Source organism: Streptomyces sp. BK79, from assembly GCF_044142145.1.
Lineage (GTDB): Bacteria > Actinomycetota > Actinomycetes > Streptomycetales > Streptomycetaceae > Streptomyces.
On the sequence record NZ_JBHVOC010000001.1, the window covers coordinates 337492 to 448396 of the forward strand.

At 73.4% G+C, this 110905-nt stretch carries 109 protein-coding genes and 1 pseudogene (2 of these 110 running past the window's edge); 63 read left to right on the top strand and 47 right to left on the bottom strand.

Translation table 11 applies throughout. From position 1 onward, the window contains the following. The 5 genes from ACFIF2_RS01520 to ACFIF2_RS01540 all read right to left on the bottom strand — a co-directional run. On the bottom strand, positions 1–404 hold the 5' portion of the coding sequence (locus ACFIF2_RS01520; protein ID WP_395570589.1) for a polyprenyl synthetase family protein. The gene continues 655 nt to the left of window position 1, outside the view; 404 of the gene's 1059 nt are visible here — the first part of the coding sequence; the start codon lies at positions 402–404; the stop codon falls past the left edge of the window. Then, positions 397–681: a polyprenyl synthetase gene (locus tag ACFIF2_RS01525; RefSeq protein ID WP_395570590.1), complete on the bottom strand. Its 285-nt coding sequence runs from the start codon at positions 679–681 to the stop codon at positions 397–399. Before ACFIF2_RS01525 ends, ACFIF2_RS01520 begins: the two co-directional genes overlap by 8 nt. 139 nt (positions 682–820) lie before the next feature. After that, a complete protein-coding gene (locus tag ACFIF2_RS01530) occupies positions 821–1012 on the bottom strand; it encodes a hypothetical protein (RefSeq protein ID WP_395570591.1) in 192 nt (63 codons plus the stop codon). Positions 1013–1075: 63 nt separating this feature from the next. Beyond that, positions 1076–2152, bottom strand: coding sequence for a polyprenyl synthetase family protein (locus tag ACFIF2_RS01535; RefSeq protein ID WP_395570701.1), 1077 nt, complete (start codon positions 2150–2152; stop codon positions 1076–1078). Between the two features lie 190 nt (positions 2153–2342). Then, on the bottom strand, positions 2343–3230 hold the full coding sequence (locus ACFIF2_RS01540; protein ID WP_395570592.1) for a LysR family transcriptional regulator: 888 nt from the start codon (positions 3228–3230) through the stop codon (positions 2343–2345). An 83-nt stretch (positions 3231–3313) separates the two neighbouring features. Here ACFIF2_RS01540 and ACFIF2_RS01545 point away from each other — a divergent pair, with 83 nt between their 5' ends. Both ACFIF2_RS01545 and ACFIF2_RS01550 read left to right on the top strand, forming a co-directional pair. Then, a complete protein-coding gene (locus tag ACFIF2_RS01545) occupies positions 3314–4222 on the top strand; it encodes a PhzF family phenazine biosynthesis isomerase (RefSeq protein ID WP_395570593.1) in 909 nt (302 codons plus the stop codon). A 107-nt stretch (positions 4223–4329) separates the two neighbouring features. After that, on the top strand, positions 4330–5169 hold the full coding sequence (locus ACFIF2_RS01550; RefSeq protein ID WP_395570594.1) for a lysozyme: 840 nt from the start codon (positions 4330–4332) through the stop codon (positions 5167–5169). A gap of 23 nt (positions 5170–5192) precedes the next feature. Here ACFIF2_RS01550 and ACFIF2_RS01555 read toward each other — a convergent pair whose 3' ends face one another. The 3 genes from ACFIF2_RS01555 to ACFIF2_RS01565 all read right to left on the bottom strand — a co-directional run bounded on the left by ACFIF2_RS01555 (position 5193) and on the right by ACFIF2_RS01565 (position 7671). Then, positions 5193–5915 carry an FAD binding domain-containing protein gene (locus ACFIF2_RS01555; protein ID WP_395570595.1) on the bottom strand — a complete coding sequence of 241 codons (723 nt, stop codon included), beginning with the start codon at positions 5913–5915 and terminating at the stop codon, positions 5193–5195. 180 nt (positions 5916–6095) lie between these two features. Then, positions 6096–6896 carry an alpha/beta fold hydrolase gene (locus tag ACFIF2_RS01560; RefSeq protein ID WP_395570596.1) on the bottom strand — a complete coding sequence of 267 codons (801 nt, stop codon included), beginning with the start codon at positions 6894–6896 and terminating at the stop codon, positions 6096–6098. Positions 6897–6906: 10 nt separating this feature from the next. After that, positions 6907–7671, bottom strand: a complete 765-nt coding sequence (locus ACFIF2_RS01565; RefSeq protein ID WP_395570597.1) for a class I SAM-dependent methyltransferase — start codon at positions 7669–7671, stop codon at positions 6907–6909. A 292-nt stretch (positions 7672–7963) separates the two neighbouring features. On the opposite strand from ACFIF2_RS01565, the gene ACFIF2_RS01570 reads away from it, so the two are divergent. The 3 genes from ACFIF2_RS01570 (at position 7964) to ACFIF2_RS01580 (ending at position 9590) form a co-directional block, all read left to right on the top strand. Next, complete coding sequence (locus ACFIF2_RS01570) at positions 7964–8179, top strand: hypothetical protein (protein ID WP_395570598.1); 216 nt, start codon at positions 7964–7966, stop codon at positions 8177–8179. Between the two features lie 113 nt (positions 8180–8292). Beyond that, the gene (locus ACFIF2_RS01575; protein WP_395570599.1) at positions 8293–8898 is read left to right on the top strand and encodes a flavodoxin family protein; all 606 of its coding nucleotides are present in this window, start codon (positions 8293–8295) and stop codon (positions 8896–8898) included. Positions 8899–9026: 128 nt separating this feature from the next. Beyond that, complete coding sequence (locus ACFIF2_RS01580) at positions 9027–9590, top strand: Dps family protein (protein WP_395570600.1); 564 nt, start codon at positions 9027–9029, stop codon at positions 9588–9590. A 91-nt stretch (positions 9591–9681) separates the two neighbouring features. Here ACFIF2_RS01580 and ACFIF2_RS01585 read toward each other — a convergent pair whose 3' ends face one another. Then, on the bottom strand, positions 9682–9846 hold the full coding sequence (locus ACFIF2_RS01585; RefSeq protein ID WP_193776073.1) for a hypothetical protein: 165 nt from the start codon (positions 9844–9846) through the stop codon (positions 9682–9684). A 32-nt stretch (positions 9847–9878) separates the two neighbouring features. Next, complete coding sequence (locus tag ACFIF2_RS01590; protein ID WP_395570601.1) at positions 9879–10235, bottom strand: PRC-barrel domain-containing protein; 357 nt, start codon at positions 10233–10235, stop codon at positions 9879–9881. A 174-nt stretch (positions 10236–10409) separates the two neighbouring features. On the opposite strand from ACFIF2_RS01590, the gene ACFIF2_RS01595 reads away from it, so the two are divergent. The 4 genes from ACFIF2_RS01595 to ACFIF2_RS01610 all read left to right on the top strand — a co-directional run bounded on the left by ACFIF2_RS01595 (position 10410) and on the right by ACFIF2_RS01610 (position 14129). Further along, entirely contained in the window at positions 10410–10763 is a 354-nt protein-coding gene (locus ACFIF2_RS01595; protein ID WP_395570602.1) for an STAS domain-containing protein, read from the top strand. Next, complete coding sequence (locus ACFIF2_RS01600; RefSeq protein ID WP_395570603.1) at positions 10760–11689, top strand: anti-sigma factor RsbA family regulatory protein; 930 nt, start codon at positions 10760–10762, stop codon at positions 11687–11689. Before ACFIF2_RS01595 ends, ACFIF2_RS01600 begins: the two co-directional genes overlap by 4 nt. Before the next feature lie 132 nt (positions 11690–11821). Further along, on the top strand, positions 11822–12670 hold the full coding sequence (locus tag ACFIF2_RS01605) for an RNA polymerase sigma factor SigF (RefSeq protein ID WP_395570604.1): 849 nt from the start codon (positions 11822–11824) through the stop codon (positions 12668–12670). Between the two features lie 337 nt (positions 12671–13007). After that, positions 13008–14129, top strand: a complete 1122-nt coding sequence (locus ACFIF2_RS01610) for a lipid II:glycine glycyltransferase FemX (RefSeq protein WP_395570605.1) — start codon at positions 13008–13010, stop codon at positions 14127–14129. A gap of 28 nt (positions 14130–14157) precedes the next feature. Here the strand turns inward: ACFIF2_RS01610 and ACFIF2_RS01615 are convergent, their stop codons facing one another. Continuing rightward, entirely contained in the window at positions 14158–15615 is a 1458-nt protein-coding gene (locus tag ACFIF2_RS01615) for a purine-cytosine permease family protein (RefSeq protein WP_395570606.1), read from the bottom strand. 69 nt (positions 15616–15684) lie between these two features. Between ACFIF2_RS01615 and ACFIF2_RS01620 the strand changes: the two genes are divergently transcribed. From ACFIF2_RS01620 to ACFIF2_RS01630, 3 genes are all read left to right on the top strand, one after another. Beyond that, a complete protein-coding gene (locus ACFIF2_RS01620; protein WP_395570607.1) occupies positions 15685–16329 on the top strand; it encodes a TetR/AcrR family transcriptional regulator in 645 nt (214 codons plus the stop codon). A gap of 21 nt (positions 16330–16350) precedes the next feature. Next, the gene (locus ACFIF2_RS01625) at positions 16351–17976 is read left to right on the top strand and encodes an amidohydrolase (RefSeq protein ID WP_395570608.1); all 1626 of its coding nucleotides are present in this window, start codon (positions 16351–16353) and stop codon (positions 17974–17976) included. A 77-nt stretch (positions 17977–18053) separates the two neighbouring features. After that, positions 18054–18752: a type 1 glutamine amidotransferase gene (locus tag ACFIF2_RS01630; protein WP_395570609.1), complete on the top strand. Its 699-nt coding sequence runs from the start codon at positions 18054–18056 to the stop codon at positions 18750–18752. 3 nt (positions 18753–18755) lie between these two features. Here ACFIF2_RS01630 and ACFIF2_RS01635 read toward each other — a convergent pair whose 3' ends face one another. Continuing rightward, positions 18756–19958 carry a GDSL-type esterase/lipase family protein gene (locus ACFIF2_RS01635; protein WP_395570610.1) on the bottom strand — a complete coding sequence of 401 codons (1203 nt, stop codon included), beginning with the start codon at positions 19956–19958 and terminating at the stop codon, positions 18756–18758. Positions 19959–20004: 46 nt separating this feature from the next. Further along, a complete protein-coding gene (locus ACFIF2_RS01640) occupies positions 20005–20574 on the bottom strand; it encodes a TetR/AcrR family transcriptional regulator (RefSeq protein WP_395570702.1) in 570 nt (189 codons plus the stop codon). A gap of 163 nt (positions 20575–20737) precedes the next feature. Here ACFIF2_RS01640 and ACFIF2_RS01645 point away from each other — a divergent pair, with 163 nt between their 5' ends. The 8 genes from ACFIF2_RS01645 to ACFIF2_RS01680 all read left to right on the top strand — a co-directional run bounded on the left by ACFIF2_RS01645 (position 20738) and on the right by ACFIF2_RS01680 (position 28430). After that, on the top strand, positions 20738–21295 hold the full coding sequence (locus ACFIF2_RS01645) for a DUF488 family protein (protein ID WP_395570611.1): 558 nt from the start codon (positions 20738–20740) through the stop codon (positions 21293–21295). 124 nt (positions 21296–21419) lie between these two features. Then, positions 21420–21722: an SCO0607 family lipoprotein gene (locus ACFIF2_RS01650; RefSeq protein WP_395570612.1), complete on the top strand. Its 303-nt coding sequence runs from the start codon at positions 21420–21422 to the stop codon at positions 21720–21722. Between the two features lie 276 nt (positions 21723–21998). Continuing rightward, on the top strand, positions 21999–22865 hold the full coding sequence (locus ACFIF2_RS01655; RefSeq protein ID WP_395570613.1) for a hypothetical protein: 867 nt from the start codon (positions 21999–22001) through the stop codon (positions 22863–22865). A 93-nt stretch (positions 22866–22958) separates the two neighbouring features. Further along, positions 22959–23822, top strand: coding sequence for a DMT family transporter (locus tag ACFIF2_RS01660; protein WP_395570614.1), 864 nt, complete (start codon positions 22959–22961; stop codon positions 23820–23822). A gap of 125 nt (positions 23823–23947) precedes the next feature. Continuing rightward, entirely contained in the window at positions 23948–24724 is a 777-nt protein-coding gene (locus ACFIF2_RS01665; protein ID WP_395570615.1) for a GntR family transcriptional regulator, read from the top strand. A gap of 13 nt (positions 24725–24737) precedes the next feature. Further along, on the top strand, positions 24738–25520 hold the full coding sequence (locus ACFIF2_RS01670; protein ID WP_395570616.1) for a sulfite exporter TauE/SafE family protein: 783 nt from the start codon (positions 24738–24740) through the stop codon (positions 25518–25520). 137 nt (positions 25521–25657) lie between these two features. Next, positions 25658–27112, top strand: a complete 1455-nt coding sequence (locus ACFIF2_RS01675; RefSeq protein ID WP_395570617.1) for a basic amino acid/polyamine antiporter — start codon at positions 25658–25660, stop codon at positions 27110–27112. Between the two features lie 52 nt (positions 27113–27164). Further along, positions 27165–28430 (top strand): arginine deiminase, encoded by a 1266-nt coding sequence (locus ACFIF2_RS01680; RefSeq protein ID WP_395570618.1) that lies wholly within the window; start codon positions 27165–27167, stop codon positions 28428–28430. Positions 28431–28478: 48 nt separating this feature from the next. Here the strand turns inward: ACFIF2_RS01680 and ACFIF2_RS01685 are convergent, their stop codons facing one another. Further along, the gene (locus tag ACFIF2_RS01685; protein WP_395570619.1) at positions 28479–28757 is read right to left on the bottom strand and encodes a hypothetical protein; all 279 of its coding nucleotides are present in this window, start codon (positions 28755–28757) and stop codon (positions 28479–28481) included. 245 nt (positions 28758–29002) lie between these two features. On the opposite strand from ACFIF2_RS01685, the gene ACFIF2_RS01690 reads away from it, so the two are divergent. After that, a complete protein-coding gene (locus tag ACFIF2_RS01690; protein ID WP_395570620.1) occupies positions 29003–29461 on the top strand; it encodes a hypothetical protein in 459 nt (152 codons plus the stop codon). A 12-nt stretch (positions 29462–29473) separates the two neighbouring features. On the opposite strand, the gene ACFIF2_RS01695 is transcribed toward ACFIF2_RS01690, so the two are convergent. The 3 genes from ACFIF2_RS01695 to ACFIF2_RS01705 all read right to left on the bottom strand — a co-directional run bounded on the left by ACFIF2_RS01695 (position 29474) and on the right by ACFIF2_RS01705 (position 36373). Beyond that, positions 29474–31849 carry a glycoside hydrolase family 65 protein gene (locus ACFIF2_RS01695; protein WP_395570621.1) on the bottom strand — a complete coding sequence of 792 codons (2376 nt, stop codon included), beginning with the start codon at positions 31847–31849 and terminating at the stop codon, positions 29474–29476. Further along, a complete protein-coding gene (locus tag ACFIF2_RS01700; protein WP_395570622.1) occupies positions 31846–34236 on the bottom strand; it encodes a phosphoketolase in 2391 nt (796 codons plus the stop codon). The genes ACFIF2_RS01695 and ACFIF2_RS01700 overlap by 4 nt, the downstream gene beginning before the upstream one ends. Before the next feature lie 1210 nt (positions 34237–35446). Then, positions 35447–36373 (bottom strand): oxidoreductase, encoded by a 927-nt coding sequence (locus ACFIF2_RS01705; RefSeq protein WP_395570623.1) that lies wholly within the window; start codon positions 36371–36373, stop codon positions 35447–35449. Between the two features lie 94 nt (positions 36374–36467). Between ACFIF2_RS01705 and ACFIF2_RS01710 the strand changes: the two genes are divergently transcribed. Next, complete coding sequence (locus ACFIF2_RS01710; RefSeq protein ID WP_395570624.1) at positions 36468–37043, top strand: TetR family transcriptional regulator; 576 nt, start codon at positions 36468–36470, stop codon at positions 37041–37043. Between the two features lie 72 nt (positions 37044–37115). On the opposite strand, the gene ACFIF2_RS01715 is transcribed toward ACFIF2_RS01710, so the two are convergent. Together ACFIF2_RS01715 and ACFIF2_RS01720 are read right to left on the bottom strand one after the other, a co-directional pair. After that, entirely contained in the window at positions 37116–42491 is a 5376-nt protein-coding gene (locus ACFIF2_RS01715; protein WP_395570625.1) for a hypothetical protein, read from the bottom strand. Beyond that, positions 42488–43924, bottom strand: coding sequence for an esterase/lipase family protein (locus tag ACFIF2_RS01720; RefSeq protein ID WP_395570626.1), 1437 nt, complete (start codon positions 43922–43924; stop codon positions 42488–42490). The genes ACFIF2_RS01715 and ACFIF2_RS01720 overlap by 4 nt, the downstream gene beginning before the upstream one ends. A 225-nt stretch (positions 43925–44149) precedes the next feature. On the opposite strand from ACFIF2_RS01720, the gene ACFIF2_RS01725 reads away from it, so the two are divergent. The 3 genes from ACFIF2_RS01725 (at position 44150) to ACFIF2_RS01735 (ending at position 48353) form a co-directional block, all read left to right on the top strand. After that, positions 44150–44791 carry a TetR/AcrR family transcriptional regulator gene (locus ACFIF2_RS01725; protein ID WP_395570627.1) on the top strand — a complete coding sequence of 214 codons (642 nt, stop codon included), beginning with the start codon at positions 44150–44152 and terminating at the stop codon, positions 44789–44791. 100 nt (positions 44792–44891) lie between these two features. Beyond that, positions 44892–46514 carry an MDR family MFS transporter gene (locus ACFIF2_RS01730; protein ID WP_395570703.1) on the top strand — a complete coding sequence of 541 codons (1623 nt, stop codon included), beginning with the start codon at positions 44892–44894 and terminating at the stop codon, positions 46512–46514. Between the two features lie 246 nt (positions 46515–46760). Continuing rightward, positions 46761–48353 carry a hypothetical protein gene (locus ACFIF2_RS01735; RefSeq protein WP_395570628.1) on the top strand — a complete coding sequence of 531 codons (1593 nt, stop codon included), beginning with the start codon at positions 46761–46763 and terminating at the stop codon, positions 48351–48353. Positions 48354–48377: 24 nt separating this feature from the next. On the opposite strand, the gene ACFIF2_RS01740 is transcribed toward ACFIF2_RS01735, so the two are convergent. Further along, entirely contained in the window at positions 48378–49601 is a 1224-nt protein-coding gene (locus tag ACFIF2_RS01740; protein WP_395570629.1) for a phosphatidylserine/phosphatidylglycerophosphate/cardiolipin synthase family protein, read from the bottom strand. A 329-nt stretch (positions 49602–49930) separates the two neighbouring features. On the opposite strand from ACFIF2_RS01740, the gene ACFIF2_RS01745 reads away from it, so the two are divergent. Then, on the top strand, positions 49931–50383 hold the full coding sequence (locus ACFIF2_RS01745; protein WP_395570630.1) for a flavodoxin family protein: 453 nt from the start codon (positions 49931–49933) through the stop codon (positions 50381–50383). A 28-nt stretch (positions 50384–50411) separates the two neighbouring features. Here the strand turns inward: ACFIF2_RS01745 and ACFIF2_RS01750 are convergent, their stop codons facing one another. From ACFIF2_RS01750 to ACFIF2_RS01765, 4 genes are all read right to left on the bottom strand, one after another. Next, positions 50412–50813 (bottom strand): BlaI/MecI/CopY family transcriptional regulator, encoded by a 402-nt coding sequence (locus ACFIF2_RS01750; RefSeq protein ID WP_395570631.1) that lies wholly within the window; start codon positions 50811–50813, stop codon positions 50412–50414. Positions 50814–50884: 71 nt separating this feature from the next. After that, positions 50885–52672: a hypothetical protein gene (locus ACFIF2_RS01755; RefSeq protein ID WP_395570632.1), complete on the bottom strand. Its 1788-nt coding sequence runs from the start codon at positions 52670–52672 to the stop codon at positions 50885–50887. 120 nt (positions 52673–52792) lie between these two features. After that, positions 52793–53464 (bottom strand): lytic polysaccharide monooxygenase, encoded by a 672-nt coding sequence (locus ACFIF2_RS01760; RefSeq protein WP_395570633.1) that lies wholly within the window; start codon positions 53462–53464, stop codon positions 52793–52795. 250 nt (positions 53465–53714) lie between these two features. Then, positions 53715–55874 carry a DUF1996 domain-containing protein gene (locus ACFIF2_RS01765; protein WP_395570634.1) on the bottom strand — a complete coding sequence of 720 codons (2160 nt, stop codon included), beginning with the start codon at positions 55872–55874 and terminating at the stop codon, positions 53715–53717. Positions 55875–56131: 257 nt separating this feature from the next. Here ACFIF2_RS01765 and ACFIF2_RS01770 point away from each other — a divergent pair. From ACFIF2_RS01770 to ACFIF2_RS01865, 20 genes and pseudogenes are all read left to right on the top strand, one after another. Continuing rightward, a pseudogene (locus ACFIF2_RS01770) lies at positions 56132–56931 on the top strand (SDR family NAD(P)-dependent oxidoreductase). 124 nt (positions 56932–57055) lie between these two features. Then, positions 57056–57751 (top strand): class I SAM-dependent methyltransferase, encoded by a 696-nt coding sequence (locus tag ACFIF2_RS01775; protein WP_395570635.1) that lies wholly within the window; start codon positions 57056–57058, stop codon positions 57749–57751. A 127-nt stretch (positions 57752–57878) separates the two neighbouring features. Then, positions 57879–58211 (top strand): gas vesicle protein, encoded by a 333-nt coding sequence (locus tag ACFIF2_RS01780; protein ID WP_395570636.1) that lies wholly within the window; start codon positions 57879–57881, stop codon positions 58209–58211. Between the two features lie 36 nt (positions 58212–58247). Next, on the top strand, positions 58248–58751 hold the full coding sequence (locus tag ACFIF2_RS01785) for a gas vesicle structural protein GvpA (RefSeq protein ID WP_395570637.1): 504 nt from the start codon (positions 58248–58250) through the stop codon (positions 58749–58751). Next, positions 58748–59566, top strand: a complete 819-nt coding sequence (locus tag ACFIF2_RS01790) for a GvpL/GvpF family gas vesicle protein (protein ID WP_395570638.1) — start codon at positions 58748–58750, stop codon at positions 59564–59566. The genes ACFIF2_RS01785 and ACFIF2_RS01790 overlap by 4 nt, the downstream gene beginning before the upstream one ends. Positions 59567–59570: 4 nt before the next feature. Beyond that, positions 59571–59873, top strand: coding sequence for a gas vesicle protein GvpG (locus tag ACFIF2_RS01795; protein ID WP_395570639.1), 303 nt, complete (start codon positions 59571–59573; stop codon positions 59871–59873). Continuing rightward, on the top strand, positions 59870–60523 hold the full coding sequence (locus ACFIF2_RS01800) for a hypothetical protein (RefSeq protein WP_395570640.1): 654 nt from the start codon (positions 59870–59872) through the stop codon (positions 60521–60523). The genes ACFIF2_RS01795 and ACFIF2_RS01800 overlap by 4 nt, the downstream gene beginning before the upstream one ends. Then, the gene (locus ACFIF2_RS01805; RefSeq protein WP_395570641.1) at positions 60520–61518 is read left to right on the top strand and encodes an SRPBCC family protein; all 999 of its coding nucleotides are present in this window, start codon (positions 60520–60522) and stop codon (positions 61516–61518) included. The genes ACFIF2_RS01800 and ACFIF2_RS01805 overlap by 4 nt, the downstream gene beginning before the upstream one ends. A gap of 39 nt (positions 61519–61557) precedes the next feature. Beyond that, positions 61558–61902, top strand: coding sequence for a gas vesicle protein (locus ACFIF2_RS01810; protein ID WP_395570642.1), 345 nt, complete (start codon positions 61558–61560; stop codon positions 61900–61902). Beyond that, complete coding sequence (locus tag ACFIF2_RS01815) at positions 61899–62780, top strand: GvpL/GvpF family gas vesicle protein (protein ID WP_395570643.1); 882 nt, start codon at positions 61899–61901, stop codon at positions 62778–62780. Before ACFIF2_RS01810 ends, ACFIF2_RS01815 begins: the two co-directional genes overlap by 4 nt. A 44-nt stretch (positions 62781–62824) precedes the next feature. Next, positions 62825–63034, top strand: a complete 210-nt coding sequence (locus ACFIF2_RS01820) for a gas vesicle protein (RefSeq protein WP_055421623.1) — start codon at positions 62825–62827, stop codon at positions 63032–63034. Continuing rightward, on the top strand, positions 63031–63327 hold the full coding sequence (locus ACFIF2_RS01825; RefSeq protein WP_395570644.1) for a gas vesicle protein K: 297 nt from the start codon (positions 63031–63033) through the stop codon (positions 63325–63327). Before ACFIF2_RS01820 ends, ACFIF2_RS01825 begins: the two co-directional genes overlap by 4 nt. A gap of 143 nt (positions 63328–63470) precedes the next feature. Continuing rightward, the gene (locus tag ACFIF2_RS01830) at positions 63471–64556 is read left to right on the top strand and encodes a substrate-binding domain-containing protein (protein WP_395570645.1); all 1086 of its coding nucleotides are present in this window, start codon (positions 63471–63473) and stop codon (positions 64554–64556) included. Between the two features lie 127 nt (positions 64557–64683). After that, positions 64684–66015: an extracellular solute-binding protein gene (locus tag ACFIF2_RS01835; protein ID WP_395570646.1), complete on the top strand. Its 1332-nt coding sequence runs from the start codon at positions 64684–64686 to the stop codon at positions 66013–66015. Positions 66016–66039: 24 nt separating this feature from the next. Further along, positions 66040–67029 (top strand): carbohydrate ABC transporter permease, encoded by a 990-nt coding sequence (locus tag ACFIF2_RS01840; RefSeq protein ID WP_395570647.1) that lies wholly within the window; start codon positions 66040–66042, stop codon positions 67027–67029. Beyond that, positions 67026–67889: a carbohydrate ABC transporter permease gene (locus ACFIF2_RS01845; RefSeq protein WP_395570648.1), complete on the top strand. Its 864-nt coding sequence runs from the start codon at positions 67026–67028 to the stop codon at positions 67887–67889. Before ACFIF2_RS01840 ends, ACFIF2_RS01845 begins: the two co-directional genes overlap by 4 nt. Further along, complete coding sequence (locus tag ACFIF2_RS01850; protein WP_395570649.1) at positions 67886–68917, top strand: hydroxyacid dehydrogenase; 1032 nt, start codon at positions 67886–67888, stop codon at positions 68915–68917. The genes ACFIF2_RS01845 and ACFIF2_RS01850 overlap by 4 nt, the downstream gene beginning before the upstream one ends. Further along, positions 68914–70809, top strand: coding sequence for a DUF2264 domain-containing protein (locus tag ACFIF2_RS01855; protein WP_395570650.1), 1896 nt, complete (start codon positions 68914–68916; stop codon positions 70807–70809). Before ACFIF2_RS01850 ends, ACFIF2_RS01855 begins: the two co-directional genes overlap by 4 nt. Positions 70810–70938: 129 nt before the next feature. Beyond that, on the top strand, positions 70939–71163 hold the full coding sequence (locus tag ACFIF2_RS01860) for a hypothetical protein (protein WP_395570651.1): 225 nt from the start codon (positions 70939–70941) through the stop codon (positions 71161–71163). Between the two features lie 139 nt (positions 71164–71302). Continuing rightward, positions 71303–73582, top strand: a complete 2280-nt coding sequence (locus ACFIF2_RS01865; RefSeq protein ID WP_395570652.1) for a catalase — start codon at positions 71303–71305, stop codon at positions 73580–73582. Between the two features lie 67 nt (positions 73583–73649). Here the strand turns inward: ACFIF2_RS01865 and ACFIF2_RS01870 are convergent, their stop codons facing one another. After that, positions 73650–74531 (bottom strand): YegS/Rv2252/BmrU family lipid kinase, encoded by an 882-nt coding sequence (locus tag ACFIF2_RS01870; protein WP_395570653.1) that lies wholly within the window; start codon positions 74529–74531, stop codon positions 73650–73652. Positions 74532–74604: 73 nt separating this feature from the next. Then, on the bottom strand, positions 74605–76203 hold the full coding sequence (locus tag ACFIF2_RS01875) for an FAD-binding oxidoreductase (RefSeq protein WP_395570654.1): 1599 nt from the start codon (positions 76201–76203) through the stop codon (positions 74605–74607). Positions 76204–76308: 105 nt separating this feature from the next. Here ACFIF2_RS01875 and ACFIF2_RS01880 point away from each other — a divergent pair, with 105 nt between their 5' ends. Continuing rightward, positions 76309–76926: a TetR/AcrR family transcriptional regulator gene (locus ACFIF2_RS01880; RefSeq protein ID WP_395570655.1), complete on the top strand. Its 618-nt coding sequence runs from the start codon at positions 76309–76311 to the stop codon at positions 76924–76926. Further along, entirely contained in the window at positions 76923–78509 is a 1587-nt protein-coding gene (locus ACFIF2_RS01885; RefSeq protein WP_395570656.1) for a glycerol-3-phosphate dehydrogenase/oxidase, read from the top strand. Before ACFIF2_RS01880 ends, ACFIF2_RS01885 begins: the two co-directional genes overlap by 4 nt. Before the next feature lie 48 nt (positions 78510–78557). Here the strand turns inward: ACFIF2_RS01885 and ACFIF2_RS01890 are convergent, their stop codons facing one another. Further along, positions 78558–78836 (bottom strand): hypothetical protein, encoded by a 279-nt coding sequence (locus ACFIF2_RS01890; RefSeq protein WP_395570704.1) that lies wholly within the window; start codon positions 78834–78836, stop codon positions 78558–78560. 183 nt (positions 78837–79019) lie between these two features. Here ACFIF2_RS01890 and ACFIF2_RS01895 point away from each other — a divergent pair, with 183 nt between their 5' ends. Next, the gene (locus tag ACFIF2_RS01895) at positions 79020–79385 is read left to right on the top strand and encodes an STAS domain-containing protein (protein WP_395570657.1); all 366 of its coding nucleotides are present in this window, start codon (positions 79020–79022) and stop codon (positions 79383–79385) included. Positions 79386–79391: 6 nt separating this feature from the next. Here ACFIF2_RS01895 and ACFIF2_RS01900 read toward each other — a convergent pair whose 3' ends face one another. Continuing rightward, on the bottom strand, positions 79392–79823 hold the full coding sequence (locus ACFIF2_RS01900) for an ATP-binding protein (RefSeq protein ID WP_395570658.1): 432 nt from the start codon (positions 79821–79823) through the stop codon (positions 79392–79394). A 495-nt stretch (positions 79824–80318) separates the two neighbouring features. Between ACFIF2_RS01900 and ACFIF2_RS01905 the strand changes: the two genes are divergently transcribed. Continuing rightward, positions 80319–83075, top strand: coding sequence for a SpoIIE family protein phosphatase (locus ACFIF2_RS01905; RefSeq protein ID WP_395570659.1), 2757 nt, complete (start codon positions 80319–80321; stop codon positions 83073–83075). Between the two features lie 196 nt (positions 83076–83271). On the opposite strand, the gene ACFIF2_RS01910 is transcribed toward ACFIF2_RS01905, so the two are convergent. Beyond that, entirely contained in the window at positions 83272–83445 is a 174-nt protein-coding gene (locus tag ACFIF2_RS01910; protein ID WP_064731228.1) for a CsbD family protein, read from the bottom strand. Between the two features lie 153 nt (positions 83446–83598). Here ACFIF2_RS01910 and ACFIF2_RS01915 point away from each other — a divergent pair, with 153 nt between their 5' ends. Both ACFIF2_RS01915 and ACFIF2_RS01920 read left to right on the top strand, forming a co-directional pair. Continuing rightward, positions 83599–83745, top strand: coding sequence for a hypothetical protein (locus ACFIF2_RS01915; protein WP_395570660.1), 147 nt, complete (start codon positions 83599–83601; stop codon positions 83743–83745). A gap of 273 nt (positions 83746–84018) precedes the next feature. Next, on the top strand, positions 84019–85383 hold the full coding sequence (locus ACFIF2_RS01920) for an FAD-dependent oxidoreductase (RefSeq protein WP_395570661.1): 1365 nt from the start codon (positions 84019–84021) through the stop codon (positions 85381–85383). A gap of 90 nt (positions 85384–85473) precedes the next feature. Here ACFIF2_RS01920 and ACFIF2_RS01925 read toward each other — a convergent pair whose 3' ends face one another. The 4 genes from ACFIF2_RS01925 to ACFIF2_RS01940 all read right to left on the bottom strand — a co-directional run bounded on the left by ACFIF2_RS01925 (position 85474) and on the right by ACFIF2_RS01940 (position 87660). Continuing rightward, positions 85474–85848 carry a hypothetical protein gene (locus ACFIF2_RS01925; RefSeq protein WP_395570662.1) on the bottom strand — a complete coding sequence of 125 codons (375 nt, stop codon included), beginning with the start codon at positions 85846–85848 and terminating at the stop codon, positions 85474–85476. Positions 85849–85922: 74 nt separating this feature from the next. Next, on the bottom strand, positions 85923–86441 hold the full coding sequence (locus tag ACFIF2_RS01930; protein WP_395570663.1) for a roadblock/LC7 domain-containing protein: 519 nt from the start codon (positions 86439–86441) through the stop codon (positions 85923–85925). Positions 86442–86479: 38 nt separating this feature from the next. Continuing rightward, complete coding sequence (locus ACFIF2_RS01935; RefSeq protein ID WP_395570664.1) at positions 86480–87265, bottom strand: hypothetical protein; 786 nt, start codon at positions 87263–87265, stop codon at positions 86480–86482. Then, positions 87262–87660, bottom strand: coding sequence for a hypothetical protein (locus ACFIF2_RS01940; RefSeq protein WP_395570665.1), 399 nt, complete (start codon positions 87658–87660; stop codon positions 87262–87264). The genes ACFIF2_RS01935 and ACFIF2_RS01940 overlap by 4 nt, the downstream gene beginning before the upstream one ends. Before the next feature lie 347 nt (positions 87661–88007). Between ACFIF2_RS01940 and ACFIF2_RS01945 the strand changes: the two genes are divergently transcribed. Then, entirely contained in the window at positions 88008–89093 is a 1086-nt protein-coding gene (locus ACFIF2_RS01945; protein WP_395570666.1) for a YihY/virulence factor BrkB family protein, read from the top strand. Between the two features lie 31 nt (positions 89094–89124). Here the strand turns inward: ACFIF2_RS01945 and ACFIF2_RS01950 are convergent, their stop codons facing one another. Continuing rightward, on the bottom strand, positions 89125–89919 hold the full coding sequence (locus ACFIF2_RS01950; protein WP_395570667.1) for an SDR family NAD(P)-dependent oxidoreductase: 795 nt from the start codon (positions 89917–89919) through the stop codon (positions 89125–89127). 195 nt (positions 89920–90114) lie between these two features. On the opposite strand from ACFIF2_RS01950, the gene ACFIF2_RS01955 reads away from it, so the two are divergent. Further along, entirely contained in the window at positions 90115–91269 is a 1155-nt protein-coding gene (locus tag ACFIF2_RS01955) for a hypothetical protein (protein ID WP_395570668.1), read from the top strand. Positions 91270–91375: 106 nt separating this feature from the next. On the opposite strand, the gene ACFIF2_RS01960 is transcribed toward ACFIF2_RS01955, so the two are convergent. Next, on the bottom strand, positions 91376–92062 hold the full coding sequence (locus ACFIF2_RS01960) for a maleylpyruvate isomerase N-terminal domain-containing protein (RefSeq protein ID WP_395570669.1): 687 nt from the start codon (positions 92060–92062) through the stop codon (positions 91376–91378). 128 nt (positions 92063–92190) lie between these two features. Between ACFIF2_RS01960 and ACFIF2_RS01965 the strand changes: the two genes are divergently transcribed. From ACFIF2_RS01965 to ACFIF2_RS01975, 3 genes are read left to right on the top strand one after another with little or no spacing between them, the layout of a single operon-like run. Beyond that, positions 92191–92751 (top strand): (2Fe-2S)-binding protein, encoded by a 561-nt coding sequence (locus tag ACFIF2_RS01965; RefSeq protein WP_395570670.1) that lies wholly within the window; start codon positions 92191–92193, stop codon positions 92749–92751. Next, on the top strand, positions 92752–93744 hold the full coding sequence (locus tag ACFIF2_RS01970; RefSeq protein ID WP_395570671.1) for an FAD binding domain-containing protein: 993 nt from the start codon (positions 92752–92754) through the stop codon (positions 93742–93744). Positions 93745–93769: 25 nt separating this feature from the next. Next, complete coding sequence (locus ACFIF2_RS01975; RefSeq protein ID WP_395570672.1) at positions 93770–95899, top strand: xanthine dehydrogenase family protein molybdopterin-binding subunit; 2130 nt, start codon at positions 93770–93772, stop codon at positions 95897–95899. Between the two features lie 52 nt (positions 95900–95951). Here ACFIF2_RS01975 and ACFIF2_RS01980 read toward each other — a convergent pair whose 3' ends face one another. Further along, positions 95952–97337: a hypothetical protein gene (locus tag ACFIF2_RS01980; RefSeq protein ID WP_395570673.1), complete on the bottom strand. Its 1386-nt coding sequence runs from the start codon at positions 97335–97337 to the stop codon at positions 95952–95954. A gap of 203 nt (positions 97338–97540) precedes the next feature. On the opposite strand from ACFIF2_RS01980, the gene ACFIF2_RS01985 reads away from it, so the two are divergent. From ACFIF2_RS01985 to tgmB, 3 genes are all read left to right on the top strand, one after another. Continuing rightward, positions 97541–97864, top strand: a complete 324-nt coding sequence (locus tag ACFIF2_RS01985; protein WP_395570674.1) for a YkvA family protein — start codon at positions 97541–97543, stop codon at positions 97862–97864. Between the two features lie 118 nt (positions 97865–97982). Beyond that, on the top strand, positions 97983–98174 hold the full coding sequence (gene tgmA / locus ACFIF2_RS01990) for a putative ATP-grasp-modified RiPP (protein ID WP_395570675.1): 192 nt from the start codon (positions 97983–97985) through the stop codon (positions 98172–98174). Between the two features lie 16 nt (positions 98175–98190). Next, complete coding sequence (gene tgmB, locus ACFIF2_RS01995) at positions 98191–99177, top strand: ATP-grasp ribosomal peptide maturase (protein WP_395570676.1); 987 nt, start codon at positions 98191–98193, stop codon at positions 99175–99177. Positions 99178–99204: 27 nt separating this feature from the next. Here tgmB and ACFIF2_RS02000 read toward each other — a convergent pair whose 3' ends face one another. Beyond that, on the bottom strand, positions 99205–99420 hold the full coding sequence (locus ACFIF2_RS02000; RefSeq protein WP_395570677.1) for a hypothetical protein: 216 nt from the start codon (positions 99418–99420) through the stop codon (positions 99205–99207). 111 nt (positions 99421–99531) lie between these two features. After that, positions 99532–100032, bottom strand: a complete 501-nt coding sequence (locus ACFIF2_RS02005; RefSeq protein WP_395570678.1) for a hypothetical protein — start codon at positions 100030–100032, stop codon at positions 99532–99534. A 230-nt stretch (positions 100033–100262) separates the two neighbouring features. Here ACFIF2_RS02005 and ACFIF2_RS02010 point away from each other — a divergent pair, with 230 nt between their 5' ends. After that, entirely contained in the window at positions 100263–101228 is a 966-nt protein-coding gene (locus ACFIF2_RS02010) for a GlxA family transcriptional regulator (RefSeq protein WP_395570679.1), read from the top strand. A 65-nt stretch (positions 101229–101293) separates the two neighbouring features. Here ACFIF2_RS02010 and ACFIF2_RS02015 read toward each other — a convergent pair whose 3' ends face one another. The 5 genes from ACFIF2_RS02015 to ACFIF2_RS02035 form a co-directional block, all read right to left on the bottom strand. After that, positions 101294–101557, bottom strand: coding sequence for a DUF5133 domain-containing protein (locus ACFIF2_RS02015; RefSeq protein WP_395570680.1), 264 nt, complete (start codon positions 101555–101557; stop codon positions 101294–101296). A gap of 192 nt (positions 101558–101749) precedes the next feature. Next, positions 101750–103519 (bottom strand): ABC transporter ATP-binding protein, encoded by a 1770-nt coding sequence (locus ACFIF2_RS02020; protein ID WP_395570681.1) that lies wholly within the window; start codon positions 103517–103519, stop codon positions 101750–101752. Positions 103520–103622: 103 nt separating this feature from the next. Next, positions 103623–104165, bottom strand: coding sequence for an MOSC domain-containing protein (locus tag ACFIF2_RS02025; RefSeq protein ID WP_395570682.1), 543 nt, complete (start codon positions 104163–104165; stop codon positions 103623–103625). Between the two features lie 205 nt (positions 104166–104370). Then, positions 104371–104919, bottom strand: coding sequence for a hypothetical protein (locus ACFIF2_RS02030; RefSeq protein WP_395570683.1), 549 nt, complete (start codon positions 104917–104919; stop codon positions 104371–104373). 27 nt (positions 104920–104946) lie between these two features. Further along, a complete protein-coding gene (locus tag ACFIF2_RS02035) occupies positions 104947–105525 on the bottom strand; it encodes an ATP-binding protein (RefSeq protein ID WP_395570684.1) in 579 nt (192 codons plus the stop codon). 181 nt (positions 105526–105706) lie between these two features. Here ACFIF2_RS02035 and ACFIF2_RS02040 point away from each other — a divergent pair, with 181 nt between their 5' ends. Then, entirely contained in the window at positions 105707–105934 is a 228-nt protein-coding gene (locus tag ACFIF2_RS02040) for a DUF397 domain-containing protein (protein WP_395570685.1), read from the top strand. A 149-nt stretch (positions 105935–106083) separates the two neighbouring features. Continuing rightward, positions 106084–107004, top strand: a complete 921-nt coding sequence (locus tag ACFIF2_RS02045) for a helix-turn-helix domain-containing protein (RefSeq protein ID WP_395570686.1) — start codon at positions 106084–106086, stop codon at positions 107002–107004. An 80-nt stretch (positions 107005–107084) separates the two neighbouring features. On the opposite strand, the gene ACFIF2_RS02050 is transcribed toward ACFIF2_RS02045, so the two are convergent. The 4 genes from ACFIF2_RS02050 to ACFIF2_RS02065 form a co-directional block, all read right to left on the bottom strand. Then, complete coding sequence (locus tag ACFIF2_RS02050; protein ID WP_395570687.1) at positions 107085–107903, bottom strand: SAM-dependent methyltransferase; 819 nt, start codon at positions 107901–107903, stop codon at positions 107085–107087. Positions 107904–108052: 149 nt separating this feature from the next. Beyond that, positions 108053–109333: an ABC transporter substrate-binding protein gene (locus ACFIF2_RS02055; protein WP_395570688.1), complete on the bottom strand. Its 1281-nt coding sequence runs from the start codon at positions 109331–109333 to the stop codon at positions 108053–108055. Further along, positions 109330–110448, bottom strand: a complete 1119-nt coding sequence (locus tag ACFIF2_RS02060; protein ID WP_395570705.1) for a branched-chain amino acid ABC transporter permease — start codon at positions 110446–110448, stop codon at positions 109330–109332. The genes ACFIF2_RS02055 and ACFIF2_RS02060 overlap by 4 nt, the downstream gene beginning before the upstream one ends. A 130-nt stretch (positions 110449–110578) precedes the next feature. Beyond that, positions 110579–110905: the final stretch of a branched-chain amino acid ABC transporter permease gene (locus tag ACFIF2_RS02065; RefSeq protein WP_395570689.1), read on the bottom strand. It continues 573 nt past the right edge of the window; 327 of the gene's 900 nt are visible here — the last part of the coding sequence; the start codon falls outside the window, past its right edge; the stop codon is at positions 110579–110581.

Here is a 110905-nt window from a genome sequence, read left to right on the forward strand (position 1 = left end):
TCGCCCACCAGCATGGCCAGGGACCGGGCCGCCGAGCGGACCTGCCGGTGGCCGCCCCGCGCCAGTACGGCCTCCAGGGCGACGTGGGTGGTGGGCAGGCCGTGGCGCAGGGCGCTGTCGTCGATGAGGTCGTCGTGGACGACCGCCGCGGCGTGCACCAGCTCCATCGACGCCGCCGCCCGCAGCAGGGCGTCGCTGTCGGGCTGTCCGGCCGCCCGCCAGCCCCAGTAGCAGAAGGCCGCGCGCAGCCGCTTGCCGTGCCCGGCCGCGTTCCGCAGTTGCTCGGCCACGGGCGCGAGGGTGTCGTCGACGGCGGTGAGCCGGCCGGCCTCCTCGTCCAGGAAGCCGTGCAGGACGCCGTCGACGCGCGCCCTGAACGCGGCCGGGTCCCAGGGGTCAGTCATCGCCGGCGTCGGCGGCCCGGCGCGCCTTCACGTGCCGCGCGAGCACCTCCAGGTGGGCGGGGGGCACGTGCGTGTACCGGTCCAGGGCCAGCCTGCCCCGGGCCTGGAGGTCCTGTTCGGCCTCCCGGACCAGGTCGGCGGTGTCCGAGCGGCGCAGGAGTCCGCGCACCGCGCCCACCGCCGAGCCGAGCGTGCTCACCGCCAGGTCGGCCAGGCCCGCGACGAGCAGCACCGCCTGGCCGTCCGGGTCCGGGTCCCGTTGCGTCGAGTGGGTCATGCTTCTCCCCCGAGGTCGCGTCGTCGGCCACGCGCCTGGTCAGCGGCGCGTCCGCATCCGAGCATGACCGGGCGGACGGGGCGGAAGATCGCGAATTCCCCTATGGGGGACAGGGGGAACAGGTGTCAGACGGACCGTCTCAGTCGTCCGAGTCGCCGCGCTGGCCGCCGCCGCGGCCGGAGCCCTTGGAAGCGCGCACCATCCCGCCCGCCGCCAGCGTCACGGCGGACACCGCCCGCACCCAGCGCGGGCCGCCCCGTGCCGCCCACACGACGCAGACGCACCCGCCGACGACGAGTGCGAGGACGCCGACGAGAATCACCGTGGCCACGTTCGTTCCCCCCTGTCTTCCTGTTGATCCGCGCCCACTCTCCCCTACGCCGGGCCGGGACGCTCACCCGGCCCGCTCGACGCTCCACCGGGGGAGCCGCTCGAAGAAGGCGACCGCGTCCTCGCGCCACCGCGGACGCCAGCCCGCCGCCACCCGCCCGGCCTGTTCGGCGTGGCGTCGCATGTCGGCCCGCATGAGGGCGTCCACGCCCCGGCGCTCGCCGATCTCACGGATCGCGGCGACGGTCTCCGGTGTGCAGGCGGGGTCCCCGAGGGCCTGCTCCACGAGTACGCGCTCGGCGCCGCTCACCGCCGCGAGCAGGCGGGCGACGGTGTAACTGCGCCGGCCCTCCCGGATGTCGGTGCCCGTCGGCTTGCCCATCGCGGCGGCGTCACCGAACAAGTCGAGGTAGTCGTCGCGCATCTGACCGCAGACGCCCACCAGACGCGCGTAGCGGCGCAGCTCCGCCTCGTGGTCGGCCGGTCGGCCACCCGCGGCGAGGAGGCCGAGGTACAGGGGGGCGAGGACCGAGTAGCGGGCCGACTTGTAGTCGGCGACGTCGTGCAGGACGTCGTCGTCGGGGACGGCGGGAGCGAAGTCCCGCTCCAGGTCGGCGATCTGGCCGACGAAGGTGTCGGCCGCGGCCCGGGTCTGGACCTCGACCATGGCCTGCCGCAGTGCGACCGGGAGCGGGGCGTCCTGGAGCACCCGCAGGCAGAGGGCGAGCGCGAGGTCGCCGGCGAGGACGGTGAGGCCGAGCGCGGCCCGGGGGCGGCCCGGGAATCTCTCGCGGTAGGCCTGGTGGGTGCTGGGGCCGCCCCGGCGGGTGGCGCTGTCGTCGATGAGGTCGTCGTGCACGAGGCCGTGGGTCTGGAGGAGTTCGATGCTCAGCGCGGCCGCGTCCAGCGCCTCGGCGGGCGCGTCGTCACGGACCAGGCGCGCGGCCTCGTGCAGCAGGACGACCCGCATCCGCTTGCCGCCGCGCAGGGACAGGTCGCGCAGCAGTTCCAGGCAGTCGGGCGTGAAGCGGCTGAACGACGGGGCGTCGACGGTCGTGCGCAGCGTGTCGAAGTACTCCGCGAAGAGCCGGTTGAAGCGGCTCTCGTACCGGGCGACGCGGTCCGGCGGCTGCTCGGTCATGACGGGGTCCTCCTGGGGTGCGGTGATCGACACGCCCGCAGTGTGCCAGGAGGCCGTGCCGGTCGGCGCTCGGCACCATGGCAGGGCGGCGCACACGGCGTCGCATGTCCGGCAGGGCGGCGCACAGGGCGTCGGCGAGGGGGCCGTCGGTGGTGGTCTCCCCCGTGATGTCACCGAAGGGGGCGGGCGGTCAGCCGTCCAGGGCCCGGGCGAGGGCCCGCGCGACCTCGCGCGCGGCGGGTGCCGTCCACCGGCGGCGGTGGCGGGCCAGCCGTACCGGCGCGTCCGGGAAGGCCGGACCGTCGACCTCCACCAGCCGCCCCTGCCGCAGGTGCTCCGCCACGGTGGTCAGCGGCAGCAGGGTCAGCCCCAGTCCGGCCGCCACGCAGTTGCGTGCCGCGTCCACGCTGCCGAACCGGGTGAGCCGCGGCCGCCCGTCCGGCACGTCCAGCAACCGGCGGGCCAGCGCGTCGCTGTAGGAGCAGCCCTCCTCCAGCAGGAAGAAGCTCTCCGCCGCGAGTTCGGGCCAGTCGGCCGCCCGCTCGCGCGCGGCCAGGTGGTGCCCGGGGGCGCAGACGAGGGCGAGCGGCTCACGGCCGACCGGTTCGGCCGTCACGTCGGGGAAGTCCGTCTCCTCCTCCAGCAGCAGCGCCAGGTCGAGGCGTCCCGACCGCAGTCCCGCGACGCACTCCTCGGTCCCCGCCGCGTACAGGTGGACGTCCACCTCGGGGTGGCTCGCGCGCAGGGCCGCGACGACACCGGGCAGCCGGCTCGCGCACAGGGACTCCGGGCTGCCGACCACCACCCGCCCGCGGACCGCGCCCCTCTCCTCGCTCCCGGCTCGCAGCCGCTCCACGGCGTCGAGCACCTCCTCGGCCCGCTCCAGGAGCCGACGGCCGCTGTCGGTGAGCAGCGCACCTCCGGGCAGGCGGTCGAAGAGCCGGACACCGAGGTCCCGTTCCAGCGTGCGGATGTGCACGGTGACCGTGGACTGGGCCAGGTGCAGTTCGGCGGCTGCGGCGGTGAAGCCGCCGGTACGGGCGAGCACGGTGAAGGTTCGCAGCAGTCGGGTGTCCACCCGGCCAGGCTATGCGCGTAGTCGATGGATGTCATCGCAATCCATCGTTGGACACGATCGCCGCCGGATGGGAGCGTGACGCCATGACCACCGACGTGACGGGAACGAACGACGTGGAACACCGGTCCGAGCCGGCCTTCGGGGCCGAAGTCCTGCGCTACTCCGCCTTCACGGCCGATCCGTCCGGCGGGAACCCCGCCGGCGTGGTGCTCGACGCCTCCGGGCTCGACGCGGCGGCGATGCGGGCGGTCGCCGCCGAGGTGGGCTACTCCGAGACCGCTTTCGTCACCGCCGGCGACGAACGGACGCGGCGGTTCCGGGTGCGCTACTTCAGTCCGCTCGCCGAGGTCGCCTTCTGCGGTCACGCGACGGTCGCGCTGGCCGTGGCCCTCGCCGAGCGGCTGGGGCCCGGCGAGATCGTCCTCGACACGCCCGCCGGAGAGATCCCCGTGTCCACCGCCGCCGACGAGGACGGAGCGGTGCGGGCCACCCTCACCAGCGTGCCGACGCGCTCACGCCCGGCGCTCGCCGCCGAGGTCGACGCCACGCTCGGCGCGCTCGGCTGGTCCCCGGCCGACCTGGACCCCGCCCTGCCTCCCCACGTGGCGTTCGGCGGCAACGACCACCTGGTGCTCGCCGCGGCGTCCCGGGCCCGGCTGGCCGACCTCGACTATGACTTCGACACCCTCGCCGAGGTCATGCGGCGGCACGGCTGGACGACCGTGGACCTGGTGTGGCGCGAGTCCGCGGCGCGCTTCCACGCCCGCAACCCGTTCCCCGTCGGCGGGGTGGTGGAGGACCCGGCGACGGGAGCGGCCGCGGCGGCGTTCGGCGGGTACCTCCGCGAACTGGGCCTGGTCACTCGTCCCGGCACGGTCGCGATCCGCCAGGGTGAGGACATGGGCCGCCCCAGCGACCTGCTGATCGCGGTGGACCCCCGGGATCCGCGCACGCGGGTCACCGGACAGGCGGTGCCCGTCCCCCGCCGCTGACCCGGGGCTCGCTCCCGAGCGGTCGCAGGCACGGTGAGCGGGCCGCCCAACACCGTCTGGGCGCCCGTGGGATGCGGTGCGGCGCGACAGCGGATCGGATGGGTGCCATGCGCAGACCCATAGCCGTGGCGCCAAGCCACTCACGCCGCCTGCTCGTCTCAGGTGTGCTCCTCGCCTCCCAGTCACTCCTCCTCGCCCTGTCCGCGGCTCCCGCGTCGGCCGACGGGGCCGGCGTGACACCCGTCCGCGGTTCCGCCCACATGGGCATCGGCGTCCTCGCCCACGAAGGGGTGCAGGGGCTGCCCACCGGCACCCGCGTCACCCAGACCGAGGGCGTGGACGTCTCCAGTCACCAGGGCAACGTCGCGTGGTCCACCCTGTGGAACAGCGGGGTCAAGTGGGCCTATGTGAAGGCCACCGAGGGGACGTCGTACCGCAATCCGTACCACCCGCAGCAGTACGGCGGCGCGTACGACGTCGGCATGATCCGTGGCGCGTACCACTTCGCGGTGCCGGACAGCTCCGGCGGCGCGGCCCAGGCGGACTACTTCGTCGACCACGGCGGGGCCTGGTCGAAGGACGGCAGGACACTGCCCGGTGTGCTCGACATCGAGTACAACCCGTACGGGGAGACCTGCTACGGCAAGTCGGCCAGTCAGATGGTCGCGTGGATCCGCGACTTCGTGAACCGCTACGAGGCGCGCACCGGCCGCGCCGCCGTCATCTACACGTCCACCAACTGGTGGAAGCAGTGCACCGGGAACTACAGCGGCTTCGGTTCCACCAACCCGCTGTGGGTGGCCCGGTACGCCTCGGCGGTGGGCGAGCTGCCGGCCGGCTGGGACTTCCACACGATGTGGCAGTACACCTCGACCGGTCCGACCGTCGGCGACCACGACAAGTTCAACGGGGCGCTGGACCGGGTCAGGGAGCTGGCCAACGGCTGACGCGCGGGCGGCCGGCGGGCGCCTCAGCGCGCGGTGAGGCGCCCGAGGATGTCGGTGACCTGCTCGCGCACCACGTCCTGGGCCCCGGGAGGCAGCGCGCCGACCTCCGTGCCCCCGAGGGCGTCGACCACCGCGTCGGCGCCCTCGTCGCAGGGCGTGGTGCCGCTCAGCACCTCGTAGCCGTCGCGTACCGCGACCCGCAGATGGCGCCGGCCCTCGGCATCGGCGTGCACGGCCGTGGCGACGACCAGGGGCGGCGGTCCGCCGGCCGCGGCGGGCTGCTTGCGGTAGCCGCTGGCTATCGGCGTGCGCCAGTGCAGCCCCAGCAGCAGGTGACGCTTCGCCACGACCTCGGCCAGGTCGGTCTCGTAGGCCCGGTCCGGCCCCAGCACGGTGGCGCGGGCGTCCAGGACGAGCGCCGCGGGCAGCAGGCAGCGCAGGCTGCTGCCGACGAGGTTGCCGCCGACCGTGGCCGTCCGGCGTACGGCGCCGGTGCCCACCGAGCCGGCGGCGGCGCGCAGCACCTCCGGCACCCGGTCGTCGATGCCGTGCAGCACCACAGCGGCCCCCAGTGCCTCGGGCTCCACCACGGTCGCCTCCGGCAGATCGCGCAGGGACATGGCCAGATCCGGGAAGCCGTCCCGCTGCCAGGCGGCCCACACGAGGGTGGCCCCGCCGATGGGCACCGCTCCCTCGGCCATGCACTCCCGCGCTTCGGACACGGACGTGGGCAGACGCAACAGCATGGCGATCGACCTGCTTTCCCCGGCGGGCGGCGGTCGGACGACGCCGCGCCTCCCGCCGCGTGATCACGGCCACTGCGCATTGTCCGTACGCGCGCAGGGGCGCGTCCAGGGCTCACTCATTCACTGTGTGCGCCCTCCGCGCGCTGGAGCACTACTGGAACGCCGGGTCCCCACAGGCCCTCACAGCGCGGCGAGGAAGTCCAGCAGCGCGGCGTTGAACCGCTCGGGTCGCTCCACGCCGGGAAGGTGGCCGGCCTTCTCCACGACGGCCAGGGTGGAGTGCGGGACGAGGCGCTGGATGGCCTCCGCCTCGGCGACGGGGGTGTAGACGTCGTCCGCGCCGACGACGACCAGCACCGGCGCCTCGACGGCGGCCAGGACCTCCCGGTAGTCGGGGCGTTCGGCACGTCCGCGCAGTGCCGCCGCGGCGCCGCGCGGGTCGGTGGCGCACATCATCTCCAGCACGCGGGCCGCCACGTCCGGCATCCCGGTGACGTTGTAGGCGGCGAGCATCTTGTCGATGACCTCGTGGGCGTACCCGTCCATGCCCTCGGCGAGGAGCCGGTCGGCCAGCCTGTTGCGGAACTCCCTGCCCTCGGCCGTCTCGGCGGGTGCCGAGGTGTCGGACAGGACGAGCGCCCGCACCCGGTGGGGGTGGCGGAGCTGGAACTCCATGGTGATCTGGCCGCCCATGGAGACGCCGCCCACCACCGCGCGCTCGATGTCCAGGTGGTCCAGGAGCGCGGCGAGGTCGTCGGCGAAGTCGGCGAGCAGGACCTTGCCGGGGGTCACGTCGCTGCGGCCGTAGCCGCGCAGGTCGGGCGTGACGACGCGGTGACCGGCCGCCGTCAGCGCCGCGGTCTGGGGCGCCCACAGGGTGCGGTCGAAGGGATGCCCGTGGATCAGGAGAACGGGAAGCGCGGTCGCGGGTCCGGCGTCGTCGTACTCGATCCTGGCGCCGCGCACGGTGGTGGAGTTCATTCCGCGCACCCTAGCGGGGACCCGGGGCCGGCGCGCCGGACAGGGCGTCGTCCGGGCGGCGCGCGACGAAGACGTACTCCAGACCCGTGCGGTCGGGGGCGTCGCGCACCTCCTCCACCACGTACCCGTGCGCGGCCAGGTCCGCCTCGACCTCCCGCCGTTCGCGGAAGCGCAACGTCGAGTCGGAGGTGAGGACTTCGCCGTCCGCGGCGAAGACGTAGGTCCAGCGGAAGCTCACCAGCGGCAGCCGCACCTGCGTCAGCCGGCACCAGCTCTCGACGGCGCCCACGCCGGGGATCTCCGTGACCCCGTACGTCCGGTCGCGGTCCCACCGCTCCCAGGCCCGCCGGGCCGGGACCCGGGTCTCGAACACCAGGCGTCCGCCGGGCCGCAGCGCCTCGTACGCGCCCCGCAGCGTCCGGTGCCAGGCCCGGGTACCGGTGATCTCCTGGGCGGCGTTCGCCGTCATCGTCGCCAGGTCGACGCGCAACGCGGGCAGCGAGGCCGCGTCCCCCTCGATCCAGCGCACCCGGTCGGCGCCCGGCTTGTGCCGCGCCACCTCGACGGACGCCCGGGCGGGGTCGACGCCGACGACCTCGATGCCGCGACCGGCCAGCAGCAGGGCGAACACACCGGTGCCGCAGCCGATGTCCAGGACCCGCCGGGCCCCGAACTCCTCCGCCATGCGCACATAGGCGTCCAGGTCGCCCCGGTCCGGGTCGAGGGCGTCGTACACCGCGGCGAGCCGGGGATGCCGGAAGCACTCGTCAGCCATACGGCCGAACGGTAGCCGAGCCCACGGCGCGCGGCTTCGCCTTCGTGCGGCGCGTGGCTTCGCCCCCCATACCGTCGGACGGGGGACCCGTCCGGTTCCCGGCCGCCCCCGTCGAACCGAGGCGGCGGGGGCGGGAGCGGGGGGCACCGGCGCACGAGGCGGGTCCGCCGTGCCTCGGCGGCCGGCGCGGGCAGGCGTCCGCGCCGGCCGCGGCGGGTATCCCACGGGCAGTCCCCCACGACCGCCGGCGGACACCGGTACGGTCACTCTCACCCACGGAAGGCACACCGGTATGACCGACCCGCATGGCCTGGAGCCCGTCGCGACGTTCTGCGGAAACTGCGACTGCGGCTGCCCCCAGCTGTTCGTCGATCCGCACGCCCCGGCGGACCGGCGGATCGTCCTGACCGACGACTTCGGACAGCGCGTGCAGATGAGCGCCGACCAGTTCTCCTCGCTGGTCGACGAAGCCAAGCAGGGCAGACTGGACGGGATCGCCCTGCCCTGAGCAGGCGGTCCGCCGGCCGCCGCCCACCCGCCCCGAGCCGCCGCACGGCCGGGCGGGTGAACGGTTCCACGGCCGGACGGTCACGAACCGCGGTGCGGGGAAGAGGGGTAGGCATGCGCGCACTCGTGATCAACTGCACCCTCAAGCCCTCCCCGCAACCGTCGAACACCGAGGCCCTCGCCGCCACGGTCATCGCGTCCCTCAAAGGCCACGGCGTGGACGTGGACGTCGTACGGGCCGTCGACCTGAACCTGAAACCGGGGGTCGAGACCGACATGGGCGAGGGCGACGACTGGCCGGACGTGCACGAGAAGCTGCTCGCCTCCCAGATCCTGGTCATCGCGTCGCCGACCTGGCTCGGCCGCCCGTCCTCCGTCGCCCAGCGGGTCCTCGAACGCATGGACGCCATGCTCTCCGAGACCGACGACGAGGAACGCCCCGTCGCCTACAACCGCGTCGCCGGGGTGCTGGTCACCGGCAACGAGGACGGCGCCCACCACGTCATCAGCGAGATCAGCGGCGGACTCGCGGACATCGGCTACACCATCCCCGGCCAGGCCTGGACGTACTGGCACCTCGGCCCCGGGCCCGGCCCCGACTTCCTCGACGACGACCGCGGCCACGACTGGTCGACCTCCACCGGCCGGGCCATGGCGTCCAACCTCGTCCACGCGGCACGTGCCCTCGGCGCGATGCCCCTGCCGGCCCCGCCGTCCTGACCCGGTTCGGGATCCGGCGCGGACCCGTCCTCCTGAGGCGCGGTGCCACGCGCATGTCTGCCGTCGCCGATACGGGGCATTCGTGCACCGGCAAGGACGTACGACACGCACGAGGAGCTGAGTCCGCCATGACGCACGACCTGACCCCGAAGTACACGGTCCCCGGCATCGAGCGCGAGGCCGCGGGACGGCTGATCGGCGTGCTGCGGCTGCGTCTGCACGCGCTCAACGACCTGCACCTGACCCTCAAGCACGTGCACTGGAACGTCGTGGGACCGCACTTCATCGCCGTGCACGAGATGATCGACCCCCAGGTCGACCAGGTGCGCGAGATGGCCGACGACGTCGCGGAACGCATCGCCGCCCTCGGCGGTGTCGCGCAGGGCACGCCGGGGGCCCTGGTCTCCGAGCGGAAGTGGGACGACTACTCCATCGGCCGGGCCGACGCCATCGCCCATCTCGGCGCGCTGGACGTCGTCTACACCGGCGTCGTCGAGGGCATGCGCGAGGCCGTCGAGGAGGCCGGCAAGATCGACCCCGCGACGGAGGACCTCCTGATCGGTCAGCTCAGGGACCTGGAGCAGTTCCAGTGGTTCGTGCGCGCCCACCTGGAGAGCTCCGGGGGCACCCTGGCGACGGGCAGCGCGACGTCCGAGACGGAGGGCGCGGAACGCGGGGCGGAGATCTCCTAGGACCCGGTCGGCGGGCCGCCCCGCGCCCCGCGCCGGGCGGGGCGGTGGCGGCCCGCCGTTTCGCGGCCCGCCCCGCGCCCCCTGGCACTGTTCAGCGTGCCGGTCGCCCGCGGCGCCCTATGAGCACCCCGACGAGGACCAGGTCGGCGACCAGGACCACCGCGCCGATGACGAACAGGTAGAACAGCCCTTCGGCGGCCAGCCCGATCACGCCCAGGACCAGCGCCACCAGCAACAGCAGCAGGAACAGGCTCACGGTCGTCTCCCCTCGACGATGCCTCGCACCGTTCAGCGCCGGCCGAGCCGGCGCTCGCCGCGGCTGCCCTGCTCGTAGGGCAGGTCGTAGTGGGCGAAGACCGCGCCCTCGTCCTCGGCCGCCAGCTCGCCGTCCGGATCGATCCCGGGGGCGTCCTTGACCAGGCTCTTGTCGTAGGTCACCTTCACGTAGCCCGGTCCGACGGTGGCCTTGTCCACCGGCACGAAGACCAGACGGCGGCGGGTCGGCAGCCCGATGGTGACCGCGGCGAAGGCGGGCCGGTCGGTCGCGGTGTCCACATAGATGGACTCCAGGGTCCCGATCTTGCGGCCGCCGCTGTCGACGACGTCATGGCCACGCCAGTCACGAATGTTGTCGGCTTCAAACATGCCCAGTCTTCCCTTCCCGAGGACGCGCTCACTGTCTTGTTCCCCACTTCGCACCCCTGTCGCATGCTTTGTCCCCGGTCCCGTGTACGGAGTCCGGTCGGGGTAGGCTGCCTGGCCGGAAGGAAACCCGCGGACGCGGACGGACACCCGGCGGAAATCCGAAGGAGACCGAGTGTGGATGCCACAGGCCCCACGGGCGACTCGCCCGGGCTGCGAAGCGGAGCCGCACTGGAGGTGTGCCCGTTGTCCGGCCGTCCCGGTATCCGTGCCAGCGGAGAGATCAGCGTGACCACCCGTCCGTCCTGGGAACAGGCCCTCACCGAGCTGTCCCGGCAGCACGCGGACGTGTCGTACGTGGAGCTGTCCGGCGTGCGGTTCGTCGACGTGGCCGGGGTGGCGGCACTCGCCGTCACGGCCATGAACCTGCCCGGCGGGCGGGTCGTCGTGGAGCAACCGCCACCGCAACTGCCCCGGGTGCTCGAACTGTTCTGGCCGACCCTGCAGCGGATCGAGGTGGCGCCGCGATGAGCACGGTGACCACCGAGGAGACCTTCTCCCACCCGGCCCTCTTCTACCGCTCGGAGCGGGAGTACACGGACCGGACGGTGACGTTCGTACGGGAGGGGCTGGCCGCGGGCGAGCCGGTGGCGGTGGCCGTACCCGCCCCCAACCTGGAGCTGATCCGGTCCGGGCTGGGAACGGACGCGGACGGCGTCACCTTCCTGGACATGACCGAGGCCGGACGCAACCCGGGACGGATCATCCCGGGCGTGCTCCGGTCGTTCGCCGACACCCACGCCGGGGAGCGGGTGCGCATCATCGGCGAGCCGATCTGGGCCGGGCGCAGCACGTCGGAGTACCCGGCCTGCGCCCAGCACGAGGCACTGATCAACGCGGCCTTCGCCGGCCGGCCCGCGACCATCCTGTGCCCGTACGACGAGGAGCGGCTGGACGCGGACGTCCTGGCCGACGCCCTGGTCACCCACCCGACCGTGATCAGCCGGGACGGCGAGCGGGCCAGCGACGCCTACGACTGGCAGGCGGTCGTCGCCCGCTACAACGAACCGCTGGAGACGGCGCCGGACGCCGGTGTCCTGGCCTTCGGCGCAGGGGACCTGCCCCTGGCGCGCCGGTTCGCCGTGGAGCGGGCCGCGTCGCTGGGGCTGGCCGAGCGGCGGCTGACGGACGTGGAACTCGCGGTGGCCGAGCTGACCACCAACAGCGTGGTGCACGGCGGCGGGCACGGGACGCTGGCGGTCTGGGCGGAGGCGGGACAGGTGGTCTTCGAGGTGCGGGACGCGGGGCGGATCGCGGATCCGCTCGCCGGCCGCCGGCCCCCCGAGCGGGGGCAGATCGGCGGGCGCGGCCTGCTGCTCGTCCACTACGTCTCGGACCTGGTGCGGGTGCACACGACCGACGAGGGCACCACCGTCCGCTTCTACCTCGGCACCTGAGACGGCGTCGCGGACGCCGCCCGGCACACTCGTCGAAATCAACAGGCATGCGGGGCGTGAGCCGGGGTAAGCGGACTCTCGTCGGCCTACAGGACGACAGCGACGGGGGCCGATCGACCGGGAGGGAACATCATGGCGACGACGACCGCACAGACCGCCGAGCACACCATCACCACGGGTCTGCCGGAGGTGGCGGACCCGTCCAAGGTGGCGCCGAAGGACGCGCGGGAGTTGTCGAAGCTCTTCTTCCAGCAGCTGTCGGTGCTCGAAGAGGGCACGCACGAGTACCAGTACGCGCGCAACACGCTGATCGAGATGAACATGTCCCTGGTCCGCTTCGCGGCCGGCCGGTTCCGCAGCCGCGGGCCGGAGGAGATGGAGGACATCGTCCAGGTCGGCATGATCGGTCTGATCAAGGCCATCGACCGGTTCGAGCTGACCCGTGAGGTCGAGTTCACCTCCTTCGCCGTGCCGTACATCGTGGGTGAGATCAAGCGCTTCTTCCGTGACACCTCCTGGGCCGTGCACGTGCCCCGGCGCCTCCAGGAGGCCCGCGTCCAGCTGGCGCGCGCCACCGAGGAGCTGCGCAGCCGACTGGGCCGCAACCCCACCACCAAGGAACTGTCCGAGCTGATGAGCCTCCCGGAGGACGAGGTCGTCGAGGCCCGTCTGGCGGCCAACGGCTACAACTCCGCCTCGCTGGACGCGGCCATCAACGGCAGTGAGGACGGCGAGTCGGCCCTCGCCGACTTCATCGGCACCGACGACGCCGCCCTCGCGCTCGTGGACGACTTCCACGCGCTCGCCCCGATGATCGCCGAGCTCGACGAGCGCGACCGTCAGATCATCCACTGGCGGTTCGTCGAGGAGCTCACCCAGAAGGACATCGGAGAGCGCCTCGGCGTCTCCCAGATGCACGTGTCCCGCCTGATCTCGCGTCTGCTGGCGCGTCTGCGGGAGGGCATGCTCACCACCCAGTGAGCCCGCCACCATCGGCCCGCCTCGCGCCGGCCGGGACGCCCCAGGGCGTCCCGGCCGGCGCTTCGGCGTGTGAGGGCCTTCGTCGACCAGTTCCTCGCGGCTCACCTCCGGCCGTGCGGTGACGTCCTGCTCGGTCGCCCGCCCCGCCCGTCCGGCTCCGGTGCTGCCCGAATAGCCGGTAGCCCGCGCGGATCGGCCGCCGTCGGTATTCCCTGTGAGGTGGGGGACGGCAGCCGCGCCCGCGCCGGCCGTCCGTCCCCACCGAGCGAGCCGAGCCGGCCGAGCCGGCCGGTCGGGCCGCCGCAGCCGAACGAAGCCGAACGAAAGGGCACCGCCCATGAGCCGTCACCTGAAGCCCATCACGCGCGAGGAGCACCTGCGTTTCGTCGCCTCCCGGCCTTCGGTCAGTCACCTCCAGGTCCCCTCCTGGGGCGACGTGAAGCCGGACTGGCGGGCGGAGAGCCTGGGCTGGTTCGACGGGGGCGGGGACCTGGTGGGCGCCGGACTGGTGCTGCTGCGGCCGCTGCCGAGGCTGAAACGGTATCTGGCCTATCTGCCCGAGGGCCCGGTCGTCGACTGGGACGCCGCGGAGGTGGAGGGGTGGCTGGAGCCCATGCTCGCGTATCTCAAGGGCCGGGGCGCGTTCTCGGTGCGGATGGGGCCGCCGGTGGTGGCGCGGCGCTGGAGCGCCGAGGCGGTCAAGGCCGCGATCGCCGACCCGGGGGCCCGGCGGCTGGGGGACGTGGAGGCCACCGTGCGCGAGCCCGGCGCCGACGAGCTGGCCGACCGGCTGCGCCGGTCGGGCTGGCGGCGGACCGGGGCGGACGGCCAGGACGGTTTCGCCGCGGGACAGCCGCGGTACGTGTGCCAGGTGCCGCTCGCGGGGCGGTCGCTGGAGCAGATCCAGAACGGGTTCAACCAGCAGTGGCGGCGCAACATCAAGAAGGCCGAGAAGGCCGGCGTCAAGGTGGTCCGGGGCGACCTGGAGGACCTGCCGGCCTTCTACGAGCTGTACGTCGAGACCGCCGGGCGCGACCGGTTCGTCCCGCGGCCGCTGTCCTACTTCCGGCGCATGTGGACCGCGCTGACGGCCGAGGACTCGGACCGCATGCGCCTCTACCTCGCCCACCACGACGGGGAGGTGCTGGCCGCGGCCACGATGCTGACCGTCGGCGAGCACGTCTGGTACTCCTACGGCGCGTCCACCTCCCGCCGGCGGGAGGTGCAGCCGAACAACGCCCTCCAGTGGCGGATGATGTGCGACGCCCATGAACGGGGCGCGGCGGTCTACGACTTCCGCGGCATCACCGACACCCTCGAGGAGGACAACCACCTGCTGGGGCTGCTCCGGTTCAAGGTCGGGGCGGGCGGCGAGGCCGTCGAGTACCTCGGCGAGTGGGAGTACCCGCTCAACAAGGTGCTGCACAAGGCGCTCGGCCTGTACCTGGCGCGGCGCTGAGCGCAGGGCCCGGGGAGCGTGCCCCGCCTCAGTCCGTCGGCGTCCGTGAGGCGCCGCGGCGGAAGAGGACCGCGTAGAGCAGCGAGGCGACGAGGAGACCCGCCGGCAGGGAGAGGTCGATGCCGCCCAGGGCGTGCGCGACCGGTCCGGTGTAGAGGGTGTCGACGCTCAGGGCCGCCGCCGTGACGCCGCCCGTGAGGGCCAGCGCGCCCGCCGGGTTGACCCCGGCGGTGTACCAGAAGGGGCTGCCGGGTGTCTCGTCCGTCAGGGCGCGGCCGTCGTAGCGGTTGCGGCGCAGCACGATGTCCGTGGCGTAGACGGCCATGGCGGGGCCGAGCAGCACGACGGTGAGCTGGAGGACGTTGCTGACGGTGTCCAGGAAGCCGGAGACGAGGAGCCCGTACAGGGTGAGGGCGACGGCCGCGGTGCCGTCGGCGAGCACGCTGAGGGAGCGTCGGACGCGGATCCCGACGGCCTGGAGGGCGAGACCCGCGCTGTAGGCGGTCAGGGCGTTGACGGCGATGGTGCCGAGGACCAGGGCGAGCAGCAGGACCGGGCCGAACCAGTCGGGCAGGGCGCGCCGCAGTCCCGCCTGGGGGTCCGTCATGTCGACGGCGGTCGCGGCGAGGGCTCCCAGGGAGCAGACGGCGACGCCGGGCAGGAAGCCGCCCAGGGCGGTCCAGCCGGCGACCGCCCGGGCGGACGTCGTGCGCGGCAGGTAGCGGGAGAAGTCGGCGCTGGTGGTGTACGACAGCGGGCCGGCCCCGATGAGGGCGACGCCGGCGACGAGGACCGCCCACAGGTCGGTGCCGGTGAGCGGTGCGGGCGGTACGTACGAGAAGTCGGTGTGCCGGAACACGCCGACGGCGACGACGGCGAAGGCGGCCGTCAGGGTCAGGGTGATCGGCAGGTACAGCTTCATGATCATGGCGTGGCCGTAGACGCCGATGGTCAGGGTGAGGGCGGCGACGACCAGGACCACGACGACCTTGACGCCGGTGTTCGCGGTGATGCCGGCCATCTCGACCAGGGCGAAGGCGGCGGTCGCGGCGGCGGCCAGGTTGAGGGCGAAGTAGCAGACGGAGATCAGCCAGCCGACGATCGCGTTGTTCACGCGGTTGCCGCGGACGCCGTACATGGCGCGGGTGACGACCTCGCTCGGCGCGCCGGCCGCCGGACCCGATACGGCGAGCAGCCCGGTGAGCAGCCAGAACAGGTTGCCCACGACGATCACTGCCAGCGCCTGCCACAGCGTCAGCCCCATGAGGACCAGGGCGCCGCCGGTCACCAGGCTCAGGTAGTTGACGTTGGCCGCCGCCCAGACGGAGAACAACCGCCGGGGGTGGCCGTGGCGTTCGTGGTCGGGTATGTGGTCGATGCCGTGGGCCTCGACGCGGGCCGCCCGGTCCGACGGGGGTGGGGGTGGCGGAGCCTCCTGCCGCGCGGCGCCGGTGCCGGGTTGCGGGTCGGGGATCGTGGACGCCATGCGGCTCCTCCGGGGTGCTGGTATCCCACCTGCTTGCTTGTTGGTCGCACACTCAATAGCATCGATTCCATGTCGTCAAGCGTCCCGAACAAACGAATCCGCAAATCTCCGACGGCCAGACGTGCGGAAATCGTTGCCGCAGCCTCACGCGTCGCCCTGACCGAGGGGCTGGAGTGCATCACTTTGAGGCGGATCGCCGAGGAGTTGGACGTCCGCCCCGGACTCATCAGTCACTACTTCCCGGCGGTGGAGGACCTGGTGGCGGAGGCCTACGGCGACGCCGTCGCCTCCGAGCTGGACGCGCTCCTGCCGGCCGACCGGGCCGGTGCCTCGCCGACGCGGCACCTGGCGCGGTTCTTCGCGCGGGCGTCCGGCCCGGAGTTCGACGACATCAGCCGGCTCTGGCTCAACGCCCGGCACCTGTGCCGCTACCGGCCCGTGCTGCGCGACCGGGTCGCCGTCCAGGAGGCCGCCTGGCGCGACCGGCTCGAGACACTCGTCCGCGACGGCGTCGAGCGGGGCGAGTTCCGCACCGGGGACCCGTTGGTGGCCGCCGTCCAGATCCTGGTCGTCCTCGACGGTCTCGGCATGCTCGTCAACAGCGTCGACACCGGGGACGACCCGCCCGAGGTCCGCCGCATGCCCGTGACCACCGCGGAACGCGAACTCGGGCTGCCCCCGGGCACCCTGACGGCCGGCACCGACCCCAACTGACCCGCCCTGCAAGGAGCGACTGTGCGCACCTCTCTCATCCTGCTCTCGGCCCGGCTGCTGGACCCGGTCACCGGCACGTTCCTGCCGCAGACCGCCCTGGCCGCGGCCGACGGCCGTATCTCCGCCCTCGGCGACGACCGGGAGATCCGCGCCCTCGCGGACGCCACGACCACGGTTCTCGACCTGGGAGGCGCCGTGGTGACGCCCGGCCTCGTCGACGGTCACGTGCACCCCGTCACCGGCGCCGAGCTGACCCACGGCCTGGACCTGTCGGGCTGCGCCGACGTCGGTCAGGTGCGCGAGTCGCTGGCCGGTGCCGTGCGGGACCTCTCCCCCGGCGCCTGGCTGCACGCCTGGGGCCTCGACCCCAACGTCTTCGGCGGCGCGCCCGTCGAGACGGCGCCCTTCGACGCCGTACTGGACGGCGTACCCGCGCTGCTGCTGCTCTTCGACGCGCACTCCATGCTGGCCAGCCGGCGGGCGCTGGAGCTCGCCGGGGTGGACGGGCCGCGCACGTTCGACCAGGCCACGGCCGAGGTGGTGTGCGACGCGGACGGCAGGCCGACGGGGCTGCTGCTGGAGGACGCCGCGTGTGAACTGGTGGAGCGGATCGCGCCGCGGCCCACGCGTGCGGAGCGCCGCGACCGGCTCGCCGCGGCCCTGCGCGCCATGGCGGCGACCGGTCTGACGGGTGGTCATGTCATGGACGCGAACGGCGACAGCCTCGCCTTCTACGCCGAGCTGGACGAGGCGGGGCGGCTGCCGCTGCGGCTGCGGGTGGCGCCCTGGTGCCAGCCCGGCACCGACGCGGCGGGCGTGCGCGCCCTGATCGGGCAGCAGGGCACGGGCGGGCGGCTGTGGCGGACGGCCGGGGTGAAGATCTTCATGGACGGCACCGTCGACAACGGCACCGCCTGGCTGGAGCAGCCGGACTGCCACGGCGAGTCCCGGCACGCCTTCTGGCCGGACCCGGAGGAGTACACCCGGATCGTCGCACAGCTGCACCGGGCCGGGGTGCCGACCGCGACCCACGCGATCGGTGACGCGGCCGTCCGCCATGTGCTCGACGCCGTCGAGAAGGCTCAGGCCGAGGGCGGGCCCGGGCCGCGGCACCGGGTGGAGCACATCGAGACCGTCCCGGACGACACCCTGCGCCGGTTCGCCGAGCTGGGTGTCGTGGCGTCCATGCAGCCCACGCACTGCTGCGACTTCACCCGCGCCGACCACACCGACAACTGGTCCCGGCGCCTGGGCGAGCCGCGCGCCTCCCGGGCCTGGCGCTGCCGCGACCTGCACGACTCCGGTGCCGTGGTGGTCCTCGGCTCCGACTGGCCCATAGCCCCGTACCCGCCGCTCGGCGTCATGGCGGGCGCCCGTCACCGCCGTCCGACCCGCGACCTCAGCGGTGCCCCGCACGGCCCGGAGCAGGCGCTGACGGCGCTGGAGGCGCTGCGCGGCACGACGGTCAACGCGGCGTACGCGGCGGGCGAGGAGGGCGAGGCCGGGCGGATCGCCGTCGGGTACCGGGCCGACCTCACGGCGTTCGCCGCCGACCCGCTGACCGTGCCGGCCACCGAACTGGCCGACGTACCGGTGCTGCTGACCGTCCTCGACGGCGACCCGACGCATCGCGCGGCGCACCTGTGACCCGACGGGAGGATTGACGGCCGCCGCCTCGTGGGCAGGGGGGTGGTGTCCGGGAGGCATGAGGCAGGGGGTGGGCGATGTCGCGGCTGCTGGTGGTGCAGAACCACGCGGGCGGCGGGCCGGGCCGGTTCGGGCAGTGGCTGGTCGCGGAAGGGCTGGCACTGGACGTGGTGCACGCGTACTCCGGTGAGCCGCTCCCCCGGCGGCTGGAGCACGCGGGGGTCGTGGTCCTCGGCGGCGGTCACCTGCCCGACGACGACGCCCGCGCGCCCTGGCTCGCGCCCACCCGGGCGCTGGTCGCCGAGGCCCTGGAGCGGGATGCCCCCGTGTTCGGCATCTGCCTCGGCGGGCAGCTCCTCGCCCAGGTCGCGGGAGGTACCGTCCGGGCCGGGCACGGCGAACCGGAGTTCGGCAGCACGCCGCTCGGTCTGCGGCCCGAGGCGTGCGGTGACCCGCTCTTCGGCGGGCTGCCGGAGCGGGTGACGGCGGTGGAGCACCATGTGGACGCCGTCACCGCCCTGCCGCCCGGCGCCGTCTGGCTGATGGAGAGCGAGCGGTGCCCGTACCAGGCGTTCCGGGTGGGCGAGCGGGCGTGGGGCGTGCAGTTCCACCCCGAGGCGGACGCGCACCGGGTCGGCTCGTGGGACCCGGACCGGTTGCGGGCCCGCGGGCTGGATCCGGCGGAACTCGCCCGCCGGGCCCTGCGCGACGAGCCGGCGGCCGCGGCGGTGTGGCACGAGGTGGCCCGGCGCTTCGCCTCGGTCGCCGGGGCGTGAGGGTCAGCCCTTGTCGGCACCCTGGTCGAAGGCACGCTGGTCGAAGGCGCCCTGGTCGCCGAAGGCCAGCGCGGCGAAGCGTTCACCGATGCGGCGGTGGGTGGCCGCGTCCGGGTGGACACCGTCGGGCAGGGGCAGTTCGGCGAAGTCGGCCTCGCCGTAGAGTGCCCGGCCGTCGAGGTAGTACAGGTTCGGGTCGTCGGCCGAGCGCCGGTCCACGATCCGGGCCAGTTCGTCGCGGATGACGCTCAGGGTCAGCTTCCCGGCGGCGCGTTCGGCCGGATCGCCCGTGGCCACGAACCGCAGCCGGCCGTCGCCGAGCCCACCGAGGTCGGGAGCGAGCGGCCCCGGAGTGTCCTCGTGGGTGGGGCACAGGATCGGCGAGACCACCAGCAGCGGGACGGTGGGGTGGCCCTCGCGGACGGTGTCGAGGAAGCCGTGCACGGCGGGGCCGAAGGCACGCAGGCGCATGGCATCGTGGTTCACCACGTTGATGCCGATCTTGAGGCTGATCAGGTCGGCGGGGGTGTCGCGCAGGGCCCGCGCGGTGAACGGGTCGAGCAGGGCGCTGCCGGCCAGGCCCAGATTGACGAGTTCGACGCCGCCGAGTGTGGCGGCGAGGGCGGGCCAGGTGGTGGTGGGGCTCGCGGCGTCGGAGCCGTGGCTGATGGAGCTGCCGTGGTGCAGCCAGACCCGGCGGCCCCGGTCGGGGGCGGGCGCGACGGGGGCGTCGGTGCGCAGGGCGACGAGTTCGGTGGTCTCGTTGTGCGGCAGCCAGATCTCGACGTCCTTGTCGCCCTCGGGCAGGCCGTCGAAGCGGAGGGTGCCGACGGGGCCGGAGACGGCGTCCGTCGTGCCGGTGGCCATGTCGATGGTGAGGGTGTTGCCGCCCGGGACACTGCCGCGGCCCGCCGGACGCCCGTCGACGAGCAGGTCGTACACGCCGTCCGGGCGCGGCGGGGCACCGACGTAGACGCGCCTGGTGGGCAGGGTGTCCAGTTCGAGGGCGGTGGCCCGGGTGCGCAGGGCCAGGCGTACGCCGGAGGGCTGGGACTCGGCCATGGCCAGCTGCCCGTCGGTGTTCTGGGCGCGGGCGCGGGCGGGGAGCCGGTGCGGCAGCACGCCGTGCTCGGTGCGCTCCAGGTCGAGGGCGCCGCGCAGGAGGTCGCGGGTGATCGGGGTGGTGATCCAGTCGTCGGTGTGCATGCCGCCTCTAGTCGGTGGGGTGGTACCGGTGTTCATGGCGCGGGGGTCACCGCGCGGGCCAGTTGCGCAGCAGGGCGTCCAGGGCGTCCACGATCCGCGTCCAGGTCTCCTCCGTGTCGGGAGCGCTGTGACTGAAGCCGCCGCCCATCTCCAGGCTCACGTAGCCGTGGAAGACGCTGCCCAGCAGCCGGACCGCGTGGGTCTGGTCGGGCTCCGTCAGGTCGTAGCCGCGCAGGACGGCGCGGGCCATCCGGGCGTGGCGCACGCCGGCACTGGCGGCCGCCGTCTCCGGGTCGAGCCGCAGCTGGGCCGCGGCGTAGCGGCCGGGGTGCTCTCGGGCGTAGTCCCGGTAGACGTCCGCGAAGGCGGCCAGGGCGTCCTTGCCGGCTCGGCCGGCCAGCGCGATGGCGGCCCGGTCGGCGAGTTCGGCGAGGGCGAGCAGGGCGATGCGGGTCTTGAGGTCCTGGGAGTTCCGCACGTGCGAGTACAGGCTCGCGACCTTGACGTCGAACCGCCTGGCCAGCGCGGAGACCGTCACCTGGTCGAAGCCGACCTCGTCGGCCAGCTCCGCGCCCGCCTGGACCAGGCGTTCCGTGGTCAGCCCCACGCGCACCATCGTCATCCTCTCCGTTGCCTTCAAACATTATGCATTTGCCTAAAGATTTTAGGCAACCCGGCCTGGTCGCGGACGGTGGCCGACCTGGCGGCATGGCGGCATGACGGCATCCGACATGGCGGCCTGGAGGCATGGACCCGGGCGGTACGGGGACTGGGACCCCATGTCCCGGCCTCACCTGGTCACCTTCGGGCACGGCACCGCGGACCGCGCGGAGCTGGCCGCGCTGCTGCGGGGCGCCCACGTCGCCGAGGTGGTCGACATCAGGACGGCGCCCGGCAGCCGCCGCGACCCCGACCTGCTGCGCGACCGCCTCGCCCACTGGATGCCGCGCGAGGGCCTCGGCTACCGGTGGGAGCGGCGCCTGGGCGGCTTCCGCAAGCCGGCGCCGGACTCCCCCGACGTCATCTGGCGCAACACCTCCTTCCGCGGCTACGCCGGCCACACCCGCTCGGCGGAGTTCGTCGCCGCCATGGACGAGTTGCTGGAAGGGGCGGCACGGGAGCGCACCGCGGTGATGTGCGGCGAAGCGGTGTGGTGGCGGTGCCACCGACGGCTCGTCGCCGACTTCGCCGTGCTCGCCCGCGACACCCCGGTGGACCACCTGATGCACGACGGCCGCCTGACGGCCCACTCCCCCACCCCGGGTGCGCGACTGCGGGCCGACGGCCTGCTCGTCTACGACGACATGGAGGCGGCGGGAGGGGGGCGTCGGCAATAGGGCCCGTCCGACTGAGTACCCGTACTCATGAGATGTGTCCCCCGGCCGGGGGAAGCTGGCCGTACCAGTCGCCCAGAGGAAGCCAACCATGCCTGATATCAAGCGAGTTCACCGACCTTCGCCCATGAGCACCCGCCGTTCGAAACGCTCCGCCACGGGCCTCGTGCTGGCCTGCGCGGCCGCCGCCGCGGTCATGACGGGCTGCTCCATGGAGGAGGCGGTCTGCGGGGGTGGCGAGTACCCGGTCCTGGCCGTCGGCGGCACCGGCAGCGCGTGTGCGCCGGGCGGCGAGGAGCCGCCCGAGGGATACACCCGCTACCCGCAGGGCAAGGTCCCCGAGCATGTCGGCGACAAGTGGGACACCTACTGGCAGACCCACACCGTCGACGAGGACGGGAGGATCGTCGAGGTGCCCTCGGGCGAGTGAGCCGAGCCCGTGCTCTCCCCGAACACCCGCGCGAGGAACCGGCGGCGTATACCACGTAGGCCGCCATACGTGGTATACCGGCCCGGCAGCAAACACGGGAACAACAGGCGCCATCCGTCCGTACTATCTCTGTGTCAGCACGGTGTCAGCACAGCCGGTGGCCGTCTCTTGTTCTTCGCCGCCGGGCGCCGTTCGGACATGGCCCTCATGTCCCGCGCCTGATGTCCCGCCGCCCCTCCCGAGCCTTCACGGCCGCGAATCGAGGAGAGTCACACCATGTCCGAGAGCACGACGCAGTCCGCCACCGAACTGGCATCGCAGTACAGCGTCCAGGTGAGCGATGACCTGGAGCGCAACGTCAAGGAGCAGGAGCGCGTCAGCGCCGAGATCACCGCGCTGCAGCAGCAGTTGGCCGCGCTCCAGCACGACCACGCCCTGCTGGTGAACATGCAGCAGGCGCTCGGCCTCGCCCCGGCTCCGGCCCTGCAGGCGACCGCGGCGCAGCCCGCCGCCGACGCGGCCACCGTGCCCGCCCCCCGTGGCGGTGCCGCCACCGAGGCGGACGCCGGCAAGCGCTCCCGGAGCCGGAAGACCACCGGTGCCTCCAAGCGCGCCGCCGCCCCCAAGTCGGGTGCCCGGCAGGCCTCGAAGGCGGCCACCAAGCCCACCACCGCCAAGCCGGCGGGCAAGCCCGCCACCACCAAGCCCGCGGACAAGGCCGCCGCCAAGTCCCCCTCCGCGAAGGCGCCCGCGGCCAAGTCCCCTGCCGCCGATGCCCCTGCCGCCAAGGCGCCCGCCAAGGCCGCCGGGAAGCCGGCGGCGAAGAAGGCGTCGACGCGGTCCGCGTCCGCGCGGCAGGCCACGGCGCAGCCGACGCTGGTCGAGCTGGTGCGCGCTCACCTCGGCGAGCAGAGTGAGCCGCGTTCCGCGGCCGAGGTCGCCACGGCGCTCGGCGCGGCCCACCCCGGACGCAACGTCAAGACCACGGTCGTGCGCACCACGCTGGAGGGCCTCGTCGCGAAGAACCAGGCCCAGCGCAGCAAGCAGGGCACGTCGGTCTACTACACCGCCACCGACGCGCCGGCGGCGAAGCCCGCCCAGGACACCGGTGCCGAGACGCCCGCCGCGAAGAGCGACGCCTGACGGCGGCCGCACCCGGCGCCGGCGGGCGCCGGCTCCGGCCCCCGCGCCGTGGCGCGGCGCGCGGCCGGAGCGAAAGCGGGTGAGGATCGGTGGATGGGTGTCGTTCTGCCGGTCGTCTTCGCGCTCCTCGCCGCGTTCAGCAACGCGCTGGCCACCGTGCTCCAGCGGCGTGCCGCGTTGACCGTGCCGCAGACCCAGGGGTTCCGCCCGGGGCTGGTGCTCGACCTGTTGCGGCGGCCGGTCTGGATCGGCGGCATGCTGGCCGTCGTCGTCGCGGGAGTGGCGCAGGCGGTGGCGCTGGCGACGGGGCCGCTGTCGCTCGTCCAGCCGCTGTTCGTGCTGGAACTTCCGCTGGCCCTGCTGCTGGCCTCGCTGATGACCGGCCGGCACATGGCGCGCGCCATGTGGCTCGCCGTGGGCGGGGTGGTCGTCGGGCTCGGCGTCGCGCTGGCGGCGGCGGCGCCCGACGCCGGAGAGGCGGACGTGCCCCTCGACCGCTGGCTGCCCACGCTGGCGGCGTGCGCGGGAGCGGCCGTCCTGCTGGCCGCGGCCGGTCTGCGGCGCCCCGTCGGCAAGGCCCGCGCCGGGTGTCTCGGCGCGTCCACCGCGGTGTGCTACGCGCTGACGGCCGCGCTGATGAAGGACTCCATGCGGGTCCTGGACACGGACGGCGTGACCGGGTTCCTGACCGCCTGGCAGACGTACGCCTTCGCCGCGGCCGGTGTGGGCGCCGTGCTCCTGCTGGAGCACGCGATGCAGGGCGGCCCCCTCGTCGCCTCCCAGCCCGCCCTCACCCTGGGGGACGCGACGGTGAGCCTGCTGCTGGGCGTGGTGCTCTACCGCGAGGACGTGCGCACCGGCTGGTGGGTGCTGCCGCAGTTGCTCGGCGTCGCCCTGATCGTCGTGGGCGTGCTCACCCTCGCCCGGCGCGGCATCGATCTGCGCAGCGGGCGGTGAGCGCCCCGACGGGCCGGGTGACGGAGCGCACCGCACCGCCCGCGAACCCGCAGGTCAGATGTTTCCGCAGGTCAGGCATGGTGGCGTAACTTCGGCGAAACACGGGCCGGGTTAACGTGGCCGGCATGGACCACCATGCGGGACGGCCCCGCGCCGAGCGGGCCAGACAGCTGGCCGACGTGCTGCGGCAGCAGATCACCGACGGCGGCTTCCCCGACGGCACCCTGCCGGACGAGCGGGTCCTGGGCCGTCGTCTCGGCGCCTCCCGCAACGCCGTCCGGGAGGCCCTGGCCCTGCTGTGCCGGGAGGGGCTGCTCGTGCGGCGGCGCGGGGTGGGGACCACGGTGGTGCTGCCGAAGTACGGTCACGGGCTCGACCGGCTGACCGGGCTGGCGGAGGAGCTGTCCGGCCGCGGCACCGTGACCAACGAGGTGCGGGCCGCCGGTGAGGTGCCCGTGCTGCCCGCCGCGATCGCCGCCCGTCTGGACGTGCCGGCCGAGGCGGGCGGGGTGTACGTGGAGCGCCTGCGGTGGCTGGACGGGCTGCCGTTGTCGCTGGACACCAGCTATCTGACCGCCGACGTGGGCCGTGCCGTGCTGGCCGGCGACCTGGCGGGCCGTGATGTGTTCGGCCTGATCGAGGAGGCCGCCGGCGCCCGCCTCGGACGGGCCGAGGTGGCGGTGCACGCGGTCACCGCCGACCCGGACACGGCGGAGCTGCTGCGGATCGAGCCGGGGGCGGCGGTCTTCGCCCTGGAGCGGCTCACCCACCTGGCGGACGGTCGGCCGGTGGACGTCGAGTCGGTCCGGATCCGCGCGGACCGGATGACACTGCGCGCGACGCTGCACCGCGGGGGACCCGGTCAGGTCCCGGCTCGCGCACCGTCCGTACCCGAGGCGTGAAGGGAGGCGGGTGATGGCGGGGCTGAGTGTGCCCGTGCTGATCGCGCTCGGCCTGGCGGGATTCGTCGGCGGCGTCGGCATCACGGCGGTGGGGCCGGGCGGGGTGGTGCCCACGATCGGCCTCTTCGCCCTGACCGGTCTGACACCGGCACAGGTGGCGGGGACGGCCCTCGTCACCCATGTCGCCACCGGGGCCCTCGCCACCGCCGCCTACACCCGGTCCGGGCAGCTGCGCGAGCCCGGGACCCGGCGCACGGCGCTGGTCCTGGCCGCCACCGCCGTCGTCGGCACCCCCTTGGGTGTGCTGCTCAACTCGTACGTGGCGGAGCGGACGTTCGGGCTGGTGCTGGGGGTGTTCGTGGCGGGCGTGGCGGGCCTGGTGTGGTTCCGTGAGTGCCGCCCCGCGGCCACGCCCGGGGCGCACCCGACACATCCGACGCATCCGACGCCGGCGGTGGTGGCCGGGCCGGCCCTCGCGGTGGCCGTCGCGGCCGGGGTCGTCGGCATCGGCGGCCCCATGCTCACCGTCCCCCTGCTGGTCGCCCTCGGCGTCCCCGTCCTGGAGTCCCTCGCCTCGGCCCAGGCGCAGTCCGTCGTCATCGCCGGTGTGGGGACACTGGGTTACGTGGCCCAGGGGGCCGTGGACTGGCCCCTGGCCGCGCTGGTGGGCGTTCCGGAGCTGGCGGGAGTGCTGCTGGGGTGGCGCGTCGCGCACGCGCTGCCCACGCGTCATCTGAAGTACGCGCTGATCGCCACCTTGTTCGCCCTCGCCCCCTACCTGGTCCTGCACGGCTGACCCGGCGGGGCCTGCCGGTGCCGTCGCGGCGACGCGACCGGACCGCTCCGGTCCTCCCACTGAAACACCAACAAGATGCCCGAAGACACCATGTGGGGCACAGTGGTCGCAATCGCTCCGCGACCCAGAGGGACGGCATGTCGCAGGCCGCTACTTCCGACACCGACGAGCACCCCGCGCCCACCGCGAAACTGCCCCTGTTCACCCTGACGGCCATGGTCGTCGGGTCGATGGTGGGTGCCGGGGTGTTCTCGCTGCCGGGGCGGTTCGCCGAGGAGACCGGCGTCGCGGGGGCGCTGATCGCCTGGGCGATCGCCGGGACGGGCATGCTGATGCTGGCCTTCGTCTTCCAGTCCCTCGCCGTGCGCCGGCCCGACCTCGACGCGGGCGTGTACGCGTACGCCAAGGCCGGCTTCGGCGAGTACCCGGGCTTCTTCGCCGCCTTCGGCTACTGGGCCAGCACCTGCGTCGGCAACGTGACGTACTGGGTCCTCATCATGTCGACGATCGGTTCGATCTGGCCGGAGCTGGGCGACGGGGACACCGCCCTCGCCGTCGTCCTGTCCTCGATCGGGCTGTGGGCCTTCTTCTGGATGATCCGGCGCGGGGTGAAGGAAGCGACCGCCATCAACAAGGTCGTCACGGTGGCCAAGCTGGTCCCCATCGTCATCTTCGTCGTCCTGGCCCTGGTGTACTTCCGGCCGGGCGTGTTCGCCGACAACTTCGGTGGCGCGGACTACGCCGGCTCCCTGTTCTCGCAGGTGCGCGGCACCATGCTGGCCACCGTGTTCGTCTTCCTCGGCGTGGAGGGCGCGAGCGTCTACTCGCGGCACGCCAGGCGCCGGTCCGACGTGGGCAGGGCGACGGTGCTGGGCTTCCTCAGTGTGTTCGCCGTCTTCGCGTCGGTGACCATCGTGTCGTACGGCATCATGCCCATGGCCGAGATCGCCGGCCTGCGCCAGCCGTCCATGGCGGGCGTCCTGGAGGAGGCCGTCGGGACCTGGGGCAGGGTGTTCATCAGCGTCGGCCTGATCGTGTCCGTCCTGGGCGCCTATCTGGCTTGGACGCTGATGGCGGCCGAGGTGCTGTTCGTCGCGGCCAAGGACGACGACATGCCGCGTTTCCTGCGGCGTGCCAACGCCGTCGACGTGCCCGTGCCGGCGCTGCTGATGACCTCGCTGCTCACCCAGGCGGTGCTGATCGCCACCAGTTTCTCGGACGACGCGTTCAACTTCGCGCTCAACCTGACCAGTGCCCTCTCCCTGATCCCGTACCTGCTGGCGGCGGCCTTCGCGGTGCGGATCGGGATGCGCGACGACCCGCTCACCGAGGGCGGCCGGACCTCCCGGCGCGAGCTGGCCGTCGGTGTCGCCGCCACGGTGTACACCGCGTTCCTGCTGTACGCGGCGGGCCTGAAGTACGTCCTGGTGTCCTTCATCCTCTACGCCCCGGCGACCGCCCTGTTCGTGATGGCCCGCCGGGAACAGGGCCGGCGGCTGTTCTCGCCCGGGGAACTGGTGATCCTCGCCGTCTCGGTGCTCGGCGCGGTGCTCGGCCTCGTGGCCCTGGTGACCGGCTGGATCAGCCTGTGAGCCGCGCCCACCCCGTCATCCCGTCTCGTCCCGCATCCTTCCAGGAGGCCGTGTGACCAGCAACGAAAGCGCCGCGACGCCCGCACTCGGCGTCCACTCGGAAGTCGGCAGGCTGCGCAAGGTCCTGGTGTGTTCCCCCGGACTGGCGCACCGGCGGCTCACCCCGACCAACTCCGACGACCTGCTCTTCGACGACGTGATGTGGGTGGAGAACGCCCAGCGCGACCATGCCGCGTTCGTCGGCGAGCTGCGCCGGCGCGGGGTCGAGGTGGTGGAGCTGCACGATCTGCTGGCCCAGATCATGGCGATGCCCGAGGCGAAGGCATGGCTCCTGGACCGCAAGATCGTCGCCAACCAGGTCGGCATCGGTCTCATCGACGCGACCCGCGCCTACCTGGAGACCCTGTCGCCCAGGGAACTGGCGGAGTACCTCATCGGCGGGCTGGCCACCGCCGACCTGCCCGAGGACGTCCGCCGCTCCCCCTACTTCTCGCTCGCCCGCGAGTCCACCGGCGCGCGCGAGTACCTGATGCCGCCGCTGCCCAACACCCTGTACACCCGCGACACCACCTGCTGGCTGTACGGCGGTGTCACCCTCAACCCGCTGTACTGGCCCGCGCGGCACGACGAGACGCTGCTGATGAAGGCCCTCTACACCTTCCACCCCGACTTCAAGGGCTCCCGGGTGTGGTGGGGCGACCCCGAACTCGACTGGGGGCAGGCCACGTTCGAGGGCGGCGACATCATGCCGGTGGGCAACGGGGTCGTCCTCATGGGCATGAGCGAGCGCACCTCGCGGCAGGCCGTCACCCAGGTCGCCGCCGCCCTGTTCCGGGCCGGGGCGGCCGAGCACGTCGTCGTCGCCGGGATGCCGAAGCTGCGGTCCGCCATGCACCTGGACACGGTCTTCACCTTCGCCGACCGGGACGTGGTGACCCTCTACCCGCGGATCATGGACGCGGTGCACACCTTCTCCCTGCGGCCCGGCGACCGGGCCCCGGGCTTCGACGTCGTCGACGAGGGCACGACGCCCTTCGTGGACGTCGTCGCCAAGGCGCTCGGGCTGTCCTCGCTGCGGGTGGTGGAGACCGGCGGCGACGCCTACGCCTCCGAACGCCAGCAGTGGGACAGCGGCAACAACGCCGTCGCGATCGAACCGGGCGTGGTGTTCACCTACGACCGCAACACCCTCACCAACGCCCTGCTGCGCGAGGCCCGCATCGAGGTCGTCACCATCGTGGGCGCCGAACTGGGCCGGGGGCGGGGCGGCGGGCACTGCATGACCTGTCCGCTGGTGCGGGACCCCGTCGCCTTCTGACCCGGTGCCGGAGGCGGGGGCGGGGCGCGCGGGCCCCGCGCCCACGGCTCACCGGCAGAACCCGTACGCCTGCTCCAGCCATCGGCGCAGTGCGGTGTGCACGCTGCCGGGCAGTTCGCTGAGCCGGTCGATGGCGGCACGGTCCCCGGCGGAGGGGGCGATGCCGGCCGCGGTCAGCAGGGCGAGCAGGTCCAGTCGGCGCAGGTCGACGGGGTCGATGCGGCAGGGTACGCGTTCGGCGGGGTGGGGCGGCCGGAGCAGGAAGTCGCCCTGGGTGTCGCCGGCGCATGCCGGGGCGCCGGCGGTCGGTGCAGTCGGTGCAGTCATCGTGTGCATACCGCGGTCCTCCACATGAGGGGTCGCCGTTCTCGACGGCAGAAGACACCCGCGCGACGACGGCGGTTGCGCACCGCCCGGACGACCACACGATGGATGCAATCGGCGGCTTGTCGCACGAACCGCCCGGAGCCGGCCTGCTCCGTACGAGTGGTGCGAGGCGGGACTGGGCCGTACGGTCGGTACGGGGAAACGGGAAGCGGAGACCAGCGACCCCGAGACTGCCGGGAGCAGACATGGGCACCAACCCGATGAGGGCAGCGGTCACGCTCTGTGCCGCCGCCGCGCTCGCAGTACCCCTGAGCACGGCCTGGGCCGCACCGTCGGCGCAGCCCGCGACACGGACCCAGCAGACGCAGGACCCCGTGCTGGTCGACTGCGCGGGACAGCCGGAGGTGCGGCCCACGGCGTTCGTACTCGCCTGCGGGGACGGCAACAGCCGCCTCGTCTCCCTGCGCTGGCTGCGCTGGGACGCTCAGGCCGCGGTGGGCCGGGGCACCAACGCCATCAACGACTGCGACCCGTACTGCGCCGCCGGCACGTTCCACTCGTACCCCGTGACCGTCCGGCTCGACCAGCCTCGGGCCTGGGAGAAGGACCCGGGCGAGCGGCAGTACACCCGGATGACGCTGACCTACACCGACGGCAGGCCGGACGGAGCCCCCCGAGTGGTGACGTACCCCCTGTGGTCCTGACCGCCCGGGTGGTCAGTCGGGGAGCGCGAGCCGGCAGGTGTCGCCCGGCATGAGCAGCACCTCGCGGTCCGGCAGCCGGACCTCGATCGGCAGGTGGCCGGAGGACGGCACGGCGATCTCCAGCCGGCCGTGCTCCAGCCGCAGCCGTACGCCCCAGTGCCCCTGGTAGCGCAGGGAGAACCCGTACGACGACAGCTCCGGCAGTGGCACCGGGTCCAGCCACAGGGCGCCGGCCCGGGTCTCCAGACCGGTCAGGCCGCGCTGGACGAGGTCGAGGGTGCCGGCCATGGCACCGAGGTGGACGCCCTCGCCGGTGGTGCCGCCCTGGAGGTCGGCGACGTCGCCCTTGAGCGCCTCCTGGCAGAACGCCCACGCCTCGGCGCGGCGGGCGCGGGCCAGGATCCAGCCGTGGACGAGTCCGCTGAGGGTGGAGCCGTGGCTGGTGCGGGCCAGGTAGTAGTCCACGGTGCGCTGCCAGGTCGCCTCGTCCAGGCGGTACCCGAGCCGCTGGAAGAGCGCGCGGAGTTCGGCCGGGGAGAAGAGGTAGCCCAGCATCAGGACGTCGGCCTGCTTGGACGCCTGGTAGTTGTTGACGCTGTCGTCCTCGGCCTCCAGGACGCGGTCCAGGCGCCGGATGTCACCGTACCGCTCGCGCAGGCCTTCCCAGTCCAGTTCGGCGAGGTCGCCGTACCCCTCGAACTGGCTGATGACGCCCTCGTGGAAGGGGACGTGGAGGGTGCGGGAGACGTCCTCCCACTGTTCGAGCTCGCCGTCGTCCAGCTCGGTGCGCTCGACGAGTTCCCGGCGGCGGGGCTCGGGCAGGTCCGCCAGGACCTCCAGGGTGCGGCTCAGCACCCAGGCGGCGGTGACGTTGGTGTACGCGTTGTCGTCGAGACCGGGCCGGACGGCGCCGGGGTAGGCCTCGTGGTACTCGTCGGGGCCGACGACGCCCCGGATGCGGTGCCGTCCCAGGTGCTCGTCCCAGGTGGCGGAGTCCGCCCAGAAGCGCGCGATCTGGAGCAGCATCTCGGCGCCCTTGGTGTGCAGGAACTCCTCGTCGCCGCTCGCCTCGCCGTACTGCCACACGTTGTACGCGATCGCCGAGCCCACGTGGTGCTGGAGGTGCGAGTGGTCCGGCAGCCAGCGGCCCGAGTGCGGATTGAGGTGCAGTTGCTGGGTCTCCTCGCGTCCGTCGCTGCCGCTCTGCCACGGGTACAGCGCGCCGCGCCGGCCGATCGCGCGGGCCGCGGCGCGGGCCCGTTCCAGGCGGCGGTGCCGGTAGCGCAGCAGGGCCCGGGACACCTCGGGGAAGTGCAGGTTGAGGTACGGCAGGACGAACAGCTCGTCCCAGAAGACGTGTCCGCGGTACGCCTCCCCGTGCAGACCGCGCGCGGGGACGCCGACGTCCAGGTCGGCGGTGTGCGGGGAGAGGGTCTGCAGCACGTGGAAGAGGTGCAGGCGCAGGATGCTGCCCGCCTCGCCGGGGACGTCGAGTTCGGCCCGGCGCCACAGCTGGCCCCACGCCGTGCGGTGCGACCTCAGCAGGTCGTCGAAGCCGGGGGCGTCGGCCACCCGGTCGATCGCGGCCTGGAGGGGATCGCTGATCGCCGGGTCGCGCGAGGTGTGCAGGGCCACGATCTTGTCGACGGTGACGGTGCGGCCCGCCTCCGGACGCAGGGTCGTGCGCTGGGTGACCCGCAGGTGCTCCCGTGCCGGGGTGACGGGCGTGGTGGCGTTCGTGCGGGCGGCCAGGCCGACCCGGATGTCCGAGGTGCGGGTGCGGCAGCGCAGCCACACCGTGCCGTCGTCGGCGCAGCCGGTGTGCACGTGGGTCAGGTGGCGGCCCTCCAGGTCCCGGTAGCGCGGCACCCCGGAGTTGGTGACGCCCCCGTCGAGGGCGGCCTCCACGTCCAGCTCCGCGGCGCCGGCGTCGAGCGTGAACTCCGTGCGCAGGGCGGCGAGGTGGGGGTCGGCCATGTGCACCAGGCGCAGCTGGCGCACGGCCAGCACGCGGCCGTCGTCGAGCCCGAAGTGGGTGCGGCGCTCCAGCACGCCCGTGTCCAGGTGCACGGTCTGGCGGTGGTCGAGCACCTCGGCGGTGTCCGGCGTGAGCCACTCCCCTCCGGCGAGCCTGAAGCGCAGCGGCAGCCAGTTCGGGAGGTTGACCATGTCCTCGTTCTCGACCTCGCGTCCGGCGACGGTGGAGGTGAGCCGGTTGTAGCAGCCGGCCACGTAGGTGCCGGGGTAGTGCACGTCGTCCGCGGCGCACTCGGGCAGCGCGCCGCGGGTGGCGAAGTAGCCGTTGCCGAGCGTGCACAGCGACTCGCGCAACCGCTCCTCGGCCGGGTCGTAGTGGTCGTAGTCCCAGGTCGAGGGCGTCGCGGTCACCGCGAGCCCGTCCAGGACCAGTCGGCGACCTCGGGCAGGTCCACTCCGTGCTCGCGGATCCAGTCGTGGTGGCGCAGCCTGGCGTCCTCCATCCGCTGCCGCACGGCCGCCGCGCGCACGGCGAGACCGGGTACGCGGTCGATGACGTCCATGACGAGGCGGTAGCGGTCCATGTCGTTGCCGAGCACCATGTCGAAGGGCGTGGTGGTGGTCCCGACCTCCTTGTAGCCGCGCACGTGCAGGTGGGGGTGGCCGGTGCGCCGGTAGGCGAGCCGGTGGATCAGCCAGGGATACCCGTGGTAGGCGAAGACGACCGGCTTGTCGGCGGTGAACAGGCCGTCGTACTCGAAGTCGCTCATGCCGTGCGGGTGCTCGCCGCTGGGCAGCAGCCGGGCGATGTCGACGACGTTGACCACCCGGACGGCGAGTCCGGGCAGGTGCTGCCGCAGGAGCTGGGCGGCGGCCAGCACCTCCTGGGTGGGGACGTCGCCCGCGCAGGCCAGCACCACGTCGGGTTCGCGGCTGCCGTCCTCGGTGCCGGCCCAGTCCCAGATGCCGGCGCCGCGCGCGCAGTGCGCCCTCGCCTCCTCCATGGACAGCCAGTCGAAGCAGGGCTGCTTGCCGGCGACGATCACGTTCACGTAGTCGCGGCTGCGCAGGGCGTGGTCGGCGACGGACAGCAGGGTGTTGGCGTCCGGCGGCAGGTAGACCCGTACGGCCTCGGGGCTCTTGTTGAGGATGTGGTCGACGAAGCCGGGGTCCTGATGGGAGAAGCCGTTGTGGTCCTGGCGCCACACGTGGGAGGTGAGCAGGTAGTTGAGGGAGGCGATGGGGGCGCGCCAGGGCAGGCGGCGGGTCACGCGCAGCCATTTGACGTGCTGGTTGACCATGGAGTCGACGATGTGGACGAACGCCTCGTAGCAGGAGAACAGTCCGTGCCGGCCGGTGAGGAGGTAGCCCTCCAGCCAGCCCTGGCAGGTGTGTTCGGACAGGATCTCCATGACGCGGCCGTGCCGGTCGAGGTCCTCGTCGACGGGCAGGGTCCTCTCCTGCCATGCCTTGCCGCTGGCGGTGTAGACGGCCTGGAGGCGGTTGGAGGCGGTCTCGTCCGGGCCGACGAGGCGGAAGTCGCGCCGGTCGGCGGTGGCGGCCATGACGTCCGCCAGCAGGTCGCCGAGGACCCGGGTGGGTTCGTGCGTGCTCGCGCCGGGTGCGTCGACGGGGACGGCGTACTTCTCCAGCGGCGGCAGGGGCAGCTCGCGCAGGAGCAGTCCGCCGTTGGCGAACGGCGTGGCGCCCAGGCGGCGGGCCCCCTCCGGGACACAGGACAGGACGGCGGGGCGCGGGGCTCCGGCGTCGTCGAACAGTTCCTCGGGCCGGTAGGAGCGCAGCCACTGCTCCAGCTGCGCGAGGTGCTCGGGATTCGTGCGTACGGCGGACAGGGGGACCTGGTGGGCGCGCCAGGTGTTCTCCACGGGCAGGCCGTCGACCTCGGCGGGGCCGGTCCAGCCCTTGGGGGTGCGCAGCACGATCACCGGCCAGCGGGGGCGGCCGTCGGCGCCGTCCTCGCGGGCGGCGCGCTGGAGGGCGGCGATGCGGTCGAGGGCGGTGTCCATGGCGTGGGCCATCGCGCGGTGGACGGCGGCCGGCTCGTCACCGGTGACGTGGATCGGGTCGTGGCCGTAGCCGCGCAGGAGGTCGTCGAGTTCGGCCTCGGGGAGGCGGGCGAGGACGGTCGGGTTGGCGATCTTGTACCCGTTGAGGTGCAGGATCGGCAGGACGGCGCCGTCCCGCACCGGGTCGAGGAACTTGTTGGAGTGCCAGGACGCCGCCAGCGGGCCCGTCTCGGCCTCGCCGTCGCCGATCACGCAGGCGACCACCAGGCCGGGGTGGTCGAAAGCGGCGCCGTAGGCGTGCGAGAGGGAGTAGCCCAGTTCGCCGCCCTCGTGGATGGAGCCCGGCGTCTCGGGAGCGACGTGGCTCGGCACGCCGCCGGGGAACGAGAACTGCTTGAACAGCCGGCCCATCCCGGCCGCGTCCCGGGTGACGTCCGGATACGTCTCGGTGTACGAACCCTCCAGCCACGAATTGGCCAGTACGGCGGGCCCGCCGTGCCCCGGGCCCCAGATGCACAGGGCGTCGACGCCGCGGGCCTTGATCACCCGGTTGAGGTGGGTGTGGACCAGGTTGAGGCCGGGCGAGGTGCCCCAGTGGCCGAGCAGGCGGGGCTTGACGTGCTCGGGGCGCAGTGGCTCGGTCAGCAGGGGGTTGGCCATCAGGTAGATCTGGCCGACGGAGAGGTAGTTCGCGGCGCGCCAGTGGGCGTCCAGGCCGGCGAGCTCCTCGTCGGTGAGCGCGGCGGGCGCCTGCTGGGTGTCGACGGACATCCGGGGTCCTTTCCGTGTCGGGACAGCGGTCGGGCCGGTCCAGGGCCGGGGGTGTCCCCTGCCCATCCCAACCCTGCGCGGACCGCTCGGGTACCCGACAGGGCCGTTCGGGTCACGTCGGTCGCCCGGGGGAACCGGTGCCGCTCCCCGTGGCGCCCGTGGCGCACCCGTGTCCCCCGTGGCGCCGGACATTCTCCGCCGGGTGGCTCCCTTCCTCCGTGGCGTCGGAGGTCTGGGTGACACATGTGGCACGGCCGCCACCGGCGCCGACCCCGGTGCCGACCGTGCTGGCGCAGCGTGTACCCCAACTTCCCGTTAACACGCCGGACTTGGCGGTCCGGCACCGACGGGCACGCCCGGCCCGAGGCGCGGATCACCGCCGCCGCGGAGCCCCCTCCGCACAGCGACCGCGTCACGGGTGCGGCCCGTACGCGGAAGCCTGGCGGGCCCGGCCTCGGGGCACAGCTCGCGGGCCGTCTCAGCGAGTAGGGGCCCCGGTCCTGTCCGCGCTCGCCGTTCCGGTTCACTGAGCCCGGGCCGGCAGGGTGAGCAGCCGTCAGCACTCCTCGGGCTGGTCCCTCCTTGCGGTGATCGGCCGCGTGACGCCGCCCGCCGCAGCCTGGGGTCGCGCACAGTGGTCCGGTGCCATGCCGCATGCTGATCCTCCTGTTCCTGGCCCTGCTGGGCGTCACGGGCTGCGCCTCCGTGACGCCCGACGCTCCACCGGTCGACGGCCGACCGCAGGGGGTGCGCGGCCCCACCGCTGCGGACCGCCCGCCGTCGCCGGCGGCCACACTGCCGGTGGCCCCGCCCTCCGGGCGTTCGGCGCTGGTCCGGAGCGGGCCCGACCGGCCGCGACACACGCCGAAGAGCGAGCGGACTCCCGAGCGCCGCACACCGGCGCCTGTGCGACGGCCTCCCCCCGCGGCGCCGCCCGAGCGGCCCGCCCCTCGTGTCCGGCCGGCCGCGTCCCAGCGGCCCGCGCAACCTCGTGCGCGCCCTCGCCCGAAGGTGCGGCGTCCCGTCCCCCAGGCACCGCCCGTCCGGCCACACCCCGAACAGATGCGGAACCTGTGCACACGGGCGGACGGGGTCGCGTCCTCGGAGATCGTGGACCTCTGCCACCAGACCTGGGGGTAGGTGATGATGACGCGCGACGAGGTGCCGGCGCGCAGAGCTGGTCAAAGACCTTCGCCCCTGCACGGCAAGGTCAGGTCCGCGGGGCCGGAAAGGTGACGCCCGCCAGCCGTTCGCTCTCACGCCACAGCCAGGCTCCCAGGTCGGGGTCGTCAGCCCCGGCGGGCAGCCGGGCGGGCTTGGGCGTCCCGGAGGTCTGGTCGCGTCCGGCCGGGCCGAGGTAGGCCCCGCCGACCACCTCGGGGTGGGTCGCGGCATACAGGGACGGCCAGGCCGCGCCGCTGGGAGAGCCCATCAGGGTGCGGGAGGCGAGGGCCACGAGCAGACGCCCCATGCGGCTGGTGGACGTGTGGCGTTGCAGGTCGGTGAGGGCCGAGCCCGGGTGGACGACCACGGCGCGGTGCGCACTGCGGGCGAGCCGGCGGGCGAGTTCCTGGGTGAAGACGACGTTGGCGCGCTTGGACTTCGCGTACGCGCTCATCGGGCGGTAACCGTGCTCGCTCATGAGGTCTGCGAGATCACCGGAGCGCCAGGCGGCGGCGACGGCGCTGACCGTGACGACGCGGGCAGCCGCGGACCGCTCGAGGGCCGGCATCAGGTGCGCCGTCAGCGCGAAATGGCCGAGGTGGTTGGTGCCCACCGTGAGTTCCAGTCCGTCGCGGGTGAGCCGGCGCTCCGGGACGTTCATCACGCCGGCGTTGTTGATGAGGAGGTCGAGGGTCTCGCCCGCGGCGAGCGGGGCGGCCGCCTCGCGGATCGCGGCGAGGTCGCCGAGGTCGAGTTCCACCGTCTCCAGGCGGGCACCGGGCACGTCCGCGCGCAGCCGGCGGGCGGCATCCGCCAGGGAGTCGGGGCGCCGGCCCGCCAGCAGGACGCGGGCGCCGTGCTCCGCCAGTACTTGGGCGGTGCGGTAGCCGATGCCGCCGCCGGCGCCGGTGATCAGTGCGGTCCGGCCCTTGAGGTCCGGGATGTCGGCCGGGGTCCAGCGCGAGTCGACCATGTGCACCTTCCTGAATGAATGTTCATTTATTACGGCCAGCATGCGGACGTCGGTCCGAGTTGTCAAATGAACGTTCATTAGGAAGGCTGCGTGCATGGCAACACGTGACCCCGACCGCAAGCGGCAGCAGCTGATGGAAGCCGCTCTCGCCGAGTTCGCCGAGTTCGGAGTGGCAGGAGCCCGCGTGGACCGGCTCGCGAAACGGGCCGGCATCAGCCCTGGCCTGGTGTACTCCTTCGCCGCCGGCAAGGAGGACCTGTTCGAGGCCGTCTACGAAGCGATCGCCGAGCAGACCGTGAACGCGGTCCCCGTCGACGCCGACGACCTGGCCGAATACGCCGGCCGCCTGCACGACGCCGGGCAGCGGAACCCCCAGGTCATGCGCTTCCTCACGTGGTACGCGCTGCAAAGCGCCGAACGGCCGGCGCCCGACATCGTGGCCCGCTCGATGCGAGACAAGATCGCCTCCATCGAGGCCGCCCAGCAGCGCGGCAGCGTCCGGGGGGACAAGCCGGCCGCGGAGATCCTGGCGCTCGTTCTGGCGCTCGCGAACATGTGGCAGCACCAGACGGAGGACGTCAACGCCCTCGTCCCACCCGCACGCCAGCGCGCGACGATCACCGATGCCGTACGCCGCCTCGTCACCCCGGACCGGCCCGCTGATCGCTGACGCCCGGAGTGGTGGACGGTCTCCTCCTCCAGGACCGCTCGGGCAGCTCGGGCAGCGGTCGGGAGCAGTTGGTCAGGGGTGGGTGTCGGGGTGGGTGTCGGGGTGGATGAGATCGGCCAGTTCCCCTGCTCCGGTCAGCGCAGGGGAATGTCCGGCAAGGTTGCGGAGCCGGATCGCGTAGGCCCGGCGCTGGGTGTCGGTGCCGTGCTCGGCGAGGGCCCGGGCATGGTGACATGCCTGGTCGGTGTCGCCGTCGGCCGCAGCGGACACGATGGCGAAGAACGCCCCGGTGATGTGGGTGAGCAGGTCCGGACGAGCGGCCAGGATGCGGCGCATCAGCGGTACATCCGCGTTGTCGACCGCGGCGAAGGCGTGCTCGGCCGCGATGTCCACGTCCGTCACGATCTCGTAGACCTGGTCGTGAGGGATGCCGTCTTCGGCGAGCTGGAGGATGGCGAGGTGCCGGCGCGCCTCGGGGGCGTCCACCCCGGCGAGCAGTGCCTGGACTTCCGGTGTGCGCAGGGTGCTGTCGTGCTCATCCAGGAAGGTCTTGGACTCGGTCCAGGTGGGGGTCGCGACCCAGTCCTCGAGTGCCCGGCGCATCTCGTGGTCGTGTCTGCCACGGCCCAGGACAGCATCGAGGCCTTCGGCGTCGACCTGGTCCAGGACGTCGGTGAGGTCGTCGATGTCCGGGCTTTCGGGGAAGAGGGCCGCAACCAGTGTCAGGCCGCGGCGGAAGTCAGGTTGCCTCAGCCGGTCACCATGTGCGCACAGGAATGCGTCGGCGGTGGGCCAGTCGGTGACCCGGACCCATTGGTTGAGAAGGTCCAGAACGTCGCCGGGGAGCGGGACGACGGCCCAGTCGGGCAGCCGCGCGTCCTGGATGCCGAGGCCCGCCGCAGCCCCCCGTACCTGTTGCCGGGCCCGGCTCAGGGACGATCGGTCGCCGACGACGCAGGCTTGGGCCGCCCGGACGAGTTGTTCGACCGCGAGACTTCGATCAACGTGTGCGGCGAGATAGGCGGCGTAGTGAGAACGAAGTTCCGCTTGCGCGAGCGGGTTGGGCCTCAGGTCGGCGATGGCTCCCTCCCAGGCGGACGTGGCGGCCTCGGTCCCGCGCTGCTGGTTGGAGAGGTTGTTCAGGAACGTGACGAGGTTGGAGAGGCGGGCTCCAGGACCGGCCTGGGCGATGGTACGGCCGATCTCGACAGCTTCGGTGATCGACGCCAACGCCGCCCGACGGTCCCCCGCCGCGCCCTGGTGGTTGGAGAGGTTGTTCAGGGACATCGCGAGGTCGGGCAAGTACGCGGCGGGACTGGCCTGGACGAGGGTACGGCGGATCTCGACCGCTTCAGTGATCGATACCAACGCCCCCTGGCGATCCCCCGCCTCACCCTGCCGGTTGGAGAGGTTGCTCAGGGACGTGGCGAGGTCGGGGAGGTGGGCGTCACGACTGATCCGGACGAGGGCACGGCGGATCCCGACCGCTTCGGTGATCGACGCCAACGCCGCCCGACGGTCCCCCGCCGCGCCCTGGTGGTTGGAGAGGTTGTTCAGGGACATCGCGAGGTCGGGCAAGTACGCGGCGGGACTGGCCTGGGCAAGGGCACGGTAGTGGTCCACGGCCTCGGTGATCGAGGCCAACGCCCCCTGACGGTCTCCCGCCTCTCCCTGGTGGTTGGAGAGGTTGTTCAGGGACGTGGCGAGGTTGGGTAGGTAAGCGGTGGGGCTGGCCTGGGCGAGGGTACGGCGGATCTCGACCGCTTCGGTGATCGACGCCAACGCCGCCCGACGGTCCCCCGCCTCTCCCTGCTGGATGGAGAGGTTGTTCAGGGACGTAGCGAGGTCGGGGAGATAGGCGGCAGGACTGACCTGGGCGAGGGCACGGCGGATCTCGACCGCTTCGGTGATCGACGCCAACGCCGCCCGCCGATCCCCCGCATGACCCTGGTGGCTGGAGAGGTTGTTCAGCGTCGTGGCGAAGTCGGGCAAGTACGCGGCGGGACTGGCCTGGGCGAGAGCCCGATAGTGGTCCACGGCCTCGGTGATCGACGCCAACGCCCCCTGACGGTCCCCCGCCGCACTTTGCTGGACGGAGAGGTTGTTCAAGGAGCCGGCGAGATCGGGCAAGTGGGCGGCGGGACTGGCCTGGGCGAGGGCACGGCGGATCTCGACCGCTTCGGTGATCGACGCCAACGCCGCCCGACGGTCCCCCGCCTCCCCCTGCGCGACGGAGAGGTTGTTCAAGGACATGGCGAGGTCGGGCAAGTAGGCGGCGGGACTGACCTGGGCCAGGGCACGGTAGAGATCCGCAGCCTCGGTGATCGACTCCAACGCCCCCTGACGGTCCCCCGCCTCACCCTGATGATTGGAAAGGTTGTTCAGAGACGTGGCGAGGTCGCCCAAGTAGGCGGCGGGACTGGCCTGGGCGAGAGCACGGTAGTGATCCACGGCCTCGATGATCGACGCCAACGCCCCCTGACGGTCCCCCGCCGCACTTTGCTGGACGGAGAGGTTGTTCAAGGAGCCGGCGAGATCGGGCAGATGGGCGGCGGGACTGGCCTGGGCGAGGGTACGACGGATCTCGACCGCTTCGGTGATCGACGCCAACGCCGCCCGCCGATCCCCCGCATGCCCCTGCTGATTGGAGAGGTTGTTCAGGGACATGGCGAGGTCGGCGAGGTGGGCGGCGGGACTGGCCTCAGCCAGAGCACGGTGGTGATGCACGGCCTCGGTGATGGACGCCAACGCCCCCTGGCGGTCCCCCGCTTCACTCTGATGGTTGGACAGGTTGTTCAAGGAGCCGGCGAGGTCCGGCAAGTAGGCGGCAGGACTGTCCTGGGCGAGAGCACGGTAGAGATCCACGGCCTCGGTGATCGATGCCAACGCCCCCTCCCGATCACCCGCCTCGCCCTGATGATTGGACAGGTTGTTCAGAGACGTGGCCAGGTTGGGGAGGTGGACGGCGGGACTGACGTCAGCCAGAGCACGGTAGAGATCCACGGCCTCGGTGATCGACGCCAACGCCCCCTGGCGATCACCCGCGTCCCCCTGATGATTGGACAGGTTGTTCAGCGACATGGCGAGGTCGGCGCGGTGGGCGGCGGGACTGGCATCGGCCAGAGCACGGTAGAGATCCACGGCCTCGGTGATCGACGCCAACGCCCCCTCCCGATCACCCGCGTCCCCCTGATGGACGGAGAGGTTGTTCAAGGAGCCGGCGAGGTCGGGCGAGTAGGCGTCGGGGCTGACCTGGGCGAGAGCACGGTAGTGATCCACGGCCTCGGTGATCGAGACCGCGGCGGCCCGCCGGTCCCCGGCCGCGGATTGGCGACGGCTGACGCGCTGGAGCTGCTCGGCGAGGTCGGTGGGCTGGACGTCACCGTCGGTCCGCAGGAGCGCGAGACGCCGGAGTTCGGCCCGCAGGGCGAGTTCCGGCAGACCGATCGTGGTGAAGGGGATGGCCGCGGACAGGTCGTCGAGCCACGGCCTCGCCGACTCGTCGTCGACCAGCTGCTCGAGGGCGGCCAGTGCGATACCGCCTTGTTCCGCGGCGATGCGCAGGACGGGCTTCCAGCGTTCCGTCCCGGCGGTGATCCATGCCTTCACCATGCGGGTGGCACTGTCGGGCTCCGCCATGGCGGCCCGGTTGAGCTGGCGCAGGGCGGTCAGGAGACGGTCGCCGTCGAGGCCGTCCAGGATGGCGGGGAGCAGGTCTTCGTCGTCGTGGAGTTCGTGCAGGGTGAGGTGATCGGCGATGGGGTCCGGACGTAGGACGAGGGGTTCGCCGGGGCCGGGTTGCAGGCACGTGGTCAGGGTGGTGCGGATGGTCTCGCGCCATGCCGCGTCGTCGGACAGTTCCTCGACGGCGCGCAGTGCGGCGTGCGTCTCCTTGCGTGTGGCGGGGGCGTGCAGGGTGAGGCTGGCGACGGCCCGGTTGAGGACGTCGAGCGGCGCGTCGGCGCCTCGGCCCAGGTGGGCGTTCTTCTTGTAGGTCTGGGCCCAGTAGGCGCGTTCGTGGGTGAGGACTTCTTCGTAGAGGTCCTCGCGGGTGGTGGGCAGTCGGCCGGGGCTGCGGGCGGCCAGCAGGGCCAGCAGGATGTGGTCGAGGGTGGTCCAGTCGGTGGGGGCGGCCCGGTCGGCGGCCTCGATGTCGAGTTCGTGATCGGGGCCGTGGTGGAAGGCGTGGGCGGCGCGGTGGAAGAGGACGGTGCCGGCGGGGTGCTCGGGCGGCAGGTGCACCGGGGTGCTCTCGCGGACGAGGTGGCCGTCGCGGTTCCACGCGGTGCGCAGGGTGGTGAGCCACTGGCCGTCGACGGTGCGGGCGGTCATGACGACGACGGCGGGTGCGGCGCCGCGGTCGGCGCGGCGTTTGAGGAGGGCCAGGAGGTGTTCGGCGTCGGCGGTGCGGGCGTCGGCGTAGTCCAGGACGATGAGGGTGGGAGAGACGACGGTGCCCAGCCAGTCTCGCCCGGTGGGCTGTTCGCGCAGGTAGCCGGTGTACCAGCCGTGGCGGATGGCCAGTCGATGGGCGAGTTCGAGGGCGAGGCGGGTCTTGCCCGCGCCGCCGGCGCCGTGGACGACGGTGACGCCGGTGTGGGGTCCGGCGGCCACGGTGCGGCACCAGTCGGTGAGGATGGTCAGCTCGTCACGGGCCTGGAAGGGCACCACCGCGTGCTCGGCGCGCAGCACCTGCAACGGCCGGTGGACCTGCGTGTCCAGCGGCACGTACGGCGCACGGAGGGGCTCGTCGGCGGGCCGCTCGGCGGGGGTGTGGGTGTCCTGCTTGCGCCAGGCGCGGCCGATGTCCACGGCCAGGCGCCAGTTCCACTCACGGCTGTAGCGGGCCCCTGCGGCAGCGGCGCCGGCGAAGGTGGCGCCGGCGCCGAGGACCGGTGAGTGGGGCAGGGCGTGCGCGGCGCCGACCGGGTCCAGCAGCAGCAAGGGTCTCGCCGGTCCCGTCGGGTCGGCCTGGACGAGTTCGTCGAAGTTGTCGGGACGGCCGGCCCATACCTCCGCGTCCGGCGTCCCGATGCCGTCCTCCTCGTCCGTGGCGTCGTCGATCCACACGCCGAGCAGGGCGTGGGCGGCGCGTCCGGATTCGGGTGGGTCGAGGATGAGGACGAGGGGGTGCAGGCCGGCGTGGAGGCAGGCGCCGGCCAGGATCAGGGCGAGGTCGAGGCAGGTGGCGTGCCGGGGGCACCACAGCACCTCGCCGGGCTGACGGACGACCTGGCGGCCGGGGTCGTCGGAGGGCGCCTCGTGGGAGTAGGTGACCGAGGCGCCGGCCAGTGCCTCGTACACCGCTCGGGCCTGCCCGATCCGGCTGTCGGCCGGGGGCCCGGGCAGGTGGAGCAAGGCGGCGACCTCGTCGGGCAGCACGTACTTGGCCAGCGCGGCCGGTTCCCCGTCGAGGGACCAGCGGGGCCAGGAGCCGGCCGGGCTCACGGGGCCACCACCGCGAGGGTGTCGGAGGAGGACAGGTCGCCGGCGCCGGGCACGGCCCGCGCACTGACGCGTACGTCGTACAGGCCGGGCTCCGGGCCGGTCAGTTCGGTGACGTAACCACCCCGCTCCCCGTCCCACTCCAGCCGCGCTTCCGCGACCGCGGCCCGCGGGCCGTGCACCGGACGCAGGGTGGCCCACACCGCGAGCCCGCCCGGGTCGGCCGTGGCCTCCGGAGGCAGGCGGTCCCCGCACAGCCGGACCTCGAGCGGAATCGTCGCCCCCCGGACGTGGAGTTCGTCCACGTCCAGGCCGAGGGCGATCTCGCGTTCCTCGCCCCGGGCCGCGGTCAACCGCTGCCGTTCCTCGTACGCCTGGACCAGGCCGGCCACCCAGTCGGCGGAGACGATGGGGCCGTGGCGGTCGCGTGCCCGCCAGCCGGAGGCGTCGTGGCCGTCCATCTCCACCGGCACGGCCGAGATCGCCGGTACGGTGCCGTCGCCGTGGTCCTCCTCCCAGCCCGCCAGCTCCAGCCAGCCCGGCGGCTTCTTGCGGACCTTGAGCGTGCGGCCGTCCCACACCGCCGAGCCCGCGGTGCGGTGACTCCAGCCCAGCCGGGGAACCACCTGGGGCTCGGCACCGGTGCGCGGCATGGCCTGCCACGCCTGCTCGATCTCCTCGTGCAGGGCGAAGCCGTGCTTCGCCGGGGAGCGGAGGTGCTCCAGGGGCACGTCGTGAGGGTAGAGGGGAGCCGCGGCGGCCGTGTCCCAGACCATCGGGTAGCGGGGCAGCAGCTCGGCCACCGACGGCCACTGCCCCAGCAGGTCACTCACCCCGTCCAGTCGGATCCCCGCCACACGTACTCCGTCGGCCAGCAACCGCAGTGCCTTCGGGGCGCCGCGGTGAGGGGTGCCGAGGGTGATCAGGGCCCGGCACAGCGGCCAGCCCTCCAGCGGCCCCAGCCAGTGACGGGCGACCAGTCCGCCCATCGAGTGGGCGACCACCACGACCCGGCCGGCCCGCTCGGACGGGGAGAGGTCCTTCAGCCGGTCGTGGACATCGGCCGCGAGCGACTTCGCGGCCTCCCTGACGCCGAGGCGGAAGTCGTAAGGGAACAGCACCACGTTCGCGGCCGGGTTGCGTGCCTCGGGGTGCCCGGTGTCGACGACCGTACCGGGCAGTGCCCGGAGGTTCGCCACCAGCCGTTCGTAACCGGGGACGACGGTCCAGCCCGGCAGCAGCCGCTTGGAGCGGATCAGACCGGTCGCCCGCAGCGGCTCGTCCGTCGCCAGCCGACCCGGTCGCCGCAGCAGGCCGGTGATGTCACCGAAGCCCGCGTCCCACGCCACCTCCGGCCGCTTCCCCCCGCTTCCAGGACGTTCCAGTACGCTGCCGCCGATCCCGGGCAGTACATACACCAGATGCCTACGTGCCATCGTCCCCCGCTTCCCGCCTGGGCCACCCCCGCGGCTCACGCCCCAGTGACTTCTTCTACCAGTAACCGGAAGGCGGCCGACGGAAGTTCCGGGAACGGCATCCATGGCGAGGTCGCCCGGTGCCGAGCCTCGCCGCCGATTTCCTCGTCGCCGTCGGCTTCCCGGCGGACCTCTCGGAGGCCGGCGCCCGCCGCTAATTTTGCATGGCGTGCATCTTTGCATATCATGCAACTTATGTCGGAGAAGAGTGCCGCGGGGGGCGGCCTGCGGGAGCGGAAGAAGCGGGCCACGCGTGCCGCTCTCGCCGAGGCCGCGGTGCGCCTGGCCGCCGAGCACGGGGCGGAGAAGGTCACCGTCGAGGCGATCAGCGCCGCGGCCGGGGTCTCCGTGCGCACCTTCTTCAACTACTTCGACACCCGCGAGGACGCCTTCGTCGTCATCGACGCGGACGCGGGCGGCCGCATCCGGCGTGCCGTTCTCGACGCGCCGGCCGATCTCTCCCCGCTGCAGGCCCTGCGCCGGGCTCTGGCGGCGGAGCTGGCCGAGGCGGAGCAGGACCACGAGCTGTGGCGCCTGCACGCCGAGGTGCTGCACGCCTCGCCCCACCTCCTGGCGCGCGGCGTCGGGGCGCACATGGCGGCCGAGGCGGCCCTCGCCGCGGCCATCGCCGAACGCCTGCGCGGCACCGGCGAGGGACCGCCCGCGGCTCCCGGCCTCTACCCGCGGCTGCTGGCCTCCGTGGCGCACGCCGCGGTGCGGACCAGCATGGACCACTGGTCGGCCCACCAGGACGAGACCGCCTTCCTCGACGTCTTCCACGAGGTGTTCACGCTCCTCGCCGCCGGACTTCCGGCGCCCACCGCGTAACCACCGCGCGCCGGGCGCCGGCGCGACACTTCACCACACCACCACCGAAAGAGATGCCGTGACCGCAGCACAGGCGCCCGCCGACGCGCCTCCCTCCGCCATGACCCAACGGCAGATACTCCAGGCCATGTCGGGCCTGATGGCCGGCATGTTCGTCGCCATCCTGGCGGGCACCGTCGTGTCCAACGCGCTGCCGACGATCATCGCCGACCTGGGGGCCAGCCAGTCCTCCTACACCTGGGTCGTCACCGCCGAACTGCTGGCCATGACCGCGACGGTGCCCCTGTGGGGCAAGCTGTCCGACCTGTTCAACAAGAAGCTGCTGCTCCAGCTCTCCCTGCTGATGTTCGTGGCCGGCTCGCTGCTGGCGGGCTTCTCCCACGACACCACGCTGCTGATCTTCAGCCGGGTCGTGCAGGGCATCGGCGCGGGTGGCCTGACCGCGCTCGCGCAGGTCGTCATGGCCGCCGTCATCCCGCCCCGGGAGCTGGGCAAGTACTCCGGCATCTTCGGTGCCGTGTTCGCCGTCGGCACCGTGGCCGGACCGCTCATCGGCGGCGTGCTGGTGGACACCGACTGGCTGGGCTGGCGCTGGTGCTTCTTCATCGGCGTGCCGTTCGCCCTGCTGGCCATCTTCCTGCTGCAGCGGACGCTGAAGCTGCCCACCGTCAAGCGCCAGGTGAAGATCGACTGGCTCGGTGCCTTCCTGATCGTCGCCGGTGTCTGCGCGCTGCTCATCTGGGTCTCGCTGGCCGGCAACCAGTTCGACTGGGCGTCCTGGCAGACCGCCGCGCTCGTGATCGGCGGCGTGGTGCTGCTGGGCCTGGCGGTCCTCGTCGAGGCCCGCACCGACGAGCCGGTGATCCCGCTCGACATCTTCAAGAACCGCACGGTCACCCTGACCACGGTGGCCAGCCTCCTCGTCGGTGTCGCCATGTTCGGCGGAACCGTCTTCCTCTCGCAGTACTTCCAGGTGTCCCTGGGCAAGTCGCCGACCGTCGCCGGTCTGATGAGCCTGCCGATGATCCTGGGGCTGCTGGTGTCCTCCACCGTCGCCGGGCAGCTGATCAGCCGTACCGGCAAGTGGAAGAGCTACCTGGTGGCGGGCGCGGTCATCATGACCGTCGGCCTCGCGCTGCTCTCCCTGATCGACGCGAACACGCACTTCGCCCTGCTCAGCCTCTACATGGCCGTCCTCGGTGTCGGCGTCGGCATGCTGATGCAGAACCTGGTGCTGGCCGCGCAGAACGACGTGCCCGCGGCCGAGCTGGGCGCCGCGACCTCGGTGCTGTCCTTCTTCCGCAGCATGGGCGGCACGATCGGTACCAGCGTCCTGGGCGCGATCCTCGCCAACCGGGTCGCGAGCGAGATGACCAAGGGGCTGGAGAAGGCGGGTGCCGCCGGTGCCGCCGAGGGCGGTTCGGGCGGCGGTCACGGTGCCGTCCCGGACATCGCCACGCTGCCCGCACCGATGCGGGAGATCGTGCAGCACGCCTACGGCGTCGCCACCGCGGACCTGTTCCTCATCGCCACCCCCTTCGCGCTGCTCGCGCTGGTCGCCGTGGTGTTCATCAAGGAGAAGCCGCTGAAGACCACCAGCGGCATGGAGCGCCTGGCCGAGGAGGCCGCCGGCGAGGCCGCCGGCGCGGTCTCCATCCCGGCACAGCGCTCCGGTGAGACCGCGTCGAAGGCGGACAGCGGACCGGCGTCCCCGGTCGCCTGAGCGAACCCGACGACCCGGAAGGGGCCGCGGCACCATGCGACGCGTGGTGGGCGGCCCCTTCCGCGTGCGTGCCGCGGCACCATACGGCCGGCGGGCGTGAGGCCGACCCCGGCGAGTGCTGCCGGGCCCACCCAACCCCGCTGCCGCGCAAGGCGGTTGGCCGAACATCGCAGTTGCACCTCGTGCAAACATTCTGGGAACCTCCGTTCGACTCACTGGTCGCACGAACAACGGAGGGGACCTCACATGCCCGAAAGCCGAATACGTCGCGTCGGGTTCGCGACAGCCGCCGCCGCGGCGCTCGCGTTCACCGGCCTCGCGGCGCCGGCCCAGGCGGAGGACCTTCCGCCGGACGTACCGAAGTCCTGGATCCAGGAACCCCGCGCGACCGAGGGCACCCCCGCGCCGAACAGCGCCCGCGCCTGGACCTCCCCCGGCGGCGCGGCCTCGCCCGGCGACTTCACGCTGTCACCCGGCGCGCTGAACGCCGAGACCACCAGGCGGGTCACCCGGCTGGACTCGGTGCTGCCCAAGCAGGGCGTGCAGAACCTGCTGGCCGGAGCGAACCGCGACGCCGATCCGTTCTGCTCCCGCGACCCGTTCGGCACCGCCCCGGACCCCGACCTGAAGTACTGCCTGGAAGCCGACGACTCGGTCTCCCGCGAGTGGGTCCCCCAGGGCTTCACCGGCGTCTCCGACGCCAAGGACAACGAGCTGTGGGGCGAGGCCGGCGGCATCAAGCTGATCGCCTCCTACGACGGCTGGGACCCGGGCCGGGAGGACGACCCGGCCCCGGGCGGCGACTGCACCGCCGCCGAGACGGAGGCCAACGACGCCTGCAACCAGAAGGGCGTCCGGATCACCTTCGTACAGAGCCGGACCAATCCGGCCACCGGCAGCCCCGAGGTCAAGTACCGGCACGTCCTGCTGGGCTGGACGTATGTGAACTCCGCCGACCATGTCTCCTTCGACGGGCTGCACGCCTCCGAATACCCGATCCAGAAGGGCGTCCACGCCGGCGGCATCGTCTGGTACGGGAACTACCTCTACGTCGCCGACACCCGCAACGGCCTGCGCGTCTTCGACATGCGCTACATCATGGACCTCAACCCGGACGGCGACGCGAGCACCAACGACGCGATGGGGTCGGACACCGACGGGGTGAGGACGACCGCCGACGTCCAGGACAAGACGAAGGTCGGCCGGCACAACAACGTCTGGTACAGCTTCGGCTACCGCTACGTGATGCCCCAGGTGGCCGCGTGGAAGTTCAAGGCGACGCAGAGCAACCCCAAGGGCTCCTACGCCTGTGTCTCCACCGGCGCCCCCAAGGCCTCCTACATCTCGCTCGACCGCAGCACCACCCCGGACCGCCTGCTCATGGGCGAGTACTGCCGTCCCGAGAGCGGCTACCCGTCCACCGGCCGCATCGCCTCCTACCCGGTCGCGGACCTGGAGGGACGCTCCGCCGACGTGACCGCCCAAGGCTGGGCCAACTACCTGCCGATGACCAGCGGCGGCGCCCAGGGCGCGGCGGCGTACGACGGCACGCTGTACGTGAACCAGTCCAAGGGCACGGACGAGCCGGGCAACCTGTGGCGCTACCGCTGGAGCGACGGCCGGCTGGTCCAGGACGGCCAGGCCGTGCCGACCGCCCGGGGCGCCGAGGACCTGTACGTCGAGCGCGGCGCCGGACGGCTGTGGTCGGTCTCGGAACACCGCCCGAACGTGGCGGCCGACTGCACCGCGAACCGGGACCCCGCCGATCCCGTGGGGACCGACTACTGCCAGCGGGTGCTCTACGGGCACAAGCTCAGCTGGCTCGACGGCCGGCCGTAGCCGCAGGGCGGCGGGCGGCCCGGGTCACAGGAACCGGCGGATGGGCAGGACGGCCCGCTCACGTGCCCGCTGGACCACGGACCGTCTCTTCCACCGGCCCGGACGGATCAGTTCGCTGACCGCCAGGTCGGCCTCGAAGTGCCGGTCCAGGGTCGCGGTGACGTCCTGGTCCAGGACGGCGAGCATGACCTCCTCGTCGTGGTCGAGCGAGCGGCGGTTGAAGTTCGTCGAGCCGATCAGGGCGGCGACGCCGTCGACGGTGACGACCTTGGCGTGCATCATCGTCGGCTGGTACTGGTGGATCCGCACCCCGCAGGCGGTGAGCTCCTCGTAGTGGTGCTGCCCGGCCAGCTGGCAGACCCGCTTGTCGGTGTGCGGGCCGGGCAGCAGGATCTCCACCTCGACGCCGCGCCGGGCGGTGGCGCAGAGCAGCTCCACGAAATAGGGGTCCGGGGAGAAGTACGCGGTGGCCAGCCGGACCCGTTCCTCGGCCGACTCCAGCATCACGCGGATCAGGGTCTGCATGTCCTGCCAGCCGAAACTGGCCGAACCGCGCACCACCTGCACGATGGCGTCGCCCTGCGGGCGGTGCTCCACGAACCGGTCCCGGTCGTCGAAGAGTTCGTCGTGGCACTCGGCCCAGTTCTGCGCGAACGCGGCGGCGATGCCGTCCACGGCCGGGCCCCGGACCTCGACGTGGGTGTCACGCCACTCCTGCGGGTTGCGGGCGTCGCCGCACCACTCCTCGGCGATCCCCACCCCGCCCGTGAAGGCGCTCTCCTCGTCGACCACGAGGACCTTGCGGTGGCAGCGGTGGTTCTGCTTGAGCGGCGAGAGGTACAGCGGCTTGCGGAACCACGCCACCTGCACCCCGGCCCGCTCCATCGTGCGCAGGTGTCCGGCATCGATCAGCCGGCTGCCGAACCCGTCCAGCAACAGCCGCACCCGTACGCCGGCGCGGGCCCGCTCGGCGAGGGCCTCGGCGAACCGGCGGGCGATGTCGCCCTTCCAGTACACGAACGTCATCATGTCGACCGTGTGCTCGGCACGGCGGATCCCGGCCAGCATCGCGGCGAATATCTCGTCCCCGTTGCGCAGGACCGTCAGCGCGTTGCCCTCGGTCGCCGCGATCCCGATCAGTCGCTCCAGGCGCCGCCGTATCCGCCTGACGCGGTCCTCGGCGGACGGCGCGCCCGGTGCCCACGGGGCGGTCGGGGTCAGCTCGGGCGGTTCCTGCGTACTGGTCACGGCATTCCCTGCCGGATCCCACGACGAGCGCCTCGGGCCGCGGTGCCCGGTCCGGCGCGGGCTGAGCGGCGAGCCGACTGTACCCCCGCTCGCGGAAATCGAACCCGGAGCCCGGACGGCCGGCCGGGAGCGACGGTGATCGTGTGACGGAAGTCCCAGACGTGGCGGGTGAGGGGCGACGTCCGAGCGCGACGGCCGCTGGTGACCGCCCGCACCAGGAGATGCCGTACGACGGGGGTGGTACTCCGTGCGGCCGACGGACCGTGCTCCTTGCGGCCGGCGGGTGGTGATGCTTGCGGCCGGCGGGTGCCGGACGGCAGGCTTCGGGGGTGGCCACCTTGCTCGTCGTTCATCACACTCCGTCGCCGAACTGCCAGGCGATGCTGGAAGCCGTCCTCTCCGGGGCGGGCGCGCCGGAGATCGAGGGGGTACGGGTGGTCCGGCGCGCGGCGCTGGCGGCGACCGCCGTCGACGTGCTGGAGGCGGACGGCTACCTGCTGGGCACCCCGGCCAACCTGGGGTACATGTCCGGGGCCCTGAAGCACTTCTTCGACCAGGTCTACTACCCGTGCCTCGACGAGACCCGGGGCCGGCCCTTCGGCTACTACGTGCACGGCGGCAGCGACACGACCGGCGCGGTGCGCGGCATCGAGTCGGTCACCACGGGCCTGGGCTGGCAGCGGGCGGCGCCGCCGGTGAGCGTGGCCGGTGAGCCCGGCAAGGCCGACCTGGAGTCCTGCTGGGAACTGGGGGCCACGCTCGCCGCCGGACTGATGGACTGACGCACGACGAGGCGGTCGCCGTGCGGCGTCAGTCGTCCCCCGCGTCTCCTGCGTTCCCCGCGTCCCCTGCGTGTCCCAGCAGGTCGCGCAGCAGTCGCTCGTCGTCCGGATCGAGGCCGGTGACGAAGCCGGCCAGCACCGCCGCCCGGTCGCTCTCGGCGTCCAGGACCTCGCGCATCTTCCGCGCGGCCAGGCCCGCCCGGTCGGCGGGGGTCCAGGCGAAGGAGCGGCCGGCGCGCTCACGGCTGACCGCGCCCTTCTCCAGCAGCCGGGTCAGGATCGTGATCACCGTGGTGTAGGCGAGGTCGCCGCCCAGGCGCTCCTGCACCCAGCCGGCCGTCGCGGGGCCGTCCGCGTCGCGCAGCGCCGCCAGCACCAGCGCCTCCAGCTCGCCCTGCCCGCGCCGCCGCGGACGCCGGTGATCCGTCACCGCCCGCCTCCTTCCGCCGCAGTCCTCGTCCGAGGCGACATCGTATAGAGGCGGCGGGCTCACCGTGCCGGTCAGTGGTCCGTGGAGCAGCAGCCGTCCGCGGCCCCGGTGGCCGGTGCGGGGCCGCGGCGGCAGAAGCAGGACGCCTCGACCGGTACGTCGGCCAGCGCGGCGGCTAGCTTCAGCTGCTGGGCCACGATCCGCGCCTCCCCCTCCTTGCCCAGGCGCACCAGGCATTCGTGGAGTCCGTGCAGGGACCAGACGTTGCCGGGGTGCTGCGAGGGGCGGGGCAGGGTGTCGTCCAGGCCCAGGTCGGCCCGGTAGACCGCCTCGGCCTCAGCGACCCGGCCCTGTTCGAGGAGCAGGGCGCCGTAGGCGTGCCGGGTGGGCTGCATCCAGCCCCACGGTTCGTCGTAGGGGAGGCTGTCGTCCAGTGCGACCGACCGTTCCAGGGCGGCGAAGGCGGCGGCGTGGTCGCCCTTGCGGTACTCCAGTTCGCCGTCGAGCATCGCGGAGGCGACGGCGAGGATGTCGGCGCAGGTGTTGTTGAACAGCGTGCGGCTCTCCGGCACCCGGGTCACGGCCTCGCGGAACAGCGCGCGCTCGGCCTCCGCCTCGTCGACCCTGCCGGTGGCGGAGAGGGCGACCCCGCGGGCGTAGTGGAGCATCGCGGTCGTCACGCAGTACAGGCGCGGATCGGCGGGCAGCGGCAGGCCGAGGATGTCGGTCCAGCGGCCGAACCGGATCAGGACGTGCACGCGCATGGCGAGGAAGCCCTCCAGCCAGTCGGCCATCGGCGGGCTCTCCACGCGCAGCAGTTCCTCGGGGACGGAAGCCTCCAAGCGCGCGGCGGCGTCGAGGGCGACCTCGTACTGGCCGAGGAACATCGCGCCGTAGATCCTGAAGTGGTGGTTGTGCGAGCGGTAGAGGGTGTAGAAGTTCATCGCCCCGGCCCGCGCCAGGTACTTCTCGTCGGCGGCGATGGCGGCGGTGTTGTCCGCCACCACGCGCCGGTAGTCGCCGCACAGCACCTCCAGGTGCGAGGGCATGTGCAGGAGGTGCCCGGCGTCGGGGACCAGACCGCGCAGCCGGTCGGCGACGGTGAGGGCGGCCTCCGGGGTGGGGGACATCTCCATCAGGTGGATGTAGAGGTGCAGGACACCGGGGTGCTCGCGTCCGCCCTCGGCGGCCAGGGCCCGGTCCAGGACGTCCTTCGCCTCCAGGGTGCGGGCGCCCTCGGCGGGCCGTCCGGTGCGCAGGTCCCACAACTGCCAGGGTGTCAGGTTCATCAGGGCGTCCGCGTACAGCGCGGCCACGTCCAGGTCGCCGGGGGCGAGTTCGTGGACGGCCCGCATGCTCTCGGCGTAGGGCGTGTTCCACACCGAGCAGTCCGCGGCGGCGTGCGCCTGCGGGTAGCGGGCGCGCAGGGCGCCGATCAGGGCGCGTTCCACGGGAGTGGCACCGGCCGCCTTGTCGTGGGCGCGCTCGACGGCGGCGTGGGTGCGCTCGACGGTCCGCGTCAGCTCGTCGCCGTCGAAGGCGTCCCACGGCTTGTTGTAGTTCGGGCCGAGGGCGTGGGCGATGCCCCAGTGGGCCATGGCGCAGTCCGGGTCGGCCGCGACGGCGGCCTCGAAGCAGGCGACGGCCTCCTCGTGGTGGAAGGCGTACGTCCACACCAGTCCTCGGTCGAACCACCGCTGGGCCTCGGGGGACGAGGTCGTCACGGGGCGGCGGTGGGTGCCGAGGTCGTAGTAGCCCGCGGTGTCCGTGAGGTGCGGGAGGGGCGTGAGGTCCGTGGCGTCCCAGGGTTCCAGCGGCTCCGGGGGGCCCGGCGGGTCCGGCGGGTGCAGAGGCTCCATGGGGGACGTATACCGCACTCGGGGGCGGTCACGGAGCACTTCGCGGGACGGTCGCACCCGACGGCGTCCCCGCCGGACGCGGTGCGCCCGGCGGGGGTGGGGGGATGGTGACGGCGCGGCTCAGCCGAAGTCGACGTCGCTGCAGAGGAAGTACGTCTGGTCCATGTGCGACGCCTGCCAGACGGTGTAGACGACGTGCCGGCCGCTCAGGCCCGAGGTGCTCACCGGGATCTCGTAGTTCTGGCTGGGCGCGTAGCGGCCGGTGGTCGCGACCAGTTGGAGGTCGTCCCAGCCGAGGGGCTGGGTGGCGGGGTCGAAGCCCTGGCGGCTGACGTAGACCTTGAAGTAGTCGGCGCCGTGGCTGGCCTGGTCGTACAGCTTGACCGTGAAGTCGTCCGCGACGGCCGTGGTCTTCCAGGCGCCCACGGCGTCCAGGGAGTTGTAGCGCCCGCTCTCGGTCCGGCCGCCGCTGCACAGCTGGCCGTCGGGGACGACGGCCTCGAAGTTGCCCCCGGAGCCGTTGCGGTAGAGGCCGTTCCAGTTCCACATGGCGTTGGGGTCGTCCTGCCAGGCCTGCCAGCACATGGGGTCTTCCTGGGCCATGGCCGGGTTCTGGAAGTCGTCGCCCCAGCGCAGCCAGCAGCCGTAGTTGCGGGAGGCGGGGTCGACGACCGAGCCGTGGGCGGCAGCGGTGCCGCTCCAGGGGATCAGCGTGAGCAGTGCCGCGGTCGCGGTGCCGAGGGCGACGGTCGACGCCCGCCGGACCCTTTTGATGCGATCATGACAAGCCATGATGCCCTTCTTTCCCGTGGGGGGACAGCGATGGAGGCCCGGGGTCGGGAGTGCGAAGAGAGCAGTCCAGTGGGAGCGCTCCCAACCCCTGCCGGGAACCAGGCTGCGCCCGGGTAAACGGAATGGCAATAGTCGAAACGCGCCAGTTGCCGTACGGCGATGGCGCGTTCGATGCGGTGAGGGCGGGGGGGAGGGCGAGAGAGGGCCGGCGGGTCGCCTGCCCTCTCTCGCCCGTCACCTCAGGCCGGTGTCACGTCGTACGCCGCCTGGTGCGGACCAGCAGCAGGCAGCCGCCCGCGAAGAGAACGCCGCCCACCGCGGCGGGCCACAGACCGAAGCCGGAGCCCGTCTCGGCGAGGCCGCCCCGCGTCGCCTGCGGTCCGGTTTCCGACCCGGTGCCGTCGTCACCGCCGCCACCGCCGCCCGTGGTCCGTGCCGCCTCCGGTGCGGCGACGGTACCTTCCGCGTCGTCCGGGCTGCCGGCGGGCGGGGTGGCGACGGGTGGGGTGGCGGCCCGGGGTGCGGCGCTCGGGGAGGCGTCGGCGTCCCCGCCCTGGTCCTGGGCCGGGGCTGCGGGCTTCTCCCCGGCGTTCTCCCCGGTGTTCGGCCCGCCGTCGCCCCCGTCCTGGCCGGAGTCCGCGGGCGCCGAGGCCGTGGCGGTCTGCCCGGCGGGGGGCCGAGAGGCGTCGGGAGCGTCGGTCGGCTGCTCCTGCGGGGCCTTGGTCGGGCTCTCCTGCGGGGCCTGTGACGCGCTCTCCTGCGGGGCCTCCCCCTGGCCCGGGTCCTTGGTCGGGCTCTCCTGCGGGGCCTCCCCCTGGCCCGGGCTCTCGCTCTGGCCCGGGTCCGGCCCGGGGGGCGTGTCCGCGCCGCAGGTACGGCCGGCGTTGATGCAGTCGGTCATCTCCCGCATCAGGTCCTCGTCGAAGACGTTGATGAAGTCGCTGTGGTCCGTGACCGGCTTGTGCAGTTGCTCGGGGAAGGAGTCCACGGCGAACAGCGGGACGGTCTTCCCCCCGTCCTGGAGGCTGGGCGCGTCCACGTCGTACACGATGCGCTGGACCAGTCGCGGAACGGCGCGGAACCCTTCGGGGCAGCTGCCGTCCGCGGCGGCGAAGGCCACGTGGGTGCGGTGGTTGGCGCTGTCGATGTTGCGTCCGTCCCAGCAGCTCTGGAAGGTGAAGGTGCGCACCACGTCGCTGCCGGACGGGCAGAGCGGGTACTTGTCCTTCAGCTGCCGGTCCTCGAAGCCGGTGCAGCTCCAGGAGGCGTTCGCGTTGGTGTTGCCGTTGACGAACGCCTTCGCGTCACCGGTGATGATGCGCAGCAGCCGCGGCATCTCAGTGACCTTGGCACGCTCGTTGCCCTCGAAGGTCAGCGTGACCTCGGCGGGCGTGACGATCTCGCCGGCGTTCCCCTCGACACCACCGCCGGGCGACTGGGCGTCCTGCTCGACGGTGCCGTTCTGGAGCCGGAGCACGGGCCAGTAGTACGAGGACTTGTCACCCTGGTCGGCGCAGCTCGTGCCGGCGGCGGCCAGGTCCTCGTCGCTGGAGAAGGCGTCGTTGTCCTGGTTGCCGACGTAGTCGTGGAAGTGGTGGGCGCCGTTGCTGACGCCCGGCGCGGCGATCAGGTTGTCCGAGTTGAACAGGCCCTCGGCGTTGACTCCGCAGCTGGTGGCGAAGGAGCCGCGCGAGGCGTTCTTCCGCAGAGGTGCCTTCACGACGTTGGGCTGGACGGTCTTGATGTCGACGTAGTCCGCCGCCACGGGTCCGTTGCCGGCCTGACCGCCGTTGCCGGGCTGCTGACCGTCCCCGGTCTGCCCGTCCCCGGACTGCCCGTCCCCGGACTGACCGCCGTCCTCGGCACCCTCGCCGTCCCCGGGGTCCTCACCCTTGCCGTCCTGCCGCTGTCCCTGGTCCGAGGTGCCGTCCGCCGCGTCGGCCGGCGCGGCCTGGGTACGGCGCAGGGTGCACTCCGCCAAGGTGTCCAGGCCCTGGGGGCGGTCGCCGGCCTCGTCGACGGCGGCGGCAATGCGCTCGATCGTCTCGGCGCGCTGTGTCCGCAACGGGTCGAGGACGGCGCCCTCGTCGATCCGGCCGTCGTCCGCCGTGCGTGCCGCCTCCTGCAGTTGCCGGTAGGCGGTGGCGATCTGCTCGTCCAGGCGGGCGAGTTCGGTATCGACGTCCGGCCGGGCCTGCTCCGGAACGGCCGTCAGCCGTTCGGTCAGGTCGGGGCAGTCGACCGTGACCGCCACCCCGGAACTGCCCAGGGGCACGGCCGTGTCGCCGGCCTCGGTCGCGGAGGCGAAGACGTTCACGGCCACCAGGCCGCCGCCCCCCAGTATCAGCGCGCATGCTCCGAAGGTCGCGCGGCGCGCCCCGGTCGGGCGTCTGCGCCTGTTGTGTCCCAAGACGTGCTCCTGTGTCGTGGCGGACTCGGACGTGGAATGCCCCCGGCTCCATACGGAGCCGGGGGCCGGAGCGTTCAGACGTCTCGGGGATTCTCAGCTTTCCCTCACCTCACGGGCGCGGGATCAGCCGCCCCTCGGGCGCGAGCACGGAGCGGCGGCGGGCGTCCGGCTCGCCCGAATGGCCCGCCCGCACGCGCGGTCCCGGGCCGCTCGACACCGAATGGAGGAGTCACGGCCCGGCACCGAAGGGAGGAGCCATGACCGGCAGCAGACCGCTCGCCCTGGTCACCGGAGCGTCCAGCGGAATCGGTTACGAACTCGCCAGGCTGTTCGGAGAGCACGGGTACGACCTCGTGGTCAACGCCGAGGACGACCGGCTGGAGCACGCCGCCCGACGGCTGCGGGAGACCGGCGCCGAGGTGCGGGCCGTACGCGCCGACCTCCGCTCCGCAGAGGGCGTGGACCGGCTGGTCGCCACGCTCACCGGGCTCACCGTGGACGTGGCGGCGCTCAACGCGGGTGTGGGACAGGGGGGCGCCTTCGTCGACACCGACCCGTCCGACGACCAGTCCGTCATCGACCTCGACGTGACGTCGACCGTGCGGCTCGCCAAGCCACTGCTGAGGGACATGGTGGCGCGCGGGGTGGGGCGGCTGATGTTCACCTCGTCGGTGGCCGCGACGATGCCGGGCTCCTACCAGGCGGTCTACAACGCCTCGAAAGCGTTCGTGCAGTCCTTCGCGCAGGCGTTGCAGGAAGAGGTGGCGGACACCGGCGTCACGGTCACCTCGTTCATGCCCGGCCCGACGGACACCGACTTCTTCCGGCGGGCCGGCATGGAGGACACCAGGGTCGGCACGATGGACAAGGACGATCCGCCGAGGTCGCCCGTCAGGCGTACGACGCCGTCATGAAGGGCCGTGGCAAGCTCGTCACCGGCTCGGCGAGGACCAAGGCCCAGGGCGTGGCGGACAGGGTGCTGCCGGACCGCGTCAAGGCCGCCGTGCACCGCCGGCTTGCGGAGCCGGGCACGGCGCCGGACGACGACGTCCACTAGGAGCCAGTAGACCCAGTGGGCTCAGTAGACCCAGTGGGCCCCGTAGACCCAGTGGACTCACTCGGCCCAGTGGGACGGGGTCGCCCGAAGGGGCCCTTGTCGGCGGCTCGGTCCCAGTGGAACGATGCCCGCGGCACCGGCTCACCCCGGCGGAAGGAACCTCGTGACGGACGAGCAGCAAAGGCGGCCGGCCGCCGCGGCGTTCGACGCGCTGGGCGCCGACTACGAGAAGGCGTTCGCCGGCTCGACGACGCACCGGCACTCACTGCAGTGGCTGCTCGGACGGCTCGCGCCGGGCAGCCGGGTGCTGGACGTGGGCAGCGGCACGGGCCGCCCCACCGCGGAGACGCTCGCGAACGCCGGACACGATGTGCTGGGTGTCGACGTCTCGCCGGTCATGGTGGAGCTGGCGAGCCGTCAGGTGCCGGCCGCCACGTTCCGGTGCACGGACATCCGTGACGTACCGCTCGCGGACGAGTCGTTCGACGCCGTGTGCGTGTACTTCTCGCTGCTCCAGCTGGCCCGGCGCGAGCAGGCCGGTCTCGTCCGGTACCTGACGCGTGCGCTGAAGCCGGAGGGACTCATGGTCCTCGCCACGGTGCCGCTGGACGTGGAGGGCGTCGACGCCACCTTCATGGGCCAGCCGGTGCGCGTGTCCAGCTTCACGGCGCAGGGCCTGACCACCGTGGCCGAGCAGGCGGGCCTGGAGGTCCTGGCGCAGGAGGCGACGCTGTTCACCCCGGCCCACCCCGAGGCCCGCCCGGAGCCGCACCTCTTCCTGCACTGCCGGCGCCGGCCCGCCACCGCGCCGGGCGCCTGACCTCCGCCGGCCGCCCGCCGCGCCGGAGGGCCCGGTGCGGCCCCTGACGGCCCCTCACGGCCCCTCACGGCCCCGGATGGAGGAACTGCGCACGCGCCGACCGGGGATCGCGGCCAGAGTGGGCAGCATGACAGATCCTGGCGAGCGACGGCGCGGCACGACGTCCACGGCCACGCGTGAGCGTGCCGTGCGGGGCGGCGGCGTGCGGGGCGCCCGGGACGCCGCCCAGTGCGCCGCGGACACCCTGTCCGAACTGATCCGGCACCGCCTGGAGGGAGTCTCCGCGGTCCGCCGGACCGACGACGGCGGCTGGCTCGTCAACGTGGACGTGCTCGAAGTGGCGCGCATCCCCGACACCACCAGCCTGCTCGCCACCTACGAGGTCGAGCTCGACGCGGCGGGCGACCTGCTCCAGTACCGCAGGGTCGCCCGTTACCGGCGCGGTGCCCAGGACCAGTGACCGGGCCGCCAGGCCCGCCCCCGGAAGGACCACCGCATGATCACCTACGACGACGAGGTCGTCTGCGCGCCCCGCGCGGGAACCCTCTACGACGTCCTGGAACTGATCCTCGACCGCGGCATGGTGATCGACGTCTTCGTACGCGTCTCCCTGGTCGGCATCGAGATCCTCAAGGTCGACGCCCGGATCGTGGTCGCGAGCGTCGACACCTACCTGCGGTTCGCGGAGGCCTGCAACCGGCTGGACCTGGAGCACGACGTGCGCTCCAAGACCGTTCCCGAGCTGTTCGGCGGTCCGGTCGCCAAGACCGTCGGCCGGGCGGGCGCCCGGCGGACGGCACGCTCCCTGACCGACAAGGTGCGGGACATCCTCACCCCCGAGGAGGAGGCGGCGGCGGAAGAGGAGGAGGCCCTCCCCCGTGAGCGAGCGGACCGCGGCCGCGCCCCCCAGCGGCCCCGCTCCCGTCCGGCCGCACGCCCCCGCGACGAGGACGACCGTCCGCGCTCCCGCCCCCGCCGCCGCACGACGGAGGAAGCATGACCGCGCCCGCCACCACCGCCACCAGCACCGCTGCTGACACCACCGCCACCGCCACCGCGGACACTGCCGCCTCCACCGCCCCTTCCGGCCCGGAGGCCCTGTACGTCTACGGCATCGCCCCCGAAGGAGTCAGCGCCCCCGGATCCGCCGGAGTCGGTGGCGCCCCGGTGCGGCTGCTGACCGAGTCCGGCCTGTGCGCCGCGGTGTCGTCCGCGCCGCTACGGATCCGGCCCCGGCGCCGTGACCTGCTGGCCCACCAGGCCGTCCTGGACGAACTGGCGGCACAGGGGCCGCTGCTGCCCATGAGGTTCGCCGTCCTCAGCCCTCGGCAGGACACCCTGCTCTCCCAACTGCGTGCCGACGCGACCCACTTGACCCGGCAGCTCGACGACGTCCGGGGCTGCGTCGAACTCAACGTCAAGGGCACCGTCGTACCAGGTCACTTCGCCGAACTGGTCCGCCGGGACGATAGCCTGCGGAACCTGGCCCTGCGCACGCGGCGGCGCCCGGACTACGAGGCCAATGTGCGGCTGGGCGAGGCGATCGCCCACGGGGTGCGCCGTGAGGCACGGCGCGCGGCCCGCGAACTCCTCGACCACCTGGCACCGTTCGCCGTGCGCACCGTACAGGGGCCCACCGACGACGAGCAGGTGCTGAGCGCGTCGTTCCTGCTCCGCGCCGCCGACGAGCGTCGTTTCCGGCAGGCGGTGGAGGACTGGGCCGGCACCCGCGGGGACCGGCTGGCGCTCAGTGTGACCGGGCCCCTGCCGTGCTACAGCTTCGTCGACCCGCGTCCCGCACCGGCCGGGCGGTGACGCGGTGGGACTCGTGAGCGGTCTCCTGCTGCTGCCCCTCGCTCCGGTGCGCGGCACGGCGTGGATCGCCGACCACCTCCTCCAGGAGGCCCGGCGCCAGACCCACGACCCACGCGCCGTACAGGCGCGGCTGGCCGCCCTCAACCGTGCTCTGGACGAGGGCGCGATCGACGAGGCGGCCTTCGAGAGGGAGGAGGAGCGCCTGCTCGACCTCCTCGAACGCCCGACCCGGCCGCCCCGGCCCACCCGGCCGACCGGTGGTACGACCACCACGGACCCCCACCCAGCGCGGAGAAGGCAGCTATGAGCGACAGCAGGACGGCGGCCGTGGCAGCGGCCGTGGCGGGCGGATACCTCCTGGGCCGCACGAGGAAGGCCAAACTGGCCTTCGCGGTCGGCTCCTACCTCGTGGGCCGGCGCGCCGGCCTCTCCCCCGGGCAGGTGCTGTCCCAGGGCCTGGGCGGCCTCCGGCAGGCGCCTCAGGTCCAGGAACTGACGGACCAGGTGCGCGGTGAGCTGCTGACCGCCGGGCGCGCGGCCGTCACCGCCGCGGCGAACCGCCGGCTCACCGGCCTCGCGGACGCACTCCGCGACCGTACCGACGCCCTCACCGGGGCGGGCCGGCCCGGCGACGAGCCCGCGGACCACGACCGGGACGACGCGTACGACCGGGACGACGGCGACTACGAAGAGCACGAGGAGTACGACGGCGACGGCGGGTCCCGTCGCGGTGACACCTCGGACGAGGACGCCTACTTCGACGAGGAGGACCGGGAGGAGGCACGGCGGCCCGCGCCGGGGCCGCCCCGGAAGACGGCCAAGAAGGCGCCGTCGCGCAAGCCGGCACCTCCCGCCAAGAAGGCCGCCAAAAAGACCGCCAGGAAAACCGCCGAGAAGGCCCCGCCGGCGAAGAAGGCCGCGGACGCGGGCGGCAGGCACGGGGGTGGGCGCGGATGACTCCGGACCGGCAGGGCGGCGGCGCGCCGTCCCCCCTCGGCGACCTCAAGGACGCGCTCGGCGGCTACCTCGCCGCCACGGGGCACAGCCTCGTCGGCAAGGCGGGGGAACGGATCGGCGGGCTGACCGAACGGCTCACCGAATCGGCCGACGGCGGCGGCTCCTCGGGCGACGGCGGCTCTTCGGGCAGCGGCGGCTCCTCGGGCGACGGCGGCTCGGGAGGCCGCGGCGGAGGGGGAGGCGGGGCCCGCGGTGGCAGCGTGAAGGCGACGCACATCATGGAGACGGTGGACATCGGTGTCCCCCTGCGCACCGTCTACGACCAGTGGACGCAGCTCCAGGACTTCAGCGGCTTCACCAAGGGCGTCCGCAGCGTCACCCCCGCCGACGAGGTGACCTCGGACTGGAACGTCAAAGTCGGTCCGTCGAGCCGGAGCTGGAAGGCGACCGTCCAGGAGCAGGTTCCCGACGAACGCATCGTCTGGACCTCCGAGGGCGCCAAGGGCAGCACCCGGGGCGTGGTCAGCTTCCACGCGCTGGCCCCCCGGCTCACCCGGGTCGTCGTGGTCGTCGAGTACTACCCGGCGGGCTTCTTCGAGAAGACCGGCAACCTCTGGCGCGCCCAGGGGCGGCGGCTGCGCCTGGACCTCAAGCACTTCGCACGGCACGTGACCCTGATGGGCGACGACGAGGTCGAGGGCTGGCGCGGCGAGATCCGCGACGGCGAGGTCGTGAAGAGCCACGAGGAGGCGCTTGAGGAAGAAGAAGAGCGGAACGCCGACGACACGCGCGAAGAGGGCGGCGAGGACGGCGCCGCGTACGAGGACGAGGAAGGCGATGAGGAGGACGAGGAGGAAGGTGACGACGACGAGTACGACGACGAGGCCTACGGCGACGAAGGCTACGCGGAAGACGACGAGGAAGAGGACGAGGAAGAGGACGAGGACGACGACGAGGACGAGGAGGACGACCGGCGTGCCGGCCGCCGTCGCTGACCTCACCGCCGACGCCCCCGCCCCCTCGGGGAGGACGCGGTGACCGACCTCGACCACCGCTACGCGGGTCCGGAGACACAGCCGTACGCGCCCGTCACCGGGAACCTCGCCGACCTGCTCGAACGCGTCCTCGACAAGGGGATCGTCATCGCCGGCGACATCAAGATCGACCTGCTCGACATCGAGCTGCTCACCATCCGGCTGCGCCTGTTCATCGCATCGGTGGACACCGCCCGGAAGGCGGGCATCGACTGGTGGGAGACCGACCCCGCGCTGTCGTCGCGGGCGGCGCGGGACGCTCTCGCCGAGGAGAACGAGCGGTTGCGGGCCCGGCTCGGCGCCCTGGAGGAGGCCGGCGAGGAAACCGTGGGAGCCGCCCGGTGAGCGCGTCCGCGGCCGCGCCGGAGGCCGCCCACGTCGTCTGCGCGTTCGCCGTCACCCGCACCCCGCCGGACGGCGCCGCCCTGGCCGCGGTGACCGGACACGAGGAGGGCGGTCCGCTGCGCGTGCTGCGCGCGGGCGACCTGTACCTCGTCGTCCAGGACGTGCCCGCGGCCCTGTTCGACGAGCGGGCGCTGGCGGAGCGGCTCAACCGCCCCGACGACCTCGAACGCTGCGCCCGCGCCCATCACCGGGGCGTCGAGGCCGCGGCCGGGCGGGGTCCGGTCGTGCCGCTGCCGATGGCGACGCTGTACCGCGGCGACCGGAGCGCGGAACGGGCCGTGACCGCCCGCCGGGCGGTGCTGGACGCCCTGCTCGACCGGCTCCGGGGCCGCAGGGAATGGGCGGTGAAGGTGCACGGCGCCGAGTCCGCGAGCAAGGCCGGGGCACGTGCCGATGTCCGCGCCGGGAACGGTCCCGGCCCGGCCCCCGGCGGGCGTGCCTACCTCAGCCGGGTCAGCGCGCGACGGCGCGAGGGGCAGGACGCGCGGGGGAAGGCACTGGCCGAGGCGGAGGCCGTCGACGCCGAGCTGCGGCGGTACGCCGTGGCCGCGACGCGGCACCGCCCGCAGAGCGAGCGGCTGACCGGCCGGCGTGCCCCGCAACTGCTCAACGCGGCCTACCTGGTGGAGGACGCGGAGTGCGCCGCCTTCACCCGCGCCCTGGACCGGGTGACCGCCCGGGGCCGGTATCCGGCCGTCGAGGTCGGCGCGTCGGGCCCGTGGATCCCGTACTCCTTCGCCCGCTGGGACGAGGAGCGGGACGGGGAGCAGGAAGAGGAGCAGGAACAGGAAGAGGAGCGGGAGGTGGTCCGCGCGTGACCGCCCTCGCCCCCCGTACGCCCGGCCCCGCCTCCGGCGCCTCCGTGCCCTGGGGCGGCCCCGAGCCGTACGCGCCGGTCGGTGTGCCGCTGGTCGACCTCCTGGACCGGGTGCTGGCGACCGGCGTCGTCGTCAGCGGGGACCTGGTGCTGGCCATCGCCGACGTACCGCTGGTGCGGATCTCGCTGCACGCCCTGCTGTCGTCGGTGAACGAGCGGGTGCCCGCCCCCTGGCCGGACAGCGGGCCGCTGTGACCGCGCCCCGGGCCCACGCGTCCCTCGACCTGGACCCCGAGCGGGTCACGGACGACCTGGCCGCCCTCGTCCTCACGGTCGTGGAACTGCTGCGCCAGCTCATGGAGCGCCAGGCGGTGCGCCGCTTCGACGAGGGCACCCTGAGCACGGAGCAGGAGGAGCGGCTCGGGACGGCGCTCATGCTGCTCGACGAGCGCATGGACGAGCTGTGCGAGCGGCACGGACTCAGCCGCGCCGATCTGAACCTGGACCTCGGACCGCTCGGCCCGCTCCTCGCGAACCAGGAACCGTAGGATCCGGCCCCCGTCCACAGGGCCCGCGCACCCATGCTCGTATGCTCCGCGCCCCGGTCCGACCTGGCGGCGCACCCCGGAAACGAACGATCGCTATGATGACGGCGAATCGCTCAAACGAACATTCTGGGTGGGGAGACCTGATGCGGGAGCCGGTCGATCTCAGGCGCCAGCGGATCCTCGCGGCGGTCCAGGCGCGCGGCACCGCGCGCGTGCGCGACCTCGCCGACGAGTTGCAGGTCTCGGTGGTGACGGTGCGCCGGGACGTGGAGGAGCTGACGCGGGAGGGCCGGCTGCGGCGCGGCCACGGCGTCGTCCGCTCGACGCTGCCCGCCCAGGAGGCCCCCGCGCCGGACACGGCCGGCGGGGACCGCGTGGCGGTGGTGGTGCCGGAGCGGCACTCGTACCTCACCGAGACGCTGCACGGGGCCCGCACCGTGCTGGAGGAGGCCGGGGTCCGCCTCGCGCTGCACATCGCGCCCCAGGCGGCCGGCGCCGAACGCCCGCTGGTCGAGCGGGCCCTCGCGGACGGCGCGCGCGGTCTGCTGCTCGCGCCGCGGTGGAACAGCCTGGCCGCCGAGGAGGCCGACCACGGGTGGCTGTCCGCCCTGGAGGTGCCGACGGTGCTCATGGAGCGGCGCCCCCGGCGCGGCAGCGCGGCGCACGTGCTGGACTCGGTCTGCTCGGACCACTGGTACGGCGCCCACCTGGCGATCGAGCACCTGGTGGGGCTCGGTCACCGGCGCCTGGTGTTCGCGACGCGCGACGACAGTCCCACCGCGCGCACGCTGCGGGCGGCGCTGGCCGAGATCGCCGACGCGCACCCCCTCGTGGAGGAGTGGGCGTGGGCGCTGAGCACGCCGGAGTCGGGGCCCGAGGGCCCGTACTCCGCGGACGAGACGGCCGAACTGCCGGTGGTGCTGCGCAGGACCGGGGCGAGCGCGGTGGTGCTGCACGGGGACGTGGACGCGCTGATGATCGTGCAGCGGCTGGCGGCCGAGTCGGTACGGGTGCCCGGGGACTGCTCGGTGGTGGCGTACGACGACGTCGTGGCCGGGCTGGCGACCCCGCCGCTGACCGCGGTGTCCCCGCCGCGGGCGGAGGTCGGCCGGGTGGCCGCGGAGCTGCTGCTGCGGCGGCTGCGGGAGGCGGGCGGGCAGCCGGCGCGGCGCGTCGAACTGCTGCCGAGGCTGAGGGTGCGCGGGTCGACGGATCGCCGGGCCGAGTGAGCGTTTGAGCGTTTTATTTTCTTCTGATCGATCTATTGACCGTTTGAGTCAGGGCGTTCAGGATTCCCCGTGTCCCGAACAGTCGTGACCGCACACACGCGGGCACGCAGGAGCCGCGGGAGGCGCCATGCCCGGACGACCCAGCCGCCGGTCCGTGCTCGCCGCGATGTCCGCCGTACCCCTGACAGGAGCCGTGAGCGCCTGCACCGGGGAGAACGGCTCATCGTCGGCCCGCACGGGCACCACCACGCGCATCACCTTCTGGTCCGCCCTGCGCGGCAGCCAGGAAGTGGTCGACGCGTTCAACCGCACCCACCGCACCGTCCAGGTGGAGTTCCAGCAGATCCCCTCCGGCGGACAGGGCGGGTACGCCAAGCTCAGCAACGCCGCCCGGGCCGGCAACGCGCCCGACGTCGCCACCATCGAGTATCCGCAGGTGCCGGGGTACGCCATCGACGGCGTCGCCCGCGACATCACCGACCTGGTGAGTGACGGCCTGCGCCGCAAGCTGCTGCCGCAGGCGCTCGGCCTGACCACCTTCGAGGGCCGGGTGTTCAGCGTGCCGCTGGACGTCGAGCCCATGGTCATGCACTACCGGGCCGACCTGTTCGAGCGGTACGGACTGACGGTCGCCCGCACCTGGGACGAGTTCGCCGAACAGGCCGCCCTCGTGCGCCGCGAGGCACCCGACCGCCGGCTGGTGCTCTTCCCCACCGACGGCATGACGCAGTTCGCCTGCTACGCCTGGCAGGCGGGCGCCCGGTGGTTCGACACCTCGAAGGGCGCCTGGAACGTCTCCCTCGCCGACGCGCCCTCCCGGCGGGTCGGCGCGTACTGGCAGCGGCTCATCGACCGGGACGACGTCTTCATGAACGCCGTCGAGAGCAGACAGGCCGACGCGCAGATCGGCAACGGACTGGTCCTCACCCGGCTCACCGGCGCCTGGGACGCCGGCGCGCAGATGAACGCGCGGCCCGGACAGAAGGGTCAGTGGCGGATCGCGCCGCTGCCCCAGTGGGACACCGGCAGCCCCTCGGTCGGCACGCACGGCGGGTCCACCTTCGCGGTCACCAAGGACAGCCGTCATCCCGAGGCCGCGATGGAGTTCATCGAGTGGCAGGTCTCCCACCCCGACGCCCTGCGCGCCCGCCTCTCCAGCGGCACCAGCAGCCAGTACCCGGCCGCGCCCGACCTGGTCTCCGTGGGCCGCGACGCCTTCGACCGGTCGTACTACGGCGGGCAGGACATCTACACCCTGTTCGAGCGGGAGGCCGAGAAGATCGGCGAACAGTGGCTGTGGGGGCCGCGGATGAGCGCCACCCAGAAGGTCATGCAGGACTCCTTCGCCCGCGTCAGCGGCGGTCGGGGCACGCTCGTCGAGTCCCTGCGCACCGCTCAGGAGGGCACCATGCCCGACCTCAGGGCCCTGGGCCTGTCCACCACCCAGCACACCACCTGAGCCGACGAAAGGCAGGTGACACCCATGACCACGACCACCCCCACCCGGGTGCCGGCCGGCGCGTCCCGCGCCGGCGCCCCGGACGACCCCGCCACCGACGGGCGGCGCGCCCGCAGAGCGGCCAGGCGCCGTCAGGTGACCGCCGCCGGCGTCCTCATGACGCCGTTCTTCGCCCTGCTGGTCACCGTCTTCCTGATCCCCGTCGGCACGGCCGTCTACCTGAGCTTCTTCAGCGACGACCAGCCCGGCCTCGGCTTCGGACCCGAGCGCACGGTCTTCGTCGGCCTGCGCTCCTACGCGGCCGTGCTCACCGACCCCACCTTCCTCGGCGGACTCGGCACGGTCGCGCTGTACTGCCTGATCTACCTCCCGCTGATGGTCGTCGGCGCGCTCGCCCTCGCCCTGCTGCTGGACTCCGGCGTGGTCCGGCTGCGCGCCTTCGCCCAGCTCGGCCTGTTCCTGCCGCACGCGGTGCCCGGCCTGATCGCGGCACTCATCTGGCTGTACCTCTACACGCCCGGGATCAGCCCGGTCATCGAGCTGTTCGCCCAGGGCGACATCACCATCGACTTCCTGGGCGTGCACACGGTCATCCCCTCCATCGTCAACATCGCCCTGTGGAGCAACCTGGGCTACAACATGGTGGTCTTCTACGCCGCCCTGCAGGCCGTGCCGCGCGAGGTGATCGAGGCGTCCGTGGTCGACGGCGCGGGGCCGGTGCGCACGGCGCTCCAGGTCAAGACACCGCTGGTGCGGGCCTCCATCGTGATGGTCTCGATCTTCACCCTGATCTGGGCGCTCCAGCTCTTCACGGAGCCGATGCTGCTCAGCCAGTCCTCCCCGATGATCAACTCCCGGTTCTCGCCGAGCATGTACATCTACGACGCGGCCTTCACCCGCAACAACTACAGCCTCGCGGCGGCCGCCTCGGTCGTCCTCCTCGTGTGCACCATCGCCCTGTCCTACGGCGTCACCCGCTTCACCAGCCGCGCCGACGCCGAGGAGGCCCGATGAGCGCCACCGACAGCTCCCTGCTCCGCCCGAGACTCCTGGGCCGTGCGACGGTCAACGTGGTCGTCGCGATCTCCGTCCTGTACACCCTGCTGCCGGTGCTGTGGCTGGTGCTCGCCTCCACCAAGACCCGGGACGCGCTGTTCAGCAGCGACCTGCTGTCCCTGAGCGACTTCTCCTTCGTACAGAACCTCGACGACCTGTTCGCCATGGACGGCGGGCTGTACGGCCGCTGGTACGTCAACAGCCTGCTGTACGCGGTGGTGGGCGCGGCCGTCGGCGCCCTGGTGAGCGTGGCCTGCGGCTACGCCTTCGACAAGTACGGCTTCCGGCACAAGGAGAAGCTGTTTGGCCTGGTGCTGGCGGCGGTCATGGTGCCGCAGACGGTCCTCGCGCTGCCGCTGTACCTGATGGCGTCCGAGGCCGGCCTGGTCAACACCTTCTGGGCGGTGTTCATCCCGGTGCTGTTCAACCCGTTCGGCGTCTACCTCGGGAGGATCTTCGCGCGGGGCTACGTGCCCGACGAGGTGCTGGAGGCGGCACGCGTGGACGGGGCGGGCGAGCTGACCACGTACGTCCGGGTGGCGCTGCGCATGCTCGGCCCCGGTCTGGTCACCGTGTTCCTCTTCCAGCTCACCGCGATCTGGAACAACTTCTTCCTGCCCATGGTGATGCTGTCCGACCAGGACCTGTATCCCGTCAGTCTCGGCCTGTACCAGTGGAACAGCGCGGCGTCCGTCTCGCCGGAGTACTACCCCGTGGTGATCATGGGTTCACTGCTCGCCGTGGTACCGCTCATCCTCGCCTTCGTCCTGCTCCAGCGCTTCTGGCGGAGCGGGCTGACCGCCGGAGCCGTCAAGTGACCCCGCACTCCCCCGGTCCCGGATTCCGGCCCCGTGCCGCCGTGGCCATGTCCCAGGACGCCGCCGCGGCCGTCCTCGACCCGCAGTCGCTCGCCGCCTTCCGCCGGGTCTGCGACCTCGCGCCGTTCCCGGTCCTGGACGACCTGTCCACCGCGCGGGCCCGGTCGGTGCTGGCCGAGGTGGACCTGCTGATCACCGGCTGGGGCTGTCCCCGGCTGGACGCCCAGGTGCTGCGGGCGGCGCCGCGGCTGCGGGCCGTGGTGCACACGGCCGGCAGCGTCCGCGGCCACGTCACCGAGGCGTGCTGGGACCGGGGCGTCGAGGTCTCCTCGGCCGCCGCGGCCAACGCCCTGCCGGTGGCCGAGTACACGCTCGGCATGATCCTGCTCACCGGCAAGCGGGTGCTGGAGCGCGCCCGTGACTACCGACTGTCCCGCGCCCGCGGCAACTGGCTGCGCACCCCGCGCGGCGTCGGCAACTACCGCCGTACGGTCGGCATCCTGTCGGCCTCGCTGATCGGCCGCCGGGTCGTCGAGCTGCTGCGCCCGCACGACGTCGAGGTCCTCCTGCACGACCCGTACGTCACCGACGCCCAGGCCGCCGAACTGGGCGTCGAGCGCGTCGAACTGCCCGAGCTGTTCGCGCGCTGCGACACCGTCAGCGTGCACACCCCGCTGCTGCCCACGACGCGCGGCCTGGTGAGCCGCGCCCTGATCGACGCGATGCCGGCCGACGCGGTGCTCGTCAACACCTCCCGGGGAGCGGTCGTCGACCAGGAGGCGCTCACCGACGCCGTCCTGGCGGGCCGGATCCGGGCGGTGCTGGACGTCACCGACCCCGAGGTGCTGCCGGCCGGCCATCCCCTGTGGGACTGCGAGAACGCGCTGATCACCCCGCACCTGGCCGGCTCCGAGGGCAACGAGTGGCGCCGGCTGGCCGACCTCGCGCTGGCCGAGACGACCCGCTGGGCCTCCGGTGCCGGCTTCCTCCATCCCGTACGACGCGAAAGGCTGGCGTTCCTGGCATGAACATCCCGTTCGAACTGCCCACCGAGGACCGTGCGCTGAGCCCGTACACCGGTTACACCCGGGATCACTGGGAGGCCGTCGCGGACGGGCTGCTGTGGGCCGCGTGGCGGTGGAGCACCCCCGGCTGCGCCCTGCTCGACCTGCCGGGGCGCCCCTCGCGCTCGGGCACGCGCTCCGACGGTCTGGAGGGCTTCGCGCGGACGTTCCTCGCGGCGGCCTTCCGCGTCGCGGGCGCCGGCGGCGAGGACCCGCACGGCTGGCTGGCCCGCTACGCGCGCGGCCTGGCCTCGGGCACCCTCTCCCCCGGCCGCGACGACACCGAGTCCTGGCCGCTGATCCTCGACCACCACGTGCAGGGCCAGCCGATGGTGGAGTCCGCGTCGGTCGCGCTCGGGCTGCGGCTGACCGCGCCCTGGCTGTGGAAGAACCTCGACGCCGGGGTGCAGGACCGCGTGGAGGAGTGGCTGCGCGGCGCGATCCGGCACGTGCCGGCGCCGAACAACTGGTACCTGTTCCCGTACACGGTCGCCGGGTTCCTGGAGTCGGTGGGCCGCGGCGACGCCGCGACGGCCGCCGTCCGGGAGCGGGCGCTGGAGCTGATGGAGGGCTGGTACCGGGGCGGCGGCTGGTACGCCGACGGCGACGGACGCGCCTTCGACCACTACAACGGCTGGGCGCTGCACCTGTACCCGGTGCTCGACGCCCACCTCGCCGGCGACACCGGACCGGCCGCCGCCCGGTACGGGGAGCGGCTGCGCGAACACCTCGACGGCTACGCGCTGATGTTCGGCTCGGACGGGGCGCCGCTGCACTACGGCCGTTCGCTCGCCTACCGCTTCGCCGCGTCCGCCGCGGTGGGTCTCGGCGCGGTCACCGGGCACACGCCGCTGGCGCCGGGCGCCTCGCGGCGGCTGGCCAGCGGCAGCCTGCGCCACTTCCTGGAGCGCGGCGCGCTCACCGACGAGGGGCTGCTCAGCCTCGGCTGGCACGGCCCGCACGAGGCCACCCTCCAGCCGTACTCCGGCCCGGCCTCCCCCTACTGGGCGTCGAAGGCGTTCGTGTCGCTCCTCGCCCCCGCCGGCCACCCGCTGTGGACGGCCGAGGAGCAGCCGGCGCCGGTGGAGGAGGGCGACCGGGTGCTGGCCCTGCCCGCGCCCGGGCTGCTGGTGCAGGCCACCCGCGACGACGGGATCGTACGGCTGCACAACCACGGCAGTGACCATGTCCGGCCGCACGAGGGCGAGTCGGCCGCCGAGGACGACCCGCACTACGGGCGGCTGGCCTACTCGACCCGGACCGGCCCCACGGCGTCCGGGAACACCGCCGACAACCACCTGTCGGTGGAGGTGGACGGCCGGCGCAGTGTGCGGCGGCGCGTCCACCCGCTCGGCGCGGGAGGCGGCGAGGGCTGGGGCTGGGCGGCGTCCTGGCACCGGCCGGTGTTCGCCGACGGGCCGCCGATGGTGCCGGGGCTGCGGGTGGAGAGCGTGACGGTGGCGCGGGGCCCGTACGAACTGCGGGTGCACCGGGTGGTCGGGGCGCCGGCCGGGGCGCGGCTGACGCAGACCGGCTGGGCCACGGGCCCGGACGAGCCGCTGGTGTCGTCGCTGCACGGCCTGCACGGCTGGCGTACCGGACCCGAGACGGTCCGCGCCCCGCAGGGCACCGCGTACGCGCCGTGGGCCGAACTGCCCCGGCTGTCCGGGGAGGCGGGCGGCACCACCCTGCACGTCTGTCTGGCCGCGCTGACCGGTGAGCCGGGGCCCGGCGCCCTCGCGCAGGCCGTCACCCGGGTCGTGGCGGATGACAGCGGCACCGAGGTGGTGTGGGCCGACGGCGGGCGGACCCGGGTCGCGTTCGGGCCGCCGGCGGTGACGCACACCGAGGCGTAGGGCGTCCGCGAGGCCCGGGGGCCCCGGCCGGTACCTCCGGCCGGGGCCCTCCCTCGTGCGCGCGTCTGGGGTGGCGCGCCCCGGCCCGGCCGGTGACGCTGGTCCGGGACCGGTGAGAAGGAGATCCCCGTGCGCGAGTCGAGGTACGCCGTGAGCGCGGCGCTGGCCCTGTCGTTGCTGTGCGCCGCCCCGGCGGCCGCCGCGGCCGGTCCCGTACGTCTGCCGGCCGAGGTGACGGCCGGTGAGTGCATCCGGGGCGGCGGCTTGATCATCATTTCGGTGGACGGGTCGGGGACGGGTTCCTTCACGAAACGCTGTCAGGGCGGCACCCACGACGGGGAGACCGTCACCTGAGACGGCCGTCCCCGTTCCCTCGCGCATGCCTTGAGTCCGGCTCGCTGGGTACGCGGTCACGGCCCACCACGGCAGTCGGTACTCGTATGCGTCCGGCCGCGAGCAGCGGCCCGCCCAGAACGGAACGGAGACAAGGCTGATGAGCGAGGCCAACCCCCTCAAGCGGGTAGCCCACAAGGTCACCGAGACCCTGACGGGTGAGGGTGGCGGACCCGCGGACGGGATCCCCGGCAAGCCCGGTCCCGTCTCGCCCTCCGTCGCCGAACCCACCGAGCCCCGGGAGCCGCTCCCGCCGAAGCCGGACCAGAGCGGCCCCGACACCGTGTCGCCGACCGGTCAGCCCACCGGCGCCGACCAGGCCCGGGTGGCCCAGTCCGGCAGCTACCTGACGAACGCCCAGGGCACCCGGCTGTACGACACCGACCACTCGCTGAAGGCCGGTCCGCGCGGGCCCGTACTGCTCCAGGACCACCATCTGCGCGAGAAGGTCATGCACTTCGACCACGAGCGCATCCCGGAGCGCGTGGTGCACGCCCGGGGCGCGGGCGCGCACGGCGTCTTCCAGAGTTACGGCACGGCCGCCTCCGTGACCAAGGCCGGGTTCCTCGCCGCGGACGTGGAGACGCCGGTGTTCACGCGGTTCTCGACGGTGGTCGGCTCGCGGGGGTCGTCGGACACCGTGCGCGACACCCGGGGTTTCGCGACCAAGTTCTACACCAGTGAGGGTGTCTTCGACCTGGTCGGCAACAACATCCCGGTCTTCTTCATCCAGGACGCCATCAAGTTCCCGGACGTCGTGCACGCGGCGAAGCCGCACCCGGACCGGGAGATCCCGCAGGCCCAGAGCGCCCACGACACCTTCTGGGACTTCGTCTCGCTGCACACCGAGGCGACCCACCACACCATCTTCTTCATGGGCGACCGGGGCATCCCGCGCTCCTACCGGATGATGGAGGGCTTCGGCGTCCACACCTTCCGGCTGGTGAACGCCGAGGGTGCCACGACGCTGGTGAAGTTCCACTGGAAGCCCAAGCTGGGCGTGCACTCCCTGGTGTGGGACGAGGCCCAGATGATCAACGGCATCGACCCGGACTTCCACCGCCGGGACCTCGCCGACGCGATCGAGGCGGGCGCGTACCCGCAGTGGGAGCTGGGGATCCAGACCTTCCCCGACACGCCGGAGCAGACCTTCGAGGGCATCGACCTGCTGGACCCGACGAACCTCGTCCCCGAGGAGCTCGCGCCGGTGCAGCCGATCGGGCTGCTGACCCTGAACCGGAACCCGTCGAACTTCTTCGCCGAGACGGAGCAGGTCGCCTTCCACGTCGGTCACCTCGTCCCGGGCATCGACGTCACGGACGACCCGCTGCTCGCGGGCCGGCTGTTCTCCTACCTCGACACGCAGATCACGCGGCTGGGTGGCCCCAACTTCCCGCAGCTGCCCGTCAACCGTCCGCAGGCGCCGGTCAACGACATGCTGCGCGACGGCATGCACCAGACGGCCGTGCACCGCGGTGTCGCGCCCTACCGGCCCAACTCCCTCGACGGTGGCTGCCCGTTCACCGCGGGGGCGGACGCGGGTGCCTACATCGAGGCGCCGGTGAAGATCCCGGCGGCGTCGAAGGTGCGCGAGGCGCCGGAGTCGTTCGCGGACCACTTCAGCCAGCCGCGCCGCTTCTGGCTGAGCATGAGCCCGGTGGAGCGCGAGCACATCATCGGCGCCTACACCTTCGAACTGGGCAAGTGCTACGAGCAGGCCGTCCGGGAGCGGACGCTCCAGGTGCTGGCCAACATCGACCCGGAGCTGTGCGCGGGCGTCGCCGAGGGTCTCGGCCTGCCCGCCCCGGCACCGACCGTGCCGCTGGCCGACGTCGAGCCCAGCCCGGCGCTGTCCCAGGTCGGGGGTGTCTGGCCGCTCGACGGCCGGGTCGTCGGCATCGTCACCGGCGGGGCCGACCTGGAGGGTGTGACGGCCGTGCGGGAGGCGGTGCTGAACGCCGGGATGGTGCCGCTCGTGGTGGCGCCGACCGGCGGCACCATCGGCTCGGGCGACGGGGCGCTGACCGTCCAGCGCAGCTACGTCACCGCGCGGTCCGTCGAGTTCGACGCCGTCCTGGTGGCGGGGACGCCCGACATGGGCGGCGACGCCCACACGCCGCGGGACTACAAGGCCACGCCGCCGCCCGCGAGTCCGGGGACGATCGACCCGCGGGTGAGCCTGCTGGTGTCGGAGGCGTACCGGCACGGCAAGGCGATCGGCGTCTGGGCGGGCGGCGAGGCCGCGCTCGAGGCGTCGGGCGTGCCCCACGACGCTCCCGGCGTGGTCGTGGCGGCCTCCGGCACCGCGGCCCTGGAGCAGCTCACGGAGCTGATGGGCGCCCACCGGGTGTGGGAACGCTTCACCACGCCCCGGGGCTGACCGTCGTACCCGCCGGGCCGGACACCGTGGATCGGTGTCCGGCCCGGCGGTGTGTTCAGCGGTGTGTTCAGCACAGGACGCGCAGGGCCCCCGGCAGCACCCTCGCCGTCACGGGGACGACGGCCTCGACCTCGCCGTCGGCGCCGTAGGGTATCGGCCGGTCGGCCTCGACGCGGACCTCGCGGCCCCGCAGGACGCGTACCTGGGGCCTGCGGACGTGGGCGCCCGACGCCAGCTCGTTCATCAGGGCGAAGAACAGCCGGCGCGGCGCCTCGTGGATCATCACGACCTCCAGCAGGCCGTCGTCCACGCGGGCGGAGGGGGCGATGTGCCGGTTGGAGCCGTAGTAACCGGAGTTGGCGGCCACCACGGTGTAGCCGCTGAAGGCGTGTTCCGTGCCGTCGACGGTGACCCGGTAGCGCGTGGTCCGCCAGCCGGCCACGGCCCGCAGCGCGCCCGCGTAGTAGGAGGCGGTGCCGCGCAGCAGGCGCGCGTGGTTGGCGTGGTGGTTGGCGAGCGCGTCGACGCCGGCGTAGACGCTGCCGAGGACCACGGTGCGGTCGTGGACGGCCGAGGTGACCTCGATGGTGTCGACGGAGCGTGGGTCGCCGTGGAGCAGTGTCCGGGCCAGGTCGGCCGGTCCGGCGGGCAGCCCCAGGGCGCGGGCGAAGTCGTTGCCGCGCCCCGCCGGGACCAGCCCGAGCAGCGCGCCGGTACCGCTGAGGGCGCCGCCGATCCCGCCCGCCATGCCGTCGCCGCCGACGGCGAGCACCACCCGGCCGCGTTCCCCGGCCCGCCGGGCGAGTTCCCGGGCGTGCGCGAGGCTGCGGCTGTACTCGGTCTCCAGCTCCGCCCCCGCCTCCCGCAGCAGCCGGGCCACCCCGAGCAGCGCGGCGGCCGAGGTGGCGCCGCCCGCGGTGGGGTTGACGACGGCGGTGAACTGTCGCATCGATGTGCCTCCGGGCTGACGGGTGGTGCCGGACTGTTGTCTCACGGGATGGCGGTGCGCCGTCTCGGCGGGGTCAGCCGGCGGGCAGCAGGACGCCCGGGCTGAGCACTCCGGCGGGGTCCAGGGTCCGCTTGACCGCGCGCAGGGCCTCGACGCCGAGGGGGCCGGCCTCGCGGACGTACCAGTCGCGGTGGTCGGTGCCGACCCCGTGGTGGTGGGTGATGGTGCCGCCCGCGGCGAGGATCGCCTCGTTGGCGGCGTGCTTGGCCCGGGTCCAGTGGGCCACGGCGTCCTCGCCCTGGGCGCAGACGACGGTGAAGTACAGGGAGGCGCCGTTCTCGTAGACGTGCGAGATGTGGCACATGACCAGCGGCGGGGTGCCGGCCTCGGTGAGGGTGCCGGTGAGGGCGTCGCGGACGGCGGTGTACAGGGCGGGGATCCGCGACCAGTAGGTCGCCGTCTCCAGGGTCTCGGCCAGTGCTCCGACGTCGAGCAGTGCGTCGCGCAGGTACGGCGCCGAGTAGCGGCCGTGCGCCCAGCGTTCGCCCGGTTCGGGGCCGGCGAAGGTGCCGCCGTGCGCGCGCAGTACGGCGGCGGCGCCCTCGCGGCGGTGCGCGGTGTCCTCCTCGGTGCCCTCGAAGCCGACGACCGCGAGGCATCCGGCGTCCCGCCGTTCGAGGGAGGCGCCGATGGCGTCGGGCTGGGCGAGGCCGATCAGCGTCTCGGTCTCGTCGGACAGCCGCAGCACCGTGGGGCGGGGGCCGTCCTGGGCGAGGCGGCGCAGGGCGGCGGCGCCCTCGTCGAAGGAGGCGAAGCGCCAGCCCTCGTAGCGGCGGGCCGCCGGCCGGGGCCGCACGCGCACGGTGACCGACGTGATGACGCCGAAGGCGCCCTCCGAGCCCAGGACGAGCTGGCGCAGGTCCGGGCCGGCCGCGGAGCGCGGGGCGCGGCCGGTGTCGAGGGTGCCCCGGGGGGTGGCGAGGGTGAGGCCGAGGACCATCTCGTCGAAGCGTCCGTAGCCGGCGGATGCCTGTCCGCTGGAGCGGGTCGCGGCGAAGCCGCCGATGGTGGCCCACTCGTAGGACTGGGGGAAGTGGCCGAGGGTGTAGCCGCGTTCGGCGAGGAGCGCCTCGGCCTCGGGGGCGCGCAGGCCGGGCTCCAGGGTGGCGGTGCGGGAGACCTCGTCGAGGTCGATCAGGCGGTTCATGCGGCGCAGGTCGAGGGCGACGAAGTCGGCTCCGTCGCCCGGTGCGAGGCCGCCGACGACGGAGGTGCCGCCGCCGAAGGGGACGACGGCCAGAGCGTGCCGGGCGCAGGCGTCGAGCACCGCGAGCACCTCGTCGTGGCTGTCCGGCAGGACGACGGCGGCGGGGGTGCCGTCGGTGTCGCCGGTGCGCATCCGCAGCAGGTCGGGGGTGGACTTGCCGCGGGTGTGGCGCAGGCGGCTCTCCGGGTCGGTGCGCACGCCGTCCGCGCGGTCGCCCACGGCGGCCTCCAGCGCACGGCGGGCGGCGTCGCCCAGGGACGGCTCGGGGACGTCGATCCCCGCCAGCGGCACGGACGCGGCGTCGTGGGGCTTGACGCCGAGCAGGTCGCGCAGCAGCCCGGTCACCGGTCCGGGCAGCGGCGTCGCCCTGGCCGGATCGCCCCAGCCGTTCCACAGCATGTCCATCGCCTGTCGTCCTCACGGTCGGTTCGGGGGTGCGGTCGAAAAGCAGCCGGCGGGACGTCGGGGGACGCGGTCCGCACGACCTCCGCTGGCGTTACACTGTTACACATGACGCCTAACCGTCACAACGACTCGGGCCGACCGAACACCTCGGACAACGACGCGGTACTGGACGCCGTGCGCGACTGCGTGCTGGCCGTCGGGGTCCGCCGCACGACGATGACCGACGTCGCCCGCCGCGCCGGCGTCTCCCGGATGACGCTGTACCGGCGCTACCCGGACGTGCGGACCCTGGTCGGCGACCTGATGACCCGGGAGTGGGTCGCGGTGGCCACCGACGCAGTCCCCGAGCCCGGGCCGGGCGGGGGCGCGCGGCAGCGCATCGTCGAGCAGCTGGTGAGGGGGGTGGAGGCGTTCCGCGCCCACCCCCTCTTCCGCAAGATCGTCGACGTCGATCCCGAGCTGCTCCTGCCCTACGTGCTCGACCGGCGCGGGGCGAGCCAGGAGGCCCTGCTGGAACTGCTGGCCGAGGCGCTCGCCGAGGGCCACGCCGACGGTTCGGTGCGCCCGGCCCACACCGGGCGGCAGGCCCGCTCGGTGCTGCTGGTCGTCCAGTCCTTCGCCCTGTCGCTGCGGACCATGGCCGACGAGGACGACGCCGAGCTGACCCCCGCGGCCCTCCTCACGGAGCTGCGCACCATCCTGGAGAGGACCCTCGCCCCATGAGCCCGACCAGCAGCGGCCCCTCCCCCGGGGCCTCCCTGTCCGCCGCGCGGCGTGCGCGCGAGCTGGCCGACACCGTGGGCGGGCCCGTCGTGGACGTCCTGGTCGTCGGCCTCGGTGCCACGGGGGCCGGTGCCGCCCTGGACGCCGCGGCCCGGGGTCTGAGCGTCGTCGCCGTGGACGCCCACGACCTGGCCTTCGGCACCTCCCGCTGGAGTTCCAAGCTGATCCACGGCGGCCTGCGCTACCTCGCCGCCGCGCAGTTCGACGTCGCCCACGAGAGCGCGGTGGAACGCGGTGTGCTGATGGAGCGCACCGCGCCCCATCTGGTGCGCGCGCAGCCGTTCGTGCTGCCGTTGACGCCGATGGTCTCCCGCGGTCAGGCCGCGCTGGCCTGGGCCGGTTTCCGGGCCGGTGACGCCCTGCGCCTGGCGGCCCGCACGGCCCGTGCCACGCTGCCCGCCCCGCGCCGGCTGTCCCCCGTGGAGACCCGCCACCTCGCGCCGGCCCTGTGCTCCGAGCGGCTGCGCGGCGGACTGCTCTCCTGGGACGGCCGGCTCACCGACGACGCCCGGCTGGTGACCGCGCTGGCCCGCACCGCCGCCGCGCGCGGCGCCCGCGTCCTCACCCGGGTGCGGGCCCTGGAGCTGACCTCGTCCGGCGCACGGATACGCGACGAGCTGACCGGCGAGGAGGGCGTGATCCGCGCCCGCGCGGTGATCAACGCGTCCGGCGTGTGGGCCGGCGACCTGGTGGAGGGCATCCGGGTCCGCCCCTCCCGCGGCACCCACCTGGTCCTGCGCTCCGACCGCATCGGCCCGCTGCCCGCCGGCCTGCACGTACCGGTCCCCGGCGAGACCAACCGGTTCGTGCTGGTCCTGCCCCAGGGCGACGGCCGCGTCTACGTCGGCCTGACCGACGAGCCCGTCGACGGGGAGATCCCGGACGTGCCCGAGGCACCCGAGACCGACGTCGGCTTCCTGCTCGACGTGCTCGGCTCCGTGCTGGACGTGCCCGTGGGACGCGAGGACGTCGTCGGCGCCTTCGCCGGTCTGCGCCCCCTGCTGGACACCGCCCCCGACGGCCGGCCCGGCGCCGGGCCCCGCACGGCGGACGTCTCGCGCCGGCACGCCGTGCTCACCTCGTCCCAGGGCGTGATCACCGTGGTCGGCGGCAAGCTCACCACGTACCGGCGCATGGCCGAGGACGCCGTGGACGCCGCCGTCGCCACCCGTCGCCTGGGCGCCGGCCCCTCTCCCACGGCCACGCTGCCGCTGGTGGGCGCCGCCGCGCCGCCGGTCCTGGCCGCGCTGCGGGCGCCGCGCCGCCTGGTGCGCGGCTACGGCACCGAGGCCCCGGCGGTCCAGGCCCTCGCCGACCGGTACCCCCGGCTCGGCGAGCGGATACTCCCGGACCACCCGGTCACCGGCGCCGAACTCCTGTGGGCACTGCGCCACGAGGGCGCCCTCGACGAGTGCGACCTGCTGGACCGCCGCACCCGCGTCGGGCTGGTCCCCGAGGACCGGGCGACGGCGCTGCCGGCCGCGCGCGCCCTCGTGGACGAGATCAGGGCGGGGCACGGCTGAGGGCCGTGCGCCGCGCGGGCGGGGGTCGGTCGAGGGGGCCCGGGACGGTCAGGCGCCTCGGGTCTCCTCCTGGACGGCCTCGCGGACCCTCGCCTCGATCGTGTGCCGGGACTGACCCCCCTCCTTGACGTACTCCGTCACCGCTGTCCGCGCGTCCCGGTCCAGGTCGCGCCAGGCCCGTACGGCCGTCTCGTAGGTCTGGGACTGCCGATCGGTCCACTGATGCTGCGTGGGAGGCCCGTACGAGTCGCGCAGTTCCTCGACCCGGTGCTGTGCCAGGTCCGCCGCGCGACGCTTGTGCACGAGCTCCTCGAATGTGTGAGCCACCACCCTTCGACGGTAGTCAGAGCGGCGCCGTCGCGCGCGCCGAGCCCGTGACGGCCGGTCCGCGTCCGCCCCGCCCGCGCCGGCCGCTTCGGCCGGTCCGCACAAGTTGCCCACACGACCCCCGAAGAGCCTTAACATCTAGCCACCGACGACGGCCGGGCATATGCGAGAAGTGAGGGAAGCGTGGCGGACATCGAGGGAGCGGCAGTACCGGAGCGGCTGCTGATCACCCGTACCACCACGGGGGACGGCGTCAGCGTCGTCGTCCTCGCCGGAGAGGTCGACCTCGACGGCAGCACTCAGCTCCGCGACGTGCTGCTGTCCAGCGTGCAGTCGGCGCCGGGCACGGTGGTCGACCTCGGCGAGGTGGCCTTCCTGGACTCCAGCGGCATCAACGTGCTCATCACCGCCCACCGCGCCGCCGAGGCCCGTGGCGTCCGGCTCCGGCTCGCCGCACCGCAGCACGCCGTGGAGCGCGTGCTGCAACTCGTGGGCGTCGACACGCTCATCCCCTGCTACCCGACCGTGGAGCAGGCGCTGAGCGCCTGACGGAGGTCAGGGGCGCAGCGGCAGGAGCGCGTACACGGTCTTGCCGCCCGCGTGGGGCTTGGTGATGACCTCGTCGCACAGGCGCGTCACGATCTCCAGGCCGTGCTGCCCGACCCGCAGGGGATCGCGGGGCAGGAACGTGGGGAAGCCCTCGCCCGTGTCCGACACGGCGATCCGTACGCCGCCGTCCACCAGGGTCAGCTCCAGCCGGCAGGGGCCGGGCGCGTGCCGGAGCGCGTTCGTCACCAGTTCGCTGGCGACCAGGCGGGCGGCGTCCAGGAAGGTGTCGGCCGTCTCCACGCCCCCCTCGCCCAGCCGCGCCACGAAGCCGTGCACGACGTCCCGGGAGGCCGGGATCATCGCCGATCCGCCCATGAACTCCACCACCGCGGACACGACCGGGGCGTTCGCGGCATCAGGTCTGTGCGCCGGAGTCATACCGAGCCTCACCGTCCGGTCCGGGGCCGAGGAAGGGGAAGCGCGAGCCCCCGGTCCCTCACGATACGCACCGGTGCGGTTCTCACGATCCGTTTGCCCCAACTTCCGCTGGACGCGCCGCTTTCCGGACAGACGCGGGCCCGCGTGGGGCCGGTTCCGCATGGACGCCGCACGCGCGGGCGCACCGGGCCGGCCCGCACCCGTCGCGGGTTGCGGTGACCGGCCCGGTGCGCCGGACGGATCAGGAGGCGGTGCAGGCCTTTCGGATCGATTTCCGGACTCCCGTCCGTGAGGTCAACGCCCGCGACGGCCACCCGTGCGGACGCACCGAAGGCGCTGGACCTGCCCGGCGGGGCGGCGCGCTCCATACGGACGGCCGGTCGAGTGGCCCGGCCCGACGGGGCCCTCCGCCACGGGGTCCTGCGCCCCGGTGGGCCCCTCCGCCACGGGGGGCGCCCCTCGCCTCCCGGGGCGCGGCAGTGTAGACATGGGCACATGGTCCGACTGACGGGTCGATCGGGAGAGCGGCAGCCCCGTCGTCCCAGCGGCCCGCTCGCCCGGCACCGGCGGGACACGGACCGGGCAGGGCGAGGAGTGGGCGCGGGGCGACGGCGGGGACACGCCGCGGCACTGCGCTCCGCGCTGTCCGGACGCAGCGTGGCCGGCCAGGTCTTCGCCATGAACGTGGTCATCGTGCTGCTGCTCGTGGTGGCCGCCGCCGTCGCGCTCGTCCTCCAGGTGCGGCACGACAGCGAGACCGAGGCCCGCAACCGGTCCGTCGCCGTGGCCGAGACGTTCGCCAACTCCCCCGGCATCGTCGAGGCGCTGCGCGGTCCCGACCCCACGGCGGTGCTCCAGCCCCGGGCGGAGGCGGCGCGCGAGGCGACCGGGGTGGACTTCATCGTCGTCATGAACACCGACGGCATCCGCTACACCCATCCCAAGCCGGACCGCATCGGCAAGGAATTCGTGGGCGATATCGGCCCCGCGCTGGCCGGGGAGACGATGACCGAGGAGATCGAGGGGACCATCGGTCCGCTGGTCCAGGCCGTCGTGCCCGTCGAAGGGCCCGACGGCACGGTCGTCGGCCTGGTCTCGGCCGGCATCACCACGGAGAACGTGGGCGGCGCCGCCGACCGTCAGCTCCCGCTGGTGCTCATCGTGGCGGGCGTCGGACTGGTCCTGGCGACCGCGGGCACGGCGCTGGTCAGCCGGCGCCTGCTGCGGCAGACGCACGGCCTGGGCCCGCACGAGATGACCCGGATGTACGAACACCACGACGCGGTCCTGCACAGCGTCCGCGAGGGCGTGCTCATCGTCGGCGGCGAAGGCACGCTGGTGCTCGCCAACGACGAGGCGCAGCGCCTGCTCGACCTGCCCGACGACGCCGAGGGACGGCACGTCCTCGGCCTCGGGCTCCCGGACGACACGGCCGAGCTGCTGGCCTCCGGGCGCGTCGCCACCGACGAGGTGCACCTGGTCAAGGACCGGTTGCTGGCGGTCAACCAGCGGCCCACGGACGTACGGGGCGGCCCGGCCGGCAGCGTGGCCACGCTCCGCGACTCCACGGAGCTGCGGGCCCTGTCCGGCCGGGCCGAGACCGCCCGGGAGCGTCTGGACATCCTGTACGCCGCCGGGGTCGGCATCGGCACCGGCCTGGACGTCACCCGTACCGCCGAGGAGCTGGCGGAGCTGGCCGTGCCCCGGTTCGCGGACTACGTCACCGTGGACCTGTACGACGCCGTCCTGGCCGGCGGCCAGCCGGAGGGGACCACCCCGCTGCGCCGCACCGCGCTCAGCGGCATCCGCGAGGAGGTGCCGCTCTACCCGGTGGGCCGGCAGATCCGCTTCGTCGCGTCCACTCCCCACGGCCGGTCCCTGCACACCGGCCGGCCCGTCCTGGAGCCCCGGCTCAGCGAGGCGAAGGGCTGGCAGGCGCAGGACCTGGAACGTTCGGCGCAGGTGGTGGAGTACGGCGTCCACTCGCTGATCACCGTGCCGCTGCGGGCCGGCACCCTGGTGCTCGGGGTGGTCAGCTTCTGGCGTTCGGAGAAGCCGGAGCCCTTCGACGAGGACGAGCTGGCGCTCGCCGAGGAGCTGGTCGCCCGGGCCGCGGTCTCCATCGACAACGCGCGCCGCTACACGCGCGAGCACAGCATGGCGGTGACCCTCCAGCGCAGTCTGCTGCCCCGCAGGATGCCCGAGCAGGACGCCCTGGAGGTCGCCTACCGCTACCTGCCCGCGCAGGCGGGGGTCGGCGGGGACTGGTTCGACGTGCTGCCGCTGTCGGGGGCGCGCGTGGCCCTCGTGGTCGGCGACGTCGTCGGGCACGGGCTGCACGCGGCGGCCACCATGGGACGGCTGCGGACGGCGGTGCACAACTTCACCTCCCTGGACCTGCCCCCGGACGAGCTGCTCGGCCTGCTGGACGAGCTGGTCGGCCGCATCGACCAGGACGAGGCGGCCGACGAGGGCACCGCCCCGGTCACGGGCGCGACCTGCCTCTACGCGATCTACGACCCGGTCTCCCGCTCGTGTGTGATCGCCCGGGCGGGCCATCCGCCGCCGGCGCTGATCCGGCCGGACGGCACCGTGGAGTTCCCGGAGGTGCCCGCCGGTCCCCCACTGGGCCTGGGCGGCCTGCCGTTCGAGACGACGGAGCTGAGCCTGGCCGAGGGCAGCCGCCTGGTGCTGTACACCGACGGGCTCGTCGAGGACCGCAGGCACGACATCGACGTCGGTCTCGACGAGTTGCGCCGGGCGCTGGAGGTGGCCGGCGAGACGCCCGAGGAGACCTGCCGGACCGTGCTCGACGCCCGGCTGCCGGACCGTCCGGGCGACGACATCGCGCTGCTCGTCGCCCGCACCCGCGCGCTCGGCCCCGACCGGGTCGCCGAGTGGGAGATCCCGAACGATCCGGCGGCCGTCGGCGAGGTGCGCTCCCAGGTCACCCGGCGGCTGGCCCAGTGGGGGCTGGACGAGCTGGCGTTCACGACGGAACTGATCCTGAGCGAGCTGGTCACCAACGCGATCCGGTACGGAGGTGACACCGTCCACGTCCGGGTGCTGCGCGACCGCAGCCTGATCTGCGAGGTGTTCGACAGCAGCAGCACCTCGCCGCACCTGCGGTACGCGGCCATGACGGACGAGGGCGGGCGCGGGCTGTTCCTCGTCGCGCAGCTCGCCGAGCGCTGGGGCACCCGCTACACGCCGGCCGGCAAGGTCATCTGGGCGGAGCAGCCGGTGCCGTGACGGACGGGGGCGTCGCCCTCGTCGGTGGCGCTGTCCGGCCTCCTGGCAGTACCGCTTCGGCCAGGCCCGGCGACCTCACCCGCCGGAGGGGGCACTTCCCACGACGCGGCGCGGGCCGCGGAACCGGCCGTGTGCCGGGTTCCGCGGCCCGCGCCGCGTCGGTTCCGGTGCTGTGTCCGGAACGTCGGGTCCGGTCTCAGTGCCGGAACGCGTCCTTGCCCTTCTCCTTGGCCTGCCGGGCGTCACCCTTGGACTGCTCGGCGCGGCCCTCGGCCGTCATCCGCTCGTTTCCGACGGCCCGGCCGACCGTTTCCTTGGCCTTTCCCTTGGCCTGCTCCATCTTGGCCTTGGACTTCTGGTTGCCGGCCACAGTGGCTCACCTCTCGGTGTCGGGGTGCGATGTCCTGACCCGCGAGTCGCCCGTAACGGGGCGGTCAAACCCGCCGTCGGCCGCCTGGGTGAGGGGGCGGCGGCGGGGTAGGAGGCCACAGAGGCAGGTCAGTCGTCGACTCGGAGGAACGTCATGGCCGGAGTACTGAACCGGATCAAGCAGTTCGCGCGCAGCCCGCAGGGCCGGCGGACGATGGAGCAGGTGCGCCGGGCCGCCGCGGACCCCCGGCGGCGTGCCCAGGCCCAGGGGATGCTGCGGAAGTTCGGCAAGCGCCGCTGACCGCGGGGCCCCTTCCGCCGGCGGGCCGTGTCAGCGCCGGCCCGCGCGGGTGTGGCGGTGGCAGGTCTTGGGCGGACGGCGCCCGGCGCGGCCCGGGCGCCGTCCGCCGCCGGGCCGGACCGCGAGGTGCGAAGTCGGGACGCAAAGCCGGGGCATGAGATCCCATAAGCGGGGCTTATGCCCTCATAGACCGGACCCGCGTACCGACTTAGGCTTGCCTTAGCTTAGGCTTCCCGTCGAGTCGATCTGTCACCGCTCGAAGGGAACCTGAACATGCCCCGCCCTCTGCGGGTCGCCATCGTCGGATCCGGCCCGGCCGGTATCTACGCCGCCGACGCCCTGCTCAAGTCCGAGGTGGCCGCCGACCCCGGTGTGTCCATCGACATCTTCGAGCGCATGCCCGCCCCGTTCGGACTGATCCGTTACGGCGTCGCCCCCGACCACCCGCGGATCAAGGGCATCATCACGGCCCTGCACCAGGTGCTCGACAAGCCGCAGATCCGTCTCTTCGGCAACGTGGACTACGGAACCGACCTCAGCCTGGACGACCTGCGCGCCTTCTACGACGGCGTGATCTTCGCCACGGGCGCCACGGCCGACCGGGCGCTGCCCATCCCCGGCATCGACCTCGACGGCTCCTACGGCGCCGCCGACTTCGTGTCCTGGTACGACGGCCACCCGGACGTGCCCCGCACCTGGCCGCTGGAGGCGGAGAAGGTCGCCGTCCTCGGCGTCGGCAACGTCGCCCTCGACGTGGCCCGCGTCCTGGCCAAGACGGCGGACGAGCTGCTGCCGACCGAGATCCCGCCGAACGTCTACGAGGGTCTGAAGGCCAACAAGGCGCTGGAGATCCACGTCTTCGGCCGCCGCGGCCCGGCGCAGGCGAAGTTCAGCCCGATGGAGCTGCGGGAGCTGGACCACTCCCCGAACATCGAGGTCATCGTCGACCCCGAGGACATCGACTACGACGACGGTTCGATCGCCACCCGGCGGGGCAACAAGCAGGCCGACATGGTCGCCAAGACCCTGGAGAACTGGGCGATCCGCGACGTCGGCGAGCGGCCGCACAAGCTGTTCCTGCACTTCTTCGAGTCGCCCACCGAGATCCTCGGCGAGGACGGCAAGGTCGTCGGCCTGCGCACCGAGCGCACCGCGCTGGACGGCACCGGCAACGTCAAGGGCACCGGCGAGTTCAAGGACTGGGACGTCCAGGCGGTCTACCGGGCCGTCGGCTACCTGTCCGACCAGCTGCCCAAGCTGCCCTGGGACATCGACTCCGGCACGGTCCCGGACGCGGGCGGTCGGGTCGTCCAGGAGTCCGGCGAGCACCTCACGTCGACGTACGTCACCGGCTGGATCCGGCGCGGCCCGGTCGGTCTGATCGGCCACACCAAGGGCGACGCCAACGAGACGGTGGCCAACCTGCTGGACGACTACGCGAACGGCAGGCTGCAGACGCCCGCCTCGCCGGCTCCTGAGGCCGTGGACGCCTTCCTCGCCGAGCGGAACGTCCGCTTCACCACGTGGGAGGGCTGGTACAAGCTCGACGCCGCGGAGAAGGCGCTGGGTGAGCCCCACGGGCGCGAGCGCGTGAAGCTGGTCGAGCGCGAGGACATGCTCCGGGAGAGCGGCGCCTGAACGGCGCACCGGGCGACGGCAGCGGGGCGCGGGCCCGGCGGGGAGTATTCCCGCCGGGCCCGCGTCCGGTTCCGCGGTCCGACGGCGGGGTCAGACCTCCAGATCGGTCTCGATGCGGCGCAGCTGGTGGCGGGCCATCGCCAGGTTGGCGCGGTTCGCGTCCAGCACCAGGTAGAGGAACAACCCGTTGCCGCCACGGCCCTTGAGCAGGCGGATCATGTGGTACTGGGTGTTCAGGGTGATCAGGATGTCCTCGATCTCCTCCTTCAGACCGAGGTGCTCCATCGTGCGCAGCTTGGACCGCACGACGTCGGTGTTGCCGGCGGCGGCGACTTCCAGGTTGAAGTCCTTGCCGCCGCCGAGCGTACCGAGGGCCATGCCGCTGGTGTAGTCGACCAGGGCGACGGCGGTCGCTCCGTCGATGGAGCTGAGGCATTCCTTGAGCGAGGTCTCCAGGTTGGCCATGCTCGGGTTCCTTTCCGGACGTGTTCGGTGCGTGATCGGTGTTCGTTCGTCGGTGCGTGAGCTGTCGGTCCAGGTCAGGTCGGACGGCTGTGGCCGCCGACCTGGGGACCGGGCTGGTGTGCGGGCCGCTGCGGTGTGCGCACCGGCAGGGTGCCGATGGGGCGGGCCGCGTCGGCCGCGGGCGCGGTGACGTGTTCCGCGCTCCGGCGGTGGTCGTGGCCGATCCGGGCGGCGACCAGCTCCCCGATCCGCGCGCCGCCGCGCCGGCCCTCCAGGTGCAGCCGGCCGACGTTGACCCGGCCGTCGGCGAGCAGGGTGAGCACGGCGGCCGGACCGGCGGCGTAGGTGGCGACGTAGCCGTCGGCCCCGCGCAGCAGCAGTTCCCGGAAGCCGCCCCGCGCCGTGGCGTCGGCCATGCGCTGGGCGACGCCGAGCGCGGCGGCGGTGAGCGCGGCGAGGCCCTCGGGTTCGGTGCCCGGCGCGTCGTGGGCCAGGACGAGCCCGTCGACGGTGGCCGCGAGCGACCCGGTCAACTGGGGTACGCGGTTGCGCAGTCGGTGCAGTTCGTCCAGGACGTCGCTCTCGACGGCCATGAGCAGTCTCCTTTCGGCACGCTGGCGACGCGCGCGGATCACAGGGCCTCCAGGGCGTCTCGGAGCCGTCGCAGCAGGGCCGTGTCCGGGTCGTCCCACGCGACGCCGTGCGGCCCGGGGACCGGCGCACGGGGCGTGGGGGCGGGCGGCGCGGCGGTGACGAGGCCGTCGGCGGCCAGGCGGCGCAGTTCGACGAGGGTGTGGTACGTACGGCAGGCGAGGGCCGAGGCGATCTCGGCCGCGGTGCGGACGCCGTCCACCTGGGTCAGGGTCCGGCCGCGCCGCACCGGCAGACCGGCGGCGCCCGCGTCCGCCACCCGGGCGAGGGGGACGGTGTCGATGGCGGGGTCCGGCCAGATCCGGTCCAGCAGGGCACGCCGGCGCCCCGACTCCCGGACGACGACGTCCACCGGTACGGACCGCACCGCGCCGAGCCAGTGCACCGCTCCGGGCCGGAAGCGGTGCGCTCGGGTGTCGTGGGCGAGGACGAAGTACGCGGCGTCGAACAGGGCGCCCAGGTGGCAGACCTCCAGCGCGCCCGCGGCGAGCCGGCCGCTGTCCACGAGGCGGTGCCCCACCCGGTGCTGGGTGCCGCCCCGGTCGACGGCGTCCCACCAGCCGTCCGGCGGGACGGCGCCGCTGCGGGTGAGCAGCGCCCCGAGGTCGGGCGTGAAGGCCGACTCCACGTGCACGACCCGGCCCGCCGACAGGTAGACGATGCCCCGCTCGCCCGACAGGGCACCGGTCGCGCCTTCGGCCGCGAGCGCGGCGAGGGCCGCCGACGTCGTCTCGTGCGTGGCCCAGGTGGTGGTCACCCTGGTCATCCGAGCACCAGACGATCGGCCATCTCGGCCAGCCGGATGCGGGCCAGGGCGAGGTTTCCGTCGTTGCGGTCCAGCCACAGGTGGAGGAAGACGGTGCTGTCGAACGGGGTGCTGACGAACCTGAGCAGGTGATAGGCGTCGGCGGTGGTGGCGATCAGATCCTCGACCGGCGGTTCCCTCTCGGGCACGGCGCCGGCCGCGGGGGCCGCCAGGGAGCCGCTCTCCGCGACGTGCCGGGCCAGTTCCGCGGTCTCCGCCGCGGTCGCCTCCCAGTCACCGCCCGGCGCCTCGCCGACGGCGCCCAGGGCGAGCCCGCTGATCCAGTCGACCAGCGACGCGCCCCGGGCGCCGGGCAGTCGCATGGCTTCCAGCAGACTCTCGTCGATTCCGGGCACGCCGGATCCCCTCCCTGCACGGCCGTACCGCGAACGTGACGCCGAGACTACGGAAAGTGCACGCATCTGGTGAGCGCTTTGGCATTTTCCAGAGGAACGTGCCCGCGCTGCGGCATACTGCGGTGTTTCGGCCGTGGGAGGGCGTCGGGGCGAGGGCGCGGGAGACGGCGCGGGCAGGCCCCGCCCCGATGCGGACGGTGGGCGGGACCTGCCCGCGCGGACCATTGTCCGCGGGGCCGCCGCCACGGGCCACGGGTGAACGCGGCGGCCTCGGGTGAGGGCGGCACACCGGGCACGCGCCTCGCGCACAGGGGCGTGGGGACGCCGAGACGGGCAACCCGGGCCGCATGGCCCGACTGCACTTTCCCCACGGCGGGAAGCACACGAAGGACGAAACGGCGCACGACGCGACGCACGACACGACGCGGGGAGCGACGGCGTCCGAGGACTACGGCCCGGGTGACTCCACCGAGCGTGCCGCCCCGGACTCCCCGGCCCAGCTGCCCAAGCGCTCGTGGTTCGCGCTGCTCAAACGCGTGATCGCCGAGTTCAAGGACGACGAGCTGACCGACCGCGCCGCCGCCCTGACCTACTACGGCATCCTGTCCCTGTTCCCGGCCCTGCTGGTGCTGGTGTCCCTGCTCGGCATCGCCGGGCGGTCCGCCACGCAGGAGGTGCTGGACAACGTCCAGAAGCTCGCGCCCGGTCCCGCGCGGGACGTCATCACCGACGCGATCGAGCAGTTGCAGGCCAAGGCCGGCCTGGGCTCCGTACTGGCGGTGGTCGGTCTGGTCGGCGCGGTGTGGTCGGCGTCCGGCTACGTGGCCGCGTTCATCCGCTCCGCGAACGCGGTCTACGACGTGCCCGAGGGGCGCCCGGTGTGGAAGGTGCTGCCGCTGCGGGTGGCCCTGACCGTGGTGCTGCTGGTGCTCGCCGTGGTCAGCGCCCTCATCGTGGTCTTCACCGGCAGCCTGGCCGAGCAGGTGGGCACGGCGCTCGGGGTGGGCGACACGGCGATGACGGTGTGGTCGATCGCCAAGTGGCCGGTGCTGGTCGTGCTCGTCACATCCATGATCGCGATCCTGTACTGGGCCACCCCGAACGCGCGGGTCAAGGGCTTCAAGTGGATCTCGCCGGGCAGTGTGCTCGCCCTGCTGATCTGGCTGGTCGCCTCCGCCGGGTTCGCCTTCTACGTGGCCAACTTCGGCTCGTACAACAAGACGTACGGCACCCTGGCCGGCGTCATCATCTTCCTGGTCTGGCTGTGGGTGACGAACCTGGCCATCCTGCTCGGCCTGGAGTTCGACGCCGAACTGGCCCGGCAGCGGGTGATCGACGGCGGCCATCCGCCCGAGGAGGAGCCGTACGTGGAGCCGCGCGACACCCGGGCCTGGGACGACGCGGACCGGCGCCGCGCGGAACCGGGCGGGTGACCGGCGGCGACCGGCGCGGGACCGGCGGCGGCTACGGAAGGATCGAGTCGACGTAGCCGCCGTCGACGCGGACGGCCGCGCCGGTCGTGGCGGACGCCTGGGGCGAGCTGAGGTACACCACCAGGTTGGCGATCTCCTCCGGCTCGATGAGCCGCTGGAGCAGCGACTGCGGGCGGTGCTCGCGCATGAAGGCGCGCTGGGCCTCGTCCCAGGGCAGGCCGCGGTCGACGAGTTGGTACACGAAGTCCTCGACGCCCTCGGTGTGGGTGGGCCCGGCGATGACCGAGTTCACGGTGACGCCGCTGCCCGCCGCCTCCTTGGCGAAGCCCCGGCTCACCGCGAGCAGGGCCGTCTTGGACACCCCGTAGTGGATCATCTCCGCCGGGACGACCACGGCCGAGTCACTCGCGATGTACAGCACCCGGCCCCAGCCCCGGTCCCTCATCCGGGGGAGATGGGCGCGCGTCAGCCTGACGCCCGCGAGGACGTTGATCTCGAAGTAGCGGCGCCACTCGTCGTCGCTGATCTCCAGCGCGGGCACGGCCCCGAAGACGCCGAGGTTGTTCACGAGGATGTCGACGTCGGGCAGCGCCTCCAGCGCCCGCCCGGCGCCCTCCTCGGTGCCGAGGTCGGCCGCGACCGGCACGAACGCGCCGTCCGGGACCTCGCCGCGCAGCCTCCCGACGCTCTCCTCCAGGCGGCCGGCGTCGCGGCCGTTGACGCCCACCGTGGCGCCGGCCCGGGCCAGCCCGGCGGCGATGGCCGCTCCGATGCCCTGTGAGGAGCCCGTCACCAGCGCGGTTCGTCCGGCGAGGTCGAGGTTCATCGGGTCGCTCCTTGTCGTGCCGTACGGTCGGTCCTCGTGCTGGTGCCCACCCTCCCCCACGACGCCTCCCGGAGCCCGCCGGCCGCACCGTGCGCCCCGTCGCGGCCCGCCCGGCCGGCGGACCCCCGGGTGTTCTCCGCTGACCTGCGCCGACGATACTTGCCTACGTCCGTGCCCCTGCTCCCCGATGGACTCATGCCGACCTCTTCCACCGACCGCCCCACGACTCCCCCCACGGTGTGGCCCGCTCGCGGGCGCCACGTCGGATCGGCGGCGGAGGACACCGTCCGGCACACCCTGCGGCGGCTGAAGGACAGTCGCGTCCTCGACGACTTCCACGAACTGCCCGGGGAACGGCCGCAGGAGCAGGCCGCCGGGGTCCGGATCTTCGAGGCGCGGTGGAAGGCACCGGAGGCCGTGACCGTGCGGGCCCGGCTGATCCTGGAGCCCCACTCGGCGGGCGGGCAGGAATGGATCCTCCTCGCCGAGGCCGAGGACGCCTGGGACCCCGCCTGGCCCTCCCCCGCCACCATGTTCTGGCCCGACGACCCGGACGTGACCTGGGACCGCGACGCCGCGACCGGGCTGCGCCTGCGGGGCATCAACACCCTGCCGGACGACGACAAGGCCGTACGCCGGCTGCTCAAGGAGGCCGGGCACAGCCCCTGGAACATCCACGTCGTCGTGCACGAGGCCATGACGCCCGACCACCGCGGCCGGGTCCCGCTCGCCGACCGGCTGCCGCCCGGTCTGCGGCACCGCGTGGTCGAGCACCGCGCCGCACCGCAGCAGCTGCGGGTGGTGAACTGGGCCCTGGAGGACTTCGGTGTCCAGGTGCCGCGCGGCGGTGCCGTGATCCTGCCCGGCACACCGGCCCCGGCCGGCTACGAGGCCCGGGACTTCTCCGTCCGCTCCGTCTTCCTGGACGGCACCGAGCCGGCCGAGCTGCTGGCGGCGGTGACGTCCTTCGCCGCGCTGCCGAGGCCGCTGTCGCCGGACGCGCAGGAGGCCCTCACGGGACTGCGGGAGGACTGGCGGCTGCTGACCATGGCCGAGGAGCTGGAGCGCGAACGCAAGCTGGTGGCCATGTACGCCGAGGCGCTGGAGGCCATGACGCAGTCCCGGGACCTGTACCGGGAGGCGGCCGAGCGCGCGGCCGAGGCCCTGGCCGCGTACCGGGAGTCCGCCGGGTCCGCCCCGGCCGGCCCGCCACCGTCGCGGACACCGGCCGCGTCCCCGCTGCGGGGGCTGACCCGCACGCTGGACCGTCTCCGGCTCCCCGGCCGGCCCCCGCGCCAGGGAACCGACGGACGCGACGACACCCACCCGCCGTCGCGACAGGACGACTGACGGCCCCGGGCTGACCGCCGTCCACCGTGACCGGCGGCGGTGGCCGTCACCCCGTGGCCGACGGCCGGTGGCCGGACGGTCGGGGGGCGGATGGCCGGCCGTCGGTTCAGCTGAAGAGCGGGATCCGGTCCGCGTCCGGGCCGAGGGTCCGCCGTTCCGCCTCCGTGAGCGGTGTGCGTCCGGTGGCGGCGCGGGCGTAGTGCTCGTCGCCCCAGTCCAGCGGCACCGGGCGGCCCAGGAGGCCGTCGAGGGTGACGCGGACCGCGGTCAGCCCGGCCGGTGACGGCCCCGGAGCGGTGGGCAGCGCGCGTGCCAGGTCGAGGTGGTGGACGGTGGCCTCGACGCCCAGGGTCGTCAGCAGGTCGCCGACGGTCAGTACGTGCCCCTGGGTGGCCACCCGGCGCTCGGGGTCGGCCTCCGACGCGGCCGTCACCGTGGCCGCCGCCGTCTCCAGGTACAGCTCCCTCAGGCGGCCGAAGTCGGGGAACGTGCTCGCGGCGACCCGGGTGCGGCGCAGCTCGTGGGCCGCGCCGACGGGGTCGGGCGCCCAGTCCCGCCAGTACGTGACGGCGTCCCGGTCGGGTGGGGGCGCGGCGGGCGTGTGCAGGGCCACCAGGGCCCGCTGGGCGTCCGTGAGCAGGTGGTGCACCAGATCGCCGACGGCCCACCCGGCGCAGTCGGTCGGCAGCCACGCCTCCTCCTCGCCGAGCGGGGCGACCACGGCCGCCAGCGCCGCGTAGGCGTCGCGCAGGACGCCGGCCGGACGGGCGCGGTCTTCGGATCCCGGGGTCATGGCGCCACCTTACGGCCGCCCGCGCCGGCCGCCGCGGGCGAGTGAGGGCACCCTCACGTGTCAGCGGGCGTGACGTGGATACGCGGTCGGCACGGCAGCACGGCCCGTCCCGGAAGGTCACCGACGCCATGGACAGCCAGCACGAGGGCACCGCCCCCGCATCACCACCTCGGACGTCCCGTTCCGAGACCACGCTCCGCGTGAACGGCAAACCGCACACCCTCACCGTCGACCACCGCCGCGTCCTGCTGGACCTGCTGAGGGAGGACCTCGGTCTCGCGGGAGCCAAGAAGGGCTGCGACCACGGGCAGTGCGGCGCCTGTACGGTCCTCGTGGACGGACGGCGCGTCAACAGCTGTCTGCTGCTCGCCGTCGCCCTGGACGGCTGCGAGGTCACCACCGTCGAGGGCCTCGCCGGGGACGGCGAGGAACTGCACCCCCTGCAGCGGGCGTTCCTGGAGCGCGACGCGTTCCAGTGCGGGTACTGCACCCCGGGCCAGATCTGCTCCGCGGTCGGCGCGCTCGCCGAGGCCGCCGCCGGGCACCCGTCCCACGTCACCGACCCGGCGACGCCCTCCGGGGAGCCCGTCGCGCTGGACCGGGACGAGATCCGGGAGCGGCTGAGCGGCAACCTGTGCCGGTGCGGGGCCTACCCGCGCATCGCCGACGCGGTCGAGGACGTGATCTGAGTGAAGTCCTTCGCCTACGTACGCGCCGGCAGCGTCGAGGAGGCCACCGACGCGTTCGCGGCCCATCCCGGCGCCCGCTACCTCGGCGGCGGCACCAACCTCGTCGACCTGATGAAGCTCGGCGTGGAGACCCCCGCCGCCCTCGTCGACGTCACCCGGCTCCCGCTGGACGCGGTGGAGGAACTGCCCGACGGCTCCCTGCGCGTCGGCGCGACCGTCCGCAACAGCGACCTCGCCGCCCACCCCGTCGTCCGCGACCGCTACCCCGCGCTGTCGCAGGCCCTGCTGGCGGGTGCCTCCGGGCAGCTCCGCAACGCCGCCACCACCGGCGGCAACCTGCTCCAGCGCACCCGCTGCCCCTACTTCCAGGACCTCTCCAAGCCCTGCAACAAGCGGGAGCCCGGCACCGGCTGCGGCGCGCTGGAGGGCGTGCACCGCGACCACGCGGTCCTCGGCCACTCCGACCAGTGCGTCGCCACGCACCCCTCGGACATGGCGGTGGCGCTCGCCGCCCTCGACGCGCGCGTGGAACTGCACGGTCCGGAGGGCACGCGCGGTGTTCCCGCCGCCGACTTCCACCGGCTGCCGGGGCAGCACCCGGAGCGGGACACGGAGATCCACCCCGGCGAACTGATCACCGGGGTGCTCCTGCCGGCCGCCACGGCCGGGCTCCCGTCCGCCTACCGCAAGGCCCGCGACCGGACGTCGTACGCCTTCGCCCTGGCCTCCGTCGCCGCCGTCCTGCACCTGCGGGACGGGGTGGTGGACCGGGCCGGGATCGCCTTCGGGGCGCTGGCGCACCGCCCCTGGCGGGCGCGGCGGGCCGAGGACGCGCTGGTCGGCGCGGCCCCCACGGCGGCGGCGTTCGAGCACGCCGTCGACCTGGAGCTGGCCGCCGCCGAACCGCTGCGGGACAACGCCTACAAGGTGCCGCTGGCCCGCCGGCTGGCGCTGGACGTACTGGGCCGGCTCGCCCCGCCGGCCACGACATGAACCCGGCGTCCACGAGGAGGACTCCATGACCGGCACCGAGACCGTCCTCGGCGCTCCCGTCGAGCGCCGGGAGGGGCGGGAGAAGGTCACCGGCACGGCCCGGTACGCCGCCGAGTACGACCTGCCCGGCCGCGCCCAGGCCTGGCCCGTCCCGGCGGCGGTCGCGCGGGGCCGGGTGACCGGCGTCGACACCGGCCCGGCGCTCGCCCTGCCCGGCGTACTCGCGGTGCTCACGCACGAGAACGCCCCCCGGCTCGCGGACCCGGAGGACCCGACGCTGGCCCTGCTGCAGAGCCCGCACGTCCCGCACCGCGGCTGGTTCGTCGGCCTGGTGGTGGGCGAGACGCTGGAGGCGGCCCGGGCCGGCGCCGCGGCCGTCCGGGTCACGTACGAGGCGCAGGACCACGACGTGACGCTCACCGCCGACGATCCCCGGGCGTACGTCCCTGAATCGGCGAACGGCGGGTTCCCGGCGGTCACCGGGCACGGCGACCCCGACGGTGCCTTCGCCGCCTCGGCGTCGCGGGTCGACGTCGCGTACCGGGTCCCGCCGCTGCACAACCATCCGATGGAGCCGCACGCCAGCACGGCGTGGTGGGACGGCGACCGACTGACGGTGCACTCCTCCAGTCAGGGCACCAGCGCGGTACGCACCGAACTCGCCACGATGTTCGGGCTCGCGGAGGACCGGATCACCGTGCTCGCCGAGCACGTGGGCGGCGGCTTCGGGTCGAAGGGCACGCCCCGCCCGGACGTGGTCCTCGCCGCGATGGCGGCGCGCGAGACCGGCCGGCCGGTCACCGTCGCGCTGCCGCGCCGCTTCCTGCCCGCCGTCGTCGGCCACCGCGCGCCGACCCTGCACCGGTTGCGGCTGGCCGCCGACGCAGGCGGCCGGCTCACCTCGCTGGTGCACGAGGTGACGACGTACACCTCCCGGGTGAAGGAGTTCGTGGAGCAGGCGGCGGTACCCGCGCGCGTCATGTACGCCGCTCCCGCACTGCGCACGCTCCACCGCGTCACCCGGCTCGACGTGCCCACGCCGTCGTGGATGCGCGCCCCGGGCGAGTGCCCGGGCATGTACGCGCTGGAGACCGCGATGGACGAGCTGGCCGTCGAACTCGGCATGGACCCGGTCGAGTTGCGCGTCCGCAACGAGCCGGAGACCGAGCCCGACAGCGGCCGGCCCTTCAGCAGCAGGCATCTGGTGGAGTGCCTGCGCGAGGGCGCCCGCCGGTTCGGGTGGGAGGGCCGTGATCCCCGTCCCGGTTCCCGGCGGACCGGGGACCTGCTGGTCGGCAGCGGGGTGGCGGCCGCGACGTACCCGGTGCTGGTTTCGCCGTGCGTCGCCTCGGCGCGGGCGCTGCCGGACGGCGGTTTCCTGGTGCGGGTCAACGCCACCGACATCGGCACGGGTGCCAGGACGGTCTGCGCGCAGATCGCGGCCGACGCGCTCGGTGTCCCGCTGGACCGGGTCCGGGTCGAGGTCGCGGACAGCGGCATCGGGTTCGCGCCGATGGCCGGCGGGTCCTCCGGCACCGCGTCCTGGGGCTGGGCGGTGCACGAGGCGTGCTCCCGGCTGACCGACCGGCTGGCCGCTCACGCGGGGCCGTTGCCCGACGAGGGGATCGCGGCCGACGCCGACACCTCCGGGACCGCCGACGCCGAGAGCCCCTTCGCGCGGCACGCGTTCGGCGCGCACTTCGCCGAGGTCACCGTGGACACGGTCACCGGCGAGGTGCGGGTGACGCGGATGCTGGGGGTGTTCGCGGCGGGGCGCGTCCTCAACGCCCGTACGGCGCGCTCCCAGTTCATCGGGGGGATGACCATGGGCCTGGGCATGGCGCTGACCGAGGACAGCACGGTGGATCCGGCGTTCGGCGACTTCACCGAGTCGGACCTGGCCTCGTACCACGTGCCCGCGCACGCCGACGTCGCGGACGTGGACGCACACTGGATCGACGAGGACGACGCCCACCTCAACCCGATGGGCAGCAAGGGCATCGGGGAGATCGGCATCGTGGGCTCGGCGGCCGCCGTGGGCAACGCCGTCCACCACGCCACGGGCATCCGCTTCCGGGAACTCCCGCTCACGCCGGACCGGGTGCTCACCGGTCTGCTGGAGCACGCGCATCCGCCGGGCACGCTGGGTACGTGAGCGCGGCCCGTGGTCCACCGCGGACCACGGGCCGTACGTGCGGGGCGGGCGGTCAGTCCGTCGCGCGACTCGCCCGGACCAGCGGACGGTTCGGCCGGCGCCCGGCGGGCGCCTGCGAGGCCACCCGCACGCACAGGGCGGTCAGCGCCACCAGCGACGCGAGGACGGCGACCGCGACGGCGACCCGGGTGGGTGCCAGCGTGAGGTCCACGGCCCGGGAGATCCGGGAGGAGGGCGTCGCGCTGCCGTAGAGCTTGGCCGCGGCCAGCGCCGCCGGTGCCACGACCGCCGCGGCGAGCAGCGGTACGGCGGGCCGCACGGTCAGCAGCAGGGCCAGCAGCAGGCAGAGCGCGGACAGGCCGAGGGCGACACCGTAGGCGCGGGCGGAGGCATCGTTCTGGTGCAGCGGGAAGTAGGCCACGCCGCACCCGGCCAGGACGGCGACGGTGAGCCAGGCCGGCCAGGTCACGGCCCCGGCGGACCGGGCCGCCGTCCGCTCCCGGTCGGGCGGCGCCGTGCCGTCGGCGCCCTCGCGTGTCCGGCGGGCGGGCCGCGGCGCCCTGCGGCGTTCGCCGCGGCCCCGGCGCTCGGCCGCCCCGAACGCCCCGGCGAGTCCTCCCCGTCGGGCGGCGGGCTTCCGCTCCTCCTCATGACCGGTCACGTCCTGGCCGGTCATGTCCTGGCCCGTCACGTCCTGGCCGGTCGCGTCCAGAGCCGCCCGGGGGCGGCGGGCGTCGGGGCGGTCCTGGCGTGTCCGCCCGTCCTCGGCCATCCTGCCGATCAGCTCGACCAGTTCCTCCACGGGCCGGCCGGTCGCGGCGGCCCGTACGGCCTCCTGCCCGCAGTGCGGTTGCAGGGGCGTGCGGTGCAGCAGGTCCATCAGCCGGGTCACGTCCTCCACCGAGCGGCACTCGGCCGCGGCCCGGATGGCCTCGTCCGCGCTGTCCGGATGACGCGGCGGCCGGGTCAGCAGGCCGACCAGCCGGGTGACGTCGTCCACGGAGCGGTTCACTCCGACGGCGCGGAGCGCGTCGACCGTGGCCCGCGCGTACTGCGGGGACTGCTCCAGCGTCGTGATCAGCTCGACGACCTCCTCCAGCGGCCGGTCCGCCACCGCGGCCCGCACCAGGTCGCCGACGGGGTCGCCGTACTCGCGCGCCGCCGTGCCGGGGGCGTCGGGCCCGTGGAGGCCGGGTTCACGGGGGCCGAGGTCGTCCGGCAGGCCGGGCCGCCGGGGGCCCAGGTCGTCCAGGTCGTCGTCGAGGTCGTCCAGGAAGCCGGGGTCGGGCGGGTCGAGGTCGGGCACGTCGGCGGGCTCGTCCGGCGCGGTCGAGCGGACCGGGTGGGTGCCGGTGGCCGTGGTCGTCTCCCCGGTGGGCAGGTCCACGGCGGATATGGCGTACTCGGGCGAACGGGGTGTGGAAGAGCCGGTGGTCATGATCTCTCCGTGTGGTGGGGGTGCGGCCGCCCTGCGTCCCCGACGTGCGACACGCTGTGTGCTGACCATTACTAGGCACGCCCGGCGGGCGATGCCACCGGAGTGGGCCACAGGGATGACAGAACCGTCCGAGCGGACTTGCCGACGCCTCGAACGGGCATCCGGGGAGTAGGCGCGCGCCGCGCGCCAGGAGGAGGGGCGGGGTGGACACGACCACAGTGGTGATCATCGCGGCGGTGCTGCTGGCGGCCGTCGTGCTCGCCACGGCGATCGGCGTACTGGTGCGGCTGGTCCGCACCCGGCGGGACCTGAGGCGGGCCGGGCTTCCCACCGGACCGCGGTGGGTCTTCTGGGGCGCCGTCCTCTACCTGGTGCTGCCGACGGACCTGGTGCCCGATCCCGTCTACCTGGACGACATCGGCGTCCTGCTCCTCGCGCTGCGTTCCGCGCGCGGTTCGCTCGGCGGCCGGCGGGCGGCCCTGGAGCAGCGGGCGGGCACCCGACCGCCCGGTGATTACGCAGCGTAAGGAAACCAATCACCCGTTCGATTCGTATAAGTCTCTGGAAGCCGAAGGAAGTCGGCGGACCAGGCGACTTCGCACAGGAACCTCGCCTGATCGGCGCAGCACCGACTAGGGAGAGACGATGCAACCGTTCGCGCTCGACTACGCACGGCCCGCAGTGGAGTCGGAAGCCACGATTCCGTACGTCTACGACTCCGGGCTGCAGTTGAACGTGCTGTTGGACGGGCGGGTGGCCGCCTGTGACCACGCGTTGCTCAGGGAGCTGGGGACCACGACCTCCACCGCGGGGTCGAAGACCCACTTCGACGACTGACCACGGGCCGTCGAGAATGACCGTGCTGATCCTGACCTGTGAAGAGGACGTCACCACCGACATGGTGGTCGTGCACCTGAACGCGGCGGGGGTGCCGGTGGTCCGCCTGGACCCCGCCGATCTGACCGCGTCGGTCGCGCTCTCCGGCGAGTTCGCGCACGGCTCCTTCCGGGGCCACCTGTCGGCGGGGGACCGGCTGGTGAGCATCGGCGGGCTGCGGTCCGTCTGGGTGCGCAGGCCGGGTGGTGCGGCCACGCGGGCCGCCGAGCCCTCCGCGTGGCTGACCGAGGAGTCCGGTCAGGCGCTCTACGGCATGCTCCGGGGGTGCGGGGCGCGCTGGATGAACCAGCCCGACGCGGCCCACCGGGCCCGGTACAAGCCCTGGCAGCTGCGTCTGGCCCAGCGGTGCGGCCTGCCGGTGCCGGCCACGTTGATCACGACGTTTCCCCGGGCGGCCCGCGAGTTCGCCGAGCGGTATCCGGACCTGGTGGTCAAGCCCGTCTCGGGCGCGCATCCGCAGGATCCGCCGCGGGCGGTGCCGGCCAGCAGGGTGCCGCCCGAGGCCGACTTCTCGGCCGTCGCCCACGGCCCGACGCTGCTGCAACGCCGGGTGGCCAAGCGTGCCGACATCCGTCTCACCGCCGTAGGCGACGCGTTGCTGGCCGCGCGCAAGACGACCCTCATGGAGCCGGACCCCGCCGAGGTGGACGTGCGCTTCGCCGCGTCCCCGGAGCCGTGGCGGCCCGCCGAGGTACCGCCACGCGTGGCCGACGCGGTCCGCGCCTACCTGCGGGCCGCGGGACTGGCCTACGGCGCCCTGGACTTCGTCGAGGACGGCGACGGGACGTGGTGGTTCCTGGAGTGCAACCAGTCCGGGCAGTTCGGCTTCGTCGAGGTGGACACGGGGCAGCCGATCGCCCGCGCCATCGCCGACTGGCTGGCCCGGCCCGCCACCGAGGACCCGGTGGACGCGGGCGGTCCCGGGACGGTGTTCGCCGGGTGAGGCGGAGTGGTCCGTCGCCGCCCGGCCTCAGTGCGGGCGCGGGCCCGGCAGCAGGGCCGTGCGCTGCCAGCCGGCCCCGGGGGACGGCTGGCGCCCCCCGCCGGGCAGGTGCCCGGGTGCGCGCAACGGACGCATGACAACCTCCAGTTCCCTGGTCACGCGCTCGGCATCCCGTCGCACCTGCTCGGGGACGTCACCGCGTTCGGCGACGAGTCGGTCGTAGATGGGGGAATCCTGGAACACCCGTCAACGTGCCTTTCGTGTCGTCCGCCTCCGTACGGAGGCGCGACTGAGCAGTCTAGGCGCCCGTCCACCCGCGGGTGCGCATTCCCTCCTCACGGGTGACCCGGGGGCTCAGGCGCCGGTGGTGGAACCGGGCCGCACGATCATGAGCACCGTCACCGTGGCCCACAGCAGGTTGAACAGGCCGGTGAACATGGCGAGGCGGGCGGTACGGGCGCGCTCGACGGGCCGCCGGTCGGCCACCTCCTCGAGGAGTTCCTCCTGGCGGGGCAGGACGAAGGCGACCAGGACGCCGGCGGCGGCAGCGGTCAGGGCGATGGACGTGACGAGCCAGGCGTCCCCGAGGACGCCCATCGCGACCGCGGTGGCGAGGCCGAGGACCGGCACCGCGATCCCGAGTCCGGCATAGACCCGGCAGATGCGGTGCAGCAGCCGGACGGTACCCACGTCCCCCGCGTCCCCCGCATCCGGTGCGTGCCCGCCCGCGCCGCCGGCGGGCACGGGCGACGCCACCCGGCGGACGGCCGGCGGGAACATGCTGGCGGCGACGGTGACCGGCCCGACGGCGAGGATGGCGGCCAGGACGTGGAGGGACAGCAGGAACTTGGTCATCGGTCGGGGCTCCGGAGGCGGGATCGGTCGGTGCGAACGGTCGGTGCGAACGGTCGGTGCGGTGGAAGCCACGCTAGGAAGCGGCCGGGCCGGCGGACAGCGGCTGAAACGACAGCTTCCGACGGGTTCTCGCCAACCCCCTCACCCGGCGGTGACCGGCGGCGCGAGGTCCGGACCGGGCCTGACCGGGGCGTTCCGCGCACGGCGGGAATCCGTCTATCGTGGCCGCCATGCACTCCGTGGCGATCCTGGTCCTCGACGACGTGGTGCCGTTCGACATGGCGGCGCCCATGCAGGTGTTCGACTGGACGCGGCTGCCCGACGGACGCAGTCCGTACCGCGTCCGCCTGTGCGCCGAGACGCCCGAGGTGCGCACGGACGGGCTCACCCTCCGTGTCGACCGGGGCCTGGAGGCACTGGAGTGGGCCGACACCGTCATCGTGCCGGGCCGCTCCGAGGAGCAGGGCCCGCCCTCCGACCGCGTCCTGTCCGCGCTGCGGCGGGCGGCCGGTGCCGGTACGCGGATCGCGTCGGTGTGCGTGGGCGCCTTCGTCCTCGCGGAGGCCGGGCTGCTGGACGGGCTGCGGGCCACCACCCACTGGATGGCGACGGCGGAACTGGCCCGCCGCTTCCCGGGGGTCGAGGTGCAGCCGGACGTCCTCTACGTCGACAACGGGCAGATCCTCACCTCGGCGGGCGCCGCCGCCGGTCTGGACATGTGCCTGCACATGATCCGCCGCGACCTGGGCTCGGCGGTCGCCGCGCACGCCGCCCGGATGTGCGTCGTACCGCTGGAACGGGAGGGCGGGCAGGCCCAGTTCATCGTGCACGAGCGCCCGCCGGTACCCCGGGGCTCGGACCTGGAGCCGCTGCTGGAGTGGATCGAGGACCATCTGGCCGAGGAGGTCACCCTCGGCGCGATGGCGGCGCGCGCGGGCATGAGCGAGCGCACCTTCAGCCGCAGGTTCCGCGAACAGACGGGGACCACCCCGCTGCAGTGGCTGCTACGGGCGCGGGTGCGGCGCGCCCAGTACCTGCTGGAGAACGGCGACCACTCGGTGGAACGGATCGCGCGGCAGGCGGGGTTCGGCTCGGCCACCGCATTCCGCGAGCGGTTCCGGCGGGTGGTCGGCACGACTCCGTACGCCTACCGCGCGGCGTTCCACGGCAGGCCGGCGACCCCCGCCGAGCCGTAGGGCCCGCCCCGCGGACCGGCCCGGCGTGTGGGCCCGGTCCCCGGACGGGCCCGGGTACGGCGTTCTCACACGGCCAGCGACAGGCCGCTCTCCCCCTCCGGGTCCGCCACGCGGACGGTGTCCGGCATCCGCCCCTTGGCGAGCAGCAGCGCGTCCGCCTTGGCCAGCGCGTCGCGGATACTGGTCGTCGCCGTCATCACGCACAGCGTGTAGCTGACGTCCGCCAGCTCGCGCGCCGTCTCCGGCCGCTGACTCTCCGCCTGCGCGATCCGCAGTGACGCGTACCGCGTCAGCAACTCTCTGACGACCTTCGGGTCCGGCTCGAGCACGAATCGCCCCTCTCTCGATTTTCGCTGCGTATGCCCGAACCCGGCGGAAACACTCACATCATGCGCGCCGCTGCTCGCAATTGACGAAAATCCGTCGGTTTGTGTCCGACCATCGCCGCAAAAGGTCGACGACTTGGTTGAAAAGGGACACGATCGCCGCCCACGGATCCATGTCGGGCAACAGCCGGAGGGTCAGGCGACCTGGCCGCCGTGCAGTGCCGTGTACGCCCCTCCCCTGCCCAGGAGTTCCTCGTGGGTGCCCACCTCCTGGATGCGGCCCTCCCCCATCACCACGATGCGGTCCGCGCCCCGCACGGTGGACAGCCGGTGCGCGACGACGAACGTGGTGCGTCCGCGCAGCAGCCGGGCCAGCGCCTGCTGGACGAGCGCCTCGGAGCGGGTGTCCAGCGCGGAGGTCGCCTCGTCCAGGACGAGCACCTTGGGGTCCCGTATCAGGGCGCGGGCGATGGCCAGCCGCTGGCGCTGCCCGCCGGACAGCCGGGCGCCGTGCTCGCCGACCAGCGTGTCGAGGCCCTGCGGCAGCCGGTCGACGAACTCCAGCGCGTTGGCGTCGCGCAGGGCCGCGCGCACCTTCGCCTCGTCGGCGTCGTCCATGCCGTAGGCGACGTTCTCCCGGATCGTGCCGTCGAACAGGATCGACTCCTGCGGGACCACCGAGACGAAGCGCCGGTACGTGCGCAGGTCGAGGGTGTTCATGTCGGTGCCGTCGAGCAGCAGCCGGCCCGAGGTCGGCCGCAGGAAGCCGATGACCAGGTTGAGCACGGTGGACTTGCCCGCGCCGGACGCGCCGACCAGGGCGACGGTCTCGCCGGGGCGGACCGCGAGCGTGAAGTCGCTCACCGCGGGCCGCCCGTCGCCCTCGTAGACGTGGCCGACGTCCTCGAAGGTCACGGCCCCGCGCAGCGAGGCCAGTTCGGCCTTGCCCTCGTTGTCCTCCAGTTCGGGAGCCTGGAGCACCTCGCCGACCGAGCGGACGGACTCCAGGCCCTTGGTGATGACGGGGGCCAGCCCCGCCAACGTTGTCGTGGAGTTGGTGAGGGTGGTCAGGAAGGCGCTGAGCATGACGACGTCACCGGCGGTGACCCCCCAGACGCCGTGGTACGAGACCAGGGCGGCGCCCGCGAGGACGAGGACGCCGACCACGTTGAGCACGACCCAGGACAGCGAGCCGAAGCGGCCGTTGACCAGGTCCAGGCGCATCCCGGAGGTCAGCAGGCGGTCCAGGGTGCCGTCCATGCGGCGCAGCGCCTTGCCCTCCAGACCGTGGGCGCGGGTGACGGGGATGAGCCGGGTCATCTCCGTCACCCGGGAGGACAGGGCCTCGACCTCGTGGCGGAAGTGTTCGTTGTGGGCGCGCAGCCGGGCGCGGAGCCGGGCCACGAGCAGGGAGGCGGCGGGCACCACGACGAGGAAGACGGGCAGGAACTCCGGTGTGCGCACGGCGATGATGACGAGACCGCCGGTGAGGACGGTGAGCGCGCCGAGGCCCGTCTCGGCGGTCTGCTGCACCATCTGCTCCACCGTCTCGACGTCCCGGACGACCTTGGCCTGCAGGACGCCGGCGCTGACGCGGGAGTGGTAGCCGATGGAGAGCTGCTGCATGCGGGTGCACAGCGCGGACCGCAGTGCGGTGCCCATGCGGCGGACGCTGCCGTACAGGAGGCGGACGTAGAGCAGGTGCAGCGGGTAGTTGACCACCAGGATGAACATGATGATCCCGGTGCTGGTCCACAGGTCGCCGAGGGGCCCGTGCTGGACGACGGTGTCGATGATGGACGCGGTGATGAGCGGCAGCAGCCAGACGGGGCTGTGCTTCACGGTGAAGACCGCGACCGCCCCGGCCAGGCGGTGACGGTCGGCGCGGAACAGGTAGACGAGCGTGCGTATCGGGTGTTCGCCCCGGTAGCGGTGATCGAGCGGCTTTTCCAATGACGACGCCATCGGCGTGGTCCTCCTGGTGACCGAGTGGGGCAAGCGCTTACTTCCCGCGCTTTCCTACCCGTTCGCCGAGGAGGGCGCCACACCCTTCCGTACGTCGGGACGATCAGACCCGGTCCAGGGGCCGGTGCGGACCGCTGGGGAGCTGTGCCTCCACCGTGTCGCCGGGGCGCACTACTCCGCCTTCCTTCACGATGCTCATGATTCCGGCCTTGCGCACGACGTTCCCCGCCTCGTCGCGGCCGACGACCCGCTTCAGGAGTCCGTCCCGGAAGTGGTCGATCTGCAGGCAGGGGTTGCGCAGGCCGGTCACTTCCAGGACGGCGGAGTCGCCGATGCGCAGCAGGGTGCCGACGGGGAGACCGAGCAGGTCGATGCCGCGTGTGGTGATGTTCTCGCCGAGGTCGCCGGGCGCCACGTCGAAGCCTTCCTCGCCGACCTCGGCGAAGAGTTCCTCGTGAAGGAGGTGGACCTGGCGCAGGTTCGGCTGGGTGGGGTCCTGCGCGACGCGGGAGCGGTGCCTGACCGTCACACCGGCGTGCACGTCGCCCTCCACGCCGAGCCCGGCGAGCAGTGTGACGCTGTCCCGGTTCGGCTTGGTGAACGAGTACTCCCCGTTGCTGCTGACCGCCGTCACCCTGCCGCTCATGCCGCGTCACCCCTCGTCGGTACGTGTCCCGGCCATGAGCCTAACCCTGGCCGCTCAGGGCGACGGCGACGATCCACCGAGGGCGGGGCCGTCATGCCGGAGTCCGGCCGGCGAGGCGGCCGGCGCGGCGGCGGCATCCGGTCGTGGAACCCTTCCCCGTCGGGGGGAGAGACCCGCGCCTTCTCCCCCGTGGAGGGCGCGGGTCTCAGTCTCCGAGGGTGCGGGCCAGCTCCGTCGTGGCGCGGGTGATCTCGCTGTCGTCCTCGGCCAGCAGCCGCTCCAGCTCCTGCCGCCGGGACCGGACGGCCTGCCGGGCCGCGCGCTCCCAGGCCACCGGGTTCTCGCGGTGGTTGAGCAGTTTGGGGTAGACGGTGGCCGTGGTCTCCCACTGCCGGGCGTCGGCGATGTTCTTGAGCAGCTGGATGATCTGCGCGCGGCAGTTCACCTGGGGCCGCTGGGCCAGTTCCCACAGGAAGGGGACGGTGGCAGCGGTGGCCTGTTCGACGACGAAGCCGTACTGGCAGATGCGCTTGCGCAGATCGCCGAGGGCGGCGCGGGCGGTCTCGGCGTCGCCCCAGGCGACCTTGCGCAGCAGCCTGGGAATCGCCGCGGCCGAGCCGCTGGAGTCCTGGATGTCGCTCCACGGAACGCTGTCCAGCCCCGCGAGGGGGGAGGCGGTCCTGGGCACGCCGGGCGGCTGCGCCTGGCGGTCGGTGCGCGGGGTGCTCGGCTCGGGTGTCGGAGCGCTGCGCATGGTGGGGGCCCTTCCGCGGCAGTCGGGTCAGGTGAGGGGGCGGGTCGACAACATGGCCCAGACGGTCTTGCCCGCGGGAGGCCTCGGGGTCCAGCCCCATTCCTCCGCGAGGGCGTCGACGATGCACAGGCCGCGTCCGTGCTCCGCGAGGGCGAGGTCGCCGGACGGGGAGAACACGGGCGCGTTGTCGCCGGGGTCGGAGACAGTCAGCATCAGGTGGTCGCCGTCCAGCGCGAGCCCCAGCCTCACCTCCGGCACACCGGCCGCCGCGGAGGGAACCGCGTGGGTCACGGCGTTGGAGGCGAGCTCGGTGATCACGAGCACGGCGTCGTCGGCGTGACGGTCGAGGGCCCAGCCGCTCAACGTGTCCCGCGTGAAGACCCTGGCCCGGGCGAAGCCCTGTCCGCTGCACGCGATGCGCAGTACGGCGGACGCGGTCCGGCCGCCCGGCAGCCGGTGTTTCGCGTACGGAGCCGACGACGGCCACTCGTCCCGGCCGGCGACGGGCCGTGCCGTGTCCGGGAGACGGCCGAACCGGCTCGCCGCGCCCGCCTCCGACGCTGGTTCGCCGGACGACCGGAGCGTGGAATGCGCAGGTGACGGCACGGCATCTCCCTGATGCGACGTCAGAACGGGGCGGCCAACCAGGGGTTGACGCCACGGCTATTATCCACGCTGACAGCGCTCGCGTGCAATTGCACGAGAAATTGCGCGGAAAAAAATCGGATGGGAGCGCACGGGGACCGACGGGACTCGGTCCGCTCCCCCGAACGGCAAGGAGATCGCGGTGCCACCAGTGCACAACGGAGTGCGGGCCAGCTCTTTGGAGGCCCGCTGGACCAAGAGCCGGCACAGCAACGCCGAGGGCAACTGCGTCGAGGTCGCCCTCGTGGACGGAGGCATCGCGGTGCGCAACTCCCGTGATCCGGACGGTCCCGCGCTCGTCTACACCCCCGCGGAGGTGGCCGCCTTCCTGGCCGGGGCGAAGGAGGGCGAGTTCGACCACCTGCTGTGAGCGGGCCGGACGCCACCGGGGCGGGCGGGGCGAGGTCGCCGCACGCGGAAGCGGAGACCAACTACCCGTTTACCACTGGCGGATGCGGCGGGCACAGGCGGGATGAGATAGTGTGGTTTCTCAAGTCTGCCGGTCTGCTGGGAGTCAGGATGTCCGCCGCGTCATCGCCTCGCATCTCCCGTCTCGAACCCTATCTGGACCGGGTCGAGCCCGCCCCGACCCTGCTGAAGATGCTCGTCGGTGTGCAGCTGGCGGGCTTCCGCGAGGACGCCGGCCTGTCCCAGGACCAGGCGGCACGCGACCTCGGGTTCAGCGCGGCGAAGCTCTCGCGCATCGAGTCGGGCAAGGGCCGCAGGCCCCCGACGGAGACCGACGTCCGCGCCCTGCTGGAGCGGTACGGCACGGATCCCTACGAGGCGTCGGTCCTGCTCAAGCTGTTGCAGCGCGCCGGTGAACCGGGCTGGTGGCAGCGGTACGACAAGCGTCTGATGCCGGAGTGGTTCGACCGCCTGGTCGGCCTCCAGGAGGCCGCGGCGACCATCCGCACCTTCGAGATCCAGTACGTCCCCGGCCTGCTCCAGACGGCGGCCTACACCCGGGCCGTCGTCGAGCGGGGCCTGCCGAACGCGACGGGCGCCGAGGTGCAGCGCCGTGTCGAACTGCGCATGCGCCGCGCGGAGCTGCTGCATCGCGGTGACGCCCCGCAGTTGTGGGCGATCATCGACGAGTCCGTGCTGCTGCGCGTGCTGGGCAGCCGCGAGGTCATGCGGGAGCAGCTCGAACACCTCGTCGAGATGGCCGACGAGCCGCATGTGACCTTGCAGATCGTGCCGTTGGACGTGACGAACGCGTCGGCACCCGCCATCCCGATCACCTATCTGCGCTTCGGCGGCGTCGACCTGCCCGACGTCGTCTACCTGGAACACATCCGCAGCGCCAACTTCCTCGAGGACCTCGACGAGACCGAGGAATACCGGGTCGCGCTGGACCGGCTGGCCGACGAGGCCCTGACCCCGCGCGCGTCGAAGGACCTGCTGCGCCAGACGATGGCCTCGCGCTACCCCGAGTAAACCCAGCGACGAGTCGGCCGGGCGGCGAACGGAAGGGCCGCACGCGTCGCGTGCGGCCCTTCGTGCCGGCCCGGGGGCCGCTAGCGGATGCGACCCAGGCCGCCGAACTCGATCCACTCGTCGGTGAGCTGGCGGGGCGCCACCTCGCTGTCCGGACGCCAGGTGGAGACCTCCACCAGCCCCGGCTCCATGATGTCCATGCCCTCGAACAGGGCCTCCACGTCCTTCGGTTCGCGGACCCGGCCCCAGTGTCCCTGCGTGGCCTGGTCCATGAAGTCCGTGACGAACTTCCGCACTTCCGCGTCCTCGCTGACCAGCTGGCACATCACGGCGTAACTGCCGGGCACGAGCCGCTCGGTCACGCGCCGGACGACCGCCATCGGGCCGTCGGTGTCGCTGTCCGGGATGCAGTGGAAGACCGAGTTGAACAGCACGGCGACCGGCTGCGAGAAGTCGATCAGCCGCTGGGTGTCCGGGTGGGAGAAGATCTCCTCCGTCGAACGCATGTCGGCGTGGATGACCGCGGTCTGGTCGTTCTGGTCGAGCAGCGCGCGGCCGTGGACCAGCACCATCGGGTCGTTGTCGACGTAGACCACACGGGATTCCGGGTCGACGCGCTGCGCGATGGTGTGCACGTTGTCCTGCGTGGGCAGGCCGGATCCGTGGTCGAGGAACTGGCGGATGCCGTATTCCTGGGCGAGGACCCTGACCACCCGCTGGAGGAAGCGCCGGTTGTTCAGCGCCAGCCGACGGGTGCTGGGGACGACCTTGTCGAGTTCACCGACCGCCGCCCGGTCGGCCGCGTAGTTGTCCTTGCCGCCCAGGTAGTAGTCGTACATGCGCGCGGCCGTGGGCACGCTGGCGTCGATCTCCGTGGACAGCTGCTTGTCGGCTTGCATCGTTCCCCCAGCTCCGGACGGGCGCCAACTGGACTGGCATGACAGAGAGTACATCCTAGGGACCCGGTGGTCAGGGAAACCAGAGGGTGGGCCCAGTGGCCGCCAAGGCGACTGCCGCGCAGTCGAGTTGGCGGCCACCGGCCCCTCACTCAGCCGCGTGCGGCCAGGTACGCGTCGACGCCCGGCGCCTTGTGCGCCTCCTCCACGACGACGAGCCCGCCCACGGCCTTGGCGTCAGGCTTGAGCACGTAGGTGGACCGGCTGGCCGGCTCGGTCACGAGGGAGAAGTTCTGCGGGGTGCCGAGGCCGGTGTCGGCGTTCTTCTGCGACCGGTGCGCCTTCACGACGGCCTCCCGGGTGAGGCTGCCGCCCTCACAAGCCTTCTTCAGGTCGGAGCCCATGAGCTGGGCGGCGTTGTAGCCGGAGAGCACTCCGGAGTCGACCGGCTCGCCCGGGTACTTCTTGGTGTACGAGGCGACCATCTTCTTGACGCCGGGCAGGTCGGAGCTGGTCGCCGGGGCGGCGCTGACGACGTGGACCATGGCCTCGAGCGCCGGTGCCGCGGGCGTCTTCATCAGCTGCGGGGAGTAGCCGGGAGCGCTGCTGACGATCGGCACCTGGAGGCCGCGGGCGGCGGCCACGCCCGCGAGGGACGCGGTCTGGGCGGGGCCGGCGCTGATCAGGACGGCCTTGACGCCGGCCTTCCGCAGCGCGGAGACCTGGGCGGACAGGTCGGTGTCGGTGGCCTTGATCTTCTGCCCGACCACCTTCATCCCCGCCTGTTCGGCGGCCCACTCTGAGCCCTCCAGCGCGTTGGCGCCGTAGTCGCCCTCGAAGTACACGTGGCCGATGGTGTCGCCCTTGGCGATCTTCTTGGCACGGGTCAGGAAGTCCACCGCGGCGATCATGTCGAGGTCGTAGGTGGTGCCCAGGACCTGGACCGGGTCCATGCCCAGCAGGGAGGCGGCCCACGCCTGCGGGAAGGTCAGCATGTGGTCCCGCTCGATGTCGTCGAGCAGCGCCGCGACCACCGGCGAGCCGATGACCTGGGGCAGCGCGACGACGTCCGGGGAGATGTCGGCGTACGCGGTGACCGCCTTCTGCACGTCGTAGCCGTGGTCCTTGACGACGATCTCGACCTTGCGCCCGCAGATGCCGCCCGCGGCGTTGGTCTCGTCGGCCCACATCTGCTGGGCCTGCACGATGGACTTGCCGAGGGTGGCGTAGGGGCCGGTGAGGTCGGTCAGCGCGCCCAGCTTGATGGCCTTCTCGCTGACGCCGGGGCCGGCCTTGACGCCGTCGGCGGCGTCGTCGGTGCTTCCGCCGTCCGCCTTGGAGCTGCATGCGGTGCCCGCGAGCAGCACGGCGGCCAGTGCCGCGGCCAGGGCGGCGGTCCGGGTGGTGCGGGACCTGGGGTGCGTGACGTTCACGGGGTGTGCTCCTTGGCTCGTGCGGTGGGTGCGGTCGTTGCGGTCGTTGCGGAGGAGGCGTCGGGTGGGGACCCGGTGCCGGAGGGGTCGGTGGCGGGTGGCCGGCGGCGGCGCAGGCGGGCGCGGGTCCGCCGGGCGAGCCCGTGCAGTCCGTCGGGGGCGTAGAGCAGGATCACGACGATCGCCGCGCCGTAGAGGTAGCGGGCGGCCTCGGTCGGGCCGATCGAGCCGTCGCCGGAGCCCGGCGTCGCCACCAGCGGCAACTGGTCGGCGTAGCGCGTCATCAGCAGCGGCAGCGCGGTGACGAAGACGGCGCCGGCGGTGGCTCCGGCCACCGAGCCGAGGCCGCCGATGACGATCATGGCGAGGTAGTCGACGGAGAGGAGGAGGGAGAAGTAGTCGGGCACCACGCGGCGGAAGGAGAGCGCGAGCAGGACGCCGGCGAGGCCCGCGTACATCGAGGAGACGACGAACGCGGCCGAGCGGTAGCGGGCCACGTGCACGCCCATCACGGACGCCGCGGTCTCGCTGTCGCGCAGCGCCACCAGGGCGCGTCCGGGGCGCCCGCGCAGCAGTCCGCGGGCGGTGAACCAGGTGAGGGCGAACAGGGCGAGGCCGAGGTACCAGAGCCGTTCCTCGGCGCCGAACGGCACGCCCATGACCGTCAGTTCGGGGTCGGACTCGGCGAAGGTGAACCCGCCGATCTCCAGCGGCGGCACCGAGCTTCCGTTGAAGCCGCCGGTGACGGAGTCCGCGGTGAGCAGGACGTGGTGGCCGAGGAAGACCAGGGCGAGGGTGGCCACGCCCAGGTAGACGCCCTTGACCCGGCCTGCGACGGGGCTGAACAGGCCGCCCGCGGCGCCGGCGAGCAGCACGGCGAGGACCGCGGCGACGGCGGGCGGCAGCCCGGGGCCGGTCTCCCCCGCCAGCCACACGTAGCCGTAGGCGCCGACGGCGAGGAAGAAGGCGTGTCCGAGGGAGAGCTGGCCCGCGGTGCCGCTGAGCAGGCCGAGCCCGATGGCGCCGATGGCCGCCGCCATGGAGAACAGGCCGATGCGCAGCCAGAACGCGTCCAGGTAGAAGGGCAGGAGGCACAGGAGGAGGGCGGACAGCAGGAGCGGGCCGCGTTTGAGGAGGCCGCTCCGGTCGAGGCCGCGCTTGGCAGGGCCGCTCTTGGCGGGGCTGGTTTTGGCGGGGCCGCTCTTGGTGTGGCCGCTCTCGGTGAGGCCGCTCTTGGTGAGGCGGTCAGACACGGGTCGCTCCCTTCGCCGCGAAGAGCCCGGCGGGGCGCACCAGGAGGACCAGCACCATCACCGCGTACGGGGCGACGTCGCCGAAGCCCTCGCCGAGGACGTGCAGGTCGGACTGGTAGCCGGCGACGAAGGCCTCGGTGAGGCCGATCAGCATGCTGCCGACCAGGGCGCCGACCGGGGAGGCCATGCCGCCGAGGATGGCGGCCGGGAAGGCCTTCAGGGCGATCTGCCCGGTGGTGCGTTCCAGTCCGGGCGCCGGGAAGGCGACCAGGAAGACCGCGGCGAGTGCGGCCAGTCCCCCGGCCAGGCACCAGGCGAC

What these genes read in the sequence shown, in the direction of transcription:
- ACFIF2_RS02045 (WP_395570686.1), top strand. Translation starts at nt 106,084, where the DNA reads ATGTCCGCCGCGTCATCGCCTCGCATCTCCCGTCTCGAACCCTATCTG.
- ACFIF2_RS01635 (WP_395570610.1), bottom strand. Translation starts at nt 19,958, where the DNA reads ATGCACACCGACGACTGGATCACCACCCCGATCACCCGCGACCTCCTG.
- ACFIF2_RS01690 (WP_395570620.1), top strand. Translation starts at nt 29,003, where the DNA reads ATGGGCACCAACCCGATGAGGGCAGCGGTCACGCTCTGTGCCGCCGCC.
- ACFIF2_RS02020 (WP_395570681.1), bottom strand. Translation starts at nt 103,519, where the DNA reads ATGGCGTCGTCATTGGAAAAGCCGCTCGATCACCGCTACCGGGGCGAA.
- ACFIF2_RS01920 (WP_395570661.1), top strand. Translation starts at nt 84,019, where the DNA reads ATGCCCCGCCCTCTGCGGGTCGCCATCGTCGGATCCGGCCCGGCCGGT.
- ACFIF2_RS01840 (WP_395570647.1), top strand. Translation starts at nt 66,040, where the DNA reads ATGACCACGACCACCCCCACCCGGGTGCCGGCCGGCGCGTCCCGCGCC.
- ACFIF2_RS01720 (WP_395570626.1), bottom strand. Translation starts at nt 43,924, where the DNA reads ATGGCACGTAGGCATCTGGTGTATGTACTGCCCGGGATCGGCGGCAGC.
- ACFIF2_RS01780 (WP_395570636.1), top strand. Translation starts at nt 57,879, where the DNA reads ATGACAGATCCTGGCGAGCGACGGCGCGGCACGACGTCCACGGCCACG.
- ACFIF2_RS01710 (WP_395570624.1), top strand. Translation starts at nt 36,468, where the DNA reads ATGGCAACACGTGACCCCGACCGCAAGCGGCAGCAGCTGATGGAAGCC.
- ACFIF2_RS01580 (WP_395570600.1), top strand. Translation starts at nt 9,027, where the DNA reads ATGACGCACGACCTGACCCCGAAGTACACGGTCCCCGGCATCGAGCGC.
- ACFIF2_RS01660 (WP_395570614.1), top strand. Translation starts at nt 22,959, where the DNA reads ATGGGTGTCGTTCTGCCGGTCGTCTTCGCGCTCCTCGCCGCGTTCAGC.
- ACFIF2_RS01980 (WP_395570673.1), bottom strand. Translation starts at nt 97,337, where the DNA reads ATGACCACCGGCTCTTCCACACCCCGTTCGCCCGAGTACGCCATATCC.
- ACFIF2_RS01755 (WP_395570632.1), bottom strand. Translation starts at nt 52,672, where the DNA reads ATGGAGCCTCTGCACCCGCCGGACCCGCCGGGCCCCCCGGAGCCGCTG.
- ACFIF2_RS01955 (WP_395570668.1), top strand. Translation starts at nt 90,115, where the DNA reads ATGCCGACCTCTTCCACCGACCGCCCCACGACTCCCCCCACGGTGTGG.
- ACFIF2_RS01730 (WP_395570703.1), top strand. Translation starts at nt 44,892, where the DNA reads ATGACCCAACGGCAGATACTCCAGGCCATGTCGGGCCTGATGGCCGGC.
- ACFIF2_RS02010 (WP_395570679.1), top strand. Translation starts at nt 100,263, where the DNA reads ATGCACTCCGTGGCGATCCTGGTCCTCGACGACGTGGTGCCGTTCGAC.
- ACFIF2_RS01875 (WP_395570654.1), bottom strand. Translation starts at nt 76,203, where the DNA reads ATGGACATGCTGTGGAACGGCTGGGGCGATCCGGCCAGGGCGACGCCG.
- ACFIF2_RS01675 (WP_395570617.1), top strand. Translation starts at nt 25,658, where the DNA reads ATGTCGCAGGCCGCTACTTCCGACACCGACGAGCACCCCGCGCCCACC.
- ACFIF2_RS01915 (WP_395570660.1), top strand. Translation starts at nt 83,599, where the DNA reads ATGGCCGGAGTACTGAACCGGATCAAGCAGTTCGCGCGCAGCCCGCAG.
- ACFIF2_RS01965 (WP_395570670.1), top strand. Translation starts at nt 92,191, where the DNA reads ATGGACAGCCAGCACGAGGGCACCGCCCCCGCATCACCACCTCGGACG.
- ACFIF2_RS01845 (WP_395570648.1), top strand. Translation starts at nt 67,026, where the DNA reads ATGAGCGCCACCGACAGCTCCCTGCTCCGCCCGAGACTCCTGGGCCGT.
- ACFIF2_RS01725 (WP_395570627.1), top strand. Translation starts at nt 44,150, where the DNA reads ATGCAACTTATGTCGGAGAAGAGTGCCGCGGGGGGCGGCCTGCGGGAG.
- ACFIF2_RS01560 (WP_395570596.1), bottom strand. Translation starts at nt 6,896, where the DNA reads ATGAACTCCACCACCGTGCGCGGCGCCAGGATCGAGTACGACGACGCC.
- ACFIF2_RS01800 (WP_395570640.1), top strand. Translation starts at nt 59,870, where the DNA reads ATGAGCGACAGCAGGACGGCGGCCGTGGCAGCGGCCGTGGCGGGCGGA.
- ACFIF2_RS01855 (WP_395570650.1), top strand. Translation starts at nt 68,914, where the DNA reads ATGAACATCCCGTTCGAACTGCCCACCGAGGACCGTGCGCTGAGCCCG.
- ACFIF2_RS01670 (WP_395570616.1), top strand. Translation starts at nt 24,738, where the DNA reads ATGGCGGGGCTGAGTGTGCCCGTGCTGATCGCGCTCGGCCTGGCGGGA.
- ACFIF2_RS01775 (WP_395570635.1), top strand. Translation starts at nt 57,056, where the DNA reads ATGCCCGCGGCACCGGCTCACCCCGGCGGAAGGAACCTCGTGACGGAC.
- ACFIF2_RS01620 (WP_395570607.1), top strand. Translation starts at nt 15,685, where the DNA reads ATGTCGTCAAGCGTCCCGAACAAACGAATCCGCAAATCTCCGACGGCC.
- ACFIF2_RS01835 (WP_395570646.1), top strand. Translation starts at nt 64,684, where the DNA reads ATGCCCGGACGACCCAGCCGCCGGTCCGTGCTCGCCGCGATGTCCGCC.
- ACFIF2_RS01880 (WP_395570655.1), top strand. Translation starts at nt 76,309, where the DNA reads ATGACGCCTAACCGTCACAACGACTCGGGCCGACCGAACACCTCGGAC.
- ACFIF2_RS01550 (WP_395570594.1), top strand. Translation starts at nt 4,330, where the DNA reads ATGCGCAGACCCATAGCCGTGGCGCCAAGCCACTCACGCCGCCTGCTC.
- ACFIF2_RS01590 (WP_395570601.1), bottom strand. Translation starts at nt 10,235, where the DNA reads ATGTTTGAAGCCGACAACATTCGTGACTGGCGTGGCCATGACGTCGTC.
- ACFIF2_RS01930 (WP_395570663.1), bottom strand. Translation starts at nt 86,441, where the DNA reads ATGGCCGTCGAGAGCGACGTCCTGGACGAACTGCACCGACTGCGCAAC.
- ACFIF2_RS01545 (WP_395570593.1), top strand. Translation starts at nt 3,314, where the DNA reads ATGACCACCGACGTGACGGGAACGAACGACGTGGAACACCGGTCCGAG.
- ACFIF2_RS01870 (WP_395570653.1), bottom strand. Translation starts at nt 74,531, where the DNA reads ATGCGACAGTTCACCGCCGTCGTCAACCCCACCGCGGGCGGCGCCACC.
- ACFIF2_RS01905 (WP_395570659.1), top strand. Translation starts at nt 80,319, where the DNA reads ATGGTCCGACTGACGGGTCGATCGGGAGAGCGGCAGCCCCGTCGTCCC.
- ACFIF2_RS01655 (WP_395570613.1), top strand. Translation starts at nt 21,999, where the DNA reads ATGTCCGAGAGCACGACGCAGTCCGCCACCGAACTGGCATCGCAGTAC.
- ACFIF2_RS01535 (WP_395570701.1), bottom strand. Translation starts at nt 2,152, where the DNA reads ATGACCGAGCAGCCGCCGGACCGCGTCGCCCGGTACGAGAGCCGCTTC.
- ACFIF2_RS01950 (WP_395570667.1), bottom strand. Translation starts at nt 89,919, where the DNA reads ATGAACCTCGACCTCGCCGGACGAACCGCGCTGGTGACGGGCTCCTCA.
- ACFIF2_RS02025 (WP_395570682.1), bottom strand. Translation starts at nt 104,165, where the DNA reads ATGAGCGGCAGGGTGACGGCGGTCAGCAGCAACGGGGAGTACTCGTTC.
- ACFIF2_RS01565 (WP_395570597.1), bottom strand. Translation starts at nt 7,671, where the DNA reads ATGGCTGACGAGTGCTTCCGGCATCCCCGGCTCGCCGCGGTGTACGAC.
- ACFIF2_RS01865 (WP_395570652.1), top strand. Translation starts at nt 71,303, where the DNA reads ATGAGCGAGGCCAACCCCCTCAAGCGGGTAGCCCACAAGGTCACCGAG.
- ACFIF2_RS01760 (WP_395570633.1), bottom strand. Translation starts at nt 53,464, where the DNA reads ATGGCTTGTCATGATCGCATCAAAAGGGTCCGGCGGGCGTCGACCGTC.
- ACFIF2_RS02050 (WP_395570687.1), bottom strand. Translation starts at nt 107,903, where the DNA reads ATGCAAGCCGACAAGCAGCTGTCCACGGAGATCGACGCCAGCGTGCCC.
- ACFIF2_RS01605 (WP_395570604.1), top strand. Translation starts at nt 11,822, where the DNA reads ATGGCGACGACGACCGCACAGACCGCCGAGCACACCATCACCACGGGT.
- ACFIF2_RS01805 (WP_395570641.1), top strand. Translation starts at nt 60,520, where the DNA reads ATGACTCCGGACCGGCAGGGCGGCGGCGCGCCGTCCCCCCTCGGCGAC.
- ACFIF2_RS01705 (WP_395570623.1), bottom strand. Translation starts at nt 36,373, where the DNA reads ATGGTCGACTCGCGCTGGACCCCGGCCGACATCCCGGACCTCAAGGGC.
- ACFIF2_RS01900 (WP_395570658.1), bottom strand. Translation starts at nt 79,823, where the DNA reads ATGACTCCGGCGCACAGACCTGATGCCGCGAACGCCCCGGTCGTGTCC.
- ACFIF2_RS01960 (WP_395570669.1), bottom strand. Translation starts at nt 92,062, where the DNA reads ATGACCCCGGGATCCGAAGACCGCGCCCGTCCGGCCGGCGTCCTGCGC.
- ACFIF2_RS01615 (WP_395570606.1), bottom strand. Translation starts at nt 15,615, where the DNA reads ATGGCGTCCACGATCCCCGACCCGCAACCCGGCACCGGCGCCGCGCGG.
- ACFIF2_RS01650 (WP_395570612.1), top strand. Translation starts at nt 21,420, where the DNA reads ATGAGCACCCGCCGTTCGAAACGCTCCGCCACGGGCCTCGTGCTGGCC.
- ACFIF2_RS01830 (WP_395570645.1), top strand. Translation starts at nt 63,471, where the DNA reads ATGCGGGAGCCGGTCGATCTCAGGCGCCAGCGGATCCTCGCGGCGGTC.
- ACFIF2_RS01570 (WP_395570598.1), top strand. Translation starts at nt 7,964, where the DNA reads ATGACCGACCCGCATGGCCTGGAGCCCGTCGCGACGTTCTGCGGAAAC.
- ACFIF2_RS01700 (WP_395570622.1), bottom strand. Translation starts at nt 34,236, where the DNA reads ATGTCCGTCGACACCCAGCAGGCGCCCGCCGCGCTCACCGACGAGGAG.
- ACFIF2_RS01525 (WP_395570590.1), bottom strand. Translation starts at nt 681, where the DNA reads ATGACCCACTCGACGCAACGGGACCCGGACCCGGACGGCCAGGCGGTG.
- ACFIF2_RS01945 (WP_395570666.1), top strand. Translation starts at nt 88,008, where the DNA reads ATGGCCCGACTGCACTTTCCCCACGGCGGGAAGCACACGAAGGACGAA.
- ACFIF2_RS02005 (WP_395570678.1), bottom strand. Translation starts at nt 100,032, where the DNA reads ATGACCAAGTTCCTGCTGTCCCTCCACGTCCTGGCCGCCATCCTCGCC.
- ACFIF2_RS01885 (WP_395570656.1), top strand. Translation starts at nt 76,923, where the DNA reads ATGAGCCCGACCAGCAGCGGCCCCTCCCCCGGGGCCTCCCTGTCCGCC.
- ACFIF2_RS01575 (WP_395570599.1), top strand. Translation starts at nt 8,293, where the DNA reads ATGCGCGCACTCGTGATCAACTGCACCCTCAAGCCCTCCCCGCAACCG.
- ACFIF2_RS01610 (WP_395570605.1), top strand. Translation starts at nt 13,008, where the DNA reads ATGAGCCGTCACCTGAAGCCCATCACGCGCGAGGAGCACCTGCGTTTC.
- ACFIF2_RS01555 (WP_395570595.1), bottom strand. Translation starts at nt 5,915, where the DNA reads ATGCTGTTGCGTCTGCCCACGTCCGTGTCCGAAGCGCGGGAGTGCATG.
- ACFIF2_RS01640 (WP_395570702.1), bottom strand. Translation starts at nt 20,574, where the DNA reads ATGGTGCGCGTGGGGCTGACCACGGAACGCCTGGTCCAGGCGGGCGCG.
- ACFIF2_RS01630 (WP_395570609.1), top strand. Translation starts at nt 18,054, where the DNA reads ATGTCGCGGCTGCTGGTGGTGCAGAACCACGCGGGCGGCGGGCCGGGC.
- ACFIF2_RS01665 (WP_395570615.1), top strand. Translation starts at nt 23,948, where the DNA reads ATGGACCACCATGCGGGACGGCCCCGCGCCGAGCGGGCCAGACAGCTG.
- ACFIF2_RS01935 (WP_395570664.1), bottom strand. Translation starts at nt 87,265, where the DNA reads ATGACCAGGGTGACCACCACCTGGGCCACGCACGAGACGACGTCGGCG.
- ACFIF2_RS01975 (WP_395570672.1), top strand. Translation starts at nt 93,770, where the DNA reads ATGACCGGCACCGAGACCGTCCTCGGCGCTCCCGTCGAGCGCCGGGAG.
- ACFIF2_RS01785 (WP_395570637.1), top strand. Translation starts at nt 58,248, where the DNA reads ATGATCACCTACGACGACGAGGTCGTCTGCGCGCCCCGCGCGGGAACC.
- ACFIF2_RS02030 (WP_395570683.1), bottom strand. Translation starts at nt 104,919, where the DNA reads ATGCGCAGCGCTCCGACACCCGAGCCGAGCACCCCGCGCACCGACCGC.
- ACFIF2_RS01645 (WP_395570611.1), top strand. Translation starts at nt 20,738, where the DNA reads ATGTCCCGGCCTCACCTGGTCACCTTCGGGCACGGCACCGCGGACCGC.
- ACFIF2_RS01790 (WP_395570638.1), top strand. Translation starts at nt 58,748, where the DNA reads ATGACCGCGCCCGCCACCACCGCCACCAGCACCGCTGCTGACACCACC.
- ACFIF2_RS01925 (WP_395570662.1), bottom strand. Translation starts at nt 85,848, where the DNA reads ATGGCCAACCTGGAGACCTCGCTCAAGGAATGCCTCAGCTCCATCGAC.
- ACFIF2_RS01735 (WP_395570628.1), top strand. Translation starts at nt 46,761, where the DNA reads ATGCCCGAAAGCCGAATACGTCGCGTCGGGTTCGCGACAGCCGCCGCC.
- tgmB (WP_395570676.1), top strand. Translation starts at nt 98,191, where the DNA reads ATGACCGTGCTGATCCTGACCTGTGAAGAGGACGTCACCACCGACATG.
- ACFIF2_RS01685 (WP_395570619.1), bottom strand. Translation starts at nt 28,757, where the DNA reads ATGACTGCACCGACTGCACCGACCGCCGGCGCCCCGGCATGCGCCGGC.
- ACFIF2_RS01600 (WP_395570603.1), top strand. Translation starts at nt 10,760, where the DNA reads ATGAGCACGGTGACCACCGAGGAGACCTTCTCCCACCCGGCCCTCTTC.
- tgmA (WP_395570675.1), top strand. Translation starts at nt 97,983, where the DNA reads ATGCAACCGTTCGCGCTCGACTACGCACGGCCCGCAGTGGAGTCGGAA.